At 70.3% G+C, this 87,603-nt stretch carries 74 protein-coding genes, 2 tRNA genes and 1 pseudogene; 46 read left to right on the top strand and 31 right to left on the bottom strand.

The features are described from left to right. Together ACFQSB_RS34705 and ACFQSB_RS34700 are read right to left on the bottom strand one after the other, a co-directional pair. A pseudogene (locus ACFQSB_RS34705) lies at positions 1 to 517 on the bottom strand (hypothetical protein); the annotation flags it as partial. A 97-nt stretch (positions 518 to 614) separates the two neighbouring features. After that, positions 615 to 1,046: a DUF5318 family protein gene (locus ACFQSB_RS34700; RefSeq protein WP_354852098.1), complete on the bottom strand. Its 432-nt coding sequence runs from the start codon at positions 1,044 to 1,046 to the stop codon at positions 615 to 617. A gap of 146 nt (positions 1,047 to 1,192) precedes the next feature. Between ACFQSB_RS34700 and ACFQSB_RS34695 the strand changes: the two genes are divergently transcribed. Together ACFQSB_RS34695 and ACFQSB_RS34690 are read left to right on the top strand one after the other, a co-directional pair. After that, positions 1,193 to 1,849, top strand: a complete 657-nt coding sequence (locus tag ACFQSB_RS34695; RefSeq protein WP_354852100.1) for a PadR family transcriptional regulator — start codon at positions 1,193 to 1,195, stop codon at positions 1,847 to 1,849. A 13-nt stretch (positions 1,850 to 1,862) separates the two neighbouring features. After that, entirely contained in the window at positions 1,863 to 2,942 is a 1,080-nt protein-coding gene (locus ACFQSB_RS34690; RefSeq protein WP_380831103.1) for an inositol-3-phosphate synthase, read from the top strand. 114 nt (positions 2,943 to 3,056) lie between these two features. On the opposite strand, the gene idi is transcribed toward ACFQSB_RS34690, so the two are convergent. Continuing rightward, complete coding sequence (gene idi / locus ACFQSB_RS34685) at positions 3,057 to 3,656, bottom strand: isopentenyl-diphosphate Delta-isomerase (RefSeq protein WP_354852104.1); 600 nt, start codon at positions 3,654 to 3,656, stop codon at positions 3,057 to 3,059. 325 nt (positions 3,657 to 3,981) lie between these two features. On the opposite strand from idi, the gene ACFQSB_RS34680 reads away from it, so the two are divergent. Next, positions 3,982 to 5,283 carry an MFS transporter gene (locus ACFQSB_RS34680; RefSeq protein ID WP_380831101.1) on the top strand — a complete coding sequence of 434 codons (1,302 nt, stop codon included), beginning with the start codon at positions 3,982 to 3,984 and terminating at the stop codon, positions 5,281 to 5,283. Positions 5,284 to 5,332: 49 nt separating this feature from the next. On the opposite strand, the gene ACFQSB_RS34675 is transcribed toward ACFQSB_RS34680, so the two are convergent. Together ACFQSB_RS34675 and ACFQSB_RS34670 are read right to left on the bottom strand one after the other, a co-directional pair. Then, complete coding sequence (locus tag ACFQSB_RS34675; RefSeq protein WP_380831099.1) at positions 5,333 to 6,688, bottom strand: aspartate aminotransferase family protein; 1,356 nt, start codon at positions 6,686 to 6,688, stop codon at positions 5,333 to 5,335. Between the two features lie 79 nt (positions 6,689 to 6,767). Then, positions 6,768 to 8,213: a CCA tRNA nucleotidyltransferase gene (locus ACFQSB_RS34670; protein ID WP_380831097.1), complete on the bottom strand. Its 1,446-nt coding sequence runs from the start codon at positions 8,211 to 8,213 to the stop codon at positions 6,768 to 6,770. Positions 8,214 to 8,357: 144 nt separating this feature from the next. Here ACFQSB_RS34670 and ACFQSB_RS34665 point away from each other — a divergent pair, with 144 nt between their 5' ends. From ACFQSB_RS34665 to trxA, 8 genes are all read left to right on the top strand, one after another. Continuing rightward, a complete protein-coding gene (locus ACFQSB_RS34665) occupies positions 8,358 to 8,936 on the top strand; it encodes an aminoacyl-tRNA deacylase (protein WP_380831095.1) in 579 nt (192 codons plus the stop codon). 46 nt (positions 8,937 to 8,982) lie between these two features. Then, on the top strand, positions 8,983 to 11,217 hold the full coding sequence (locus tag ACFQSB_RS34660; RefSeq protein WP_380831093.1) for a DUF6049 family protein: 2,235 nt from the start codon (positions 8,983 to 8,985) through the stop codon (positions 11,215 to 11,217). Beyond that, on the top strand, positions 11,214 to 12,827 hold the full coding sequence (murJ, locus tag ACFQSB_RS34655; RefSeq protein ID WP_354927630.1) for a murein biosynthesis integral membrane protein MurJ: 1,614 nt from the start codon (positions 11,214 to 11,216) through the stop codon (positions 12,825 to 12,827). The genes ACFQSB_RS34660 and murJ overlap by 4 nt, the downstream gene beginning before the upstream one ends. 181 nt (positions 12,828 to 13,008) lie before the next feature. Then, a complete protein-coding gene (locus tag ACFQSB_RS34650) occupies positions 13,009 to 14,511 on the top strand; it encodes a serine/threonine protein kinase (RefSeq protein ID WP_380831091.1) in 1,503 nt (500 codons plus the stop codon). A 13-nt stretch (positions 14,512 to 14,524) separates the two neighbouring features. Beyond that, positions 14,525 to 15,172 (top strand): RNA polymerase sigma factor SigM, encoded by a 648-nt coding sequence (gene sigM, locus ACFQSB_RS34645; protein WP_380831089.1) that lies wholly within the window; start codon positions 14,525 to 14,527, stop codon positions 15,170 to 15,172. Then, positions 15,162 to 16,244 carry an anti-sigma factor family protein gene (locus ACFQSB_RS34640; RefSeq protein ID WP_380831087.1) on the top strand — a complete coding sequence of 361 codons (1,083 nt, stop codon included), beginning with the start codon at positions 15,162 to 15,164 and terminating at the stop codon, positions 16,242 to 16,244. The genes sigM and ACFQSB_RS34640 overlap by 11 nt, the downstream gene beginning before the upstream one ends. Before the next feature lie 235 nt (positions 16,245 to 16,479). Continuing rightward, a complete protein-coding gene (trxB, locus tag ACFQSB_RS34635; protein ID WP_380831085.1) occupies positions 16,480 to 17,427 on the top strand; it encodes a thioredoxin-disulfide reductase in 948 nt (315 codons plus the stop codon). A 12-nt stretch (positions 17,428 to 17,439) separates the two neighbouring features. Next, a complete protein-coding gene (trxA, locus tag ACFQSB_RS34630; RefSeq protein ID WP_354852124.1) occupies positions 17,440 to 17,763 on the top strand; it encodes a thioredoxin in 324 nt (107 codons plus the stop codon). Positions 17,764 to 18,032: 269 nt separating this feature from the next. On the opposite strand, the gene ACFQSB_RS34625 is transcribed toward trxA, so the two are convergent. Continuing rightward, positions 18,033 to 18,650, bottom strand: a complete 618-nt coding sequence (locus tag ACFQSB_RS34625; protein ID WP_354927640.1) for a GNAT family N-acetyltransferase — start codon at positions 18,648 to 18,650, stop codon at positions 18,033 to 18,035. A 515-nt stretch (positions 18,651 to 19,165) separates the two neighbouring features. Here ACFQSB_RS34625 and ACFQSB_RS34620 point away from each other — a divergent pair. The 3 genes from ACFQSB_RS34620 to ACFQSB_RS34610 all read left to right on the top strand — a co-directional run bounded on the left by ACFQSB_RS34620 (position 19,166) and on the right by ACFQSB_RS34610 (position 22,620). Further along, on the top strand, positions 19,166 to 20,398 hold the full coding sequence (locus ACFQSB_RS34620) for an aminotransferase-like domain-containing protein (RefSeq protein ID WP_380831105.1): 1,233 nt from the start codon (positions 19,166 to 19,168) through the stop codon (positions 20,396 to 20,398). Positions 20,399 to 20,474: 76 nt separating this feature from the next. Then, positions 20,475 to 21,428 carry a D-alanine--D-alanine ligase family protein gene (locus ACFQSB_RS34615; RefSeq protein ID WP_380831083.1) on the top strand — a complete coding sequence of 318 codons (954 nt, stop codon included), beginning with the start codon at positions 20,475 to 20,477 and terminating at the stop codon, positions 21,426 to 21,428. A 136-nt stretch (positions 21,429 to 21,564) separates the two neighbouring features. Continuing rightward, a complete protein-coding gene (locus ACFQSB_RS34610) occupies positions 21,565 to 22,620 on the top strand; it encodes a threonine aldolase family protein (RefSeq protein WP_380831081.1) in 1,056 nt (351 codons plus the stop codon). A gap of 1,208 nt (positions 22,621 to 23,828) precedes the next feature. Here the strand turns inward: ACFQSB_RS34610 and ACFQSB_RS34605 are convergent. The 8 genes from ACFQSB_RS34605 to rpmH all read right to left on the bottom strand — a co-directional run bounded on the left by ACFQSB_RS34605 (position 23,829) and on the right by rpmH (position 29,542). After that, complete coding sequence (locus ACFQSB_RS34605) at positions 23,829 to 24,794, bottom strand: ParB/RepB/Spo0J family partition protein (RefSeq protein ID WP_354927646.1); 966 nt, start codon at positions 24,792 to 24,794, stop codon at positions 23,829 to 23,831. A 145-nt stretch (positions 24,795 to 24,939) separates the two neighbouring features. After that, a complete protein-coding gene (locus ACFQSB_RS34600) occupies positions 24,940 to 25,905 on the bottom strand; it encodes a ParA family protein (RefSeq protein WP_380831079.1) in 966 nt (321 codons plus the stop codon). 107 nt (positions 25,906 to 26,012) lie between these two features. After that, a complete protein-coding gene (gene rsmG, locus ACFQSB_RS34595; RefSeq protein ID WP_354927650.1) occupies positions 26,013 to 26,702 on the bottom strand; it encodes a 16S rRNA (guanine(527)-N(7))-methyltransferase RsmG in 690 nt (229 codons plus the stop codon). A 364-nt stretch (positions 26,703 to 27,066) separates the two neighbouring features. After that, positions 27,067 to 27,567 (bottom strand): Jag family protein, encoded by a 501-nt coding sequence (locus tag ACFQSB_RS34590; RefSeq protein ID WP_354852138.1) that lies wholly within the window; start codon positions 27,565 to 27,567, stop codon positions 27,067 to 27,069. A 27-nt stretch (positions 27,568 to 27,594) separates the two neighbouring features. Continuing rightward, positions 27,595 to 28,557, bottom strand: a complete 963-nt coding sequence (gene yidC, locus ACFQSB_RS34585; RefSeq protein WP_380831077.1) for a membrane protein insertase YidC — start codon at positions 28,555 to 28,557, stop codon at positions 27,595 to 27,597. 4 nt (positions 28,558 to 28,561) lie between these two features. After that, positions 28,562 to 28,843 carry a membrane protein insertion efficiency factor YidD gene (yidD, locus tag ACFQSB_RS34580; protein WP_452571824.1) on the bottom strand — a complete coding sequence of 94 codons (282 nt, stop codon included), beginning with the start codon at positions 28,841 to 28,843 and terminating at the stop codon, positions 28,562 to 28,564. Between the two features lie 68 nt (positions 28,844 to 28,911). Continuing rightward, positions 28,912 to 29,283 carry a ribonuclease P protein component gene (rnpA, locus tag ACFQSB_RS34575; protein ID WP_380831075.1) on the bottom strand — a complete coding sequence of 124 codons (372 nt, stop codon included), beginning with the start codon at positions 29,281 to 29,283 and terminating at the stop codon, positions 28,912 to 28,914. Between the two features lie 121 nt (positions 29,284 to 29,404). Further along, on the bottom strand, positions 29,405 to 29,542 hold the full coding sequence (gene rpmH / locus ACFQSB_RS34570) for a 50S ribosomal protein L34 (RefSeq protein ID WP_010849920.1): 138 nt from the start codon (positions 29,540 to 29,542) through the stop codon (positions 29,405 to 29,407). Between the two features lie 615 nt (positions 29,543 to 30,157). On the opposite strand from rpmH, the gene dnaA reads away from it, so the two are divergent. The 9 genes from dnaA to ACFQSB_RS34525 all read left to right on the top strand — a co-directional run bounded on the left by dnaA (position 30,158) and on the right by ACFQSB_RS34525 (position 43,327). Beyond that, positions 30,158 to 32,317, top strand: coding sequence for a chromosomal replication initiator protein DnaA (gene dnaA, locus ACFQSB_RS34565; protein ID WP_380831073.1), 2,160 nt, complete (start codon positions 30,158 to 30,160; stop codon positions 32,315 to 32,317). 587 nt (positions 32,318 to 32,904) lie between these two features. Beyond that, a complete protein-coding gene (gene dnaN, locus ACFQSB_RS34560; protein WP_354927657.1) occupies positions 32,905 to 34,041 on the top strand; it encodes a DNA polymerase III subunit beta in 1,137 nt (378 codons plus the stop codon). Between the two features lie 87 nt (positions 34,042 to 34,128). Then, positions 34,129 to 35,079 (top strand): phosphogluconate dehydrogenase (NAD(+)-dependent, decarboxylating), encoded by a 951-nt coding sequence (gene gnd / locus ACFQSB_RS34555; protein ID WP_380831071.1) that lies wholly within the window; start codon positions 34,129 to 34,131, stop codon positions 35,077 to 35,079. A 263-nt stretch (positions 35,080 to 35,342) separates the two neighbouring features. Continuing rightward, positions 35,343 to 36,638, top strand: coding sequence for a DNA replication/repair protein RecF (recF, locus tag ACFQSB_RS34550; protein ID WP_380831069.1), 1,296 nt, complete (start codon positions 35,343 to 35,345; stop codon positions 36,636 to 36,638). Continuing rightward, complete coding sequence (locus tag ACFQSB_RS34545; protein ID WP_380831067.1) at positions 36,628 to 37,146, top strand: DciA family protein; 519 nt, start codon at positions 36,628 to 36,630, stop codon at positions 37,144 to 37,146. Before recF ends, ACFQSB_RS34545 begins: the two co-directional genes overlap by 11 nt. Positions 37,147 to 37,492: 346 nt before the next feature. After that, positions 37,493 to 39,436, top strand: coding sequence for a DNA topoisomerase (ATP-hydrolyzing) subunit B (gene gyrB / locus ACFQSB_RS34540; protein ID WP_380831065.1), 1,944 nt, complete (start codon positions 37,493 to 37,495; stop codon positions 39,434 to 39,436). A gap of 42 nt (positions 39,437 to 39,478) precedes the next feature. After that, the gene (gene gyrA, locus ACFQSB_RS34535; RefSeq protein ID WP_354927667.1) at positions 39,479 to 41,980 is read left to right on the top strand and encodes a DNA gyrase subunit A; all 2,502 of its coding nucleotides are present in this window, start codon (positions 39,479 to 39,481) and stop codon (positions 41,978 to 41,980) included. A 209-nt stretch (positions 41,981 to 42,189) separates the two neighbouring features. Further along, on the top strand, positions 42,190 to 43,068 hold the full coding sequence (locus ACFQSB_RS34530; protein WP_380831063.1) for a DUF3566 domain-containing protein: 879 nt from the start codon (positions 42,190 to 42,192) through the stop codon (positions 43,066 to 43,068). Positions 43,069 to 43,253: 185 nt separating this feature from the next. Beyond that, a tRNA-Ile gene (locus ACFQSB_RS34525) sits at positions 43,254 to 43,327 on the top strand. A gap of 75 nt (positions 43,328 to 43,402) precedes the next feature. Here ACFQSB_RS34525 and ACFQSB_RS34520 read toward each other — a convergent pair. Beyond that, a complete protein-coding gene (locus ACFQSB_RS34520) occupies positions 43,403 to 45,340 on the bottom strand; it encodes a primary-amine oxidase (protein WP_380831061.1) in 1,938 nt (645 codons plus the stop codon). Between the two features lie 1,336 nt (positions 45,341 to 46,676). Between ACFQSB_RS34520 and ACFQSB_RS34515 the strand changes: the two genes are divergently transcribed. The 7 genes from ACFQSB_RS34515 (at position 46,677) to ACFQSB_RS34485 (ending at position 53,027) form a co-directional block, all read left to right on the top strand. After that, a complete protein-coding gene (locus ACFQSB_RS34515; RefSeq protein ID WP_380831059.1) occupies positions 46,677 to 48,206 on the top strand; it encodes a pyridoxal phosphate-dependent decarboxylase family protein in 1,530 nt (509 codons plus the stop codon). Continuing rightward, complete coding sequence (locus ACFQSB_RS34510) at positions 48,203 to 49,744, top strand: phenylacetate--CoA ligase family protein (RefSeq protein WP_380831058.1); 1,542 nt, start codon at positions 48,203 to 48,205, stop codon at positions 49,742 to 49,744. The genes ACFQSB_RS34515 and ACFQSB_RS34510 overlap by 4 nt, the downstream gene beginning before the upstream one ends. Before the next feature lie 45 nt (positions 49,745 to 49,789). Next, complete coding sequence (locus ACFQSB_RS34505; protein ID WP_380831056.1) at positions 49,790 to 50,266, top strand: hypothetical protein; 477 nt, start codon at positions 49,790 to 49,792, stop codon at positions 50,264 to 50,266. Between the two features lie 25 nt (positions 50,267 to 50,291). Continuing rightward, positions 50,292 to 51,074 carry a hypothetical protein gene (locus ACFQSB_RS34500; protein WP_380831055.1) on the top strand — a complete coding sequence of 261 codons (783 nt, stop codon included), beginning with the start codon at positions 50,292 to 50,294 and terminating at the stop codon, positions 51,072 to 51,074. A gap of 102 nt (positions 51,075 to 51,176) precedes the next feature. Further along, positions 51,177 to 51,575: a hypothetical protein gene (locus ACFQSB_RS34495; protein WP_354927681.1), complete on the top strand. Its 399-nt coding sequence runs from the start codon at positions 51,177 to 51,179 to the stop codon at positions 51,573 to 51,575. Further along, on the top strand, positions 51,572 to 52,120 hold the full coding sequence (locus ACFQSB_RS34490; RefSeq protein WP_354927683.1) for a hypothetical protein: 549 nt from the start codon (positions 51,572 to 51,574) through the stop codon (positions 52,118 to 52,120). The genes ACFQSB_RS34495 and ACFQSB_RS34490 overlap by 4 nt, the downstream gene beginning before the upstream one ends. A gap of 154 nt (positions 52,121 to 52,274) precedes the next feature. Continuing rightward, a complete protein-coding gene (locus ACFQSB_RS34485; RefSeq protein WP_380831053.1) occupies positions 52,275 to 53,027 on the top strand; it encodes an MBL fold metallo-hydrolase in 753 nt (250 codons plus the stop codon). A gap of 123 nt (positions 53,028 to 53,150) precedes the next feature. Here ACFQSB_RS34485 and ACFQSB_RS34480 read toward each other — a convergent pair whose 3' ends face one another. Beyond that, positions 53,151 to 53,378, bottom strand: coding sequence for a hypothetical protein (locus ACFQSB_RS34480; protein WP_354927687.1), 228 nt, complete (start codon positions 53,376 to 53,378; stop codon positions 53,151 to 53,153). Positions 53,379 to 53,772: 394 nt separating this feature from the next. Between ACFQSB_RS34480 and ACFQSB_RS34475 the strand changes: the two genes are divergently transcribed. Both ACFQSB_RS34475 and ACFQSB_RS34470 read left to right on the top strand, forming a co-directional pair. Next, entirely contained in the window at positions 53,773 to 54,567 is a 795-nt protein-coding gene (locus ACFQSB_RS34475) for a nucleotidyltransferase domain-containing protein (RefSeq protein WP_380831051.1), read from the top strand. 249 nt (positions 54,568 to 54,816) lie between these two features. Next, positions 54,817 to 57,147, top strand: coding sequence for a prolyl oligopeptidase family serine peptidase (locus ACFQSB_RS34470; RefSeq protein WP_380831050.1), 2,331 nt, complete (start codon positions 54,817 to 54,819; stop codon positions 57,145 to 57,147). Between the two features lie 74 nt (positions 57,148 to 57,221). Here the strand turns inward: ACFQSB_RS34470 and ACFQSB_RS34465 are convergent, their stop codons facing one another. The 6 genes from ACFQSB_RS34465 to ACFQSB_RS34440 form a co-directional block, all read right to left on the bottom strand. Beyond that, complete coding sequence (locus ACFQSB_RS34465) at positions 57,222 to 57,845, bottom strand: GAF domain-containing protein (protein WP_380831048.1); 624 nt, start codon at positions 57,843 to 57,845, stop codon at positions 57,222 to 57,224. Continuing rightward, positions 57,832 to 58,704: a S8 family serine peptidase gene (locus tag ACFQSB_RS34460; RefSeq protein WP_354852172.1), complete on the bottom strand. Its 873-nt coding sequence runs from the start codon at positions 58,702 to 58,704 to the stop codon at positions 57,832 to 57,834. Before ACFQSB_RS34460 ends, ACFQSB_RS34465 begins: the two co-directional genes overlap by 14 nt. After that, complete coding sequence (locus ACFQSB_RS34455) at positions 58,701 to 61,766, bottom strand: AAA family ATPase (RefSeq protein ID WP_380831046.1); 3,066 nt, start codon at positions 61,764 to 61,766, stop codon at positions 58,701 to 58,703. Before ACFQSB_RS34455 ends, ACFQSB_RS34460 begins: the two co-directional genes overlap by 4 nt. Then, positions 61,763 to 61,975: an aroma-sacti cluster domain-containing protein gene (locus ACFQSB_RS34450; RefSeq protein WP_354852175.1), complete on the bottom strand. Its 213-nt coding sequence runs from the start codon at positions 61,973 to 61,975 to the stop codon at positions 61,763 to 61,765. The genes ACFQSB_RS34455 and ACFQSB_RS34450 overlap by 4 nt, the downstream gene beginning before the upstream one ends. Positions 61,976 to 62,150: 175 nt before the next feature. Beyond that, positions 62,151 to 63,959: an AfsR/SARP family transcriptional regulator gene (locus tag ACFQSB_RS34445; protein WP_380831044.1), complete on the bottom strand. Its 1,809-nt coding sequence runs from the start codon at positions 63,957 to 63,959 to the stop codon at positions 62,151 to 62,153. 34 nt (positions 63,960 to 63,993) lie between these two features. Beyond that, entirely contained in the window at positions 63,994 to 65,097 is a 1,104-nt protein-coding gene (locus tag ACFQSB_RS34440) for an ATP-grasp domain-containing protein (protein ID WP_380831042.1), read from the bottom strand. Between the two features lie 853 nt (positions 65,098 to 65,950). Here ACFQSB_RS34440 and ACFQSB_RS34435 point away from each other — a divergent pair. Further along, a complete protein-coding gene (locus ACFQSB_RS34435; RefSeq protein ID WP_380831040.1) occupies positions 65,951 to 67,006 on the top strand; it encodes an endo-1,4-beta-xylanase in 1,056 nt (351 codons plus the stop codon). Between the two features lie 63 nt (positions 67,007 to 67,069). Here ACFQSB_RS34435 and ACFQSB_RS34430 read toward each other — a convergent pair whose 3' ends face one another. Genes ACFQSB_RS34430 through pobA form a run of 3 tightly spaced genes read right to left on the bottom strand, consistent with a single transcriptional unit; the run spans position 67,070 to position 70,102 of the window. After that, positions 67,070 to 68,014, bottom strand: a complete 945-nt coding sequence (locus tag ACFQSB_RS34430; protein ID WP_380831038.1) for a DUF72 domain-containing protein — start codon at positions 68,012 to 68,014, stop codon at positions 67,070 to 67,072. Positions 68,015 to 68,018: 4 nt separating this feature from the next. Then, positions 68,019 to 68,867, bottom strand: coding sequence for an MBL fold metallo-hydrolase (locus ACFQSB_RS34425; RefSeq protein WP_380831037.1), 849 nt, complete (start codon positions 68,865 to 68,867; stop codon positions 68,019 to 68,021). A gap of 29 nt (positions 68,868 to 68,896) precedes the next feature. Continuing rightward, positions 68,897 to 70,102: a 4-hydroxybenzoate 3-monooxygenase gene (gene pobA / locus ACFQSB_RS34420; protein WP_380831035.1), complete on the bottom strand. Its 1,206-nt coding sequence runs from the start codon at positions 70,100 to 70,102 to the stop codon at positions 68,897 to 68,899. 105 nt (positions 70,103 to 70,207) lie between these two features. Here pobA and ACFQSB_RS34415 point away from each other — a divergent pair, with 105 nt between their 5' ends. After that, on the top strand, positions 70,208 to 71,002 hold the full coding sequence (locus ACFQSB_RS34415) for an IclR family transcriptional regulator (protein WP_380831033.1): 795 nt from the start codon (positions 70,208 to 70,210) through the stop codon (positions 71,000 to 71,002). Between the two features lie 42 nt (positions 71,003 to 71,044). Here the strand turns inward: ACFQSB_RS34415 and ACFQSB_RS34410 are convergent, their stop codons facing one another. Further along, complete coding sequence (locus tag ACFQSB_RS34410; RefSeq protein ID WP_380831032.1) at positions 71,045 to 72,022, bottom strand: acetylxylan esterase; 978 nt, start codon at positions 72,020 to 72,022, stop codon at positions 71,045 to 71,047. A 228-nt stretch (positions 72,023 to 72,250) separates the two neighbouring features. Here ACFQSB_RS34410 and ACFQSB_RS34405 point away from each other — a divergent pair, with 228 nt between their 5' ends. The 4 genes from ACFQSB_RS34405 (at position 72,251) to ACFQSB_RS34390 (ending at position 73,913) form a co-directional block, all read left to right on the top strand. Further along, positions 72,251 to 72,643 carry a DUF3224 domain-containing protein gene (locus tag ACFQSB_RS34405; RefSeq protein WP_354852192.1) on the top strand — a complete coding sequence of 131 codons (393 nt, stop codon included), beginning with the start codon at positions 72,251 to 72,253 and terminating at the stop codon, positions 72,641 to 72,643. A gap of 276 nt (positions 72,644 to 72,919) precedes the next feature. Further along, the gene (locus ACFQSB_RS34400; protein WP_211264163.1) at positions 72,920 to 73,039 is read left to right on the top strand and encodes a DLW-39 family protein; all 120 of its coding nucleotides are present in this window, start codon (positions 72,920 to 72,922) and stop codon (positions 73,037 to 73,039) included. A 57-nt stretch (positions 73,040 to 73,096) separates the two neighbouring features. Next, positions 73,097 to 73,822 carry an HAD-IA family hydrolase gene (locus ACFQSB_RS34395; protein WP_380831030.1) on the top strand — a complete coding sequence of 242 codons (726 nt, stop codon included), beginning with the start codon at positions 73,097 to 73,099 and terminating at the stop codon, positions 73,820 to 73,822. A gap of 15 nt (positions 73,823 to 73,837) precedes the next feature. Continuing rightward, positions 73,838 to 73,913 (top strand) — tRNA-Ala (locus tag ACFQSB_RS34390). A gap of 445 nt (positions 73,914 to 74,358) precedes the next feature. Here the strand turns inward: ACFQSB_RS34390 and ACFQSB_RS34385 are convergent. Then, positions 74,359 to 74,997 carry a FadR/GntR family transcriptional regulator gene (locus ACFQSB_RS34385; RefSeq protein ID WP_380831028.1) on the bottom strand — a complete coding sequence of 213 codons (639 nt, stop codon included), beginning with the start codon at positions 74,995 to 74,997 and terminating at the stop codon, positions 74,359 to 74,361. A gap of 84 nt (positions 74,998 to 75,081) precedes the next feature. On the opposite strand from ACFQSB_RS34385, the gene ACFQSB_RS34380 reads away from it, so the two are divergent. Further along, complete coding sequence (locus ACFQSB_RS34380) at positions 75,082 to 76,335, top strand: MFS transporter (protein ID WP_380831026.1); 1,254 nt, start codon at positions 75,082 to 75,084, stop codon at positions 76,333 to 76,335. Between the two features lie 312 nt (positions 76,336 to 76,647). Further along, the gene (locus ACFQSB_RS34375) at positions 76,648 to 77,589 is read left to right on the top strand and encodes a hypothetical protein (RefSeq protein ID WP_380831024.1); all 942 of its coding nucleotides are present in this window, start codon (positions 76,648 to 76,650) and stop codon (positions 77,587 to 77,589) included. 136 nt (positions 77,590 to 77,725) lie between these two features. On the opposite strand, the gene ACFQSB_RS34370 is transcribed toward ACFQSB_RS34375, so the two are convergent. Beyond that, positions 77,726 to 78,259 carry an RICIN domain-containing protein gene (locus tag ACFQSB_RS34370; protein ID WP_380831022.1) on the bottom strand — a complete coding sequence of 178 codons (534 nt, stop codon included), beginning with the start codon at positions 78,257 to 78,259 and terminating at the stop codon, positions 77,726 to 77,728. Positions 78,260 to 78,468: 209 nt separating this feature from the next. Between ACFQSB_RS34370 and sigJ the strand changes: the two genes are divergently transcribed. Further along, complete coding sequence (gene sigJ, locus ACFQSB_RS34365) at positions 78,469 to 79,413, top strand: RNA polymerase sigma factor SigJ (RefSeq protein WP_380831020.1); 945 nt, start codon at positions 78,469 to 78,471, stop codon at positions 79,411 to 79,413. A 92-nt stretch (positions 79,414 to 79,505) separates the two neighbouring features. Then, positions 79,506 to 80,729 carry an NAD(P)/FAD-dependent oxidoreductase gene (locus ACFQSB_RS34360; protein ID WP_380831018.1) on the top strand — a complete coding sequence of 408 codons (1,224 nt, stop codon included), beginning with the start codon at positions 79,506 to 79,508 and terminating at the stop codon, positions 80,727 to 80,729. Positions 80,730 to 80,963: 234 nt separating this feature from the next. Here ACFQSB_RS34360 and ACFQSB_RS34355 read toward each other — a convergent pair whose 3' ends face one another. Then, the gene (locus tag ACFQSB_RS34355) at positions 80,964 to 81,557 is read right to left on the bottom strand and encodes a PadR family transcriptional regulator (protein WP_354852226.1); all 594 of its coding nucleotides are present in this window, start codon (positions 81,555 to 81,557) and stop codon (positions 80,964 to 80,966) included. 96 nt (positions 81,558 to 81,653) lie between these two features. Here ACFQSB_RS34355 and ACFQSB_RS34350 point away from each other — a divergent pair, with 96 nt between their 5' ends. Next, complete coding sequence (locus ACFQSB_RS34350) at positions 81,654 to 82,550, top strand: alpha/beta fold hydrolase (RefSeq protein ID WP_380831016.1); 897 nt, start codon at positions 81,654 to 81,656, stop codon at positions 82,548 to 82,550. 168 nt (positions 82,551 to 82,718) lie between these two features. After that, positions 82,719 to 83,135 carry a nuclear transport factor 2 family protein gene (locus ACFQSB_RS34345; protein WP_380831014.1) on the top strand — a complete coding sequence of 139 codons (417 nt, stop codon included), beginning with the start codon at positions 82,719 to 82,721 and terminating at the stop codon, positions 83,133 to 83,135. Positions 83,136 to 83,246: 111 nt separating this feature from the next. Here ACFQSB_RS34345 and ACFQSB_RS34340 read toward each other — a convergent pair whose 3' ends face one another. After that, entirely contained in the window at positions 83,247 to 83,957 is a 711-nt protein-coding gene (locus tag ACFQSB_RS34340) for a TetR/AcrR family transcriptional regulator (protein WP_380831012.1), read from the bottom strand. Positions 83,958 to 84,010: 53 nt separating this feature from the next. On the opposite strand from ACFQSB_RS34340, the gene ACFQSB_RS34335 reads away from it, so the two are divergent. Together ACFQSB_RS34335 and ACFQSB_RS34330 are read left to right on the top strand one after the other, a co-directional pair. Continuing rightward, positions 84,011 to 84,457 (top strand): VOC family protein, encoded by a 447-nt coding sequence (locus ACFQSB_RS34335; RefSeq protein ID WP_380831010.1) that lies wholly within the window; start codon positions 84,011 to 84,013, stop codon positions 84,455 to 84,457. Further along, positions 84,454 to 85,482 (top strand): aldo/keto reductase, encoded by a 1,029-nt coding sequence (locus ACFQSB_RS34330; protein ID WP_380831008.1) that lies wholly within the window; start codon positions 84,454 to 84,456, stop codon positions 85,480 to 85,482. Before ACFQSB_RS34335 ends, ACFQSB_RS34330 begins: the two co-directional genes overlap by 4 nt. A 156-nt stretch (positions 85,483 to 85,638) precedes the next feature. On the opposite strand, the gene ACFQSB_RS34325 is transcribed toward ACFQSB_RS34330, so the two are convergent. Beyond that, positions 85,639 to 87,111, bottom strand: a complete 1,473-nt coding sequence (locus tag ACFQSB_RS34325) for an Ig-like domain-containing protein (protein ID WP_380831007.1) — start codon at positions 87,109 to 87,111, stop codon at positions 85,639 to 85,641. Between the last annotated feature and the right edge of the window lie 492 nt (positions 87,112 to 87,603).

The following is an 87,603-nucleotide window of genomic DNA, read 5'->3' as shown; positions in this document are numbered from 1 at the left end:
CGCCCGCGCCGGCGCGGGCGGGACCACCCTGCGCCCTGCGGGAGCGCCGGGGCCCCGCGTCGCGGCTCACGACCGTCTCGGCGCCGGACGGCTCGCGCCGCGGCGCCGCCGAACCGGCCGCGGCGACCTCCTGCATCGACTGGGTGTCCTCGAAGGCCGCCTCGGAGCGGCGCGACCGCGGGTCGGCGGGACCCCTGCGCGGGTCGCCGGCCCGGGCACGCGGGTCCGCGGCGGCCGGGCGGGGACGGGGCGCCGCGCCGGAGCGTCCCGGCGACGACCGGGTGTCCCACCCGGCGTCGGGATTCTGCTGCGGCGCCGCGCGCCGAGCCGAGCCCTGGTCGTACGCGGGCGCGGAGCCCTGGTCGTACGCGGGCGCCGACCGCGGCGCGGGGTATCCACCGGCGGGCGCGTCCCCTTGCGGAGAGCGACGGCGCCGCCCGGGACGAGCTGATCCACCGGCGCCCTCGGCTTGCTCGGGGCGACCGGTCGGCTCTGGGCCATAGCTGCTGTAACTCACGCGTCCTCGTTGGGTCATCTGGCGATCTGGAGGTCTTCGACGTCTGTCTGCGGCAGGCGGAGAACGTGCCTCCCGGGGGGAACTCGACTGCGTAGGGCTACGTCTCCGCGGGGTCCCCGCCTGAGTCGGAGTCGATCTGTCGCATGGTGTCCGAGCTGCCCGGTGGCCCGCCATTGCCCAGGACGAAGGAAACCGTCAGGTGATTCCATGAGCAACCTTGGCAGACCTCGACAACGTAGACCCGGAATTCCTCGTATTCGCGGGCCATCTGAACAAGGTCTGACGTGGCCTTTACGCGCCCTGCGCTGCGACCCAGCGCGTCACCGTACACGTATGTGACATGGGTCACGTTCCGGTGCTCACAGATGGGGCAGACGCGCTCCGTCGGCTCACCGTGGTACCGAGCGGCACGCAAGAGGTAGGGATGCGCATCGCACACATCACGCCTGGCCGTGCGGCCGGAGCGAAGCGACAGGATCGTCGCTCGCTTCGCGAGGCCGTAGTCCACGACCCCTCGCTGTGACCACATGAGCGTCAGACTACGACTTTTTTATCTATTCCGCCCAACCGCTTGACGGATTTCTTGATTGCGCAGTATGCCGACGCGACGTATCCTCGGGATGTATCGGCTCGATACATCGACGGGACACATCGCTGCGAGAGGGGGCGGTTCCAGTGGCGGTCGGCAAAGGCGGAGTGCTGGAACTGGCCGTGCTCGGCTCGCTCCACGAGACGCCCTTGCACGGCTACGAGCTGCGCAAACGGCTCAACGCCCTGCTCGGCATGTTCCGTGCGTTCTCCTACGGTTCGCTCTATCCCTGCCTGCGGCAGCTGCTCGCGAACGGGCTGATCGCCGAGGAGACGCCGGAGGAGACCGCCGCCGGCACCGGGTCGCAGACCGCGCTCGACAGCGGCCTGCCGCTCACCGGGCGCCGGTCGAAGATCGTGTACAAGCTGACGGCCGAAGGCAAGGAGCGGCTCCATGAGCTGCTCACCCAGGCGGGCCCGTCCTCCTGGGAGGACGAGAGCTTCGGCGTCCACTTCGCCTTCTTCCGCCACACCGAGGCCGAGGTCCGGCTGCGCATCCTCGAAGGCCGCAGAAGCCGCCTCGAAGAGCGGCTCGACGGGGTGCGCACCGCTCTCGCCCGCACGCGCGAGCGGCTCGACAGCTACACCTTGGAATTACAGCGCCACGGCTTGGAATCGGTCGAGCGCGAGGTGCGCTGGCTGAACGAGTTGATCGATACCGAACGAGCGCAAGCCGTCCGGGCAAGAGCGGACAGGGCACAGGCGCAGGACGCCGAGCCCGTTCCTGATGAGACGAACGAGTAAAGGAGCGAGTGCCATGGGTTCCGTGCGCGTAGCCATCGTCGGTGTCGGCAACTGTGCCGCAGCGCTGGTCCAGGGCGTGCATTACTACCGGGACGCCGATCCCGGCGTCCGGGTGCCCGGTCTGATGCATGTCCAGTTCGGTGACTACCACGTCGGTGACGTCCAGTTCGTGGCCGCCTTCGACGTCGACGCCAAGAAGGTCGGGCGCGACCTGTCCGAGGCGATCGTCGCCTCGGAGAACAACACCATCAAGATCTGCGACGTGCCGCCGACCGGCGTCACCGTGCAGCGTGGCCCCACATATGACGGTCTTGGGGAGTACTACCTCGAGATGATCGAGGAGTCGGACGAGCAGCCGGTCGACGTGGTCGCCGCGCTCAAGGCCGCCAAGGCGGACGTCCTTGTCTCCTATCTCCCCGTGGGCTCGGAGGATGCCGACCGCTACTACGCGCAGTGCGCCATCGACGCGGGCGTCGGCTTCGTCAACGCGCTGCCGGTCTTCATCGCCTCCGACCCGGTCTGGGCGCAGAAGTTCACCGACGCCGGCCTCCCCATCGTCGGCGACGACATCAAGTCCCAGGTCGGCGCCACCATCACCCACCGCGTCATGGCCAAGCTCTTCGAAGACCGCGGGGTCGAGCTGCTGCGCACCTACCAGCTCAACTTCGGCGGCAACATGGACTTCATGAACATGCTGGAGCGCAAGCGCCTCCAGTCCAAGAAGATCTCCAAGACGCAGTCGGTCACCTCGCAGATCCCGCACGAGATGGCGAAGGCCGACGTCCACATCGGCCCCTCCGACCACGTGCCGTGGCTGGACGACCGCAAGTGGGCCTACGTCCGCCTGGAGGGCCGCTCCTTCGGCGACACCCCGCTGAACCTGGAGTACAAGCTCGAGGTGTGGGACTCCCCGAACTCCGCCGGCGTCATCATCGACGCCGTCCGTGCCGCCAAGATCGCCATGGACCGCGGCATCGGCGGCCCCATTCTGTCGGCGTCGTCCTACTTCATGAAGTCGCCGCCGGAGCAGTACTCCGACGACGACGCGCGCGACGCCGTTGAAAAGTTCATCCGCGGCGAAGTCGAGCGCTGACCACGAAGCCTCTTCCGGGCCTGGCCCGGCTTCGCCGAAACAGAAGGCGCCCATGGTTCCACGTGAAACCATGGGCGCCTTCCGCATCTCGGGCGCCTTGCGTGAGCAGGTGCGTCAGGTCCCTGAGGACGGGACGCGGGCGGCGGGCGGCAGGTCGGCGGGGTCGGCGGTGGGCCAGGTATAAGGGTCGGAGCCGAGGGCCGCCAGCAGCGGCACCTGTTCCCCGCACCACGGTGAGATCGCCAGCAGGCCGCACATGACGTCGTCGGTGAACTCCTTCCACGGCATCCAGCGGGCGTCGCCGACCTCCTCGGGGTTCGGAGACGGCTCGGCGGACACCACGGCCCGGTAGACCGGGCACATCTCGTTCTCCACCGTTCCGTCCCGCATCACCGCGCGGTAGGCGAAACCGGGGAGCATCAGCTCGACGTCGTCGGCCTTCAGGCCGAGCTCGTGGGACAGTCTGCGCCCGACCGCCTCGGCCAGCGGCTCCCCGGGCAGCGGGTGTCCGCAACAGCTGTTGGTCCACACTCCGGGCCAGGTGCGTTTGTGCGAAGCGCGCCGGGTGAGCAGGACCCGTCCCTCGCCGTCGAACACATAGCACGAGAACGCCAGATGCAGCGGGGTGTCGGCCCCGTGCACGACCGTCTTGGCGGCGGTGCCGACCGCTTCACCCCGCGCGTTCACAAGCACGACATGTTCGTCATGGGTCACGTGACCGAGGGTACGTGATCATGTCGGGTAGACGGACTGCGCTGAAGTGCTCTCACGGCGGCCGGGCCGGAAAACGGTCACACCCAGGTGATGATTCGTCATTCCCGGTGGGCCAAGCATCTACCTGACGCCAAGCGGATCCGCCGGAATCCTGTCTCCACCTCGCACGTGGTACCGGAACCGCGGACACAGTGGGCCGTCGGCCGAGGAGGCGACGGCACCGGCTCCCGCGGCCGGATCGACCGGGATGGTTCATCACCTGTTGGGGCCGAATCAGGGTTGTTCCCGATGTGTTCCACGACACGTGCCCAGTAGGCTGGCCCGCGTGTCATTCGTCTCCGACCTCCGTGCCGTCCTTCGAGGCCGGGACTTCAGACGTCTCTACGCCACCCGCCTGGTCTCGCAGTTCTCGGACGGCGTCTTCCAGTTCGCCGTGGCCGGCTATGCCTTCTTCACCCCTGAGAAGCAGACGAGCGCCGCCGAGGCCGCCATCGCGTTCGCGGTGCTGCTGCTGCCCTACTCCGTGCTCGGGCCCTTCGCCGGGGTCTTCATCGACCGCTGGTCACGGCGGCAGATCCTGGTCATCGCCCCGATCGTCCGCGGCGTGCTGCTCCTGGGGGCCGCGCTGCTCGTGGCGCTGGGCACCCCCGACTGGTGCTTCTACGCGGCGGCCCTCGCGGTGCTCGGCGTCAACCGCTTCTTCCTGTCCGCGCTGAGCGCGTCGCTTCCGCACGTGGTCGAGGAGGAACGCCTGCTGCTGGCCAACGCCGTCACTCCGACGTCGGGCACGGTCGCCACGTTCGTCGGCGCGGGCGCGGGCTATCTGCTCCGGCTGGCCTTCGGCCCCGAGCACAGCGGCACCGCCGGCCTGCTGATCGTCTCGGGCGTGGTGTTCGGAATGAGCGCCCTCATCGCCTCCACCATGCACAGGGATCTGCTCGGCCCCTCGTTCGACCCGAACCTGCCGCAGGCCCGCCAGGCGGTGCGTCACGTCATGAGCGGCCTGATCGACGGTGCGCGCCACGTGGTGCATCTGCGGGCTCCGGCGGCCGCGCTGGGCAGCATGGCCGCCCACCGGTTCCTGTACGGCCTGACGATCGTCATGACCGTGATGCTCTACCGGTACTACTTCACCTCCGACGTCGAGGCCGGCCTGAACGAGGTCACCGGCGTGCTGGCGAGCTCCGGCGCCGGCTTCTTCATGGCCGCGCTCATCACACCGTGGGCCACCGAGCGCTTCCGCCCCGAGGCATGGATCCCGATCATGCTGGCCACCGGAGGAGTGCTGATGCTGGCGCTCTGCCTGCCGTTCCAGGAGATCGGCTTCGTGGCCATGGGCTTCGTCCTCGGCGTGACGGGGCAGAGCGTGAAGATCTGCACCGACACGATCGTGCAGCGCGACGTCGAGGACGCCTATCTCGGGCGGGTCTTCTCCATCTACGACATGCTCTTCAACGGCATGCTGGTCGCCGCCGCCGCGGCCGCCGCGCTCTTCCTGCCGGCCAACGGCAAGTCGTACACGGTCCTGCTGATCGCCTCCGTCGGGTACGTCGCCAGCGCCGTGGTCTACCGGCTGGTCGTCGGCGTCACCACCCGCCCCGCCCAGCCGCAGCAGGCCGCTCGCTGAACCTCCGTCGCACGCCGGTGCCACCCGGCCCCGTTCGGCCGAGCGTGGATCAGGGGCTCAGCGTGGCCACGGCGGCCGTCATCGCCCCCGTGATCGCGGCGAGGTCGCCGGGGCCGGTGCAGTAGGGCGGCATGGTGTAGAGGAGGCTGCCGAAGGGGCGCAGCCAGACGCCGTGCGCCATCACGACATTCTGCATCTTCTCCACGTCCACCGGCTCGGCGGTCTCGACCACGCCGATCGCCCCCAGGACGCGGACGTCCCGGACGCCGGGAGCGCCCGCGGCGGGGGCCAGGCCCTCGGCGAGCGCGGCCTCGATGCGCTTGACCTCCTCCTGCCAGGGCCGTTCGCCCAGCAGGGTGAGGGAGGCGTCGGCGACCGCCGCGGCCAGCGGGTTGGCCATGAAGGTCGGACCGTGCATGAGCACCCCGATGCGCTCGGCCACCTCCTCGGTGCACAGGGCGGCGGCCATGGTCAGGTAGCCGCCGGTCAGGGCCTTGCCCACGCACATGATGTCCGGCCGGACGCCCGCGTGGTCGCAGCCGAACATCTCGCCCGTGCGTCCGAAGGCGGTCGCGATCTCGTCGGCGATGAGCAGGATGCCGTGCTCGTCGGCCAGCTCCCGCAGCCTGCGCAGGTAGGCGGGATGGTAGAACCGCATGCCGCCCGCGCCCTGCACCACCGGCTCGACGATGATCGCCGCCAGCTCACCGGCGTGCTGTGCGACCATCACGTCGAGATGGCGCAGATAGGCCTCGTCGGGGATCGCCGGTTCGGCCGAGACGCCTGGGATCGCCGGCTCCGACGATCCGCCGGAGATCTCCGGTCCGGCCGGCCGGCGGCGAGACGCCGAGGCCGAGGGGGCTCCGGGGCGCAGGCCGTAGTCGGCGGGGGGACGATCGGCGAAGACGTGGGCGGGAAGGACGCCGCCGAACAGGTGGTGCATGCCGTTCACCGGATCGCAGACCGACATCGCCCCGAAGGTGTCGCCGTGGTACCCGCCCTTCACGGTGAGCAGGCGGCTTTTACCGGTGGCCTGCACGGCCATCTTGATCGCGACCTCGACGGCCACCGACCCGGAGTCGGCGAGGAAGACCTTGGGGAGGCCGGTCATCTCGGCCAGGCGCCGCGCCAGGCGGACGGCCGGCTCGTGGGTGAGGCCGCCGAACATCACATGCGCCATATCGCCGAGCTGGTCGCGTACCGCCGCGTCCAGCCGAGGGTGCCCGTACCCGTGGATCGCCGACCACCAGGACGACATCCCGTCGATGAGCTCACGGCCGTCGGCGAGCGTCAGCCGGACGCCCTCGGCCCTGGTCACCGGGTGCGCCGCCACCGCCGCGGCCGCGGCGGTGTACGGGTGCCACAGGTGCCTGCGGTCGAGCTCGCGCAGCTTCTCGGCGTCCATCCCGCCACCCTAATCGGGGCCCGCCTCCGCCTCGGCAACCCGTCCACCGAGATCGGCGAGCAGGGCCCTCCCAGGACGGTCAGGCCGAGCCGGGGAGGAGGTCCTGGTCGCGGGCCCAGGTCAGGAGGGCTTCCCGGGCGGCGTCCTTGCCGACGATCCCCTGGTCGAGGCGCATGTCCAGCAGGAACTTGTACGCCTTGCCGACCACGGGGCCCGGGCCGACGCCGAGGACCTGCTGGATCTCGTTGCCGTCCAGCTCGGGCCGCATCTTGGCCAGCTCCTCCTCGTCGGCGAGGCGGGCTATGCGCACTTCCAGGTCGTCGTAGGTGCGCGACAGGGCTTGCGCCTTGCGCTTGTTGCGGGTGGTGCAGTCGGCGCGGGTGAGCTTGTGCAGCCGCTCCAGCAGGTGGCCGGCGTCGCGGACGTACCGGCGCACGGCGGAGTCGGTCCACTCGCCGGTGCCGTAGCCGTGGAAGCGCAGGTGCAGTTCGACCAGCTGGGAGACGTCGGCGACGACGTCCTTGGGGAAGCGCAGCTCGCCGAGGCGCTTCTTGACCATCTGGGCGCCCACGACCTCGTGGTGGTGGAAGGAGACCCGTCCGGCCTCCTCGTACCGCCGCGTCTTGGGCTTGCCGATGTCGTGCAGCAGGGCCGCCCACCGCAGGACGCGGTCGGGCCCGGCGGTCTCCAGGGCGATGGCCTGCTCGAGGACGATGAGGGTGTGCTCGTAGACGTCCTTGTGGCGGTGGTGCTCGTCGATCTCGAGCCGCAGCTTGGGCAGCTCGGGCAGGACGTGGGCCGCCAGGCCGGTGTCGACCAGGAGCCCGAGGCCGGATCGCGGGTCGTCGCCGCAGAGCAGCTTGTCGAGCTCGTCGCGGATGCGCTCGGCGGACACGATCTCGATGCGGTCGGCCATCGAGGTCATGGCGGCGACCACGGCGGGGTCGACGGTGAAGCCGAGCTGGGAGGCGAAGCGGGCGGCCCTGAGCATCCTCAGCGGATCGTCGTCGAAGGACTGCTCGGGCGTGCCCGGGGTGCGCATCACCTTGGCGGACAGGTCGGACAGGCCGCCGTACGGGTCGACGAACTCGTGCCCGGGGAGCCGCACGGCCATGGCGTTGACCGCGAAGTCACGGCGCTCCAGGTCGGCTTCGAGGGTGTCGCCGTAGACGACCTCGGGCTTGCGCGACTTGGGGTCGTAGGACTCGCTGCGGTAGGTCGTGATCTCCAGGACCCAGTTGCCCTTGCGGACGCCGACCGTGCCGAAGTCGATGCCGATGGTCCAGATGGAGTCGGCCCAGTCTTTGACGATTTCCAGCACCCGCTCTGGGCGCGCGTCGGTGGTCAGGTCGAGGTCGTTGCCGATGCGGCCGAGGAAGACGTCGCGAACCGAGCCGCCGACGACGGCGAGCTCGTGCCGGTGCGCGGCGAACAGGTCGCCGAGCTCATCGGCGATCGGGGCGATCCGCCGAAATAGGTCGATCACGGCCCTCTGCTGACTAACGCTCAGATTTGAGACGGACAAGCTGGGTAGGTCCTTCGGTTACGGAAGCAGATCTCCGAGCTAGCCCTGGTGTAACCCACCCGGGGATACACCCCGAGCGATCACCAGGTTACGGTCGGTCGTAGGTCTGTCGGGGGCACCCGGACAAGACAAGGAGCACGAGAGATGAAAGACGCCCTCGCGATCCACCGCCGGCTCCTGTCCCACCAGATCCACCATGAGATCGTACGGCTTCCCCGCGCCTTGACATGCGCCGACGACCTCCCCGCCATTCTCCACGTCGACCCCGCTTCGTGCATTCGGGTGACGGTCTACGAGGTCACCACCCGCAACCAGCGCGAGCCCGTGGCCGTGGTCACCACGGTCGCCTCGCCTCCGCGGCCGGGAGCCGTCGGGGCCCTGCTCGGCGCCCGCCGGGTGCGTCCCGCGCCCGCCTTCCTGGTGAACTCCGCCACCGACTACGCCGCGACAAGCGTGTCACCCCTGCTGCTCCCGGACGACCTCACCGTGCTGATCGACGAGCGCCTGGCCGAGCACGGCGACCCCGACGCCCTGGTCTACACCCCGACCGGCGAACGGCGCACGGCACTGCGTCTGAGGGTCCTTGACCTGCTGTCTCTCACGCGAGGCAAGCACGTCGACCTGGAGTCCCCCCGGCACAGGACGGTGCGCATGCCGGGCACGCGCGAGGTGCGGCCGGTGAGGGGCGCCCCCCGCTGCGAATCGCCGCCCGCTCTGCTTTAGGCCATACCATTCTGGGCGTGCGCCCAACTCCACCCCTGGCCGGCACGTGACCCGCGGAGCCGCCCTGATCGTCGCGCTGACCGCCGCGTTCCTCACGCCGGCGGCCGTCGCCGGTGCCTCGGCCGGTCCGGCCGGGGCGGGAGCCGCACAGGTCGCCGCCGCGCCCCAGGCACGCCCCGCCCACGCCGCGACCGCGCCCCGGGGCCTCGCGGCCGACGCGCAGACCACGGCCCGGGTCCGCCAGGCTGACGCCTCGACGTCGGGCCGGCAGGAGACCCAGATCGTGGTCAACTCGATCACGCCCCAGGCGCCCCGCGATTCCACCACCGAACTGAAGATCTCCGGGGCCGTCGCCAACACCGGCGGCACCACCCTCAACTCCCTCACGCTCCAACTGCGCTTCTCCCGCCAGCCGTTCGCCACCCGCGCCGAGATGCAGGCGTTCGCCGACGGCGGCCCCATGCTGGACTCCACCCGCGAGTCCCTGGTGGTCGGCCAGCTGGTGGCCTCGCAGAAGGTCCCCTTCGAGTTCGCCACCACCCCGGCGAAGCTCGGCATATTCCGCTTCGGCGTCTATCCCCTCACCATCCAGATCATCGACGCGGCCGGGCGGCCGCTCGCCGCGCAGCGCACGTTCCTGCCCTACGCCCCCGCCGGCCAGCAGGTCGCCCGCACGAAGATCTCCTGGGCGCTCCCCCTCGCCGACCAGCCCCACCGCGGCGACGACGCCACCTTCGTGGACGACGCCCTGCACGACGCCGTGGCCGACAACGGCCGCCTGGGCAAGATCCTCAAGCTGGCCGAGACCTCCGCCAAGGGCGTGACCTGGTTCGTCGACCCGGCGGTGCTCGACGACGCCCAGGCCATGGCCAAGGAGTACACCCTCAAGTCCGGCGACAAGGCCGAGAGCCGGCCGGGCGACCAGACCACATCGCAATGGCTCCAGCGGCTGCGCACCGCCTTGCAGGACGCCCCCGTGTCCGCCCTTCCCTACGCCGATCCGGACATCACCGCGGTCAACCACCACGGAATGGACACCCTCACCGGCACCGCGCTCAAGCAGGGCGCCGCCGTCGCCACCGAGGCGCTCGGCAAGGACGTCACCACCGCCGTGAACTGGCCGGCGGCCGGGGTGATCGACCGCGACGCGCTGGACGTCCTGGCCGTCGGCGACGTGCGCACGGTGCTGCTGAACGCCTCGGCGCTCCCCCCGAGCACCCCCGTCACCTACACCCCCGACTCCGCCGCCACGGTGGACACCGTCAAGCGGCCGGTGCGCGTGCTGCTGGCCGACCCCGTGCTGAGCGGGCTGGTCGCGACGACCGGCACCTCCGGGCCGGGCGTGACGGCCCTCACCACCCAGCGCTTCCTCGCCGAGACCGCGATGATCAGCGCCGAGCGCCCCACCGAGTCGCGCGCGGTCGTCGCGGCGCCGCCGCGCCGGTGGAATCCCGACCCGGCTTTCGTCACCGCGCTGCTCAAGACGGCGGCCTCGGCGCCCTGGCTCAAGCCCGTCTCCCTGGGCTCGGTGAAGCCCTCGGCCGACACCGCGATCCCCCGCACCGACCTCGTCTACACCGACAAGGACCGCCAGGCCGAGCTGAGCCGGGCCTACATCGGCGGGGTCAGAAAGCTCAGCAGGCGGGCCGAGCTGACCGCCACGGTCAGCGCCGACCACCGCAGGGTCTTCGACACCGCCGTGCTCCGCGCCGCCTCGACGGCCTGGCGCGGCCGCGCCGGCGCGGCCGGGCCGTTGCTCAAGCAGCTCGACGCGGCCGTGACCACCCGCACCGACGCCGTCTCGATCACCGGCCGCGAAGGGCGCACGCTCGCCGGCAAGAACGGCACCGTGCCGATCAGCATCCGCAACGACCTCGGCGACCAGGAGGTCACCGTCGGCGTGCGGATCACCTCCGGCGACCGCAAGCTGCTCACCATCGGCCCCTACGAGTCGCCGGTGACGATCAGTCCCGGCAAGACGCGGCCGATCGACATCCCGATGACCGTCAACGGCAACGGCGGCGACACGACGGTGAAGGTGCAGCTCACCACCGCCGACGGCATCCGCTACGGCGCTCCGGTCGAGGTCTCGGTGCGCACCACGGGGTACGCCGCCATCGCGCTGGTGATCGTGGGCGCGGCCGTGGCCGTGATGCTCGCCGCGGTGCTGCTGCGCGTCCTGCGGCGCCGCTCACGCAAGGCGGCCAGGACGCGGGGCGCCATACGCGGCCGGCCCCAGTCCGTACCCGAACCGGCACAGCAGCGAGAGGGGCCTTCATGAGCCGGATGTTGCGCGCCAGCGCGATCATGGCCGCGGGCACCATGGTGTCCCGCCTGACCGGCTTCGTGCGCACGGCGGTGCTCGCCTCGGCCATCGGCGTCGCCGCCCTGGGCGACGCCTACAACATCGCGTACACGATCCCGTTCATCCTGTTCGACCTGCTCATCGGCGGCGTGCTCAGCAGCGTCATCGTCCCTATGATCGTCAAGGCGCAGAAGCACGACGCCGACGGCGGGCGCGCCTACGAGCAGCGGCTGATGACCGTGGCCACGCTCGCCCTGGTGGTGATCGCGGTGGTGGGCGTGCTGTGCGCGCCGCTGCTGATCGGGCTGCTGACCACCGACCTGCCGGCGCTCGACGCCGAGGTCGCCACCACGCTGGCGCGCTACATCCTGCCGCAGATCGCCTTCTTCGGCATCGGCGCGATCGCCGGCGCCATCCTGAACACCCGCGATCGGTTCGCGGCGCCCATGTGGGCGCCCGTGCTGAACAACGTCGTGGTCATCGGGGTCGGCCTGCTCTACCACTTCGTGAGCCGCGCGGGCGGAAACCTCCACGCGGTGACCGGCTCCGACCTGGCCCTTCTCGGGCTCGGCACCACGGCGGGCATCGTCATCCAGTCGATCGTCCTGGTGATCTCGGTGCACCGCGCCGGGTTCAGGTTCGTGCCCCGGTTCGACCTGCGCAACGCCAGGCTGGGCGAGATGGGCCGGGCCGGCGTGTGGACGCTCGCGTTCGTCCTGCTCAACCAGGTTTCCTACATCGTCACGACCAACCTGGCGACCGGCGCCACGGCGAAGGCCGGGAAAGAGCACGTCGCCGGCATCGCCTCCTACAGCTACGCCTTCCAGCTCTTCCAGCTGCCCTACGGCATCATCGCGGTCTCGGTGATCACCGCGATGCTCCCCCGCATGAGCCGGTACGTGCACGAGGGCGAGTACGGCGCCATCCGCGAGGAGTTCGCCTCCGGCGTGCGCCTGGTGTCGTGCGTGATCGTGCCGTGCGGGCTGCTGCTGATGGTCCTCGGCCCCGCGGTGACGGTGCTGATCTTCGGGCACGGCAGCACGTCGGTCGACGACGCGGTGAACATGGGCAACGTCCTGCAGGTCTTCGGGCTCGCGCTGGTGCCGTTCTCGATCTACCAGCTGCTGCTGCGGGTGTTCTACAGCTTCGGCGACACCCGCACCCCGGCGCTCGTCGCCGCCGGCAACCTCGCGGTCAACGCGACGGTGAGCTACATCCTTTACCTCACGCTGCCGCCGCGGCTGATCGTCATGGGGCTCGCCGCGTCCTTCACCGCGGCGTACGTGGTCGGCGGGACGGTCGCCTGGACGCTCGCGAGCCGGAAGGTGGGCGGCGGGCTGGGCGGGCGCATCGTCGCCTCCGGGCTCTCGCGGATGTACACCGCCGCCATCCCCGCGGCGGTCGTCGCGCTGGCCGCGTTGTGGGCGATCACGGAGTTCGCCGGCGTCACGCCGCTCAGCTCGGCCATCATGCTGGTGGCGGGGGGTGGGCTCGGCGGGGCGCTCTACCTGGTGACCTCGCACCGCATGCGCATCGCCGAGATCAGCTCGATCATTGGACTTGTGGCGGGGCGGGTAGGCCGCTAGTCATAGGTAACCCGGAAGTCCGGTTCGCCCGTGTTCAAAGGGCAACACGGACGAGACCCGCGCCGGACTACGATGGTGCCCGGCGCACGGTGACGATCGTGTGCCGCCGGCTGACGAGGAGCAGGAGGGGCGTGGGGGCATTCGCACGGACATCGCCCGCGACCAGGGAGAGGATCACCTCATGAGCGCCCCGGCCGTGGAGCCCGGCGGCCGACTGGCCGACCGGTTCCGCCTGGAAGACCGCGTCAGCGAGTCGGGTGGCGCCACGTTGTGGAAGGCCATCGACGAGGTGCTCGCGCGGCCCGTCTGCGTCCTCACGCTGGACCCCGACTTCGACCGCGTGTCCGAGGTCGTCACCGCGGCCCGCAGGGCCAGCCGCCTGACCGACCCCCGGCTGACGCAGGTCTTCGACGCCGCCGAGGAGAACGGCCAGGCGTACGTGGTCAGCGAGTGGGTCACCGGCGAGTCCCTGACCGACATGGTGTCCTCCGGGCCGATGGCGCCCGAGCGGGCCGCCGCGCTGGTGGCCGAGGCCGCCGAGGCGGTCGCGCACGCCCACGAGGCGGGCCTGGCCCACCTGTGCCTGACCCCCGACCGTCTCATCTGGACGGCCGGCAGCACGGTCAAGCTGCTCGGACTGGCCGTGGACGCCTCCCTCAGCGACATCGAGAGCGACAGCGCCGCCCGCGAGGACGCCCAGGGGCTCGGCCGCCTGCTGTACACCGCGCTGACGGGAACCTGGCCGGGTGACGGCGACGTCGACCTGCCGCCCGCGCCGATGGACGACGGCAAGGTCTGCACGCCGCGCCAGGTCACGGCCGGCGTCCCCGGCTTCCTCGACGCGATCACCTGCCGTGCCCTGATGCAGGAGCCGCGGCGGGGGCTGCCCGCGCTGGCGACCCCGGCCCAGGTGGCCGAGGCGCTCGCCGAGGTGCCGCGGCCCGCGCCCGTGCCGGTCTCGTCGACGCCTCCCGCGGTGACCCTGCGCTCGGAGGCCCCGCCCGACACCGAGCCGCCCCGCCAGTCGCACACCACCGCGCACCAGCGTCCGCCCATGGCGCCCATGCCGCGCCGTTCCGGCGGGGTCGCGGGGCGCGTCGTGATCACGGTCGTGGTCCTGCTGGTCATCGTGGCGGTCGGCGTCGGCGCGTGGACCCTGGGGCAGAGCCTCGGCAAGCGCCCTCCGGTGCACTCCGCGTCCGCCTCCCCCTCGCAGGCGTCCCAGCCCAAGATCACAACGGTGCGGCCGGCGAGCGCCAACGGGTTCGACCCGCTGGGCAGCGACCGTTCCGAGCATCCCGAGTGGGCCCCCCTGGCCATCGACGGCAAACCCTCCACCGAGTGGCACACCGACAAGTACAACAGCGCCGAACTCGGCGGGCTGAAGAAGGGCGTCGGCCTCCTCGTCGAGCTGGGCAAGCCGACGCCGATCGCCGATGTGGTGGTCTCACTGGGCGACACGCCCGGGTCCAGCATCGAGCTGCGGGTCGGCGACTCGGCCGACCTCGGGGCGCTGAAAACAGCCGCCAAGCAGGAGAACGTCTCCGGCACGGTGACCCTCACACCGGAGAAGGCGGCGACCGGCCGGTACGTTTTGATCTGGTTTACGCGCCTTCCGGCCTTTGAGGGGAAGTTTCGTGGCACCATCTATGACGTAGTGGTGCACTCTCCCGGATCGGCATAACAGGACACGCGTTGTGAACCCTCCTCCCGATAGCCCGCCGGCGGCTACTCAGCACGCCGCACGGTCCGCGTTGTCCGACGCCGACCTGCTGACGAGCCATATCGGCGGCGATCCACACGCCTTCAGCGAGATCGTCCGGCGCCATCGCGACCGCATGTGGGCGGTTGCCCTGCGTACGCTCGGTGACCCCGACGAGGCCGCCGACGCCGTGCAGGACGCCTTCGTCTCCGCCTACCGCAAGGCCGACAGCTTCCGCGGCGAAGCGGCCGTGACCACCTGGCTCCACCGCATCGTCGTGAACGCCTGCCTCGACCGCATGCGCCGCAAGTCCATCCGGCCGGTCGCCGACGACGAGCTCGTCGAGGCGGCCGAGCGGGACACTCCGATGCCCGACCAGACAGGGGACCGCGACGTCTCCATGGAGGTCACGGCCGCGCTCAAGCTTCTGCCGGCCGACCAGCGCGCGGCGCTGGTGCTGGTCGACATGATGGGATATTCGGTCGAGGACGCAGCCCAGGTGCTGGGCGTGCCGACCGGCACCGTCAAGAGCCGCTGCGCGCGGGGCCGTGCCAAACTTGCCCCGATTCTTTCCCATCTGCGGAACCGATCGGACCTAACTCGCGTCTCATCCGCGAAGGGAGCAGAACTTCGTGACGGGTGATACGCACTACGATATGGAGATCCTCGCCGAGCTGGCAGAGGGTCTTCTCGACGGCGCCACGGCCGCGCGGGTCCGCGAGCATCTCGCGGTATGCGATCCCTGTGGGGAGAGCCTCGCCGACCTGGCTGCGGTCCGCGAAATGCTCGCGGGAGTGCCGGTGCCCGCGATGCCCATGGGCGTCGCGCTCCGCATCGACAAGGCACTAGGCGCCGAAGCCGAGACCAGGCGGTCCGGTGGCGGGCTCAAGCTCGACGAGGCGCCCGACTGGGATCGCATCATGGCCGACTCCCCCTGGGAGGCCATGCCGGATTCCCCATGGGAGACCGCGCCGGAGCCGCCCTTGACGGTCGGTGAGCCGCCGTTGCGGGCCGTGCCCGCGATGGCCGCCGTGGAGGAGCCGCCAAGGCCCTCGGCGCCGCAGGTCCCCGAGCCGCAGGTCCCCGAGCCGCAGGAGGTCGTGCGCCTCGGCGTCGTGGCCGATGACGGCACGGTCGTCCCCGCCAGGCGCCGCAGGGCGTCCCGGCGGCGTTCCTGGCAACTGCCCGCGATGGCGAGCGCGGCGGCCGCGGTCGTCATCAGCGTCGCCGGGGTGTCGGCGGGCCTGCTGTCGGCCACGGGCACCGAGGGAGGGGCCGGGAAGGACTCCTACGCCCTGCCGGCTCCCACGACCACCGCGCCGGGCGCGGAGCCGTCGAAGGACGTCTCGACCACGGGTCCGACCCATCCCGGCCGGAAGTACGTGATCGCCAGCAGCGACTTCAACTACTCCGACACGGTGCTCAGGGGGCCGCTGAACACCTACGTCGGCGCCTACGGCCCCGGCTCGACCGGCGACGAGTCGAGCGATCCCGCGGTGATGCGGTGCATCACCCGCATCTCCGAGCAGGTGGGCGACCAGCTCGGCCTGCGCAAGAATCCCAACCCGATCGGCGTCGACCAGGCCTTCTACGAGGGCAGCGAGGCCACGGTGATGGCTTTCTGGAAGAACCGCCTGCACAACGCCGTCTGGGTGTACGTCGTGGACGACAACTGCCGCAACATGCGGCCGCCGTCGGTGAGCCGCTGGCAGTAGGGCCGCTCGCGAGCGGGCGCCCGCCTGTTCGCGATCCGGAGTCGTGAGAAGTCCTCCGCGGGTTCCGCGGAGGACTTCTTCTTGTGGAAGGCGCGGCTTTCCTGGGACGGGAATCCCGGACGCCTAGGATCTGTTGACGCCACTGCATCCACCAACGGGTAACCAGAGCCGGGCAGCGTGCGGCGACGCACACCGGCGACGCGCCGGGACCACCATGCGCAGAAAGGCGAGAGGCGTGAGCGACGTCCGTAACGTCATCATCATCGGGTCGGGCCCGGCCGGCTACACGGCCGCGGTCTACGCGGCACGCGCGGATCTCAACCCCCTCGTGTTCGAGGGCTCGGTCACCGCGGGTGGCGCGCTCATGAACACCACCGACGTGGAGAACTTCCCGGGCTTCCCGGACGGCATCCTCGGCCCGGACCTGATGGACAACTTCCGCAAGCAGGCCGAGCGCTTCGGCGCCGAGCTGGTCGCGGACGACGTCGTCGAGGTCGATCTGACCCAGACGCCCAAGGTGGTCAAGACACCCACCGAGACCTATCTGGCCAAGACCGTCATCGTCGCCACCGGTTCGGGGTACCGCGAGCTGGGCCTGCCCAACGAGAAGCGGCTGTCCGGGCGCGGCGTCTCCTGGTGTGCCACCTGTGACGGCTTCTTCTTCCGCGACCAGGACATCGTGGTCGTGGGCGGCGGCGACACCGCCATGGAGGAGGCCACCTTCCTCAGCCGGTTCGCCCGGACGGTCACGGTGATCCACCGCCGTTCCGAGCTGCGCGCCAGCAAGATCATGCAGGACCGCGCCTTCGCGAACGAGAAGATCCGCTTCCTCTGGGACAGCCAGGTCGTCGACATCATCGGCGAGAACCGGGTCAGCGGCGTCGTCGTCCGCGACGTGAACACCGGCGAGCAGACCGAGCTGGCCGTCGGCGGCCTGTTCGTCGCCATCGGGCACGACCCGCGCAGCGCCCTGTTCAAGGAACAGCTCAAACTGGACGACGAGGGCTACATCAAGGTCGAGGGGCAGAGCACCAGGACCAACCTGGACGGCGTCTTCGCCTGCGGCGACGTCGTCGACCACACCTACCGCCAGGCCATCACCGCCGCGGGCACCGGCTGTTCGGCGGCGATCGACGCCGAACGCTGGCTCGCGGACAACGCAACCGCCACCGCCACCAGTTAAGGGGAGAACACCGTGGGCGACATCAAGTCCGTAACCGACGCCACCTTCGAGGCCGAGGTGCTCAAGAGCGACAAGCCGGTGCTCGTGGACTTCTGGGCCGAATGGTGCGCCCCGTGCCGCCAGGTCGCGCCCGTCCTTCAGGAGATCGCCGCCGAGCACGCCGACAAGCTCACCATCGTCAAGATCAACATCGACGAGAACCCGGCGACTCCGCGCGACTACGGCGTACTCCAGATCCCGACGCTGAACGTCTACAAGGGTGGAGAGGTCGTGAAGCAGATCATCGGCGCCAAGCCGAAGGCCATGCTGCTCCGCGAGCTCGACGGCGTCATCTAGGCGCCCCTGCGGCTCGTGCCGTCCGCAACCGTGCGAGCCGTACCACCCCGCCGCCTCCTTCCGGGCGGCACCCCACCCAGCAGAGCCCTCCGCGCCCATCGGCGCGGGGGGCTCTGTTCGTACCGGAAGCTCCGTACGGCTTTGGGGGTCCGTCCATGCGGGTGGCTCTTGTTGTGCGCTGGGCCGGGGTGCGGTCGGGCCGGTGGTGCGCAGGGAGCTGTGGTGCGTGGGAGGCGTGGTGCGTGGGACGGCGCGGGGCTCAGATCGCCTCAGACGGGGCGTAGCGCCCGTTCAGGAGTCATGGACCCCAGGAGACGCTCCAGTGCCACCTCGACGTCCTCACGCCACGACGCCGCGGTCTTGAGCTCCAGCCGCAGCCGCGGGAAGCGCAGATGCGGCCGGACGGTCTTGAACCCGACCGCGAGCAGGTAATCGGCGGGCATGACGCAGCCGGGCTGCTCCCACTTGAGGTCGCCGAATGCCTCGATCGCCCGGACGCCGCGCCGCGTCAGGTCCTTGGCCACGCCCTGGATCAGCATGCGGCCGAGCCCACCCCCGGAGAACTCGGGGATGATGTGCGCGGTCATCAGCAGGACGGCGTCCGCGCTGACCGGCGAGGTGGGGAAGGCCACCGAGCGAGGGACGTAGAGCGGGGGCGCGTAGAGCACGAAACCGGCCGGCACGCCGTCGACGTAGCAGATCTTGCCGCAGCTGCCCCACTCGAGCAGGGTCGCGGAGATCCACGCCTCCTTCTCCAGCCCCGGATCGCCGGCCAGCTGGGCCCGCTCGCCGCTTACCGGGTCGAGCTCCCAGAAGACACACCGTCGGCAGCGGCGCGGCAGATCATCAAGGTTGTCCAGCGTGACGTTCACCAGCCGACGCGACACCTCGAGGCCCCCAATCCTTGCGAGACGACGCGAGTGTGGGCGGAAATGCGCACGAATTTACGGCGTCTCCAAAGTGGCATGGTAGCCGAGTGAAAGCGGGATACGCCGGTCCTGCGAGCCGGGCCCGCGCGGCCTGTCGCCGCCGCGGGGCGCCGAGCAGGGCGGACGCCGTTCCCCGGCGCCGCGAAGCTCTGCGGACCGCCGCGCGCGTTTCCTCCGGCCCCTCGGCGGAGGACTCCAGGGGTGTGCGGGGCGACGACGAGGGGACCTACTCCGCGGCCTCAATGTCCACCCCAGAAATCGGCGGAGAAATGTCCGTAGTGCCGGTGAAGTGAAGAAATACGGAAGGGTTTCGAGGATGCCTGCCGTAGGCTGGTCACTCCGCAATGAACCTAGCTCGGCTATGCCCTAGGAGGTGGACCGTGACGGAAGAGCAGGATCACGGTCGGAGGACCGCGGCCCACGGGTCGCGCATCGACGCCTACATCGATCGGTACGCCGCACGGGCTGCCGGCATGGTGGCCTCCGAGATCCGAGCTCTTTTCGCCGTCGCATCGAGGCCCGAGGTGGTCTCGCTGGCCGGCGGCATGCCGTACGTCACGGCCCTCCCCCTCGACACCGTCGGCGAGATCGTCGCCGACCTGGTGGCCCACCGCGGCACCGTGGCCCTGCAGTACGGCTCCGCCCAGGGCGACCCGCACCTGCGCGAGCAGATCTGCGAGGTCATGCGCCTGGAGGGCATCGAGGCCGGCCCGGACGACGTCGTCGTCACCGTCGGCTCCCAGCAGGCCCTCGACCTGATCACCCGTATCTTCATCGACCCCGGCGACGTGGTCCTCGCCGAGGGCCCCTCCTACGTAGGCGCCCTGGGCACGTTCGCGGCCTACCAGGCGTCGGTGGTCCACGTGACCATGGACGACGAGGGCCTCGACCCCGCCGCGCTCGCCGAGACGATCGACGCACTGTCCCGGCAGGGCCGTCGCATCAAGTTCCTCTACACCGTGCCGACCTTCCAGAACCCGGCCGGTGTCACGCTCAGCGCGTCGCGCCGCCGCCAGGTGCTGGAGATCTGCCGGCGGGCCGGTGTGCTGGTCGTCGAGGACAACCCGTACGGCCTGCTGGGCTTCGACGGCGAGCCGATGCGCGCGTTGCGCGCGGACGATCCCGAAGGCGTGGTCTATCTCGGGTCGTTCTCCAAGACGCTCGCCCCGGGCTTCCGCGTCGGCTGGGCCCTGGCCCCGCACGCCGTGCGCGACAAGCTGGTGCTCGCCCTGGAGTCGGCCGTGCTGTCGCACTCCACCTTCACCCAGCTCACCGTGGGGCAGTACCTCGCGACCCAGCCGTGGCGCGAGCAGATCAAGGCATTCCGCGAGCTGTACCGCGAGCGGCGCGACGCTCTGCTCGGCGCGATGGACGCCCTGATGCCCCCCGGCTGTGTGTGGACGCGGCCCGCCGGCGGCTTCTTCGTCTGGATGACCCTCCCTGAAGGGCTCGACTCCAAGGCCATACTGCCCCGCGCCGTCGCCGAGCGGGTGGCGTTCGTACCCGGCACGGGCTTCTACTCCGACGGCTCCGGCGCGCGGCACATGCGCCTGTCGTACTGCTACCCCGAGCCCGACCGCATCCGCGAGGGCGTCCGCAGGCTCGCAGGCGTGATCCAGCAGGAACTGCTCATGCGCGACACGTTCGGCACCGGGTCCGCTCCCGTCCACGGTGGGGTCGACACCCCCGGGCCCGACCTAGCCTGAAGATGACGTGCGGCAGGCGCCGGCTCCCCCGGCGGCGCCTGCCCCTGGAAAGACCAAGCGGTAAGAAAGGTCCTTGATGAGCGATCTCGGCCATGTGCTGGTGCTGGCAGGCGGGCTGTCCTACGAGCGCGAGGTCTCGCTGCGCTCGGGCCGCCGCGTGAGCGAGGTGCTTCGTGCGACCGGGGTCGACGTCGAGACACGCGACACCGACGCGAGCCTGGTGCCCTCCGTGCTGGCCGATCCGCCCGACGTGGTCTTCGTGACGCTCCACGGCGGGAGCGGGGAGGACGGCGCCATCCGGTCGGTGCTCGAACTGCTCGACCTGCCCTACGTCGGCGCCGGTCCGCAGGCCTGCCGCATCGCCTTCGACAAGCCCACGGCCAAGACGATGGTCCGCTCGGTCGGCGTCCGCACGCCCGACGCGGTCGTGCTCCCCAAGGAGACCTTCCACGACCTGGGCGCCTCGGCCGTGCTCGGGCGCATCATCGAACGGCTCGGGCTGCCGCTGTTCGTCAAGCCGTCGCACGGCGGGTCGGCGCTGGGCGGCTCCATCGTCCGCAAGGCCGACGAGCTGCCCGCGGCCATGGTCGGCTGCTTCGCCTACGGCGACACCGCGCTCATCGAGCAGTACATCGAGGGGGTCGAGGTCGCGGTCTCGGTGGTCGACCTCGGCGACGGGCCCACCGCCCTGCCGCCGGTGGAGATCGTCGCCGACGAGGGCGTGTACGACTACTCGGCGCGTTACACGGCCGGGCGCACCGAGTTCTTCGCCCCCGCGCGGCTCCGGCCGGAGGTCGCCGAAGCGTGCGCCCAACTGGCCGTCACCGCGCACACCGCCCTCGGGCTGCGCGACCTGTCCCGCACCGACCTCATCGTCGACGCCACCGGGCAGCCGCACTTCCTCGAGGTCAACGTCGCCCCCGGGATGACCGAGACGTCCCTGCTGCCGATGGCCGTGGAAGCCGCCGGCCAGGACCTCAGCGCCATCTGCCACGGTCTCCTCCAGGCAGCCATTCGACGAGCCCGCTGAGCGGGTGCAGATGGGCGCTACCGGTCCTCAGGTGAGCGGAGCGGCGGCGTACAGGCGGCCATGACGAACTCGCCGATCTTGTTCTGGTGGCGTACCGGTCCGCAGGTCAGCAGGGCGCGGGCGTAGCCTTGCGGGCGTGATCGAACAGCTTCACTCCAAGAGCTTCGCGAGCGACAACCACGCCGGGGCGCACCCGGCCGTCCTCGCGGCCGTGGCCGCCGCCAACGCCGGCGACGCCCCCGCGTACGGCGACGACGACTGGACCGCCTCCCTGGCCGGACAGGTGCGCTCCGAATTCGGCGAGCAGGCCACCAGCCTCGTCGTGCTGAACGGCACCGGGGCCAACATGCTGTCGCTGAGCATGATGCTGGGACGCCGGTACGAGGCGATCGTCTGCCCCGAGACCGCGCACATCGCCACCCACGAGACGGGGGCGAGCGAGCGGGTGCTCGGGGTGAAGCTCGTCACCGTCCCGACACGCGACGGGAAGCTGACTCCGGGAGACATCACCGCGCGGCTCGGCGGCCGGGGCAACATCAGCGAGGTCCAGCCGAGCGTGGTGTCCATCTCCCAGGTGACCGAGCTCGGCACCTGCTACACCATCGACGAGGTCGCGGAGATCGCCGCGACGGCTCACGACAACGGCATGCTGCTCCACATGGACGGCGCCCGCCTGGCCAACGCCGCCGCCCACCTCGGCTGTTCACTGCGGGCGCTCACCACCGACGCCGGGGTGGACGTCGTCAGCTTCGGCGCCAGCAAGAACGGCGCCCTCGTGGGCGAAGCCGTGATCGTCCTGCGTCCCGACCTCGCGGAGGCAGGGCCGTACCTGCGGCGGCAGACGCTCCAGCTCGCCTCCAAGATGCGCTTCGTCTCCGCCCAGGTCTCCGCGCTGCTGACCGAGGAGCTGTGGCGGCGCAACGCCGAGCACGCCAACGCGATGGCGCGCCGGTTGGCCGATGGTGTCGCCGGCCTCCCCGGCCTGGACATCACGTGGCCGGTCGAGTCCAACGCCGTCTTCGCCGCCCTGCCGGCCGAGGCCATCGCCGAACTCCAGGCGCGATACCTGTTCCACCTGTGGGACGCCTCGCTCGGAATCGTGCGCTGGATGACGGCCTTCGATACCTCCGCCGAAGATGTCGACACCTTCGTGGCCGACATCCGGCAGACCCTCAAGTCCCTGTCCTCCTGACCCCCGTCCTCCCGTTCCACTCCCCCCTGACGCCGCCCGCGCCGTTTCACGTGAAACATGGCCCAGCGGAGCGTGTGACGAGCCGACCCGCCACCGCAGGTTTCCAGCTCCTCCCTCTCTTGCGTATCGGTGACTGATGAGTCCAGCGGGCGGGCGTGCTGGACGCCTGCCCGCTTCCCCTGGGGACTCCGTTACGGCCGGGTGCCGTGAGAGGACGGGCGAAGTGGGGACCGCACGAAGATCCGCGCCGAGACGTACGTCGCCACCCCACTGGGCCGTTGACACCGAAGGGCCGACGGAGACAAAGCCACCGCACACCGGCTGAGCCGTCACCAGAGCATTTGGTGGGTCCACCTCACCAGCCGGTGGGCGAGCCGGACATGGCTGCCCACCCTGTCGTATGTCACCGGCACCGGGTAATGGTGGGCGATCGTGCGGAGGTCCGTGGCGTGGTCCATCTCGGCATGCATGCGGGTTGGTGGACCAGCACGACTGCCCACCAGGTCGACCCACCCACAATGGGTGACGACTGGGCGTGTGGAGCGCGGGCCGGCCGTCCACCACCGACATGGGGTGGCGACGGGGAGGTTGCACCGAAGTCCGCGCCTGACGTGAGTGCCGCAAGGACGGCTGCGAGTGCAGCCAGGCCCGAAAAGAACGAACCCCACGCGGCGATCACTCGATTCGGCTGAGCCGTCGCCCACGGAGTTGCTAGACCCACCCCGCAAGCTGGCAGGTGGACCGACATGGCCACCCACCCGGTCTACGTCACCAACTTGGGGGCTGTGGAGGATCGTGCGGAGAACCCTGGGTGGCACATCCCGGCAAGCGGCTTGGTGAGGAGCCGGCAGGCAGCGCCGGCCCACCCACCTGCATGCCGGGGTGAGCTCATCCGGACCGCCGCTCGCGGCTCGGCCTGTGCGGTTGTACGAGGTGTCCGGCACCCATCGTCCCCACGGCCGACGGGGAGGGGAATCCCGCCCGGACGATACGCGGTTTCACGTGAAACACCGGTCGGACACGGATAGGCACTGAACGAGGAACGCGCGAGCCAGGCGAAGAGATCTCGCCGTTTCACATGAAACCACGCCCACCGAAATAGACTGCGCCTCCTGGCGGTATCCAGGAGGGCAGGCAGGATCATCGAGCCGGTTCGGGATGCACGGTCATGGTGGGAGCCAAGCGCGGGACGGGTTACCTCAGAAGGGTCAGTCTTCGGCGGCGTGGATGGCGGTGGCGGCTTCCGGGACCATGGCGCCGATGATGCGTTCGAGGTCGTCCATGGTGGCGAACTCGACGACGATGCGCCCCTTGTGCCGGCCGAGGTCGACCTTGACGCGGGTCTCGAAGTGGTCGGAGAGCCGGTGGGCGAGGTTGGTGAGGACGGGCTCGGGGGCGTCCTTGACACGGCGGGCACGGGGAGCGGGAGCGGCGGTGGCCTCCCCCATCGAGACGATCTCCTCCACGGTGCGTACGGAGAGCCCTTCGGCGACGATGCGGCCGGCCAGGTGCTCCTGCGCCGCCGGGTCGCTGAGGGTGAGCAGCGCCCGCGCGTGCCCCGCGCTGATCGTCCCGGCGGCCACCCGCTTCTGGACGTTGGCGGGCAGGTTCATCAGACGCAGGGTGTTGGTGATGTGCGATCGAGAGCGTCCAACTCGCTGTGCGAGCTGCTCGTGGGTGGCGCCGAAGTCGTCCAGCAACTGGCGGTACGCGGCGGCCTCCTCCAGCGCGTTGAGCTGCTCCCGCTGGAGGTTCTCGATGAGCGCCTCGCGGAGCATCTCGTCGTCCTGGGTGCTCCGGACGATCGCCGGGATCTCCGTCATCCCCAGCAGCTTGGAGGCGCGCCATCGTCGCTCGCCCATGATGAGCTCGTAACGATCGTCATCCGCCGCGCGCACCACGATGGGCTGGAGCAGCCCCACCTCGCCGATGGAGTCGGCCAGCTCGCGCAGAGCATCGTCGTCGAAGATGTCCCTGGGCTGCCGGGCGTTCGGGATGATCGACTTGACCGGGATCTCCAGGAAGTACGCGCCCGCGACCGGCTTCGGCCCGTCATCGGCCGGCCGGGGCTCCGCGGGCGCCGCCGTCGGCCGGCTCGGCGCCTCGACGATCGGCCCGGTGGGGATCAGGGCCCCGAGTCCCTTCCCCAGTCCACCACGCTTCTGCTGAGCCACGAATCCTCCTCGCCCAACGCCACGCCCGCGCGGAGACGGTCACCACCGGCACCGCCTCTGTCGCCGCGTATTCCACTCGATCTCGGCCGAACCACCGGAACCCGGCGCAGGACACTCCACAGGAGGGTACCGCTGCCGGACGGGGTCAGCTTCCCGCTAGCGCCGCGGCGCGGAAGGCGATCTCCCGCGCCGCTTCCATATACGCCATGGCACCGCTGGAGCCGGCGTCGTAGGTGAGCACGGACTGGCCGTAGCTGGGCGCCTCGGACACCCGGACGCTCCGGGGAATGACCGTGTTGAGCACCGTGTCCCCGAAATGGGACCGCACCTCGTCGGCCACCTGGGACGCCAGCCGCGTACGGCCGTCGTACATCGTGAGCAGGATGGTGGAGACCTTGAGCTTCTGGTTCAGGTGCACCCGGACGAGTTCGACGTTCTGCAGCAGCTGGCTGACGCCTTCCAGCGCGTAGTACTCACACTGGATGGGGATCATGACCTCCTCGGCGGCCACCATGGCGTTCACGGTGAGCAGGCCGAGGGACGGCGGGCAGTCGATGAAGATGTAGTCCAGGTCGACGGCGTCGAACGCCTCCAGCGCGCGCTTGAGCCGCGCCTCCCGGGCGACCAGCGAGACCAGCTCGATCTCGGCGCCGGCCAGGCCGATGGTGGCCGGCGCGCAGTACAGGTTGGGCATGTCGGGCACCGGGCTGACGATCTCGGCCAGCGGCAGATCCTCGACCAGCACCTGGTAGACCGACGGAATGTCGCCGCGGTGCTCGACGGACAGCGCGGTGGAGGCGTTGCCCTGGGGGTCGAGGTCGACGACGAGCACGCGCTGGCCGTGCATCGACAGCCCGGCCGCCAGGTTGACGGCGGTCGTGGTCTTGCCGACGCCGCCCTTCTGGTTGGCGATGGTGATGATCCGCGGCTTCGGGGGACGGGGCCAGTCGCCCTCCTGCAAGGAGGACGAGTAGCCGATCGAAGCGGCGGCCACGGGAGCGGATGGTGCTGTTTCACGTGAAACCACTGAGCTGAGCGCCTCTCGGACCAGCGGCGAATCGCCGGGGTTAAGGGGGGGCTGAGACACGGTCGTCGTCCTTTCAACCGGCATGGCGGCATCAGGGGAAGTCGGCCAGCCGAGCCCCGTGGGCCTTCCGCCCGTGGCGGAGACATGACCAGCGGGCCATCCAAGGCCGCCTGCCGTATCCGGCATAACCGTCACCTCTTCCGTCGGCGCCGCGCACCCTGTGCACTTCGTGCTGGCGAGCGTCCGGCGACCACCCGGACAAGAGTCGCGGGCGGATCGACCTTACCGCGCCCGACTGTGACAAGCTCGGCGGAATGCACGCCATAGGCCTGCAATTGCTGTGCCGCGGCGTCGAGTTCCTCGGCGGCCCGCTCCCCCTTCATCGCCAGGAGCTGTCCGCCCTCGCGCAGCAGGGGCAGCGACCAGGCGAGCAGGCGGTCGAGCGGCGCGACGGCGCGGGCGGAGGCCACGTCGAAGTCGCGCTTGCCCGCGAGTTCCTCGGCACGCCCGCGCACTACTTCCACATTGTCCAGCTTCAGCCCCTCCACGCACTCCTCCAGGAACGTCGTCCTGCGCAGGAGCGGCTCCAGGAGCGTCACCGTCACGTCGGGACGCACGATCGCCAGCACGATGCCGGGCAGCCCGGCGCCGGAGCCGATGTCGACCAGGCGGGCGTCCTCGGGCACGGCCTCGGCCACCACGGCGCAGTTGAGCAGGTGCCGGTCCCAGATGCGCGGGACCTCTCTGGGGCCGAGCAGCCCTCGCACGACGCCGGGGCCGGCCAGCATCTCCGCGAACGCCCGGGCCCGGGGCCACGCTTCACCGGTGAAGACCGCGCGCGCAGCATCGGGCGCGTCGGGCAGTTCTTCGCTTTCCGCCATCACTCACTCAACTAGAACGGTCACCATATCTTCGCGTAAGGGTAGCCCTCCCCGCCGTCCCCGACGGCTCGACGCGTCCGATCGGCGGGTTCGCGGGCCCGATCGGCGGAGCCGGACAGGACGGGGAAAAGCTCCGGGCGGCCGCGGTACAAGGTCGCGCATGGATTCGGCAGGCGGGCCGGGCGGGGGAGCGGCGCGACCGCCGCCAGCGATACAACTTGAGCGACGCATCGGGTTGCCCGGCTCTCGCGGGCAAGCGGGGTCCGGACAGCCCAAGGGCCGCCGATCGGCAAGATCGGCGGCCCTCTTCCGGGATGCCCCGGTCGGTACGCTGCGCCCGCTCAGGCGCGGGCGCCCTCCGCCGTCAGGCGGGCAGGACGACGACGTAGCGCTCGGGCTCCTCGCCCTCGGACTCGCTCCGCAGGCCGGCCGCGGCGACGGCGTCGTGCACGATCTTGCGCTCGAAGGGCGTCATCGGCTGCAGGGACTTGGCCTCGCCGGAGCGCTTGACGTCCTCGGCGGCCTTGGCGCCCAGTTTGGTCAGCTCGGCGCGCTTGCCCTGCCGATAGCCGGCGACGTCGAGCATCAGGCGCGAGCGCTCGCCCGTGCGGCGGTGCACCGCGAGACGGGTGAGCTCCTGCAGCGCTTCCAGCACCTCGCCGTTGGCGCCGACGAGGTCGTTGCCCTTGATGTCAACGATCGACACGAGGGCACGGTCGCCTTCGACGTCCATGTCGATGTCGCCGTCGAGGTCGGCGATGTCCAGCAGACCTTCGAGGTAGTCGGCCGCGATCTCGCCCTCCTGCTCGAGGGCGGCGATGTCGGGCGCGGCCTTCGGGGCCTGCTCCTCGTTGACTTCGGTCACGTCCGGACTCTCCTTCAACACAACCGGCTACGGCTTCTTGCTACCTGTGCGCTTGCTGCGCGGCTGCCGCGTGGGCTGCTGGCGAATGACCTTCTGTTCGGGAGCGGACGGCGGCGCGTCGGCGGGCTCCTTGGCGTCGGCCTTCCCCGGAAGGATCTTACTCAGCAGGCCCGGCTTGGGCTCGGGTGTCACCATGTTGCCCTTGGCGTCCACCACCGGCATCGGGTGCCGGCTGTAGAACCAGTGTTGCTGACCGAGCGTCCACAGGTTGGTGGTGACCCAGTAAAGGATAAGGCCGAGAGCGAAGTTGAGGCTGAAGATCGCGAACAGCGGCGAGATGTACATCAGGATCTTCTGCTGCTGCGCCATGGGGTTGTCGGGCATCTGCGCCATGGAACGCGTGACGCTCTGCCGCACCGTGAGGAAGGTCGTGGTGGAGCTGATCGCGACGAAGATGCCCAGAATGATCTTCGTGATGATCGGGTCGGCGCCCAGGGCGTGGATCTCCGCGCCGCTGGTGAAGAAGGTCGCCGGGATGGGCGCGCCGAAGATGTGGGCCGATCGGGCGGAGTCGACCATCTGCTGCGACATGCCGTGGGCGGCCTTGTCCTCGGCGATCGACCGCAGCACGGTGAACACCGAGATGAAGATCGGGAACTGGGCCACCACGGGCAGGCAGCCGCCCAGCGGGTTGGCGCCGGCCTCCTGGTAGACCTTCATGACCTCCTGGTTCATGCGCTGCTTGTCGTTCTTGTACCGCTTGCGCAGCTCTTGCACCTTGGGGGCGAGTTCCTGCATCTTCTTCGACGAGCGCATCTGCTTGAGGAAGAGCGGGAAGATCAGCAGACGCATCAGCACGGTGAGCGTGATGATGGTCAGTGCCCAGTTCAGCCCGTTGTCGGGGGGAATGATGACGCTGTACGCCGCGTGAATCCACGCGATCACCGTCGCTACGGCGGTGTACAGCGGTTCCAGGAATGTCAGCTCCACCGAGCTAGCTCCCTTGCGTTTCGTCGTGGGACCGGACCGGGCGCGGGGGCACCGGGTCGTAACCTCCCGGGTGGAAGGGGTGGCAACGCCCGATTCGCCTGGCGGTCAGCCACAGCCCGCGCAACGCGCCGTGTACGGCGATCGCCTCGAGGCCATAGGCACTGCAGGACGGTTCGAAGCGGCATCGCGGCCCAAGGAGGGGGCTTATGAAGGCTCGATAGAACCGGATCGGGGCGATGAGGACACGGGCGCCCGCCGAGATCGCGGGAGGACGTCCCGCGTCCACGGTCGCGGTCGGCGCGGGGATCGCCTGCACGCCCGCGTCCCGCTCTCTCGCCTCTGGATCTCCGTTGGTCATGCCTGTCCATCCGTCGCGGCCGGGCGATCGGACCGTCGCCCCGACGCCCGCCGTCCGATCAACCGGTCCAGCGCGACGTCGAGCTCGGCGGCGAGGTGCTCACTTCGCGCGGACGCCGCCTGTGGATTGGCGCGTACAACAAGCAGGCTACCTCGCGGCAGCGTGTGCAGGCGGTCGCGCATCAGGTGCCTCAGCCGGCGCTTGACCTGGTTGCGGACCACCGCGCCACCGACGGCCTTGCTGACCACGAAGCCGACCAGGGGAGGATCGCGGGGATCGCCCCGGTCGCTGAAGTGGGCGACCAGGGTGGGGCGCCCGGCGCGCCTGCCCTTCCGGATGGCGCTCGCGAACTCCTCGCCCCGGCGCATTCGGGAAGCGGACGGCAACACGGATGGACCTGCTCTCAGACCGACAGGTGCCCGGGCACGGCTATCGCCCGCCGGTCAGTTCCGACGGGCGAGACGAGCACGCACCGGGCGCTCCGCGCTGTCAGGCGGACAGCTCCGCGCGGCCCTTGCGACGGCGGGCGGCGAGGATGGCGCGACCGGCCCGCGTGCGCATGCGCAGCCGGAAGCCGTGGGTCTTCGCGCGGCGACGGTTGTTCGGCTGGAAAGTACGCTTGCTCACGAGTGGGCTCCAGGCTTGAGTTCACCCGCACACGGTGCGAGCGATTGACACACAGGGCTTGGGCCTGCCGAATGCGTGGGCACGCCAAAGTGCCGTCGCGCGACAAGCCGACCGTCGTACGTTACGGGCCCGGGAGCCCGGAGGTCAAACCGGAACGGCGCGCGCGTGTCTCACGAAGCGGACGGCCGGCCCGGCCGGAGGACCCCGCGCCGGAGGACCCGTCCCAGGTTATCCACTATTCCACAGGGCGGATTTCCACCGCCGCCGCGTCATCCACAGTATGTGCACCATCTCGCCCCCAGCCTGCCACTAGGCTGTGGACAACGTCTTGAACAGGGATGTGCACAACGCTACTGTCGGCCCTCCGGACCTTCCCTCCAACTCACCGATGTGCGCGGAAGCGCACCTGGAAGGTTGTGGACCACGAGTGACCCCTGTGGACACTCTGTGGACTGCATGTGGACCCGTTGTGGACCACCGGAGGCAGCCTGCGGACAACGCTGTGGGGACAGCCGCGAGGCCCGGCGCCGACGGAGCGTGCTCCGGCAGGCGTCCTTGTGGAAAACAGATCGCGGCGAGCGTGCGGGGGCCGCGTTAGGGAGGAGGGGCCGGACAATGGATGGCGTCGACCTCGGCCCATTGTGGGCCCGGGCGCTGGAGAGCTTCGCCGAGGGCAGCGTTCCGCCCCAGCAGCGCGCGTGGCTGAACATGACCCGGCCGTTCGGGCTTGTGAACGACACGATCATCCTCGCCGCCCCCAACGACTTCGCCAAGGACGTCCTTGAGACCAAGCTGCGGCCGCTGATCGCGCAGGCGCTCTCACAGGAGTTCGGCCGGCCGATGCGGGTGGCCGTCATGGTCGACCCCGTGGCCGTGGCCGGCGACCCGCAGGGCCCCGGGCCCGAGGGATATCCCCAGGCTCCCTCGCCGGGTTATCCCCATGGTGGACAACCTCAGCAGGGGTACGGACAGCCTGGCAGGCCGGGTTCCATGGGCCAGCAGTCCTTCCCCGACCAGGGCTCGTCCACCGACTATCCACAGGGCCGGCCACAGGCGCAGCCGTACTCCTATCCCTATGGGGGAAACTCCGACGAGCCTTACGGAGGCGGCCCGGTGGGGTCGTCCCAGGCTTACCGCCAGGACGGCTACCAGGGTCCGGCCGAGGGCTTCCCCGGCCGGCCGGCCCAGCCTGGGCAGCCGGGCCAGGAGAAGGGGCATCCCTCCCAGCAGGAGGTTCCCGCCTCCCAGCCGTATCCTCGCGGCGACGGGGCGCAGCCCTTCCAGCACGGCGAGCCCGGGCAGTCCTACTCCGGCGCCGACGGCCAGCAGGCGTTCCCGCGCGGCGAGTCGCCCCAGCCCTACACCTCGCACAACGACGGCCAGCAGCCTTACCCGCAGGGCGAGGCCGCACAGCCCTACCCGCGCGGCGACGGCGCGCAGCCGTTCCCCCGGGGCGAGGGCAACCAGCCGTTCCCCCGCGCGGAGGGCGCGCAGCCGTACTCCCGCGGCGAGTCGCCGCAGGCGTATCCCCAGCAGAGCGACGGCGCCCAGCCGTACGCGCAGGGCGACGCGTCGCGTCCTTATCCTCCGCATTCTCCACAGGCGGGCGGCTACGGTGGACAACCTCCGTTCGCGGGCGGCTCCGACAGCCGGCCGCCCCGCCCGCGCCAGGAGCCCGAGGCCTATGACCGTCCTGTGCAGAACCGCTGGGACGGCCGGGGCGGCAAGCCGGGGGAGCCGGGCCGGCTGAACCCGAAGTACACCTTCGAGACCTTCGTCATCGGCGCGTCCAACCGCTTCGCGCACGCGGCCGCCGTCGCGGTCGCCGAGGCCCCGGCCAAGGCGTACAACCCGCTGTTCATCTACGGCGACTCCGGCCTCGGCAAGACCCACCTGCTGCACGCCATCGGCCACTACGCGCAGCGGCTGTACGACGGCGCCCGGGTGCGATACGTGAGCTCGGAGGAGTTCACCAACGACTTCATCAACTCCATCCGCGACCACAAGGCCGACGGATTCCGGGCGCGTTACCGGGCTGTGGACATCCTGCTCGTGGACGACATCCAGTTCCTGGAGGGCAAGGAGCAGACGCAGGAGGAGTTCTTCCACACCTTCAACACCCTGCACAACGCCAACAAGCAGATCGTCATCTCCAGCGACCGGGCGCCCAAGCAGCTGGTGACGCTGGAGGACCGGCTCCGCAACCGCTTCGAGTGGGGCCTGATCACCGACGTCCAGCCTCCGGAGCTGGAGACGCGCATCGCCATTCTCCGCAAGAAGGCGATACAGGAGGGGCTCGCGGCCCCCGGCGACGTGCTCGAGTACATCGCCAGCAAGATCTCCACCAACATCCGCGAGCTGGAAGGCGCGCTCATCCGGGTGACGGCGTTCGCCAGCCTCAACCGGCAGTCCGTCGACCTGCAGCTCGCCGAGGTCGTGCTCAAGGACCTCATCACCGAGGACTCCAGTACCGAGATCACCATCGCGACGATCATGGCGCAGACGGCGGCCTACTTCGGGCTGTCGATCGACGACCTGTGCGGCAGCTCGCGCTCGCGCGTGCTGGTGACCGCCCGGCAGATCGCCATGTACCTCGCACGCGAGCTCACCGACCTGTCGCTGCCCAAGATCGGCCAGCAGTTCGGCGGCCGTGACCACACGACGGTCATGCACGCCGAACGCAAGATCCGGTCGCTGATGGCCGAGCGGCGGTCGATGTACAACCAGGTCACAGAGCTCACGAACCGCATCAAGCAGAATTCACGCAACGCGTGATGATCCACAGCCTGTGGATATCTCTGTGGATCAGCGCAAGGTGTCATTGAATGGCCGGAATGCCCGCTCTCGACGGCGAACAAGCAAGCGTCCGGTCGGGAAACTCGAATTCAGAGCCTGGGGACAACTCTGGGGACAACCTGGGGAAGACCTGGGGACTACTCGTGGACGAGCTGGGGACGCCCTGTGGGCGGAGCTCGAAGGCAGGTCCGAGAGGGTCCCTTACCCCGTGGATAACCGGTGGAAACCTCGTGGATGACCGGTGGATGAAGACCCCGGAAACTGGGGACGGCCTGTGTGCAACCTGCGGTCATCCCCAGGCCGGGCGCGACAATGCACCGTCCACCCACAGGCGCGGTGGACAAAAAAGCGGCCCTGAGCTGGGAGGACACCCATCTTCCACAGTATCCACGGCCCCTAAGGTGATTACCTGTATCTCTCTCTACTAAGAACTCAAGACCCATAGAAGGGTTCTCGCGGCCCTCCCGTGCGGGAGGGTGAACACTTGCATCAACGGCACGGAGCGCTCGAGCCGGGATCAAGACCGCGATCAAGACACAGCCGAGAACGACAGGAGGCGGTTCGACGTGATGTTCCGTGTCGACCGAGACGTACTCGCAGAGGCGGTCGCGTGGACCGCCCGAAGCCTTCCCGCCCGGCCCTCGGTGCCGGTGCTGGCGGGCATGAGGCTGGAGGTCACCGAGGAGCAGCAGCTCAAGCTCTCCGGCTTCGATTACGAAGTCTCCGCCGAGGTGACCCTCGAGCTGCAGACCGGCGACCCCGGCCTGGTGCTCGTCTCCGGCCGCCTGCTCGCCGAGATCACCCGCGCGCTTCCCTCACAGCCTGTGGACTTCGTGGTGGAGGGCGCCAAGGCGGTCGTCACCTGTGGAAGCGCCCGCTTCACCCTGCTGACGATGCCCGCCGAGGACTACCCCTCGCTCCCGGCGATGCCGCCGGCGGCCGGGCGGGTCGGCAGCGACATCTTCTCCTCGGCCGTCGCCCAGGTCGCCGTGGCGGCCGGCAAGGACGACACGCTGCCCATGCTCACCGGCGTGCGCATGGAGATCGAGGGCGACACCGTGACCCTCGCGGCGACCGACCGCTACCGCCTGGCCGTCCGCGAGCTGAAGTGGCAGCCCGACCAGCCCGACTTCTCGGCCATCGCGATGATCCCGGGCAGGACGCTCGCCGACACCGCCAAGTCGCTGACCACGGGCGCCGAGGTCGAGATCGCCCTCAGCTCCTCCGGCGGCACCGGCGAGGGCATGATCGGCTTCTCCAGCGCCGGCCGGCGCACCACGACCCGGCTCCTGGACCCGGAGTTCCCGAAGTACCGCTCGCTGCTGCCGACGGAGTTCTCCGCCCACGCCGACCTCGCCACCTCCGCGTTCGTCGAGGCGGTCAAGCGCGTCGCGCTGGTCGCCGAGCGCAACACCCCGGTGCGCCTGGCCTTCCACGGCGGCGAGGTCGTGCTGGAGGCCGGCAGCGGCGACGAGGCCCAGGCGGTCGAGGTGCTCCCGGTCGACTTCGACGGCGACGAGATCAACATCGCGTTCAACCACCAGTTCCTGCTCGAGGGCCTGGGCGCGATCGACTCCGACGTGGCGCGGCTGCAGTTCACCACCTCCACCAAGCCCGCCATCCTCACTGGTGGCAAGCCTGTGGACGACGGTGCCACCCCCGACTACAGGTACCTCATCATGCCCATCAGACTGTCCAGTTAGGATCCCCCTGGTCCACATCGAATGGACGGGGCGGGGCAGGGTACGGCGCGTGGGACACGTCGTCGATGACGGAGATCTTGGCAAGGGGTGGCTGCGATGCAGATCGGCATGATCGGGCTGGGCAAGATGGGCGGCAACATGGCCGAGCGGCTGCGCCGTGCCGGGCATGACGTGGTCGGCTACGACCGCAACCCCGAGTCCAGCGACGTCTCAAGCCTCGACGAGCTCGTCCAGCGGCTGCAGGCGCCCCGCGTGGTGTGGGTCATGGTCCCGGCCGGCGCGCCGACCAGGGCGACGATCGACCAGCTCTGCGAGGCGCTGTCGCCGGGCGACATCGTGGTGGACGGGGGCAACTCCCACTACCTCGACGACAAGAAGCACGCCGACCAGCTCGGCGCCCGCGACATCGGCTTCGTCGACGTGGGCGTCAGCGGCGGGGTGTGGGGCCTGCAGAACGGCTACGCCCTGATGGTCGGCGGCGACGCCGACGCCGTCGGCCGCCTCATGCCGATCTTCGAGTCGCTCAAGCCCGAGGGCGAGGACGGCTTCGTCCACGCCGGCACGGTGGGCGCCGGCCACTTCGCCAAGATGGTCCACAACGGCATCGAGTACGGCATCATGCAGGCGTTCGCCGAGGGCTGGGAGCTGCTGGAGGCCACCGACATCGTCACCGACGTGCCGGGCGCCTTCAAGAGCTGGCGCACCGGCACGGTGATCCGCTCCTGGCTGCTCGACCTGCTGGTGCGCGCCCTGGACCAGGATCCCGACCTGTCGGAGCTCAAGGGCTACGCCGAGGACTCCGGGGAGGGCCGCTGGACGGTCCAGGCCGCCGTCGACCACGCCGTGCCGCTCCCGGCCATCACGGCGGCCCTGTACGCGCGCTTCTCCTCGCGCCAGGAGGACTCCCCGGCCATGAAGATGGTCGCGGCCCTGCGCAACCAGTTCGGCGGCCACGCGGTGGCCTCCGTCGAAGGCCAGCACACCAAGGGCGCCGACGCCCCCGGCGCGGACGTCACCCCCCCGATCGACGGACACTGAGTTGCCTGGCCTCGCTCCGCTCGGCTGCTCGGGGCGCCTTTGAGGCGGCGCTCTTCGTCGTCGTTCACGAGCGCTCGTTCCTCGCACTCGCTCTCTCCTCCTCAGAACACCGCCGCGCCCCGAGCTGTTTTTCCTGGCCTCGCTCCGCTCGGCGGGCTCGGGGCGCCCTTGAGGCGGCGTGCGGTGCCGTCGTGGTGGTGGCGGTGTGAACGGTGTCGGAGGTTGTACTGATGTTGTCGTAGGGGCCCAGTAACCTTCGTGGGGTGCATGTCGCCCACCTGTCGCTGACCGACTTCCGGTCCTACTCCTCCGTGGAGCTGGCCCTGGAGCCGGGGGTGACGGCGTTCGTCGGCCCGAACGGCCAGGGCAAGACCAACCTCGTCGAGGCCCTGGGGTACGTCGCGACACTCGGCAGCTTCCGGGTGGCGACCGACGCGCCGCTGGTCCGTCAGGGCACCACCCGGGCGATCGTCCGTGCCGTGGTGGTCCGCGACGACCGGCGCGCCCTGGTCGAGCTGGAGATCAACCCAGGCCGGGCCAACCGCGCCCGCCTCAACCGCGCCCCGGTCGCGCGGCCGCGCGAGATCCTCGGCCTGCTGCGCACGGTCCTGTTCGCCCCCGAAGACCTCGCGCTGGTGAAGGGCGACCCGGCCGACCGGCGCAGGTTCCTGGACGACCTGCTGGTCTCCCGGGCGCCCCGCTTCGCCGGGGTGCGGGCCGACTATGAGCGGGTGCTGAAGCAGCGGGGCGCCCTGCTCCGCAGCGCCATGCAGGCGCGTCCTGGCCGCAGGCAGAGCTCGCGCCGGCAGGAGGCCGAGGCGGGGTTCGCGGCGGCCGGCGCCGGGGACGCGCTCGGCACGCTGGAGGTCTGGGACGCCCACCTCGCCCGCCACGGCGCCGAGCTGCTCGCCGCCCGCCTCCAGCTCGTGGCGGCGCTGCGCCCGCTGGTGGCCAAGGCCTACGCGCTGCTCGCCCCGTCGTCCGCCCCCGCCGGCATGGAGTACCGCCACACGTTGTCCACAGCGGTGGACGGCCTGCCGCCGTCTCCGCCCGGCGAGGGCCACACGGCCCCAGGGCCGTCTACAACGCCCGAAGCGGCACTCCCAGGCACCCCTGGCACCCTGGGCGCTCCGGGCCCGGAGGAGGCCCTGCCGGACCGTTCCGCCTTGGAAGAGGCGCTGCGGGCGAGTCTGCTCGCCGTCAGGCAGGCCGAACTCGAACGCGGCGTCACCCTCGTCGGCCCGCACCGCGACGACCTGCTGCTGCGGCTGGGCGACCTGCCCGCGCGCGGCTACGCCAGCCACGGCGAGTCCTGGTCGTTCGCGCTGGCGCTGCGCCTGGCCGCCTACGACCTGCTCAGGGCCGAGGGCGGCGACCCTGTGCTGATCCTCGATGACGTCTTCGCCGAGCTGGACGCGCGCAGGCGGCGCAGCCTGGCCGAGATCGTCGCCTCCGCCGAGCAGGTCCTGATCACCGCGGCGGTGCCCGAGGACGTCCCCGCGCAGCTCTCCGGTGCCCGGTTCGACGTCGCGGAAGGGAGCGTCGCCCGTGTCAGGTGAGACCTCCGGAGTCCAGTCGCCCGACATCGTCGCGGCGCGCGGCGCGGCGCTCGCGCGCGAGAAGCTCGCCCAGGCCAAGGCCGACGCCGCCAAGCGCGGGCAGCTTCCCCGGCGCGAGCCCCGCCGCCGCTCGGCCGCCCGCCGGGACGCCGGCGATCCGCAGCTCTTCGGCCGGGCCATCCGCGATCTGCTGGCCGACCGGGGGTGGGAGGAGCCGCTCGCGGTCGGCGGGGTGTTCGGGCGCTGGCACGAGATCGTCGGGCCCGATCTCGCCGCGCACACCAAGCCGGAGACCTTCTCCGAGGGCGAGGTGCTGGTCGTCGCCGACTCCACCGCCTGGGCCACGCAGGTGCGGCTGCTCGCTTCCACCCTGGTCAGACGGCTGAACGAGGAGCTCGGCGACGGCACGGTCCAGCGGGTGAAGGTCCGCGGGCCGCAGAACGGCCCGAGGCCCTCGGGCGGGCTGCGCGTTACCGGCAGCAAGGGCCCCCGTGACACGTATGGTTGACAAAGGGCTCACAGCGTCGCCCGACCGGCGACGGAGGGGGCCCTTCCCCGGGGAAACCGATCAGAATCACGGTGGCGGCGGTGACCCCCCTCCCCCGTGGGGGGATGCTCAGTAAGGCATCCAACGCCCGACAGGCCACCACAGCGGCCGTCAATGCCACCTGATGCGCTTCTGACCGGTAGAATGAACTCGGATTCCGGACACGTCCGCATGCGAGTCACCCCCGGCCGCGCGCCGATCTCCCACGGGTGGTCGCATCGAGGCACTCACGACGGTGACGGGCACGGCAGGAGCAGCCGCATCACGGCCTCTCCTGTCGCGTGTCCGCGGCAGGAGGATTTGGCACTTGTCCTACGACGCTAGCTCAATCACCGTTCTCGAAGGGCTTGAGGCGGTTCGTAAGCGCCCTGGCATGTACATCGGCTCGACCGGCGAGCGTGGTCTCCACCACCTGGTCCAGGAGGTTGTGGACAACTCCGTCGACGAGGCACTCGCCGGCTACGCCGACCACATCGAGATCACTCTCCTCGCGGACAACGGCGTCCGGGTAGTGGACAACGGCCGCGGCATCCCGGTGGGAATCGTCCCCGGCGAGCAGCGGCCCGCCGTCGAGGTCGTCCTCACCGTCCTGCACGCGGGCGGCAAGTTCGACAGCAAGTCCTACGCCGTCTCCGGCGGCCTGCACGGCGTCGGCGTGTCGGTGGTCAACGCCCTCTCCACCCGCCTGGAGGTGGAGATCAAGACGGAGGGCCACTACTGGCGGCAGTCGTACGTCGAGAGCAAGCCCACCGGTCCCCTGGTCAAGGGCGAGCCCACCGAGGAGACCGGCACCTCGATCACCTTCTGGGCCGACGACACCATCTTCGAGACCACCACGTGGAACTTCGAGACCCTGTCGCGCCGCTTCCAGGAGATGGCCTTCCTGAACAAGGGCCTGACGATCGTCATCCGCGACGAGCGGCCCGACCACGTGAACGGCGAGCCTCATGTGGTGACCTACCACTACGAGGGCGGTCTGTCCGACTTCGTCAAGCACATCAACTCCAAGAAGGAACCGGTCCACAACTCGGTCATCGACTTCGAGTCCGAGGGCGAGGGCATCTCCGTCGAGATCGCCATGCAGTGGAACGGGTCCTACAGCGAGTCGGTCTACACCTTCGCCAACACCATCAACACCGCCGAGGGCGGCACCCATGAGGAAGGCTTCCGCGCGGCGCTGACGACGATCGTCAACCGCTACGCCCGCGAGCAGAAGTTCCTCAAGGAGGGCAAGGACGACAACCTCACCGGTGACGACATCCGTGAGGGCCTCACGGCGATCATCTCGGTGAAGCTCGCCGACCCGCAGTTCGAGGGCCAGACCAAGACCAAGCTCGGCAACACCGAGGCCAAGTCGTTCGTGCAGAAGGCCTGCAACGACTTCCTGCGCGACTGGTTCGAGCGCAACCCGGGCGAGGCCAAGGAGATCATCAACAAGTCCCTGCAGGCGTCCCGCGCCCGCATCGCGGCCCGCCAGGCCCGCGACCTCACCCGGCGCAAGTCGCTGCTGGAGGCCGGTTCGGGGCTGCCGGGCAAGCTCGCCGACTGCCAGTGGACCGAGCCCGAGAAGTGCGAGCTGTACATCGTCGAGGGCGACTCCGCGGGCGGCTCCGCCAAGGGCGGCCGCGACCCGAAGTTCCAGGCCATCCTGCCCATCCGCGGCAAGATCCTGAACGTCGAGAAGGCCCGCATCGACCGCGTGCTCAAGAACAACGAGGTGCAGGCGCTGATCACCGCGCTCGGCACCGGCGTGCACGCCGAGTTCGACATCGCCAAGCTCCGCTACCACAAGCTCATCCTGATGGCGGACGCCGACGTCGACGGTCAGCACATCACCACCCTGCTGCTGACGCTGCTGTTCCGCTTCATGAGGCCGCTCATCGAGGCCGGGCACGTCTACCTCTCCCAGCCCCCGCTCTACAAGATCAAGTGGGACCGGAAGGGCGAGGACGCCAGCTACGCCTACTCCGACCGCGAGCGCGACTCCATCATCGAGGCCGGCATCGCCAACGGCCGGCGCGACCCGCGCATGCACGACGGCGTTCAGCGCTTCAAGGGTCTGGGCGAGATGAACGCCGCCCAGCTCTGGGACACCACGATGAACCCGGCGACCCGGGTCCTCCTTCAGGTCACCCTCGACGACGCCGCCCAGGCCGATGAGATGTTCACCGTGCTGATGGGCGAGGACGTCGAGGCGCGCAGGTCGTTCATCATCAGGAACGCGAGGGATGTCCGGTTCCTTGACGTGTAACGGCTGCCGTACAGACTCATCTCCGAAAAGGACGTACCACCCGTGACGGAAGTCAACACCCCGCCTGGGCCGCCCGCCGACCGCATCGAACCGGTCGACATCCAGTCCGAGATGCAGCGCAGCTACATGGACTACGCGATGTCGGTCATCGTGTCCAGGGCGCTGCCGGACGTGCGGGACGGCCTCAAGCCGGTGCACCGGCGCGTGCTCTACGCCATGTACGACGGCGGATACCGGCCCGACCGCGGATACTTCAAGTGCTCCCGCGTCGTCGGCGACGTGATGGGCTCCTACCACCCGCACGGCGACGCCTCGATCTACGACACGGTCGTGCGGCTCGCGCAGCCGTGGGCGCTGCGGTACACGCTGGTCGACGGCCAGGGCAACTTCGGCTCCCCCGGCAACGACCCGGCCGCCGCCATGCGGTACACCGAGTGCCGTCTCGCGCCGATCGCCATGGAGATGCTCCGTGACATCGACAAGGAGACCGTCGACTTCCAGCCCAACTACGACGGCCGTTCGCAGGAGCCGATGGTCCTGCCGTCCAGGTTCCCCAACCTCCTGGTCAACGGCTCGGCCGGCATCGCGGTCGGCATGGCGACCAACATCCCGCCGCACAACCTGCGCGAGGTCGCCTCCGGCGTCCAGTGGTGCCTGGAGAACCCCGAGGCCTCCGAGGAGGAACTGCTCGAGGCGCTCATCGCGCGCGTCAAGGGCCCCGACTTCCCCACCGGCGCGCTCATCGTCGGCCGGCGCGGCATCGACGACGCCTACCGCACCGGGCGCGGTTCGATCACCATGCGGGCCATCGTCGAGGTCGAGGAGGACCCCAAGGGCCGCCAGTGCCTGGTCGTCACCGAGCTGCCCTACCAGGTCAACCCGGACAACCTCGCGCTGACCATCGCCGAGCTGGTCAAGGACGGCAGGGTCAACGGCATCGCCGACGTGCGCGACGAGACCTCCTCGCGCACCGGCCAGCGCCTGGTGATCGTCCTCAAGCGCGACGCGGTCGCCAAGGTCGTGCTGAACAACCTCTACAAGCACACCCAGCTCCAGACGACCTTCGGCGCCAACATGCTGGCCCTGGTCGACGGCGTGCCGAGGACGCTGCGCATCGACCAGTTCGTCAAGCACTACGTCGAGCACCAGATCGAGGTCGTCGTCCGGCGTACGCGCTACCTGCTGCGCAAGGCCGAGGAGCGCGCCCACATCCTGCGCGGCCTGCTCAAGGCGATGGACCGCATGGACGAGGTCATCGCCCTGATCCGCCGCTCCCCCTCGGCCGCGCAGGCGTCCGGCGGCCTGATGGAGCTGCTGGAGATCGACGAGATCCAGGCCCAGGCCATCCTGGACATGCAGCTGCGCAAGCTGGCCGCCCTCGAACGCCAGCAGATCACCGACGAGTACAACGGGCTGATGACGCAGATCGCCGACTACCAGGAGATCCTCGCGTCGCCGAGCCGCCAGCGGCAGATCGTCGGCGACGAGCTCGGCGAGATCGTCAACCGGTACGGCGACGAGCGCAAGACCGAGATCATCGCCTACGACGGCGACATGTCCATCGAGGACCTCATCGCCGAAGAGGACATGGTCGTCACGATCACCCGCGGCGGCTACGCCAAGCGCACCAAGACCGACCTCTACCGCGCCCAGAAGCGCGGCGGCAAGGGCGTGCGCGGCGCGCAGCTGCGCCAGGACGACATCGTCGAGCACTTCTTCGTCACCACCACGCACCACTGGCTGCTGTTCTTCACCAACAAGGGCCGCGTCTACCGCATCAAGGCCTACGAGCTGCCCGACGCCGGCCGCGACGCGCGCGGCCAGCACCTGGCGAACCTCCTGGCCATGCAGCCCGACGAGCACGTCATGGAGGTCCTGGACCTGCGCGACTACCAGGTCTCCCCGTACCTGGTGCTCGCCACCCGCAGCGGCCTGGTGAAGAAGACCCGCCTGTCGGAGTACGACTCCCCCAGGTCCGGCGGCCTGATCGCCATCAACCTCCGCGACGACGACGAGGTGATCGCGGCCCGGCTGGTCTCCGAGGAGGACGACCTGCTGCTGGTCTCGCGCGGCGCCAAGTCCATCCGCTTCACCGCCTCCGACGAGGCCCTGCGCCCCATGGGCCGGGCCACGAGCGGCGTCATCGGAATGCGCTTCCTCGACGGCGACGAACTGCTGGCCATGAACGTGGTCAGCGACGGCGCCGACGTGCTTATCGCCACCGTAGGTGGGTATGCGAAGCGGACACCCGCGGATCAATATCCTGTTCAAGGAAGAGGCGGGCAAGGTGTACTGACTGCGAAGATTGTGAGTGCCCGTGGCAAGCTGGTCGGAGCAGTCATGGTGAGCCCCGAGGACGAGGTGTTCGCGATCACCTCTGCCGGTGGGGTGATCCGGACCAGTGCGGGTGAGATCAAGCAGTCCGGCCGCCAGACCATGGGAGTGCGCCTGATGAACCTCTCAGAGGGAGACAGCGTGGTTGCCCTCGCCCGCAACGCCGAAGCGCTGGACTCCGAGGACAACGGGGGAGATGACGAGGAATGAGCCCTCAGGCCAACTCCGGTGGTTCCGGCGGGCCCGGTAAACCGACCGGCACCTCGGCGAACCGCAAACGCGCCACGCCAAAGGCCGCCCGTCCGGCGTCCTCGGTGAACTCCTCGACGCGCAATCAGGTGACGGAGAGCGTGAACACCTCGGAAAGTACGGGCAAGGTCCGTTCCCCGGCCGACCAGAGTGATGACAGGGTTGTCGTCGTGTCCAACGACGACGACGCGGCGGCTCCCGCCGCAGGTGGCGAGGGAGCGGACGCGACGCTGCACATCCGCTCCTCCTCGGTGCCCGACAACTCCTGGTCGCCCGCCGCCGACGGCCAGGGCGCCGGCCCCACCAGGCCCTCGCCCAAGCCGCAGGCGCCTCCGGCGCCCGGGCCGAACGCCGGTCCGAGCGCGCGTCCCGCGCCCGCCGCCGCCCCGCGCACCGGCTCGCCGGCCCCTGGCACCCCGGGCTCCGGCCCGGGACGCCCCGGCTCGCCCGGTACCGCCCCTGGAGGTCCCGGCTCATCGGGTGCCGTTCCCGGCGGTCCCGGAGCGCCCGGCTCCGGTCGTGGGGGCCCTGGTACGCCCGGCTCCGGCCCCGGGGCCCGTCCGGGCAACGCGGGCAGCCGGCAGGGGTTCGGCGCTGTGTCGGCCCTGTCCACCCCCGACCCCATCGCCAGCGCCCGTCCCGAGCCCCGCGACAAGCCGGCGGCCCCCAAGGCGCCCCGCAAGGCCCACCTGGTGCTGCGCAGGGTCGAGCCCTGGTCGGCGATGAAGTTCAGCTTCGTCGTCTCGCTGGTGTGCTTCGTGGTGCTCTTCGTGGCGGTCGCGGTCCTGTACGGGGTGCTGTCGGCGCTCGGCGTCTTCGACTCCATCGTCAACACCGTGACGCAGCTCACGGTGCCCGACGGCAAGACCAGCGCCGGCATCGACATCAAGTCCTGGTTCGAGCCGGTGCGCATCCTCGGCTACACCGCCCTGCTCGGCGCGGTGAACGTCGTCCTCATCACCGCCCTGTCCACGCTGGGGGCCGTCATCTACAACGTCGCCTCCGACCTGGTCGGCGGCGTCGAGGTGACCTTCAGCGAGGCCGAGTGACCCCACCCGTGGCCCGCGGCCGGGCACACGCCGTCGACGCCCCCGATCGCCCGCGGCTCCACCAGCGCGGGCGGTCACCGGCGAAATCCATGGCGCGGACGGGCCCCGGAGCACGGTAAGCTTTTCCCTGTCGGTGAGACCGTTCGCTTCCGCGCCACGGAGGCGATAGTCTTCTCTCCGCCAGCGGGGCTATAGCTCAGACGGTTAGAGCGCTTCCCTGATAAGGAAGAGGTCCCAGGTTCAAGTCCTGGTAGCCCCACCCAGATAGACCGCCCCGAACGGATCTCCGTCCGGGGCTTTTCACTGCGACCACCATCGCAACCGCGTCGGTGTCTCAGTCGTCGTGACGGTGCTCGCAGTGCCTTGCCTCGTTGGCCGGCACGTTCAGCGTGGGGTTGCGGTCGAAGAACCCGTACGGCGTCAGCGAGAAACCGGCATGGTCCACCGGCATCACCGGCCAGTCCTCGGGCCGCGGGAAGTGGGTCACGCCGAAGGTGTGCCACAGCACGACGTCCTCGCCGTCCAGGGACCGGTCACCCGCGACGTACGTGGGCAGGCCGTCGCCGCCCGGGTTCTGGTTGACGAACTCACCGGCCGGATACCGCTCGTCGGGCGCGTACCGGGTGATCCACAGATCCCGGGTGGTGAAGGCCGCCCGCGCGGCGATCGACGAGGACGGGTCCGCCAGCAGGGTGGGGTTCTGCTGGGCGCGCAGTACGTAGCCGGTCGGCCGGCCGAGCCGGTTGGTGCGCTCGGTGCTCACCACGTGCCAGGTGCGCCCGACCGAGGCGTCCGCGCTGCGCACCCCCTCGGCCTCGCTCGCGATGCGGGTGCGGGCGTAGCTGAAGGCGTTGCCGTACGGGTTCTCCGGCGAGACCGGCACCCGGACGGCGTCGACCTCGTCGACCGCGTTGCGCGGGCCGTCGACCATCATGTCGAGGCGAGCGCTGAACAGGTGCTGGTGGAACGGGGCGCCCAGGCCCGGGGCCACCTCGGCGGCGTAGGGCCACTCTCGCGGCCCGCGGTAGGCCGAGGTGAAGAGAACGCCGGTGAGCTTGGCCTCGCACTCGATCCTGCCGTCCAGGTAGAGGTACCAGTAGAAGCCGTAGTCGTAGTTGCCGATCGTGGTGAAGAACGAGATCACCAGGCGGCGCTGGCGGCGGACCTCGGCCGAGTTCGAGGTGTAGATGTCGGTGTGCTTCCAGAGCGTGCCGTGGTCCTCCTCGTGCAGGCAGATCGCGTTGGGGATGCGCCGCACATCGCCGGTCTCGTCGGCCAGGTCGACGTCGACGTAGTGGATCTCGCCGAGGCAGTCGCAGCCGAGGGTGAGCGAGTTCGCGAATCGGCCGAAGAGGTATTCGCCGGTGTCGAAGTAGTTCTGCCAGAACCGGACCGGCGCCGGGTCCCCGTACGGCACCACCATCTCGGCGATGGAGGCGCGGTAGACGACCGGCCGGACCTCGCCGTCGTGGTCGGGATCGGCGTAGGCGAGCCGGTGGAGCACCAGGCCCTCGCGGGCGTCGAACCCGAAGTGGAAGGACCAGTTCGCCCAGGTGATCCGGTCGCCCTCGACCTGGAACGAGGGCCCGTCGGGCTGGGTGATCTCGATGGGTCTCAAGGTCTCCAACGGCGCCGGGCGCCCTCGCGGGAGATGGAAGTCGCTCAGCTCACGCGGCAGCGGGAAGACACCGATGTCGATGACCTCGGTCGCCTTCCTCTCGACGAGGTCGACGTAGGCGCTCAGCCCGTCCACCGGGTGCGCCCAGACGTGGCCGTCCGGGTCGGACACGGCGAAACAGAGCACTCTGATGATGCGCCTGCCCTGCTCGCCGGGCAGGTCGAAGGAGCCCGCGGAGAGCGGCGCGCATCTCACCTGCTCCGGGGTCAGGCCGCGCTTGGCCAGCGCGTCCACCCAGGCCGGCTCCTGGGCGAGGATCCCGTCGACCGCCATGAACTCCTCGACCAGGATGGGCATCCCGCCGTGGGAGCCGTCGACGTCGGTGATCGCGGCCACCGCGCCGGCGGTGAGATCGACGGTCACGTCCCGGGCGTCGCCGGTCGCGGTGTCGAGCAGCAGCGCCCGCGCCCGGCGGTCGGGTCTCGGCCCGGTTCCGGCGTGGAACGCGAGCACCTCCTGCTTGTGCGGCTCGAGCAGGCCGACGTAGACGAAGCGGACGCTTTCGCCGGCCAGGCCGGCCTCGCGTACCAGGACGGCGGCCCGCTCGATCTCGGCCGCGGTAAGGCTGGAAACCGGGGTGGTAGGAGTGGTCATGGGATCCTCTCTCGGGTGGGACCGCGTCGAATTCCGGATATGCCGTGCGATTAATTGGGTGGGCACGTTAGGGGACGGGAGCACCGAGGCGTACGGCAGGAAGCCCAGCCGGTGAAAGCAGAGAAGAGCGCGGCGCGATGACCGCGGTTCAGGTGGCCCGCGGGATGGTGTGCCGGAGGTCCTCGGCCTCGTCTCGGAGAACCTCCGCCGACTCGGAGCCGGCGCGGATGAACCTCAAAGCCGGTGCGGGGGAGTCGTGACGGAATTCTCTCCCAGAAAAGCGGCGACAGCGAGAGGCTCCGGCCGGAGATCAGCGGGGAGAGCGCCGTGCCGGTCAGGATTTCCAATGTGAGCAGGTGAATGGCTCCGGCTTGGGTGAGGTTGCGGCGTGCCCGGGGTTTCTTTGAGTCCGATTCGTGGATTTCATGCCGTGCTGATCGTGTTCTTGAACGCTATCGGCGCCGGTATCTTCGGGCCGCTGTGACGTCGCCGTCCGTTATACCAGATCTCCGGGTACTCGAAAATGGCGTCGGCGAGCTCGATCCGGGTGCTTTATCTTCCTGGCGCGCACGGCTCCCTCTTTCGCCATGACCGAAAAGCGGAGGCGTTCTCCTGGACAAGGGGCACTCGCCGGGCGCCGATCATGCGTGCGGGCGACCGGCCGGCGTCCGATGTTCTCCGTCGGCTTCATGACCTGCACACTTCGCCATCAGGATCTATGAGAAAAACTCATAAGATGCGATAAACCAGACCTAGCAGAACATGCCCGCACCTCCATCACCATGCGGGACCGTGGCCTGATTCTGACAGCCCATCTCCATCTGAGGCCTTGCGCCGGCCTGTCGGCGATGATTAGGTCATCTACATGACGAGCGTGCCGCTGAGTGCGACAGGTGAGAGTAAGGCGGGATTCACCGTGTTCCATCCACGGTGGACCTTCACCAGAATCTGATCATCGACGACATCGCCGCCGAACCGGCTGAGCCACTTGGACGTAGCGTTACCAGAAGGTCAAGAGTCCCTCGCACGCCCTGCCACTGTCATCGACCGGCATTCCGCTCAGGTATTGGACCGATACAACGGGTCAGGTCATGTCCGTAAGGGCATGAATCCACCTCGCGTCCCGGCCGCCGGGAAGCTCTTCCTCTCTCGACGTTCCACCGCAGATCGTCCTTTGTTCTCGAGATCTTTCATGTGATCGCACGGGAATTCAGTTCGCCATGCGTGAATTCCCTGCCGGACGCGACCATGTGAGGGTTTCTCGGCTCCGGACCAATTTGGAGTCCTCTCCGTGACGAGTTCGCTTTCCGATGTCCAGAGTTCCTTTCCACAGCCGGTGACCGGTGAAAGTTCCCATTCGCCCACGCCCGGTCTCACCGCGGCCTTCGACCCCGGACGTTTCCACGACGGCGCCGTGAACATCGTCAGACGCCTGACGACGTATCTGGTCGACCAGTCGGTCCGGGGACTCGACCTCCTGCACCCGGAGGCGCTGCTGAAGGCCGCGCGGGAGCTGATGACCCTCGAACGGCAGGGCATCGCCGACTTCGACGCCGATCGGGTGAACCAGATCGTCGACCTGTACACCGAGACCGGGATCCCGGTCTACTCACCCGGCTACATGGGCCGGCAGTTCTCCGGCGTGGTGCCACTGGCCAGCCTCATCGACCTGGTCGGCTCGGTGGTCAACCAGCCCTCCTCCTTCTACGAGGCCGGGCAGCTCCCGAACGTCGCCGAGCGGCTCATGGCCGAGGAACTCAATCGGTACCTCGGCGGGGACCCCGACCGGTTCGCCATGGTGACGACCTCGGGAGGCTCCCTGGCCAACCTGACCGCGTTGCTCGCCGCCCGCAACCGCGCCTTCCCGCAGATCTGGACGGCCGGCGCCGGCGGCACGCCGGGTCGCCCCGCCATCGCGGTCAGCGAGGAGGCGCACTACAGCATCACGCGCGCGGCGGGCGTGCTCGGCATCGGAGAACGGCAGATCGTCCGGCTCCCCGTCGATCGGGCCGGGCGGATACGTCCCGATCTGGTCGCCCCGGCACTGGACGAAGCGCACCGGCGAGGCCTGCGGCCGTTCTGCCTGGTGGCCACGGCCGGGACCACGTCGATGGGCGCGTTCGACCCGCTGGAGGAGCTCGCGGCCCTGGCGCGCCGGTATGGGCTCTGGCTCCATGTGGACGGGGCGCACGGGGCGAGCCTGCTGCTGTCGGACCGGCACCGGCACAAGCTGCGCGGCATCGAGCGGGCCGACTCCCTGACCTGGGACGCCCACAAGATGCTGTTCATGCCGGCGCCCTGCACGCTGCTCTTCTACCGCGACAAGGCGGCGGCGCGCGGCGCGTTCCGGCAGCGTGCCAGCTACGTCTTCGACGAGGAACCGGACATCTACAGCGCCTACGACAGCGCGGACAAGAACTTCGAGTGCACGAAACGCCCGATGATCATGCCGCTCTGGGCGGTCTGGTCGGTCTACGGGCCGGCGCTGTTCGCGCAGAAGATCGACCGGCTGTGCGCGGTGGCCCGGCAGGCGTACCAGATGGTCGCCGCCGAGCCGGACTTCACCGTGGCGCACGAACCGGAGTCCAACATCCTGTGCTTCCGGTACCGGCCGGACGGGGTGGACCCGGCGACCGTGCACCGGCTGCAGCTGGAGATCCGTAACCGGATCCGGGACGGCGGGCGCTTCTTCATCTCCAAGGTCGACATCGACGGGGTGGCGGCGCTGCGCGTGGTGGTGATGAACCACCTGATCGACGCCGACCACCTGGCCATGCTCATCGCCGAAATCAGGGACATCGGGCAACGGGTGCTGCGCGCGAGCGCCACGGCCCGGCACGACCAGCGCGACGGGAGTCATTCATGACCATGACCGATCTGGACGTCACCGCCTCGGCGGACCTGGCGGCACGACTGATCCCGGAGGAGGAGCTGCGGCCCCGCTCCGTGGACGACGTCACCCGGCTGCCGTCGTTCGGCGAGAAGCTGGAGGAGTGCGGGCGGCTCACCGGAACTCCGTACTGCGAGTCCCCGCTCGGCCTGCAGGACGCGCTGGTGTTCCGCCGGCTGCAGCAGCTCGTCGGCATCGCCCTGCTCAACCCGCTGTGGCGCGAGCGGCTGCACTACTTCGGCATTCGCAGCGCCCCTACCGACATGTCCGAGTGGGAGCGGATCCCCCTCTCGGACAAGATCGTGCAGAGGGACATGTTCATGGGCGCGCGGGCCGGCATGGTCGTGCCGCTCGACCGCGGCGGGTTCGAGGTGGTGGCCAGCGGCGGCACCGGTGACGGCATGCCCCTGGAGATCGTGTACTCCCTGAGGGAGCTGCGCGACACCTACCGCATCGCCGGGGCGTTCATGGGCGCCTACCAGCTCGGCCGCTACCTGAGCGGCCCCGGGCCGCGCTGGCTGTTCACCACCCTGGCCGACTACCAGATGTGGAGCAGCGGCACCATGGTCGGCGGCGTCCTGTCCCAGGTCCCGGGAGTCAACTACATCGGCGCGGGGCCGGTGAGCGCACCGGTGCTGGAGCACATGTTCTCCTACCCCGGTCACAAGGCGCTGATGGGGATCACCGCCGGCATCGCGCTCCTGCCCGAGCTCGGTGCGGGCCTGACGCCGCAGGCCAGGGCGAGCTTCCGGGTCGCCATGTACGGCAGCGGCTCCCTGCCGCAGCGCAAGCGGGACGAGCTGCAGGCGTTCTTCCCCAACGTGTCGATCCTCAGCTACTTCGCCGCGACCCAGGCCGAATGCGTGGGGCTCCAGCTCGACCACACCTCCCCGGCGCTGTCCGCCGTGCCGGGGCTGCACCTGGTGGAGATCGTGGACGAGCACGGCCGTGCCGTCGCCGAAGGGGAGGAGGGCGAGCTGGTCGTCACCCGGCTGCACGCCGACGAGACGCCGCTGCTCCGGCTCAAGCTCGGCGACCGGATGATCCGCCGCCCCGCCCTGGACGGGCCGGGGTTGCGCACCGAGCGGTTCGAGTTCGCCGGGCGCACCGCCGATGTGCTGCACCTGAACGACAGCCAGTACTCGGCGACGCTGGCCTACGCCGCCCTGCGCGGGCGGCTGTACATGGCGTCCGGCGTCGATCTGGACCTGGCCGCGCACGAGGTGCAGTTCCACAACCACCGTGAGGACCGGACCCTCACTCTGCTGGCGGCGGTGGACGACGCCGAGGGCACGGCCGCGGCCGTCGAGCACGCCCTCGGCCCGAGCGGGACGCGGCGGCTGTTCACCCAGGCGCTGCCGAGCTCCCTGTCGCTGTTCAACGACCGGGAGGCGAACGCGATGGCCATCGAGCAGACCGGATACGAGTTCCGGCTGGTGTTCGTCCCCCCCTCCTCGCCGCAGATCGAGCGGACCGCCGTCGGCAAGACGCCGCTGGTCAGGGACCGGGGCTGAGCACGTGACCGCCCGTCAGCCCAGCAAATCCGACAAGGAGGATCGATGAAGGAGAAGGTCAGCATCGTCGTGATGGTCGACGCCGTCGGGGCGTTGTCCGACCGGACGCTGCACAACGGCAACATCTCGCTGGTCGACGACAGCTCGGCGGGGAGCCGGCACCAGGGCACCCCCGACCTCGTCACGGCGGTGGTCCCGGGGCAGGTGGTCCAGTGGACGTCCATCCACGTGGACGTGCAGACCCCGGTCGAGATCCAGGCCATCGAGTTCCTGCCCGGCGCGGCCGTCCCGCTTTCGGAGGACCCGGGCGTGCCGCCGTACCCGGTGGAGCCCCCCGCCGTTCCGGCGATCGACGCCACGGGTTCCGACGGGCAGGAGAACCACGACCTGCTGGTGTGGGAGGGCATCGTGCCCTACACCATGGCGCCCGGTGTGCCCTACCGGTACCGGCTCTCGCTCAAGCTCCACGAAGGGCCCAACAGCGTGCTGCACATCGACTCGCCCGCGCTGCTGCGCGTGTGAGCCACGTTCTGCGAAAGGCGGTTCCATGGCACAGCAACACGGGATCATCGTGCTGTTCGACGTCGAGAACGCGCTTCGGACGCGGTCCCTCGACGGCAACACCTACTGGTTCGACAACATGAAGTTCCTCGGCTCGGCCGGGGAGGGCACCGGGGAACTGGTGACGATCGTGCCCGGCACCTACTTCCTCGACGGGTCGCAGGCGACCGAGCAGGTGCTGAACTGGCTGCCCGCGGCGCTCGGGGCGATCCCTCCGACGGTGCCCCGCAACTACCTGGCCGAGCAGGAGCGCGCCCACGACCGGCGCACGCTGGAGCAGCTGGCCGCGCTCGGCGGCGAGGGCCAGGCGAGCGGCGCCGAGCTGACGCGGCTGCAGCAGAGGGTCGGCAAGCGTCCCCGCAAGCAGGCCGGCGGGCGGGGCCTGACCGCGGCCAAGCTGCTGGACGTCACCGGGAAGACCACCGACAGCGCCGCCGCGTACAACTACCCGGCCCCGGTGATCACCGACATCACCGGCCAGGCCGTCAGCGAGAAGATCATGTACCCGGCCCAGTACGGGTCGCCCGACATGGTCTACGACGGTTGGTACTGGGCCGCGACCGTGGACACGAGCCGGCCGGGGATCTACCCGTACACGGTGCACGTCCAGCTGCACGAGTTGGTCGAGCAGAACGACGAGCTGGTCTGGCAGTCCGTCGACCTGACCTGCGAGTCCAGCCTCAAGATCACCAACGACCCGAAGCGCAACGCCTTCACCGGCGCCGGACTGGGCGTCCTCCCCCTCCCGGCCGTCCCTCCCGCCGTCTGACCCGGCCCGACCCGGAGCATCCTCGCGAACGAAGGAGCCGCATTGCCCCCGAGGAACCGACAGTCCGAACACCGGCCCGCACGGCCTGTGACGATCACCGCGGTGATCGACCCCGTGGCCGCGCTGGCATCGGAGAACCTGGACGACAACCTCTACCTCTACGACACCAACAAGGCCGCCGGGTCCTCCGGCTTCGGCACCCCGGAGCTGCACAGCCGGGTACGCAAGGGCGACACGCTGCTGTGGAACGTGATCCCGCTGGAGTGCGAGACCTACGTGACCCTCGCCGACATCGAGATCGACCCGCGGATCGCCGAGCCCACGCGCAAGGTGTATCCCGGCACCGACATCGTCTTCTGGACCGCCGAGGTCAAGCAGGACCTCACCAAACCGGTGCCGTACCGGCTCTCCTTCCTGCTCGGCACCGTCGGCACGCCGTTCACTCCCACCGCCCGGCCGGCCCTGACCGGGGCGGCCGGCGAAGGAAAGGAAGGCCGATGACCCAGGCGTACGCGGCCACGGACTTCGCCGATCGCGGCCAGCTCAACTCCGTCCAGCTGAACGTGGTGACCCTCGTCGACATGGAGAAGGCCGCTGCGACCAAGTCCCTGGACGGCTGCCTCTACATGATGGACAACAGCGTCGGCGGCGTGGGGCAGGGCGGCGACCATCTGGAGACCATCTGCAAGCAGGGGCAGGTGATCAACTGGATCGTCCGCCCGATCGACATGCACCGCCGTCCGGACGGCACCTGGCCCCCGATGCCGAAGATCAACAACCTGGTCTTCCTCGACATCGAGAAGGGCGACGAGGACGACGTCGCCGAGCGCCGGATCATGACCGAACTCAAGGTCTACGGCGCTCCCGACCGGATGCGCGACCAGTACACCGCCGTCTACTACTACTGGGCCGGGGCGGTGATGAGCGACGCCAAGCCGGGGGTCTACCGCTACCGGTTCGTTCTGGAGCTGGAGAAGGAACACGGCACCGACAAGGTGTACCTGAACTCGGCCAACTATCCCGCCCTGCGGGTACTGCCGGTCTGAGGTCCCGAGGCCGGTGAGCGCGGTGTGGTGAGGAAGGCTCGTCATGGCCGCCCGGCGGCGGCCATGACATGCCATGACATGCCGAGACGGCCCGCGTCCGTTCGGTTAACGTGGTTCGCAGATGCCCGGCGGTGCGCGGCGAACGGAGTTGCTCATGACGACCACCATCACCGTGATCGGCGGCCCGACGGCCCTGCTGGAGCTCGGCGGGCTGCGCATCCTCACCGATCCGACCTTCGATCCGCCGGGGGATCACTCCGTCGGGCCGCTCACGCTCACCAAGACCACCGGCCCGGCCCTCTCCTTCGCCGACCTCGGCCCGGTGGACATGGTGTTGCTCAGCCACGACCAGCATCCCGACAACCTGGACAAGCTGGGCCGCGAGGCGATGGCCGCCGCGCCGCTGACCCTGAGCACACCCGACGCCGCCGCGAACACCGGCGTCACTCCGCTGGGCCCCTGGGAGCACCACGACGTCGGTCCGGTCCGCGTCACCGCCGTTCCCGCCCTGCACGGCCCGCCGGGAAGCGAGCCCATCGTCGGTCAGGTCACCGGCTTCGTGCTCTCCGGCGCCGGGTCGCCCACCGTCTACGTCAGCGGTGACAACGCTTCGCTGGAGTATGTGGAGCTCATCGCCGGGCGGTTCCCGGCCATCGACGTCGCGCTGCTGTTCGGCGGCGCCGTCCGCGTCCCCATGCTCGACGAGCGGCTCACCTTGAACGCCGCCGAGATGGTGGCCGCCGCGCGCCTGCTGAAGGCCCGGCAGGTCGTGCCGCTCCATGTCGAGGGCTGGAGCCACTTCACCGAGGACCAGGCGGACGTCCACACCGCCTTCTCCGAAGCCGGTCTCGACCACCTGCTCGTCTCCCCCGCTCCAGGGCGACCGGTCACCCTGATGTCCGCCTGACGATGCGAGGCGGCGGCTGCACGTCCGCCACTGAGCGCGGCGGCCGCCGGGGAAGGTGAGTGCGCGGCGCGGGTGGCCCGCGCCGCGCACCGCGTGTTGTTTCGTCAGGTACGCCGGCGGGTGTCAGGCGTAGAGGAAGTACCGGTAGTCGCTGGGGCCGACGCTCTGGTAGGAGCAGTAGTAGGAGGTCCACCAGCCCCACTGGATGCCGAGCTGCCCGCCGTTCACGCAGTCCGAGTACAGGAAGTAGACGTACCGGATGCTTTCGGCTTGGGCGGGCGCCGTGCCCAGCGACAGCGACAGGCCGGCGGCCAGGGCGGCCGAGACGAGTAGGGCTCTGATTTTGCGCATGCGATCCTCCTGCGGCCGGATAAGGGGGACCGCTCGCCCTGTACGCGGAGGCTCGCGTCCGGGAGGCGAGTGGCACCCGCACTATCGCATCGCGGATGACGCCCGGCCAGATCGCGCCCACTCGGGCGGATCCGGGCGCGCGTGACCTGGATCGTGGTGCAGAGAAGGGGGAGCGGGCGTGAAAGCTTCACCACGCACGGGCGCCGGGGTCAGGGAGACGGCTCCGAACATGATTCACCGAGAACGAGGCGTCCACGCGGGGGCGGAGGCACCCTGGGCATAACTCCTTTGCTCCAGGCAGGCGGCGCGAGAGATGATCCGGAGTCACGGCGCGAGAGCCGATCACGTGGCCAGAGGTGATCGGGCGGCCACGTAGCGAGAGAGGCGGCGTCCGTTGAGCTGGACCAAGCACTCCACCCCCGAGCACGAGGCCATCGCGGGCGCGCTGACCATCCTGCGCTGCCAGGTGGGCTCCGGCGTGCACGGTACGGCCATCGCCGGCACCGACGACCGCGACGAGATGGGCATCTGCCTGGAACCGCCGGACTACGTCATCGGCCTGCGCCATTTCGACCAGTACGTCTACCGCACCCAGCCCGAAGGTGCCCGCTCCGGCCCTGGTGATCTTGACCTGACCGTGTATTCGTTGCGTAAGTGGATGCGCCTGGCCGTGGGCGGCAACCCCACCGTGCTGCTGCCGCTGTTCGTCCCGGAGTCCGAGATCGTGTCGGTCACCGACCTCGGGCGCGACCTGCGCGCGGACCCGGGCCTGGTGCTGTCCCGGCAGGCCGGCCACCGGTTCCTCGGCTACCTGCGCTCGCAGCGCGACCGCATGGTGGACCACCCGCAGGGCAAGCGCACCAACCGGCCCGAACTCATCGCGCGGTACGGATACGACACGAAATACGCCGGGCACATGGTTCGCCTGGGCGTCCAGGGCGTCGAACTGCTCGAGACGGGCCGCATCACCCTGCCCATGCCGGAGCCCTGGCGGTCGCTCATCGTCGGCATGCGGCAGGGCGCGCACACCAGGGAGGAGGCCCTGGCCCTCGCCGCCGACCTGGAGGACAGGCTCGAGCGGCTCATCCCGGTCTGCGACCTGCCCGAGCATCCCGACATGGACCGCGTCAACCGGTGGCTCGTCGCGGCCTACCGCGAGACGTGGGCGTCGGCCGTGCCGTTGTCCTGACCGGTCGATGGACGTCCGGGCGGGTGCGCCGAGGCCGGCTTCTCCCTAGTCGTCGCGACGGAGGAGGCTGTACGGGCAGGAGTGGTAGACTTTCTCCCTGTACAAGGCCGCTTTCCCGGTTCCGGGGGCGGCCATCCTGCTTTTCAGGTGTCCATCGGCGCGCACGCGCCGGTCGCACGGCCGCCGTCGCGCGTCCTGCCCTGAGAGCGGAACGCGGTGCGGTGGCCGGCGTCTCGACGAAGGAGAAGCATGGCCGTTTCCCCCGCATCCCCGGCCCCGGCGTCACCCCCACCCGCCGCATCACCCCCACCCGCCGTGTCGCCGCCGTCCGCCGCGTCACCGCCGTCCCCGCCGATCTCGCTGCCGCGGCAGCTCGCCCGCACCCGGCGGTTCTCGCTCGGCGTGCCCCGCCATTTCACGGTGTCGCCCGACGGCGGCACGGTCTTCTTCCTGCGCAGCAGGGCGGGGGACGACCCGGTCTCCTGCCTGTGGGCGCTGGACGTCGTGACCGGGCGGGAGCGGCTGCTGGTGGACCCGCTGACGCTGCTGCGCGGCGAGGAGGAACGACTGTCGCCCGAGGAGCGCGTCCGCCGTGAACGCGCCCGCGAGCTGTCGTCCGGCATCGTCGCCTACGCCGCCGACGGCGCCTGCGAGGTGCTGGCCTTCGCGCTGTCCGGCGGCCTGTGGACCTGCCGCACGTCGGACGGGGCGGTGCGCCGCCTGCCGGCCGCCGAACCGGTCGTCGACCCGCGCCCGGACCCGGCGGGGCGGCGCGTCGCCTACGTCGGCGGCGGCGCGCTGCGCGTGGTGGACGCCGACGGCGGCCGGGACCGGGTGGTCGCCGCGCCGGACGGCCCCGAGGTCGTCTTCGGCCTTCCCGAGCACGTGGCGGCCGAGTCGATGGGCCGGCACCGCGGGTACTGGTGGGCGCCGGACGGGCGGCGGGTGCTGGTGGCCAGGGTGGACACCGCCCGGGTCCAGCGCTGGCACATCGCCGACCCCGCCGACCCTTCCCGCCCGCCGGTCTCCTTCCCCTACCCCGCCGCCGGCACGGCCAACGCCGAGGTGAGCCTGTGGATCGCCGACGCGGACGGCGCGGAGGGCGCGAGTCCCACGGCGGTGGACTGGGACGCCGAGGCGCTCGAGTACCTGACCGGGGCCGGGTGGGACGCCTGCGGACCTTACGCGGCCGTGCAGAGCCGCGACCAGCGCCGGCTGCTGGTCCTCGGCGTCGACCCCGCCACCGGCGCGACCGAGGTGCTGGCCGAGCAGCGCGACGACGCCTGGGTGGAGCTGGTGCCGGGCCTGCCGGCGCGCACGGCGCGGGGCGTCCTGCTGACCAGCGCTGACCTGGACGACACGCGCAGGCTGCTCGCGGACGGCCACCCGGTCACTCCCCCGGGACTCCAGCTCGACGCGGTGCTGGCGGTGGACGGCGAGACGGTGCTGTTCGCCGCCGCCCAGGACCCGACGTGCGTTGATGTGTGGCTGTACGACCCGGTGTCGGGGCCGCGGCGGGTCAGCCGGGAGCCGGGCGTGCACACCGGCACGCACCGGGCGGGCACGACCGTGCTGGTCTCCCGCACCCTCGACCGCTCGGGCACCCGCGCGGTCGTGCTCCGCGACGCCGCGTCCAGCGCGGACGGCGGACCGTCCGCGCGGGCCACGCAGGTACGCGAGGCGGTCCATGGGTCGGGCGAGCAGGCCGTGCAGGTACGCGAGGCGGTCCAGGGGTCGGCGGAGCAGGCTATGCAGGCGCGTGAGGCGGTCGGGGTGGAGATCGCCTCGGTGGCCGAGCGGCCGGTGCTGGAGCCGCGGGTCGAGATGCTGGTGCTCGGCCCTCCCGAGCTGCGCGCCGCGCTGTTCCTGCCCTCCTGGCACCGCGACGGCCCGCTGCCGGTGCTCATGGACCCCTACGGCGGGCCCGCGATGCGGAAGGTGACCGCCGAGCGGGCCTGGTGGGCCTACGTGTCGCAGTGGTTCGCCGAACAGGGGTTCGCGGTGCTCGCGGTGGACGGGCGCGGCACGCCCGGGCGGGGCCCGGCGTGGGAGCGGGCCGTCCACCTCGACCTCGCGGGCCCGGTGCTGGAGGACCAGGTCACGGCGCTGCGGGAGGCGGCGCGGCTGCGTCCGGCGCTGGACCTGAGCCGGGTCGCCGTCCGGGGCTGGTCCTTCGGCGGGTACCTCGCGGCCCTGGCGGTGCTGCGGCGCCCGGACGTCTTCCACGCCGCCGTCGCCGGCGCCCCGGTCACCGACCAGCGGTTGTACGACACGCACTGGCGGGAGCGGCACCTCGGCCACCCCGCCGAGCACCCGGAGGCCTACGACCGCTGCTCGCCGATCCTTGAGGCGTCCGCACTGAGCCGTCCGTTGCTGATGGTGCACGGGCTGGCGGACGACAACGTGGTGGCGGCGCACACCCTGCGGTTCTCGGCCGCGCTGCTGGCGGCGGGACGCCCGCACGAGGTGCTGCCGCTCCCCCGCGCGACGCATCTGCCCTCCGACGAGTCGGTGCAGGAGAACCTGCTGCTCCACCAGCTGGACTTCCTGCGGCGCGCGCTGAACCTGTCATCGGGCTGATCGAGACGAGGCGGGTCCCGCCGGCCGTCCCGGTGGCGCCGCGTCGCGGGGGAACGGGGCCGGGCGGCGGGAGGTCACAGCAGCTCCTCGGCCACCGCGAGGAGTTTCAGGGCGGTCGGGTGGGTCGTCCCGGCTCCCCGGGGCACCCGCGCCGAGATGCGCTGGAGCAGCACGTGCACGTCGTCGCCGGGGGAGGCGGCGGCGCTCGCGGACCGCAGCCGCAGCAGCAGCTCCAGCCCGTACGCCGCCTGGGTCGCGAGCAGGCCGAGGAGGTTCACCTCGGCCAGCTCACCCCGTGACCCGCCGCTCGCCCGGTCGAGCACCTCAAGGACGCCGATGCAGCGTTCGTACCGGACGAGCGGCGCGGCCATGATGCTGCCGGGGACGTATCCGGTGGACTCGGCCGCGTCCTTGGCGAACTGCGGCGTGTCGGCCACGTCGTCGGCGATCATCGGCTGGCCGCTCGCCGCGACCCAGCCCGCGATGCCCGTGCCCGCCGGGAACCGCGTCCCCAGCAGATGCTCCTCCCCTTCGCCCGACACCGCCTCGAAGACCAGTTCGCCGGTGTCGGGGTCCACGAGGAACACCGACGACGCCGCCGCGTCGAACACCTCGCGAGCCACCTCCACGATGGACTGCAGCAGCCTGCGCTCGGTGATCTCGGCGTCACCGGCGGACGGGTGGTCATAGAGGTACATGGGCGTCTCCGTTGCGTGCGACGACGTTGGCAGAGGCCAGGTAGAGCACCGACTTGAGCTGGAAGGGCGTCATCCACGGGTGCTTGCCGAGGATGAGCGCGCAGATGCCGGTGATATGCGGCGCGGCGAAGCTGTTGCCGCTGCTGCGGATCATCCGGCCGCCCGGCCAGGCCACCGGGACGCGCACGCCGCGCGCGTAGAACTCGGCCGGAGGGGTGGGGTTGTAGTAGTAGGTCATCGGGTTCGGCTCGTCGTGGCTGGCCACCGAGATGACCGAGGAGAAGGTCCACGGGAAGCTCAGCACCGGCATGTTGTGCGCGGCGGCGACGAGCAGGCACCGCCGGAAGTAGGCGCGGTCGGCCAGGTCGTGCAGCGTCGGCAGGAACTCGCTCCTGGTGGTCGACAGGCTGAGGTTGATGAGGTCGTACCCCTCGTCGACGGCCCAGCGGAGCCCGGCCAGCAGGGCGGCGCCGCTGCCGGAGCGCCCGTCGGTCAGCACCCGCACCGACGTGAGGCTCACCGCGGGTGCGATCGACCGGATGACCCCCGCGCACGCCGTGCCGTGACCGGCCGGGTCGACCGGCGCGCAGTCGGCGATGGTCAGCTCGTCGCCGTCGTGGGCGACCATGAGCGATCGTTCGAGCGCGCCGACCATCGGGTGCGCGCCGTCCACGCCGGTGTCCAGCACGCAGACGCGCACCCCGGCGCCCAGGCCGCCGCCCCACGCCCACTGCTGGGTGACCTCCTCGTGGCGGATGACCCCGAAGTCGTCCAGGGCCAGCCGGGAGGTGGCGGCGCTCCAGGCGGGCAGGCCGGGGAAGTGCGCGCGGCGTTCGCGGCGCCAGGGCGGCTGGGTCACCGGGGTCCCTCCTGTTCGGCGATCCAGGCGCGGACCCGCCCCGCGGGCAGGCCGGCGCCTTTGGCCAGGTAGCTGTGCAGGGCGCGCTCCGCGGCTTCGCCCGCCTCGGCGGCGTGCCCGGCCGCGCTGTAGGCGCGGGCGAGCTCGGTCAGCACGTCGCCGCGCAGGCACGGGTCATCGGTGCGGTCCAGCGCTTCCCGCGCCCGGGCAGCGAAGGCGAGCGCGGCGCCGTGGTCGCCGCCGAGGGAGGCGATCCGGGCGCGCGCGGCGAGCACGACCAGTTCGCCGCGGACCTGCGGGCGCCCGGCCTCGGCCTCCAGCCGGTCCAGCGCCTCCCCGGCTTCAGAGACCAGCCCTTGGCGCAGCAGCTCGCGCGCCGCGTACGCCTCCAGCGTCCTGCCCGGCGAGGTGTGACCGGCGCGGCGCAGGGCCGACGCGCACCGCCGGAACAGGGTCTCGGCCTCCGCGTGCCGGCCGACGAGCGACTCGACCAGCCCGCGGACCTGGTTCACGGCGGTCGCCGCCATGTCCAGGTGCAGGTCGCCGGCGTGCCGTCCGGCGGTGGCGAGCACGGCCCGGGCGGCGGTGACCTCGCCGGACAGAGCCAGCAGGCGCGCCTTGGTGAGCAGCACGGGGACCAGCAGGGCACGGTCGCCGCCGAACCTGGCCGACAGCTCGTCGCACAGCGCGAGGCTCTCCCGCAGCGGCGTGGGGGACCACTGCGCCAGCTCGCACAGCCCGCTGAGCAGCCGGTCCTCCTCGTACCGGTCGCCGAGCGACCGCGCGCGGACCAGGCCCTCGCGCAGGACGTCCTCGGCTGCTCCGGAGCGCCCCTCGATGGTGCGGGCGAGCGCTTCGAGCTGGTGGAACCGGCACCAGCCCAGGTCGTCGCCGGGGTCGGCCGCCAGCATCTCGCGCAGCGCTCCGTGGTCCACGGGGCGGGTTCCGAAGCGCACCGCGAGCGTCTCGCGCTGGATCGCGCAGGTGAGCCGGGTCCGCCGGTCGTCGGGCAGCATCCGCTCGGCGGTGTCCAGCGCGGCGAAGGCCCGGTCGCCGTCGCCGCGGGCCACCCCGGCGTCGCAGATGCGCACCGCGAGGGGACGGTGCTCGGGGTCGCCCGCGGGCAGCAGGTCGCGCCCGCGTTCGAGCAGGCCGACGGCGGCGGGCAGATCGTTGCGGTGCAGCGCCTGGGTGCCCTCGTCGATGAGGGCGCGGGCGGCCCGTTCGGTGAGCGCCGGCAGGGACGGGTCGTCGGGGCGGACGTCGCGGGTGAGGTGGCAGGCGGCCTCTAGGTGGTGGGTCAGGTCACTGTGGGAGGACTCCTCGTAGGAGCCGCCGGGATGCGGCCGGCCGGCCCCGGTCAGCCGGTCGGCCAGGGCCAGATGCCAGCTCGCCCGCAGTTCCTTGCGGGTCATGGCGTAGACGGTGTCCCGGGTGAGGGTCTGGGTGAACTGGAAGGAGCCGGACGCCTCCCGCCGCCGGATCATGCGGTGCCGCAGCAGGCGCCGCAGCGACTCGCCCATGTCCTGCTCGTCCAGGCCGTCCCGGCACAGCAGGCCGAGCTGGTCGGCGGTGAAGACGTGGCCGATCGCCGCGGCCCGCTCCAGCACCTCGCGCTCCCCCTCGCCGAGCCGGTCCAGGCGGGCGCCGAGCAGGGCCTGGATCGTGGGCGGCAGAGGCGCGTCCTCCCCGTCCTCGACCAGCGTCTCCAGCATCAGCTCGGCGAACAGCGGGTTTCCGTCGGAGCCGTCGGCGACCCGCACGCACAGGGCGTCCACGCCGTGGGCGACCACCTCGGGCTCCGGCGCCCGTCCGGCCGAGAGCGCGGCGACCAGCAGCCGCATCTGGTCCTGGTCGAGCGCGCCGAGCTCCAGCGAGGACGAGCACGCCATGCCCCCGCCCCAGGTCGGGCGCGCGTCCAGCAGCTCGGGCCTGGCCACGCAGACCAGCAGGACCGCCACGTCCAGCAGCCACGTCGCCACGTCGTCGATCAGATCGAGCAGCGTCGGCTCGGCCCAGTGGAGGTCCTCCCAGACCACCACGAGCGGCCGGTGCCGCGCGAGCGCCTCGAACAGGGTGCGCACCGCCCGCGAGATCTCCTCCACGCCGGCCTCCTCGCCGCCGCGCGGGGAGCGGGAGGCGTCGGCGGTCACCAGGCCGCGCAGCGCGGGCGTGCTCGACGGCTCCATCAGGGGGGCGATGTCGGTCCAGGAGCCGTTGAGGGCTTCCAGCATCTCGGCCACCGGGCGGTAGGTGATGCCCGCGCCGTACGAGCGGCACCGTCCGACGAGCACCGTCACCTCCTCCGGCAGCGTGTGGACGAAGTCGCGCACGAGCCGCGACTTGCCGATGCCGGGGGTGCCGAGCAGCGTGACCACGCAGCACCGCCGGCCCCGGGAGGAGCGCCGGTACGCCTGGCGCAGCTGGTCCATCTCGTCGTCGCGGCCGACGAGCGGGACGGCGCCCTCGTCGCGTCCCCCGGTCTGCGGTTCCAGCGACTCCACCCGCCACGCCCGCACGGGGTTGCTCTTGCCCTTCAGCGTGAGCGGCGGCATCGAGACCAGCCGCGCCTGCGCGCGGACCATGCGCCCGACCTCGTCGCCGACGAGGATCTCCCCGGCGCCCGCGGCCGACTGCAGCCGGGCCGCGGTGTTGACGGTGTCGCCGATGACGCGCAGGTCCGAGCCGGGCGTGTCGATGACCACCGCCTCGCCCGCGGAGACGCCGCAGTGCACCTCCAGCCGGATCCCGTGGGTGGGCGCGAGCCCGTCGCTCAGTTCACGCACCCGCGCGAGGGCGGTGTGCGCGGCGCGGACGGCGCGCAGGGCGTCGTCCTCGCTGCTGATGGGGATGCCGAACACGGCCATGATGGCGTCGCCGATGAACTTCTCGACCACGCCGCCGTGTTCGCCGATGCCCGAGGTGCACGCCTGGTAGTACCGGTCCAGGATGTGCCGGAGCAGCTCGGGGTCGAGCCGTTCCGCGAGCTCGGTGGAACCGACCAGGTCGATGAACAGGACGACGACGTTGCGGCGCGCGGGGCGGGGCGCCCGGGCCGTCATACGAGCTTGACTTCGTGACCCTCGACCTCGCCCGCCACGGCGTCGAGGCGGGTCTTGATGGAGTTCAGCAGCTCGACCTCCGGCCGGCTCAACTCCGCGAACACCTGCCGCTGCCGCTCGCTGAGCAGGTCGATCGGATGACCGGCCTCGCGCAGGGTCCCCAACGCGTCGAACGTCGTCGGCCCGGTCCGAATCTCGCGGCTGTCCATCGGCCACCTCCTGGTCGCGCCCGCCGCGGCCTGCCGGCCACTGCTGATCCACACGCTAGTGAGGCAGGGTTTGGCGGCAGTATGGCGCCGCCATGCCGCCGCCATACTGTTCCCGAACTGGGCCGAAACTGGCCGTGTGGGTCACCACCCGGACGAGGCGGGCTCCGTAGGCGGCTCAGCGTCCATGGTGGCGGCGCAGTTCGGTCGCGAAACGGTGGGCGAGCGGTGACATGGTGTAGGCCATCGAGTGGGCCACCACCTCGGCCTCGTCGGCCGCCTTCTGGGGCACCGACAGGATGTTGGCCTCCAGCAGCGACTCGATGGCCCGCTCCGCCGAGGTCACGATGCCCTCCAGCGCGGCGACCAGCTCGTCGTGACCGAACGGCGGCCCCGGCAGCGCGCCGAGGGCCAGGAACGCCGGCCGGTGCGCCCAGGAGGGCCGGTTGTAGCATTCCTCGAACCGGTCGCGCAGCGAGGTCTCCCCCGCGACGAACTCGTCCAGGATGTTCTCCGAGCGGTACAGCCGCTCCGCGAGATGAGCCAGGGGCACGTGACGCAGCCCGGACAGCCTGCCGCCGAGCAGGCGCAGCGCCAGGGGGGACACCCCGTACTGCTCGAAGATCGCCGTGACGGCGGGCAGGTCGCCGAACACCCGGTCGTGGCCGATCAGCCTGCCCATGAACTCCAGGCCCTCGGCCGCCGACAGCTCCTCCAGGCCGACCCGGGTCACCGACTCCAGCCCGCTGAGCCTGCTGCGGCTGGTCACCAGCACCTTGCTGGCCGTGGTGCCGGGCAGCAGCATGCGGACGCTGGACTCGTCGGGGGAGTCGTCCAGGACCAGCAGGATCTTGCGGTTGGCGAGCCAGGACCGCCAGACCGAGGCCAGCACGTCGTCGTCGCGGATGCCCGCGACGTTCAGCCCGACGCCCTCCAGGAGCTCCCGCTGGAGGTCCACGGTGCCGCGGGTGTCGCCGCAGTGGCGGCGCAGCGCGACGACGAGCGCGCCGTCCGGGAAGCCGGGGGCCAGCATGTGCGCGACGTGCACGGCCAGGGCGGTCTTGCCGATGCCCGGCCCGCCGGTGATGAGGGTGACGGCGGCCGCCTCGTCGACGATGCGCCGCACCTCCCGCTCCCGGCCGACGAAGTCGGCGATGTCGCGCGGTAGCTGGTTGGCCAGGGTCTGGATGGGGCGCGGGCGACCGGCGCCGGCGTGGCCCGCCCCGTCCGCCGTCCGCCGTCCCTCGCCGCGCAGGATCTCCTGGTAGAGGTTCCTGAGCACGGGGCTCGGGTCCAGGCCGATCTCGGCGGCCAGGTGGCGGCGCAGGCCCTCGAAGTGCGACAGGGCCTCCGAGGCGCGCCCGCAGCGGTACAGAGCGGTCATCCGCGCCGCGGCGATGCGCTCGCGCGCGGGGAAGCGCGATGCGAGGAGGTCCAGGGAGGCCAGGGCCTCGACGTGGTGGCTCAGTTCGATCTCCAGCTCCACCCAGTCCTCGTACACCGACAGGAACAGGTCGGTGGAGCGTGCCAGCTCCCCGGCGACCAGGGGCACGTGGGAGAACTCGGCCAGCGGGGGATCGTGCCACATGCGCACGGCCTCCCCCAGCAGCTCGGCCGCGACCGCGAGGTCCCCGGCGCGGACGGCGGCGCGGCCCGATCTGGCCAGCTCCACGAACCGCAGCAGGTCCAGCTCTTCGCGCCCGGCGAACAGCCGGTAGCCCCAGCCTTCGAAGCTGAGCCGGTCACCGAAGATCTTCCGCAGTCCCGAGACGTAGACCTGCAGGTTCTTGCGGGCGGTCCGGGGCGGGCGCTCCCCCCACAGCGCGTCGATGAGCTGGTCGGACGGGATGACGGCGTTGGCGTGGCAGAGCAGGATCGCCAGCAGCAGCCGCTGCTTGGGCGCGCCGATGACCGCCGTGTAGTCGTCCACCCGGACCTCGAGCGGGCCGAGTATCGAGCAGTGAAGGCGAAAAGCCGCGTTACCCATAGCTGTCCTTGATTTCGCGCCGTCGCTGTGACGGTCACCGCGCCCCACCGGCCATCGGCGTGCCCAGGAGCAGGAAGTCGACGATCTCGATCGGAGGGGGAGCGCCGGCGCTCCGCAGCGCGTCCAGATGGCGCTTTCTGATCATGAGGGCGACGGCGTTCGAGACGGCGGTCCCGCCGGCTCTGGACTCGAACCAGCGCCAGTCGCCGTCCACGTTGACCTCCAGGAACACCACCTCCGCCCCGGCCAGGAGCAGATCGAAGGCGCCGTAGGCCAGCCCCCACAGCCGGGCGAGCCGGCGGACGGCCGCGGCCGCCGCCGGGGGGACGGCCGCCGGCGTGACCGGTACCCGCGCTTCCTCGCGCCACGGCGAGTCGGGCGAAGGCTTGTCGACCGCGTAGGCGTGGACGGCGCCGTCCAGGTAGTAGACCCGCAGCTCCGCGTCGTGCTCGACGTGCTCCTGCACCATCACGGGGAAGTCCGGCGCCGGCAGGCGCGCCAGCTCCTCGCGCTCCAGGACCTGCGGGAACACCCCGAGCAGCAGCCCCGGCGCCGTCTCGAGGAAGTGCTCGTCCACCACCTTGACCACGAACCGGCGGGCCGCCGAGCGCGCGGGGACCGCCGCGGGGTCGGTGGTGACGACCGTCTCGGGAACGCGGACGCCGGCCCGCGCGGCGCCGGCGAGCTGTTCGAGGTGGCCGGGACTCCCTCCGGGCAGGCTCGACGGCGCCAGCGAGGCGAGCTGCCGCACCAGGGCCGTCCACGAGTCGGCGCGCACCATGGCCGCGGCCGGACCGCCCGCGCGGGGCATCGCCCGCGGTGAGAAGTGCCGCGCCCAGACGACGGTCGGAACGACGCGGCGGCCGTCCAGGGTGAGGGAGCCGTCGTCCAGGGTGAGGGAGCCGCCGCCGAGCCGGAACGACAGGTCCAACGCCGACACGCCCTCGGCGTCGATCCGCACGCTCGGCACGCCGAGACGGCACAACAGGGTCTGCAGGACGGGGAACTCGCCGCACCCGGCCCGGTCGGCCAGGACGACGCACGGAGTCGCGGTCAGGGGGTCGTACGGCTCCGGTGGCGACCATGTCACGACGCCGCGCGAGGAGCGCAGGTCCACGGTGACCGGGGGCATGGGCACGCGGCCGGAAAGATCATATGCCGAACCACCGACAGGCCCTAACAATGTCCATCCGCGGCCGTGCGTGGGCGGAAAGCGTCATCCACCGACGCTTCACGCGAAATCACCATGCTGTTCACGAACGCACCTCCATCAGTCAGGATGTCGGCTGTTTATCGACAAGATGAGGCGTAGACGGATAAAGGACGGCTTTGACCTGCTATGTGGGGAGTTCGTGACTCAATAAGAGCACGAGTCAGCATGCTCTGCAAGCGGTGTTTCCGCAGGTAGACAAATCCGGTAGGGGAGGCTCCGCGCGCTTCTCCCTCGAGTGCCGATGCGGACGCCGCCCTGATTTGGGACGGCACGCCATGACCGAAAACGAGGCGCCGCACCATGTCATTCGCCGGCTCGTGCGCATTTCACCATTGAGGCCACTGAAGGGTGATACGCCCGGCCGATCATCCCCAAGATCTGAAACTGAATCATGTTCGTGCAGGCAGCGCCGGACGGGCGCGCGCGTTCGCCGGCCGCCTCGTGTGGCGTCCGCCGCGGTCCCGCGCGGGCGGGCGCGGACGCCGGTGGCGGCGACCTCCACCGCGCGGCGACCGCCCCGGAAGGCGGGTCCGAAAGCCGTCCGGCATTTCGGACTCCATCCCGGAAGAGGGCCGCGAAAGTTTCACGCCCGCGCCCCTCGGATCGCTCCACCCGTCTCCGTCCGCGCCCCGCCCGTTGACGATCGCCTGCGTTACATCTACGTTGCAGGGCACCGCACGAAACATCTCGGGAATGGTCCGAAACTTTCGGAACGCCGGGACCATGACCTGCCGCCGGGGGCTACGAGATCGTCATCGAACATCACGAGCGAGGATTCATGAAACGTCTCATGCTGGGACTGATCGCCATCGCGCTCGCGCTGGCCGTACCCTCGCCGGCGAGCGCCGGCACGGGCGGCGGCAGGGCGCCGGACGACCTGCGCGAGCTGGCGCACAAGCTGAAGGTGTACATCGGCTCGGCCATCGACGTCACCGCCCTGGCCGACGAGGCCGACTACCGCCAGGTGTTCAACCGCGAGTTCACCCACATCACCGCCGAGAACGCCATGAAGTGGGAGTCGGTGGAGCCGCAGCGCGGCGTCTACACCTGGGAGGGCGCCGACGCGATCGTCCGTAACGCGCAGCGCAACGGCCAGCACGTGCGCGGGCACAACCTCATCTGGCACAACCAGATTCCCGCCTGGCTCACCGAAGGCGTCGCCGACGGCAGCATCGACGCCAAGGAGCTGCGCAGGATCCTCCGCGACCACATCTTCACCGAGGTGGGCCGCTACCGCGGCAGGATCCGCGCCTGGGACGTGGTGAACGAGGTGGTGGACGACGAGGGCAACCTGCGCCAGAGCATCTGGCTGACCACCCTCGGCCCCGGCTACATCGCCGACGCCTTCCGCTGGGCGCACCAGGCCGACCCGCACGCCAAGCTCTACATCAACGACTACAACCTCGAGTGGAACACCGCCAAGATCGCCCAGACGCTGAACATCGTCAAGGACCTCAAGTCCAAGCGCGTGCAGATCGACGGCATCGGCTTCCAGGGGCACCTGGGCATCCAGTACGACTACCCCGGCGACTTTCCCGCCGTCATGCGCCAGTTCACCGACCTCGGCCTGGAGGCCGCGATCACCGAGGCGGACGTGCGCATGGTGCTGCCGGTCACGCCGGAGAAGCTCGCCACCCAGGCCGACTACTACCGGAACATGCTGTCCACCTGCGCCGCCAACCGGCGCTGCGTCGAGTTCACCGTCTGGGGCTTCACCGACCGCCACTCGTGGGTCCCCGGCGTCTTCACCGGTGAGGGCGCCGCCTGCATCACGGACGAGAACCTGGCGCACAAGCCCGCCTACGACGCCCTCCTCGGCGTCCGCAGGGCCTGAGCCCGAAGACCGGTTCCGGCGGCCGTCCGACGGCCGGCCGCCGGCGCCGGGCCCGGCGAAGGTTCACTCGGACGGCGCGGGCGCGGGACGTACCGGGACGTCCGCCGCGTCCCGCAGCAGAGCGGCCAGTTGCCCGGCGTTGGTCTGGGCGTAGTCGCGGTAGCAGTTGTTCATCAGGACGTGCGTGGTGTCGGCCTCGCCCGCCAGTTCGCGCAGCCGCGGCGACCACTCCCGCAGTTCCTCCGGCGAGTACAGGTAGCCGAACTTCTCGTGGATGTCGTGGCTGGTCCACTTCGCGCTGTGGCCGTGGAACCGCACCACCGCGAGGCCGGAGGTCGCCGCGACCACCGGCGGCGCCGAGCACGGGTGCCCCTGCGGCATGTCCACGCACACGTACGGGATGGCGTACGAACGCAGGAAGTCCAGCGTCTCGGCGCGGTTCTCCACGGACATCCACGTCCGGTTGCGGAACTCCACCGAGATGGGCAGTGGCTCGCAGCGGCGCCTGCACGAAAGGATGTACCGCTTGTTGCGCTCGCCGATGGGGAACCAGCGGGGGAACTGGAACAGCACCGCCCCGAGCCTGCCCGCCTCCTGCAGCGGCAGCAGCGCGGACACGAACGCCTCCCACACCTGGTCCACGACGCCCGGCGGAAGGTCGGCCGCGTACAGGTTCTTCTTCCCCGTGCGGTCCCCGTCGGCCGCCGGTCCCGCGTCGCCGCCCGGCCGCAGCCGCCGCGGCAGCGCCGCCGGACGGGTGGGATGGCCGGTGAGCAGCGAGAACGCCTTGACGTCGAAGACGAACCCCGGCCGGGTCCGCTCGGCCCACAACCGCGCCGTCTCCTGCGAGGGCGGCGCGTAGTAGGTCGAGTCGACCTCGACGAGCGGGAAGTGGCCCGCGTAGAACCGCAGCCGCTCCTCGGCCGTCCTGACCCGCGGCGGGTACCAGCCCGACGCCAGCAGCGTCTTGTCCGTCCACGACGCCGTGCCGACGAGGACCTCGCCCATCGCGTCAGTGGCTCTCGCGCCCGGCCCGCCCGGCTCGTCCGGTCCTGCGGCCGAGGACGTGGTAGGTCTCGCCGCGGGCGACATAGTGCACCCGGTCCGCGAGCCCGAGGCGGTTGACGTGCCGGCGGAAGTCGTCCAGCCCCGAGCTGAAGGCCTCGTAGTCGTCGTAGTGGACGGGCACGGTGTGGTCGGCGCCGATCAGCTCGACCCACTGGGCGCCCTGCATCCCGTCCATGGTGACCAGCAGAGTGCCGAGCAGCTTGGTGCCGCCCAGGTGCACGAGGGCGACGTCGATGTCGGGGAAACGCCGGGGGATCGCGTTCAGGCGATCGTCCAGCAGCGTGTCCCCGCTGATGTGCAGGCGCAGGTCGACCTTGCCGTCCTCCCCGCCGAACTCCAGCATGCCGCCCATGACCGGCGGCAGCAGACGCTCGGCCGGTCCGGGCGCGTGACGCGCCGGCAGCGCGGTGATCTTCAAGCGGCGGCCGTCCCGCAGCATCACCCGGTCCTGCCAGGTCGAAAGGCCGATCGCGTTGCCGAACCCCTGACGCCTGAGCCGCTCGGCGGCGTGCGGGGTGGTGAAGATCGGCAGACGCCTGTCCAGGCCCTGCCGGGCGACCCGGTCCCAGTGGTCGCCGTGCATGTGGGACAGCACGACGGCGTCGATGGCCGGCAGCCGCCCGATCTCCATCGCCGGATCGGTGCGGCGGCGCGTGCTGATGCCCCAGCCGAGGTACGCGCGCTGCCCCCGGTGCAGGAAGTTCGGATCGGTCAGCAGTGTGAAGCCCTGGCAGCGGATCAGCGTCGTGGCGTTGCCGATGAAGTACACGCTCGCTTCGGTCGGATCAGACATTTCGGCCCCCCGTTCCCTGATATTTCAGGTTATGCAAAGTGGTCGGGAGGGAGCCCTCCGGGGGTCGGGGACTGCTCGAAGGGCAGCCCCACGTAGTTCTCCGCCAGCGTCGCCGCCGCCGCCTCCGACGAGGTCACGTAGTCCAGGTAGGACAGCTGGAGCCGCCGGCCGTAGGGGTCCTCGGAGTCGAAGGTGTGCAGCAGCGTCGTCATCCACCAGGAGAAGTGCTGGGCCCGCCACACCCTGCTCAGGCACGTCCGCGAGTAGCCGTCCAGCGCGTCGCGCGAGCCGGTCGCGTACCACAGGGCCAGCGCCTCGGTCAGCACGCGCACGTCCGCCACCGCCAGGTTGAGGCCCTTGGCGCCGGTCGGCGGGACGATGTGCGCGGCGTCCCCGGCCAGGAACAGCCGCCCGTACTGCATGGGCTCGGCCACGAAGCTCCGCATGGGCGTCACGCTCTTCTCCAGGATCTCCCCGGCGGCCAGGACGAAGCCCGGGACCGTCTCCAGGCGGGCCTTCAGCTCCGCCCACACGCGCTCGTCGGGCCAGGCCGCGACGTCCTCGTCCGGGGCCACCTGCAGGTAGAAGCGGCTGACCTCCGGGGAGCGCATGCTGTGCAGGGCGAAGCCCCGGTCCGTGCGCGCGTAGATCAGCTCCTCCGCCGACGGCCGCACCCGGGCCAGGATGCCGAGCCAGGCGAAGGGGTACTCCCGCTCGTACTCCGTCAGCGCGCCCGCCGGGATCGACGGGCGCGAGACCCCGTGGAAGCCGTCGCACCCGGCGACGAAGTCACAGTCGAGCCGCTCACCGCCGAAGGTGAGATACGGCCGGTCGGTGTCGAGATCGTGCGGGATCACGTCGTCGACCTCGAACCGGACGTCCCCGCCGTCGGCGAGTCGCGCCGCGATCAGGTCCTTGACGACCTCCTGCTGACCGTAGACGGTGATCGACCGCCCCGGGACGAGCTTCTCGAACGCGACCCGGTGCCCCGCGCCGCCGTACCTCAGCTCGATGCCCTGGTGCGGCAGGCCCTCGCGGCGGAGCCGGTCGCCCACGCCGGCGGCCACGAGGGTGTCGACCGTGCCCTGTTCCAGGACGCCGGCCCGCACCCGGCGTTCCACGTGGTCGCGGCTGTGACGCTCCAGCACCACCGAGGAGATGCCCCTGAGGTGGAGGAGATGGGAAAGCAGGAGGCCCGCGGGGCCCGCTCCGATGATGCCGACCTGAGTGCGCATACGACGAAGCATCCTGCGCCGCGGGGCGGGGACACGAGCGGGCGCTTCCACTCAGCGGAAAGGTGGCACAATATCCACAGCCTGTGGACGATCAGGGGAGGGCGGATGGCCGGAGGATCCCGCGAACCCGGCCGATCGGTGACCTCCCGTGTGCTGGCCGTCCTCGGCGCCTTCGACGCCGACCACGGCGCGCTCACCCTCACCGACATCGCGCGGCGCAGCGGCGTGGCCCTGACCACCGTCCACCGGCTCGCCCGCGAGCTGGAGGCCGCCCGGATGCTCGGCCGCGACGACCGCGGGCGCTACCACATCGGGCACCGGCTCTGGGAGCTCGGCCAGCTCGCGCCGCGCCGCCTGCTGGAGGTGGCCCACCCCTGGATCCAGGACCTGTACGCCGAGACCGGCGAGAACGTCCATCTGGCGGTGCGTGACGGAATGGAGGTGCTCTACGTCCACAAGGTGTACGGGCGCCGCGCCGTGCCGATCGTCTCCCGCACGGGCGGGCGCCTGCCCATGCACCCCACCGGCGTCGGCAAGGTGCTCCTCGCCTACGAGGCCGAGTGGTTCGTCACGTCCTATCTCGCCCGCACGCTCGAAAGGCCCACCCCGCGCACCGTCACCGAGCCGGGACGGCTCGCGCGCGAGCTGGCCTCCGTGCGCGCCCAGGGGTACGCCTTCACCTACGAGGAGATGACGCCCGGCTCCTGCTCGGTCGCGGCCCCGATCCACCGGGACCGCGGTGGTGGTGAGGGTGGTGGCGGCGACGGTGTGCCCATCGCCGCCCTCGGCGTCGTCGTCTCCTCCCGCAGGGCCCGGGAGCTGCCCCGGCTGGTCGAGCCGCTGCTGGCCACGGCGTGCGAGATCGCCCGCGCGTACGCGGCGTCTCCGCCGGCGAGCTGAGCCGGGCGGCGACCCGGCCCGCCTCGCGGAGAGCGTCCTGCGTCAGCCGATGGAGAAGAGCTCCCGCAGGTAGCGCAGTTGCTCGTCGCGCTGCCGGCTGCCCCCGCCCTCGTGGCCGTTCCACGGGTACACCGAGATGTCCTTGCGCCCCGCCCAGTGGTTGTAGGCGCCGAAGACCGTGGACGGCGGGCAGATGAGGTCCATCAGCGCCACCGAGTACAGGGCCGGCACCCGGCCGCGGGCGGCGAAGTTCAGCCCGTCGAAGTACGACAGCGTGCGGAACACCCGCTCCTCGCTGTCGCGCAGGGACGACATGAACTGCACGAGCTCCTGGTACGGGAAACTGTCGGTGATCTCCACCGCCCTGCGGAAGTGCGTCAGGAACGGCACGTCGATCAGCGCGGCCTTGACCTTCGGCTGCAACGCCGCGGTGGCCTGCGCGATGCCGCCGCCCTGGCTGATGCCGGCCACCGCGATGCGCTCGGGGTCCACGGCGGGATGGGAGGCGGCCACGTCCACCGCGCGCACGGCGTCGGTGAAGACGCGGCGGTAGTAGTACTGCTCGGGGTCGAGCACGCCCCTGGTCATCATGCCGGGCGCCTGGGGGTGGTCGCCGCCGTGCGGGTCGCCGGTCGAACCGGGGTGGTAGATGTTGGCGCCGCCCTGGCCGCGCGTGTCCACCACCAGCACCGCGAGGCCGGCGGCCGGCCACACCGTGTGGTCGACGGGCAGCCCGCGCCCGCCGGAGTAGCCGATGTACTGGACGACGCACGGCACCCGGCCGGCGCCCTCCGGCACCAGCATCCACGCCTTGATCGGGTCACCGCCCCAACCGGCGAAGGTGGTGTCCTGCACCCGCACCCCGGTGAGCGGGGCGTCGAAGTCGGCGAAGTCGGGCGCGAGGTCGTGGCCGGCGGCCTCGTCGAGGGTCTTCTTCCAGAACGCGTCGAAGTCCGCGGGCTCGTCGCGCTCCGGACGGTACTCGCGCAGTTCCGACAACGGCAGGTCGAACAGGGCCATATACCTCTCCCAGGGTGAATGAGGTCACCGACCGCTCGATGGCGCCCCGGTGACGTGCGCGCGCCGCGGTTCGCATGCTATCGGCGGGGTGATGTGCCGGTCGATGTCCGGAGATATGCGTATTCGGGCGATTCGATGAGCGGACGGAAACCTGCCAGGAGCTGACAGCCATGCGCGGCAGAGTTACCCCATCACCACCGCATCACCATCACGAGCAGGGAGGTCGCTGTGCCACGAGCGAACGGCGCGTTCGACATCGAAGGCTGGGAGCCCGAGACCTACGACGAGCGCGAGGGCGCGACGCTGTCGCGCGTCCACATCACCAAGACCTTCCGCGGCGACCTGGAGGGCGGCAGCACCACCGACATCCTCACCGCCATGACCCAGGTCGAGGGCTCGGCCGCCTACGTGGGCCTCGAACGCTTCACCGGCACCCTCCACGGCCGCAAGGGCACCTTCGTCCTGCACCACAGCGCCACAGGATCCGCCGGCGAACAGTCGCTGAGCTGGACCGTCGTCCCCGACTCCGGCACCGGCGAACTCCTCGGCATCCGCGGCGGAGGCCAGATCGCCAACGACGACGGCGCCCACACCTACACCCTCGACTACGACCTGGCCTGACCCGGTCGAAAACGGGCCTGGACACCGGGCGCGCACCGGAGCATCCTGACCTTGTACGGAGTAGCCCCTGATCAAGCCGTTGGTCGGCTCTTACCTGAAGGGCCGATACTCGTAACGGATGCCGCGAAGCGGGTTCCGTATCAGAAGATTGTGGACAACCGCTTCTCCGTCGAACAAGGGAGGAAGCCGATCCCTTGCTAGGCTGCAAGCATCTGTTAGGAACCCGGCGTCGTCCCATCCCTGGCTGATGGGACCGTTGAGAAGTGGGGTCACACCGTGAAGAAGCTGCTCGTTCTCGCGCTCGTCGCCCTTGGGGGGCTGCTGGTCTGGCGCAAGGTTCAGGCCGATCGCGCCGAGCTCGACCTGTGGACTGAGGCCACCGGCAGCGAGAACTGACCACCCGGGCAGCCGAGCGGGTGCGTGATGGCTCTGGATCAAGGCGGAGGTGACGGCATGACCGACGCCTCACCCATCAAGCTCGCCTGCCTCGATCTGGCCGGCACCACGATCGGTGACATCGCCATGGTGGAGCGGGCGTTCGCCGAGGCGATCGCGACGCAGGGCATAGTCCCCGGGACCGGGGCATATGCGCGCGCCATGGTGCACGTGCATCGGTCCCGGGGATGCCCCAAGATCGAGGTCTTCCGCGGCATCTTCCCCACCAACGAGGCCCAGGCCCAGGCGGCCAACCTCACCTTCGAGCGCTCCTACGAGGACGCCATCGACCGCGCCGGCCTGTTCCCCGTCCCCGGCACCGTCGAGGCCCTGGAGAAGCTCCGCGCCGCCGACGTGAAGATCTGCGTCATCACCGGTTTCAGCCGCCGCACCCTCGGCCGCGTCCTCGGAGTCGTCGGCTGGATGGACAAGATCGACCTCGCCCTCTGCCCCGAGGACGCCGGCCGCGGCCGCCCCTGGCCCGACATGGTCCTCACGGCCCTGCTGCGCCTGCGCGTCGACGACGTCCGCCAGGTCGCCGTCGTGGGCGACTCCGAGAGCGACATGCTCTGCGGCAGCCGAGCGGGCGCCTCCGTCGTGGCCGGGGTCCTGTCCGGCGTCCACAGCCGCGAACGCCTCCTCCGCGGCGGCGCCACCACGATCATCGACTCCATCGCCGACTTCCCCGCCCTCGTCCTCGACGGCGACCCCGCCAACGCACCAGTAGCCACCTCCTCCCGGTAAGCTGTCCACCGACAAGGGGCCTTAGCTCAGTTGGCAGAGCGCCTGCTTTGCAAGCAGGATGTCAGGAGTTCGAATCTCCTAGGCTCCACCAGCCAAAACGCCGCTCCCCGCACCAGGGAAAGCGGCGTTCGTGCCATTAACGTGCCATTAGCGGGCAGGCCGAGCTGGGGTCTGAGCACGGCGTAGTCGACGAATGCCGACTGGTCCGTCCTCGCCACCGTGATCCACTTCTTCCAGCCCTTCAGGCCGGGCCAGGAGTCCGGCCACGAGCGGTCCTTTCCGCTGGGCGTTTGCAGCGCCTGTATCCCGGTCAGCATGAAGGGCCGCTTCAGCGACTTGACCAGCGGGTTGAAGCTGCCGTCCAGGTTGACGCCGGCCCACACCCGAAACGCCGCCTCACGTGATCGCACGTCTCCTGTGGGCGTCGGCCGCTTGAGCAGGGCAGAGAGCCGTCTACGTCGTGACTGGCGCTCGCTTGCAAGCAAGAAGTCAGGGGTTCGAGACGCCTCGCCCGCGCGGGGAGGCGGTTGCGTGGTTCAGCGCATGAAGGGTTTGAAGATGGAAACCACCTTCGTGGCAGCACGGTCGGCGTCCCCGTCCGCGATCGCCTCGACCAGCTCGTGGTGGTGGCGGTGTGCCGCGTCGTCGTCCTCGCCCTTCTCGTCGCGCATGTGGGCAGCGAAGATGTCGAGCATGCTGGAGTACAGCTTGACGTAGAGAGGGTTGTGCGTCGCCGCCACGATCGCGTGGTGCAGGGCGAGGTCCGCGCTCGCTCGCAGGTCGAGATCATCGGTCGACCAGCTCGCTTCTCGACGGTCGCGCAGCTCGCGCAGCAGCTGGACGTCGGCATCTGACCGGTTCAACGCGGCCAGTGACGCTGCAGCGCTGTCAAGGGCAAGGCGTAGTTCCAGGTAGTGGCGACGGGTGCCACCGGCGAGCTGACGTTCGAGAGTGCCTGTCAGCTCAGAGTTGGAGATGACGAAGGTGCCGCGGCCCTGCTCGCGGCGCAGTAGACCTGCGTGCACCAGCGACTGCAGGGCCTCGCGCACCGTGTTCCGGCCGATCCCGAACTCCGACACCAGTGCGGCCTCGGTAGGTATCCGCCCACCGACCGGCCAGCGTCCAGAGACCACCTCCTCGCGGAAGCGCTCGGCAGCCTGGTCGATGAGTCCCACTCGACGCATGGGCTGTCGCGTGCCAGAATCTTCGGAACTCATCCCATAATCCCATCATCTGCTGACCTTGCACCGGAGTATAACGTGACATCGCTCTCCTCATCGCTCGTTCCCTTGCACCGTGGGCGCCTGATCTTGTGGGCCTGGCTCGCCATCGCATTGACAGCGGTCAACCTGCGAACGGCCGTGACCGGGTTCACCCCGCTCCTGGAGATCATCGGATCCGATCTCGGCTTCGGGGTGACGCTGTCCGGCCTGCTCGGCACTGTGCCGGCGGCGTCCTTCGGCATCTTCGGGTTTCTCGCCCCAGCGGTGACGAGGAAGTTCGGACTCGAGCGCACGGCCACCGTGGCGCTGGGCCTGACGGCTCTGTCGCTCCTGATGCGCGCCTTGTCTCCAACGCCCTCGTTGCTGGTGCTTTCGACCGTGCTGGCCCTGGCCGGAATCGGAGCCGCGAACGTCGTCATAGTCCCGTTGGTGAAGGTCTGGTTCGCCGATCGACTGGCCCTGGGGACCTCGCTTTACCTGATCCTCCTGCAGACGGGTCAGTTCATCGCCCCGCTCCTCGCGGTCCCGGTAGCGGAAGCGGCGACGTGGCGGCTCTCGGTAGGTATCTGGGCGGGACCGGCTGCTGTGGCCGGCGTGGTCTGGCTCGTCCTGGCAGTCAGGCTGCCCGCCGATCACCACGCGCCCGCGGCCGTGACGGCGAACGATGCCGGCCCGAGGATCAGCCGGTCATCGACCGTCTGGGGCCTGGTGATCCTCTTCGCGATGCTGTCGCTGTCCAACTACGGGATCATCACCTGGGTCCCGGCAGTGCTCACCGACGCGGGAGGCGACGCGGCACTGGGTGGGTCCATGGTCGCGCTCTACTCGGCATGGGGCATGCTCGCGGCCTTGGTGGTTCCGCACCTGGCCACGCGCATGATGAATCCGTTCATCGTGGTCGTCGGGTGCGCGATCTTCCTGGTAGCGGGATACCTGGGCCTGCTCCTGTCCCCGCTCGACGGCACGCTGATGTGGATGTGCGCGCTGGGAATCGGGGTGAGCACCTTCCCGCTCTGCATGACCCTCATCAACCGTCGCACCAAGAGCCCGCAGACGGCCTCGGCCGTGTCGGGCTTCGTCCAAGGCATCGGCTACGGACTGGCGTGCTTCGGCCCGATCGGGTTGGGCCTTCTGCGCGAAGCGACCGGATCATGGTCGATCCCGCTCCTGGTGCTGGCTGTCACTGCCATCCCAGGGGTGATCGCCGGCTGGTTCGCTTGCCGTCCTCGCTTCGTGGAGGACTCTGCGCCACAGCCGACGAAGCGCGACGCTGACCAGCAGCGCCCCTGACCGCCAGGCCGGCCCACGACACGTGCCCGTCGCCGCCCCTATGCCGGCGACGGGTAAGCGTGTTCTGCGCGGCCCGGACCGGCCGGACTCACTCGTCGCCGACCGTCTATGACGGTCCTGAGCCGGAGTACTCTGCCGCTGATCTGACACGTGATGGCGTTGCCCGCGGTTCCCGAGCTGGAGCAGTCAGGACGGCGGTCCTCAGTTGGCCGTACTCGCGGGCGGCGGTGTCGTCGAAGGGCAGGGGATCGAACGGGTCACGTCGTGAGGGTTGGGTGGAACGTCTGGAGTGTCTCGTTCGTCGCCTGAAGTGTGACGAGCTCACCAGAACTCGACGAGCGGCTGCGTGTCGCGGCCACCCGAAAGCACCGGGCCGACCACCTGCGGCGGCTGCGGAAAGCCACCGAAGAGCAGATCCGGGAAGCGCAGCACACCCTGGCGGGCCTGGAGCTGAAGTTGTCCCAGGAGGAGAACGACGTCACCCGCTTGGAAAGCGGAGTGTCCGCCCTCCTGGCTCGCCTGCTGGGCGTCCGCGAGGAGCATCTGGCTCGTGAGCGCGCCGAGGTGGCCGTCGCCAGGCAGCGCGTCGATGGCCATCGGGCCCGACTGGCCCAGCTTGAGGCGGATGCGCGTGTGGCAGAGGCGGAGCTGGCCGGGCTCGCGACGGCTCGACATGAATACGCCGAGTTGCTGGCCGAGAAGGAACGGCAGCTCATCGGCAGTGGTGATGCCCGCGCCAGAGAGTTGGCCGACCTCGGCGCCGCCCTGGACCGCGTGACGGCGCAAGAGCGTGAGCACGAGCAGGCCCACCGCGCCGGACAGACCGCTCATGACGCCATCGGTGAGGTGCTGCACCATCTGAAGTCGGCCAGGCGCGCGTCCACCTGGGATGTTCTCGGCGGCGGTCTGATCGCCGATGCCTTCGAGCACAACCGGCTGCGCACCGCCGACCAGGTGGCCTGGCGAGCCCAGCGGGCGCTGGACGTCTTCTCCCGTGAACTGGCGGACGTCGGCATCTCCGCACAGGCTCGCATGCCCAAGGTGGACACGCGGTGGTTCGCTGACGTCTTCTTCGACAACATCATCACCGATGTGATCAAGCACCATCGGATTGAGAACACCCGCGCTGAGGTCATGAAGACGGCCGGATGGGTCCGGAACATGAACGCGCGTGTGCAGGCCCGCCACAGCGCCCTGTCCGCTGAGCGTGCGCGGCTGCTGGCCAGGCGAGAGAAGCTACTGCGCGATAGATGACCGGGCCGGCCGGATGTGGCGGCCCGGTGCGGGAAACAGGCGTCCTACCCCGTTTCATCGGCCCGCCCACTGCGGCCCGTTTGCTTGGTGAGCCGGTCACGGGCGGTACGGGCAAAGGTTCCGGGGAGACCGGGGATCAGAGCAAGGTGTCCTTGAGCGCGATTTGGCCGTTGTTGATGACGAACTTCTGGTTGGTGTTGGCGCTGCCGCACTGCCACAGGTACACCTGGGTGCCGTTGCCGCGGTTGTTGGTGGCGTCCAGGCATAGAGGGTTGCCGGAGGACAGGGTGGATTTGAGGATGATCGCGCCTCTCTGGACGACCCAGAGCTGGTTGGGGTTACCCAGGCACTGCCACTGGTAGACCCGGGTGCCGTTGGTGCGGCCGTTGGAGGAGTCGAGACACATCACATGGCCCGTGCCGATGGTGTCCTCCACCTTGATGAGGCCGTTGTCGATGACGAACCTCTGGTTGGTGTTGTTGCCGTCGCACTGCCACTGGTACATCAGGGTGCCGTTGCCCCGGTTGTTGCTGACGTCGACGCACATGGGAGGCCAGGCCAGGGTGGTGTGACCGGCGGGCCGGCGAGTGGAGGCGGTGGCGGGCAGAGTGGTCACCCCTCCCACGCTGGTGGAGATGACGACGACGGCGAGCAGACGGCGAGCGAGCATGATGGGCCCCCATGAGAGTCGGTCAGGACTCGAGCACCATGTCATAACCGAAAGTCGTTGATCAATTACTGTCCGTGCGAGTATTTCGCGTGTCGAGGGCCGGACAGGACCGGAGCCGGGTGTCCGGTCGTTCGCCGGGTCCTGTCGGCTCATGTGATCGGCGCGATCCGGGCGGCGGACAACGGGTGTCGCGGGGTTAGGCTCGGGCCATGCCCTTGACCGTGGAGGATGTCGACCGGTTCGAGGCCGCCAGGCCGCGGCTGGAGGCCATCGCATACCGTCTTCTCGGTTCCGCCGGGGAGGCCGAGGACGCCGTGCAGGAGACGTTCCTGCGCTGGCAGGCAGCCGATGTCCACCGCGTCGAGGTTCCCGAGGCCTGGCTGACGAAGGTGCTCACCAACTTGTGCCTCAACCAGCTCACCTCGGCGCGGGCGCGCCGCGAGACCTACGTGGGTCAGTGGCTTCCCGAGCCGCTGCTCGCCGGAGACCCGATGCTCGGCCCGGCCGACACCGCCGAGCAGCGCGAATCGGTCTCGTACGCGGTCCTCACCCTCATGGAGCGCCTGTCTCCCAACGAGCGGGCGGTGTACGTGCTGCGTGAGGCGTTCGACTACTCGCACCGCGAGATCGCCGCGATCCTCGACCTCTCCGAGGCCGCCAGCCAGCAGATCTTCCACCGTGCCAAGAAGCACGTCGCAGACGGCAAGGTCCGCGGCGAGGTCGACGAGGCCGCCGCCCGGCGGATCGTCGAGGAGTTCCTGGCGGCCGCCTGCAGCGGCCGGACCGAGCCGCTCGTGCGCCTGCTCACCGCGGACGCCATCGCGATCGGCGACGGTGGCGGGAAGATCCCGGCGCGCGTCAAGGCGTTCGAGGGTGCCGTCGCGGTCGCGAAGTTCCTGCGAGGCCTGTTCCGCCCGGGCGAGGCCAAGCGCTCCATCGCCGGCGGCACGGCCGGGCTGTACACCTCGATCGTCAACGGCGATCCCTCGGTCGTGGCCGTCGTGGACGGCCGGGTGGTCGGCGTCATGTGCCTGGAGGTGACCGCGGGCGGCATCGTCGCGGTCCGCAACCAGGTCAACCCGGACAAGCTCGAACGCGCCACCGAGCGGTGGGCCGCGGCCGACCACGGGGAGCCGCTGTTCACCGCCTTCTGAGCCAATGTGAGGTGCTTCACATTGCGTTCCTGTCAGGAAACGGCGAGCCATCCGGTTCAAGGGGCAAAACCGCGCAAGACAGGAGCATGGAGATGCAGCACCGCATCATCGTCCTCGGAGCCGGATACACCGGAGCGATCGCCGCCGGCCGCCTCGCCAAGCGGCTCCGCCGCGAGGATGTCACCATCACCCTCGTCAACGCCGAGCCCGACTTCGTCGAACGCGTCCGCATGCACCAACTGGCGACCGGCCAGGTTCTCAAGCCCCGGCCGTTCAGTGAGATGCTCGCGGGCACCGGCGTCGAACTGAGGCTCGCGAAGGTCACCGGCGTCGACGTCGGCCGCAGGACCGTCACCGTCGCCGGCGCGAACGGCGCGAACGGCGCGAACGGCGCGAACGGCGCCGCGGAACTCTCCTACGACACGCTCGTCTACGCCCTCGGCAGCGGCTGGAACGCCCAGGGCGTCCCCGGGACCGCCGAGCACGCCTACGAGATCGCCGGCCGCCCCGGAGCACTGCGGCTGCGCGAGCGCCTGGCCCGCCTCGACGCCGGACAGACCGTGGTCGTCGTCGGCGGCGGCCTCACCGGCGTGGAGGCCGCGACCGAGATCGCCGAGTCCCGCCCGGACCTCGACGTCGCCCTCGCCGCCCGAGGCGGCCTCGGTGACTGGCTCTCCCCGAAGGGCCGTGCGCACCTGCGGAAGGTCTTCGCCAAGCTCGGGATCACCGTGCATGAGCACGCCGCCGTCACCGGCGTCGAGGCAGACCGGATCGTCACCGAGGGTGGCACGGTCATCCCGGCCGCGGTCACCGTGTGGACCGCCGGCTTCGCGGTCCACCCGATCGCTGAGGCGACCGACCTTGAGGTCGCCGGCACCGGCCAGATCGTGGTCGACGGGACCATGCGCTCGGTTTCGCACCCGGATGTGTACGCGATCGGAGACGCGGCCATGGCGATGGGGGCTGGGAACAAGCCGCTGCGGATGTCGTGCGCCTCGGGAACTCCGGCCGCGTGGCAGGCCGCCGACGCGATCGCGGCGCGCCTGACCGGCGGCAAGCTCCCGAACGCGTCGATCCGCTACTTCAACCAGTGCATCTCCCTGGGCCGCAAGGAGGGGTTGATCCAGTACGTCACCGCCGACGACCGCGCCGTGAGCGCGGTGCTGACCGGACGGTTCGCCGCCGTGTACAAGGAACTGATCTGCAAGGGCGCGGCCTGGGGCGTCGCCAACCCGACCCTCGGACTGCCGACCCGGCGCCGCCCTGTCACGCGGAAGCAGGTCGCGGACAGCTCGACCGTCCAGGCGACGGCGTAGACCACGGAGCGAGGCGGGCGCCCTCGTTCGGAGGGAGCCCGCTCGTAAGGGGGCGGGAAGGCGGGGACGCTCCCGGTCCCCGTGCGCGCCGCCCGGAATCCCGCACTCGCCACCGCGGGAGACGACCCGGCCGGCGCGCGATCACTGGGCCGGAGCCCCCGCTTCGTGTACAGGCGCTGCTCCTTGCTCTGGCTCATCGCGGCGCCCGATGGTTCGGTCGTTCGCCGTGGAGCCTCACTCGGGGGTCTCGGCGAATGCCAGCATCTCCTCGGGGGACCACGCCAGGGCGCCGCTGCGCAGGTCGTCGGACACTGAGCGGAGCCACTGCAGTTCGGCCGCGATGACGACGCGCATGTACTCGGCTTCGAGCATGGCGATGCGAGGGATGCCGTATCCGGTTTCGGCGCCGAGGTCGGTGTCCAGCGCGGCCAGCGTCTCGTCGAGCGTTCGCACGCGCCGATCGAGGGCGTCGCGTATCTCCTGGGGGGCGAGCATCAGCAGGTGGGACAGCGCCGCGGGGAACTCGGGGAACTCCGCTTTGGGCGTGGCCAGCATGTCGAGCAGCCATTCGCGGGCCACGGCGCGTCCCGCGTCGGTGATCCCGTAGACCGTCCTCTCGGGATACGCCTGGTCGCGCCCGGTCTCTCGCACCTCGATCAGGCCGGCCGCGGTGAGGCGGTCGATGGTCCGGTAGAGGCTCGTTCGCTGGCCGACGTTGACGACCTTGTCCTTGCCCCACTGCTTGATCAGCCGCTGGATGCCGTACGGGTGCAGCGGCTTGTACTGCAACAGAGCCATGACGGTCAGAGCGAGCGGTGAGCGGGTCATGCCTCGATATTAGCGCCAGTGCCACTAGTTGACGAGATACTAGTTTCTCTGACACTATTCGAATGTCGATCAAACGGCGCACCAAAGGACATGGCGATGACCACTCATGAACTGCCTCGGACCGCTGACCTCACCACCGATTTCGTCATCTCGGACGACGGCACCCGCATCGCCTACCACTCGATCGGCCATGGCCCCGGCATCGTGCTGCTGCACGGCTCCATGGAGACGGCCGGCAGCCACCTGGCCATGGCCGAAGCGCTGGCCGACGCCTTCACCGTCCACCTGCCCGACCGGCGCGGCCGCGGCCAGAGCGGGCCGTACGGGGACGACTACAGCGTGCGGAAGGAGGTCGAAGACCTTGACGCGGTGCTGCGGAAGACGAGTGCCCACTGTGTCTTCGGTGTCAGCGCGAGCGGGGTGGCGGTGCTCGAGGCGGCGCGTACCCTGCCGGCGATCCACAAGGTCGCCGTCTACGAGCCGGCCCTGCTTCTGGAGGACGTCCCCCGGCTGACCGGGTGGATCGGCCGCTTCGACCGGGAGATGGCCGAGGGCAAGGTGGCGGCCGCGCTGGTGACGAGCATGCTCGGGCTCCGGCTCGGGCCGCCGATCATGAACGTCATGCCGCGAGGTCTGCTGACCTGGATGACCGGCCTGCTGATGAAGAGCGAGGACAAGCACGCCAAGCCGGGTGACGCGACCATGCGTACCCTCGCCCCGACTCTGCATTACGAGGGCGTGCTGCTGACCGAGATGGCCGACACCCTGGACCGGTTCGCCGACGTACGCGCCGACGTGCTCCTCCTCGGCGGAAGCAAGGGGCTGCCCTTTCTCAAGCCCGCGCTGTCCGGGCTGGAGAAGATCGTGCCCAACGTCGAGCGGATCGAGTTCCCCGGCCTCGACCACGACGCGTCCGGAGATGTCGGCAAGCGGAACCCGGCCGGCCGCCCGGATGTCGTGGCCGCCGAACTCAGGCGGTTCTTCACCGCCTGACCGGGGCACACGGTCGTCGTCGCCATGGCGGGACCCTCGACCGTGGTGCCGGACGCGCCGGTTGTGGTCCCACGCCGCACGGGAACCCCTCGGTACCGTCTGTCGTGAAGGTCGGCGACCTGTCGTGAAGGTCGGCGACATCCTTTCTGGAAATGAGGGACTGACGGGGTGAACGGCGCGATCGGTCCCGAAGCCGATTTCCAGGCTCGACTTCGGGAGCACTGGGAGGCCTCCGAACGTGGGGACGCCGCCGCTGAGCACGCGATCTACGCCGCGGACGCGATCCTGGACTACCCACAGTCGGGTGAGCGCTTCACGGGGCGGTCAAGGATCCAGGCGCAACGCGGCGGGCACCCGGCCGAACGCCACTTCGCCGTCCGCCGGATCTTGGGGGGCGACGACCTCTGGGTGAGCGAGTGCGTGATCACCTATGACGGTGTGCCCACATACTCGCTCAGCGTCATGGAGATCACCGATGGTCTCGTCACACACGAGACTCAGTACTTCGCAGACCCCTTCCCCGCGCCGGCCGAGCGCGCCGCGCTGGCCGAGCCGATTCCGGCCCGCGACCAACAAGCCGATTGAGCCCCTGCCGATCGAAGCCGCAGGTCTATTCGGGATGCGATGACGGATCCAGCTCGGGAGAAGTGAGGTCCCTCTACCCCGGTGCCGGATGCAAGCTCCTGGCTCCATGTCTCACGGCGAATGGTCCGGCGGTTCGATGGGTGTAAGGGGCGGGATGTCCGGGTCGGTGGCGGTGCGGCCGTACAGGAGGGAGGTCCAGGCGTTGATGAGGACGTCGACGAGCACCTCCTCGTCGTCGAAGGGAGGGACTCCGGCCGCGGCGAGGTAGTAGAGCCGCTCCCCGAGCCAGGTGAGCGAGGCGGCGACGGTGCGGATGTCCTGGCCGGCGAGTCGCCGGCGGGCGTGCGGGTCGGATTCGACGCGTGCCGCGGCGGCGTCGGTGAACAGGTCCATCTGTTCGAGCCACAGGGCTCGCAGGTCCTCGTCCGAGGCCCAGTTCTCCACGATCGCCATGAGGACGCCCGCGTTGGCGCGCCACAGGCGGGCGCCGTCCGTCACCCCCGCCCGGAGGGCGGTCACCGGATCTTCCTGCCCGTCGATCCAGGGTTGTGCCGCCTGTTGCCCCTGCGCCACGGCTTGGCGCACCAGCTCGGCGAGCACGGCCTGTTTGCTCGGGAAGTAGAAGTAGAAGCTCGCCCGGGAGACCTCGGCGGCGGTCAGGATGTCGGCCACGCTTAGGGCGTCGAAGCGGTGTCGCCGCAGAAGCTCGCGCGTCGCGGACAGGATGCGCTCTCGCAGCTCAGCGGAAGCGGGCGCCGTGCCGGATCGGCGGGCGGAGGGCGCCGTGCGCTTGGAGGGCATGCCGCCAGTATACGACAGCATGTACGGACAGTAAGTCTGTACGTATTGTCCATACGATGTGTATGGTCAGGATCATGACGCGAATCGCGATCCACTTGGTGGTCGGCGACCCCGACCACGCCGCCCGTTGGTACGCCGAAGCCCTGGGCGCCCAGGAGACAGGCCGCATCACCCTTCCCGACGGCCGCACGCTGACCGTGGAGCTCCTGCTCGGCGGCACCGTGCTGGCGGTGGCCGGCGAGATGCCCGCGCTGGGCATGCGCTCACCGGCGAGCCTCGGCGGCACTTCCGCCGCCCTGCACGTGCCGGTACCGGACGCCGACGCGGCCTGGGAACGGGCGCTGAGGGCGGGGGCCACGGTCTTCGAGCCGGTGCACGACGCCTTCTGGGGCGACCGCACCGGTCAGCTGTTGGACCCGTTCGGGCACCGCTGGGCGTTGGACGAGCACATGCGAGACGTGCCGCACGACGAGATCGTCTCGCGGGCCGCGGAGCTGTTCAGCGGATCGGCGACCGCATGAGGTACCGCACGTTGGGCGCGAGCGGGCTGCGCGTCTCCGAGCTGATCCTGGGCGCGATGACCTTCGGCGAGCAGGGCGGGGTCGGCGCGCCGCTGCCGGAGTGCCGGCTGATGCTCGATCTGTACGCCGAGGCCGGCGGCAACATGATCGACACCGCCGTCAACTACCGCGACGGGGCCAGCGAGGAGTTCCTCGGCGAGCTGCTGAAGGGCCGGCGGGAGTCGTTCGTGCTGGGCACGAAGTACACCGTGTCGCGGGCACGCACCGATCCGAACGCCGCCGGGAACCATCGCAAGAACCTGCGGGCGTCGCTGGAGACCAGCCTGCGCCGGCTGCGCACCGACTATCTGGACCTGTACTGGGTGCACATGTGGGACCGGCACACGCCGATCGAGGAGACCATGCGCGCGCTGGACGATGCGGTCCAGGCGGGCAAGGTGCTGTACGTGGGGATCTCCGACGCCCCCGCCTGGGTCGTGTCCCGTGCCAACACGCTGGCGCAATGGCACGGCTGGAGCCCGTTCATCGGCCTGCAGGTGCCCTACAGCCTGCTGCAGCGCGACATCGAACGTGAGCTGCTGCCGATGGCCGAGTCCCTCAACCTGGGTGTCACCGCGTGGAGCCCGCTGGCCGGCGGGGTGCTGTCCGGCAAGTACACCCGCCCGGACGGCCCCGCGGCCGGCGGCAGGCTGGCCGCCGAGTCGCTCTCGGACCGGGACCACGCCGTCGCCCGGGTCGTCCAGGAGGTGGCCGACGACCTGGGCGCCACGCCCTCACAGGTGGCGATCGCCTGGACGATGAGCCGCTCCCGCGCCGTCCACCCGATCATCGGGGCGCGCCGCGCCGACCAGCTCCGCGACAATCTCGCCGCGATCGACCTCGTCCTGCCGCCCGAGAGCGTCGCCCGCCTGGAAGCGGCGTCCGGGTTCACGCTCGGATTCCCGGGGGACTTCATCGCCCAGACCTCGCCATGGGTCTTCGGCTCGGCGCTCGTCGACCCGCATCCGGCCACGGCCACGCGGTGACGGCCACGCGGTGACGACTACGTACCTGAACGACTCCACACCTGCCTCAACGGCCCACCCGCGGTCTGGTGCTCGACCGAGCACCAGACCGCGGGTGAGCCCTGCGGCTCCGGCGCTAACCGGACCCATCCGGTGGTGAGGACGTATCCCGTGATGTCATCGGATCCGAGACGCTCCCCGGGATCCGGCCGTCCTCAGGGTGCTCGTGGTCATGGGGAGGCAGGGCGGTGACTGGAAGGTCACGCCGTCCAGGAAGTTGCCGGCCGTCGGGGTGCCGCCCGCGGCGGACACCGACTCGAAGGCGAATCGTGTGGTGGTCTGTCCCGGAGGCACCACGTACACCCCGGTGTAGTAGCGCCAGGCGGTGTTGTCGTCGGAGATGTCCGGCGAGGAGGCCCCGGACGGGATCTGGGCCATGGTCGCGCCCGGCGCGCCGATGAGCACCCGCATCACGTCGGTGCCGAGACGGCCTCGGTGGTACACCCCCCAGGTCATCGGCGTTCCCGGGACGGTCGGCAGGTCCTGGTAGAGCGTGGAGACCTGGTTGGCGTTGAGTTCGGCGAACTGCTGCCCGTCGGCCGCCGGGAACCCGGCCGCGCTTCCCCGCCAGAACTCCAGCTTGTTGTCGGTGGCGGTGGTGTGCCAGCCGGCGGCCGGGTTGGTGGAGGCGTCGGGGATGGACCAGTCGACCGTGGCCACGGCCGGCGCCTCGAAGCTGCCGTTGACCAGGTTGACCGGTTTGTAGGCACAGGTGACGACGACGGTGACCGTCGCGGTGCTGGTCCCGCAGGGGGTGACGATGGTGTAGGTGAAGGTGTCGGTGCCGCTGAGGCCTGCGGCGGGCGTGTAGACCACGTTGCCGCCGGAAATGGTCGCGGTCCCGTTGGCCGGCTTGGTGACGCTGGTGATCGTCGGTGAGGTGGCGGTGTCGTTGGCCAGGACGGCGACGCTGACGGCCGTGTCCTGCTTGGTAGTGATGGTGTCGTCGGTGGCCTTGGTGGGCGATATGGACTGCCCGCCGACGATCTGGATCGGAGGCGCGGGGGTGTTGTTCCCGAGCTGGCCCGGAGCGGCGATGACGCTGCTGATCCCGGTCGGCCGGATGGTCATGCCGCGCCCGATGGTCCCCTGCTTCACCTGGAAGGTGATGACCTTCGGGGGCGGGTCGGTCTTGGTGCCCGGCGAGGTGATCGTCAGGGTGGTGCCGTTGATGGCGCCGGTCCCCGACTGGCCGACGACATCGGCGTTCGCCAGCAGCGACGACAGGTCCCACATGGTGGTGTAGGTCCTCACCAGCAGCGGCCACTGGCTCGTGCGGTGCGTCAGAGAGAGGGTGAAGGTGCTGCCCGGTGCGATCTGCCCGCCCCACAGGGACGGCGAGGTGTCGACCGAGACCGACCCGGCGCCCAGCCTCATGCCGAGCGCGTTCTTCCAGTAGTAGCCGACGGGGTAGGTCGCCTGTCCCTGCCGGACACACGGCGTGGTGGCGACGCGCGGGACCGGCTGCCGTACGCCGGCGGCGGCATGCGCGGCGGTACCGGCCGCCGCCTGCGTCCCCGAGGCGGCCAGCAGCGCCAGCAGCACGCCGGCCAGTGCGGTGCGCGCGGACCTGGGATGTTGTGACTTCAACGCCGAACTCCACTCCGTCGTGAGGTACTCCTAGATCGACTTCACGGCGGACGTTACTCTATGTGATCAAGAAGTCGCGCGAGGTGTCAGAGGCGTGCGATCTCCGTGTCGCACCCGGGCCGCGCCGTCGATCCGCACCTGTGTCCGGCCCCGGCCTGCCCGGTGCCGGGGAACCTCGCCCTCCTCGCGTACCCGCACGACCAGGACGACAGGCGGGACGGGTGGTTCGGCCATCCGATGCCGACATGACGAGAGCGGGCGCTCCCTGGGGAGCGCCCGCTCACTTGTCTTCCGCCTCCGGTCACCCTGACCGGGTATCCGCAGGGTCCTTCCGGGCGGCGGTATCGGGTCGTTTAGAAGAAGTCGCGGTACTGGCCCCAGTCGTAGTGGCCGCGGTAGCCCTCGCCGACGCGGATGCGGAAGTCGTCGAAGCTTCCCTTGCGGAATTTGCCGGTGAAGTGGGAGGCGCCGTAGCGGCTGCCGCGGTAGATG

This window comes from Sphaerisporangium rhizosphaerae, from assembly GCF_042665155.1.
In the GTDB taxonomy this organism is placed as follows: Bacteria; Actinomycetota; Actinomycetes; order Streptosporangiales; family Streptosporangiaceae; genus Sphaerisporangium; species Sphaerisporangium rhizosphaerae.
This window is presented reverse-complemented; position numbering and strand designations above follow the sequence as displayed.

What these genes read in the sequence shown, in the direction of transcription:
- ACFQSB_RS34700 (WP_354852098.1), bottom strand. Translation starts at nt 1,046, where the DNA reads ATGTGGTCACAGCGAGGGGTCGTGGACTACGGCCTCGCGAAGCGAGCG.
- ACFQSB_RS34690 (WP_380831103.1), top strand. Translation starts at nt 1,863, where the DNA reads ATGGGTTCCGTGCGCGTAGCCATCGTCGGTGTCGGCAACTGTGCCGCA.
- ACFQSB_RS34675 (WP_380831099.1), bottom strand. Translation starts at nt 6,688, where the DNA reads ATGGACGCCGAGAAGCTGCGCGAGCTCGACCGCAGGCACCTGTGGCAC.
- ACFQSB_RS34665 (WP_380831095.1), top strand. Translation starts at nt 8,358, where the DNA reads ATGAAAGACGCCCTCGCGATCCACCGCCGGCTCCTGTCCCACCAGATC.
- murJ (WP_354927630.1), top strand. Translation starts at nt 11,214, where the DNA reads ATGAGCCGGATGTTGCGCGCCAGCGCGATCATGGCCGCGGGCACCATG.
- ACFQSB_RS34650 (WP_380831091.1), top strand. Translation starts at nt 13,009, where the DNA reads ATGAGCGCCCCGGCCGTGGAGCCCGGCGGCCGACTGGCCGACCGGTTC.
- ACFQSB_RS34620 (WP_380831105.1), top strand. Translation starts at nt 19,166, where the DNA reads ATGGTGGCCTCCGAGATCCGAGCTCTTTTCGCCGTCGCATCGAGGCCC.
- ACFQSB_RS34615 (WP_380831083.1), top strand. Translation starts at nt 20,475, where the DNA reads ATGAGCGATCTCGGCCATGTGCTGGTGCTGGCAGGCGGGCTGTCCTAC.
- ACFQSB_RS34600 (WP_380831079.1), bottom strand. Translation starts at nt 25,905, where the DNA reads ATGCCGGTTGAAAGGACGACGACCGTGTCTCAGCCCCCCCTTAACCCC.
- rsmG (WP_354927650.1), bottom strand. Translation starts at nt 26,702, where the DNA reads ATGGCGGAAAGCGAAGAACTGCCCGACGCGCCCGATGCTGCGCGCGCG.
- rnpA (WP_380831075.1), bottom strand. Translation starts at nt 29,283, where the DNA reads ATGCGCCGGGGCGAGGAGTTCGCGAGCGCCATCCGGAAGGGCAGGCGC.
- dnaA (WP_380831073.1), top strand. Translation starts at nt 30,158, where the DNA reads ATGGATGGCGTCGACCTCGGCCCATTGTGGGCCCGGGCGCTGGAGAGC.
- ACFQSB_RS34520 (WP_380831061.1), bottom strand. Translation starts at nt 45,340, where the DNA reads ATGACCACTCCTACCACCCCGGTTTCCAGCCTTACCGCGGCCGAGATC.
- ACFQSB_RS34510 (WP_380831058.1), top strand. Translation starts at nt 48,203, where the DNA reads ATGACCATGACCGATCTGGACGTCACCGCCTCGGCGGACCTGGCGGCA.
- ACFQSB_RS34505 (WP_380831056.1), top strand. Translation starts at nt 49,790, where the DNA reads ATGAAGGAGAAGGTCAGCATCGTCGTGATGGTCGACGCCGTCGGGGCG.
- ACFQSB_RS34500 (WP_380831055.1), top strand. Translation starts at nt 50,292, where the DNA reads ATGGCACAGCAACACGGGATCATCGTGCTGTTCGACGTCGAGAACGCG.
- ACFQSB_RS34490 (WP_354927683.1), top strand. Translation starts at nt 51,572, where the DNA reads ATGACCCAGGCGTACGCGGCCACGGACTTCGCCGATCGCGGCCAGCTC.
- ACFQSB_RS34485 (WP_380831053.1), top strand. Translation starts at nt 52,275, where the DNA reads ATGACGACCACCATCACCGTGATCGGCGGCCCGACGGCCCTGCTGGAG.
- ACFQSB_RS34480 (WP_354927687.1), bottom strand. Translation starts at nt 53,378, where the DNA reads ATGCGCAAAATCAGAGCCCTACTCGTCTCGGCCGCCCTGGCCGCCGGC.
- ACFQSB_RS34470 (WP_380831050.1), top strand. Translation starts at nt 54,817, where the DNA reads ATGGCCGTTTCCCCCGCATCCCCGGCCCCGGCGTCACCCCCACCCGCC.
- ACFQSB_RS34465 (WP_380831048.1), bottom strand. Translation starts at nt 57,845, where the DNA reads ATGTACCTCTATGACCACCCGTCCGCCGGTGACGCCGAGATCACCGAG.
- ACFQSB_RS34455 (WP_380831046.1), bottom strand. Translation starts at nt 61,766, where the DNA reads ATGACGGCCCGGGCGCCCCGCCCCGCGCGCCGCAACGTCGTCGTCCTG.
- ACFQSB_RS34450 (WP_354852175.1), bottom strand. Translation starts at nt 61,975, where the DNA reads ATGGACAGCCGCGAGATTCGGACCGGGCCGACGACGTTCGACGCGTTG.
- ACFQSB_RS34445 (WP_380831044.1), bottom strand. Translation starts at nt 63,959, where the DNA reads ATGGGTAACGCGGCTTTTCGCCTTCACTGCTCGATACTCGGCCCGCTC.
- ACFQSB_RS34435 (WP_380831040.1), top strand. Translation starts at nt 65,951, where the DNA reads ATGAAACGTCTCATGCTGGGACTGATCGCCATCGCGCTCGCGCTGGCC.
- ACFQSB_RS34430 (WP_380831038.1), bottom strand. Translation starts at nt 68,014, where the DNA reads ATGGGCGAGGTCCTCGTCGGCACGGCGTCGTGGACGGACAAGACGCTG.
- ACFQSB_RS34425 (WP_380831037.1), bottom strand. Translation starts at nt 68,867, where the DNA reads ATGTCTGATCCGACCGAAGCGAGCGTGTACTTCATCGGCAACGCCACG.
- pobA (WP_380831035.1), bottom strand. Translation starts at nt 70,102, where the DNA reads ATGCGCACTCAGGTCGGCATCATCGGAGCGGGCCCCGCGGGCCTCCTG.
- ACFQSB_RS34415 (WP_380831033.1), top strand. Translation starts at nt 70,208, where the DNA reads ATGGCCGGAGGATCCCGCGAACCCGGCCGATCGGTGACCTCCCGTGTG.
- ACFQSB_RS34410 (WP_380831032.1), bottom strand. Translation starts at nt 72,022, where the DNA reads ATGGCCCTGTTCGACCTGCCGTTGTCGGAACTGCGCGAGTACCGTCCG.
- ACFQSB_RS34395 (WP_380831030.1), top strand. Translation starts at nt 73,097, where the DNA reads ATGACCGACGCCTCACCCATCAAGCTCGCCTGCCTCGATCTGGCCGGC.
- ACFQSB_RS34370 (WP_380831022.1), bottom strand. Translation starts at nt 78,259, where the DNA reads ATGCTCGCTCGCCGTCTGCTCGCCGTCGTCGTCATCTCCACCAGCGTG.
- sigJ (WP_380831020.1), top strand. Translation starts at nt 78,469, where the DNA reads ATGCCCTTGACCGTGGAGGATGTCGACCGGTTCGAGGCCGCCAGGCCG.
- ACFQSB_RS34360 (WP_380831018.1), top strand. Translation starts at nt 79,506, where the DNA reads ATGCAGCACCGCATCATCGTCCTCGGAGCCGGATACACCGGAGCGATC.
- ACFQSB_RS34355 (WP_354852226.1), bottom strand. Translation starts at nt 81,557, where the DNA reads ATGACCCGCTCACCGCTCGCTCTGACCGTCATGGCTCTGTTGCAGTAC.
- ACFQSB_RS34350 (WP_380831016.1), top strand. Translation starts at nt 81,654, where the DNA reads ATGACCACTCATGAACTGCCTCGGACCGCTGACCTCACCACCGATTTC.
- ACFQSB_RS34340 (WP_380831012.1), bottom strand. Translation starts at nt 83,957, where the DNA reads ATGCTGTCGTATACTGGCGGCATGCCCTCCAAGCGCACGGCGCCCTCC.
- ACFQSB_RS34335 (WP_380831010.1), top strand. Translation starts at nt 84,011, where the DNA reads ATGACGCGAATCGCGATCCACTTGGTGGTCGGCGACCCCGACCACGCC.
- ACFQSB_RS34330 (WP_380831008.1), top strand. Translation starts at nt 84,454, where the DNA reads ATGAGGTACCGCACGTTGGGCGCGAGCGGGCTGCGCGTCTCCGAGCTG.